Below are 115343 nucleotides of genomic sequence, written 5' to 3' on the forward strand. Positions count from 1 at the left end.
TTCGTCCATTTCTCTGATTTTGTCTGCAAGACCGAATGGAGATCTTTCTTTGATTCCGTATTCGTTAAAAATACCTTTTACAAATCTTTTTCTTTCGATTGCTTTTTTAGCGATTATTGCAATGCCAGCTACGGCTAATGCTCCCAGAGCACCTTTTAATACTAAATTTTTCATTTTTTCAAAATTTTAAATTTTACTACTTCTTGTTTTTTATATAGACGAATGAATTCTAATTTTACTTTACTACTTCTAAAATTTTTATTATTCGTTTGTTCTGTTATTTCGGTTAAAAAATCCTCCTGAACATCTGTCTTTCCAGACTTCTTTGAATTTTTCTCTTTCTTCAGGAGATAAGCTCATCATTCTTTCTCGCATCATTTTTTTCTCTTTAAAATCTCTCATTCCTTTTCCAAAATGGAAACCTCCGAAAAGAATTTTACTTAAGATCAAAATTCCCATTGCCTGCCAATAAGTAATCGATTTCACTCCTAAAATATCCGGAAGCAGACAATTCCAAAGGGACATGACGATCCATGTAACTCCCAGTAAGATTAATGGCGGACATAAGAATAAAAAAATCCAGCCTTTTTTGTGTTTATTATGATTCATAACTTTCTTTTTACTAACTATTTAAATCTTCGTATAATTTTCTCAGTCTGTTTCTTAAATGCTTCACAGCATAATTTTTTCGACTGATAATGGTCTTTATATTTTCGCCTTGTTCATCGGCTATTTCCTGGAGGGTTCTGTCGTTGAGTTCATTTTCTACATAAACCAATCTTTGTTTTTCGGGAAGCTCATCCAATGCTTCAAACAATTTTTTCCAAATCTCATCCTGAAACATTTTCACTTCCGGTCCGGCACTTTCATCCAGCAAAAGAATATCTTTTATTGAAAAGCTTCCATCCTCATCTTCGTAAACAAAATCTTCAAGATTTTCGGTTTTCTTTTTACGGTATTTGTCGGTTATTTTATTGGCCGTCACTCTGTATAGCCATCCACCAACATTTACAATTTCAGAAAGATTGGTAATGCTACTGAACTGATACCAAACCTCTTGCAAAATATCTTCCGCATCTTCCGTGTTTTTCACTTTAGGTCGAATATAAGACATCAGCTTTCCTCCGTACTTTGAAACGGTTTGTGAGATGATGCTTTCTTTCTCTTTTTGCGGCATTGTTATTTTTTCGACAACCTCCATATTGCTATGACGATTGATCTTTTTGTTTTACTTTAATAAATTTAAAATATTTTTCCGGAAATTCTGTTTTTCTTTTGTTGATCGAGGTTTTAATTATTTTTATTTTGTCACTTTTAAATTATAATCAACGCTCTGTTTGTCATCCTGAAAGGATCTATACAAAGTTTTATATTGCGTTTTTGAGATCCTTTCAGTATGACAAACTTTGTGGTAACTGTTAAAGGTTGAAATAAACGACAAACCCATAGCCCCGATTGCAGCGACATCCTTTTGTGTAGCGAAGCGGAACAAAAGATATAGCGGAAAGCGGGAAATAGCTTCTAAAAATATAGATAATTGATAGTGAGTAAATTATTTGAGATTGCTTCGTCACTCCGCTCCTCGCAATGACAAGACAAAACAAAAAAACGGAAAGCAAAAATACTTCCCGTTCAATTAATTATAAAATTTGAATATCTTATTTATTAAAATTTTCAGCAAAGAAGCCTAACATCGATTTATACAATTCAATCCTGTTTTTTTCTTTTCCGAATCCGTGACCTTCATCGTATTTTACCATGTAAGGAACTTCAAAGCCTTTGTTTCTTAATGCTTTTACAATCTGATCAGATTCATTGATATTTACTCTTGGGTCATTTGCTCCCTGAACCACAAATAATGGCTTTTTAATCTTATCAATCTGAAATACCGGCGAAACTTCTTTGGCAATTTTCGCTTCTTCAGGATTATCAAGATCATACCATATTTGCTTTACCATTTCTTTATATGGCTTCCAATATTCTGGGAAAGAGTCGAAGAATGTGAAAATGTTTGAAACACCGACATAATCAACTCCACAAGAATATAACTCCGGAGTTTTGATTAATCCCATTAAAGTAGCATAACCACCGTGACTTCCACCGTAAATCGCCACTTTATCTTTATCAACCCAACCTTGTTCGATGGCATATTTTACACCATCTTCCACATCATCCATTGCTTTTCTACCAATCTGCTTGTATCCGGAATTCTGAAATTCCTTACCATATCCTCCCGAAATTCTAAAATTAACCTGCAAAGTGGCATATCCTCGACTTGCAAACAATTGCGTCTCAGGATTGAAGCCCCAGTTATCTCTGATTCCTTGCGGGCCACCGTGAGGATTTACAATCAAGGGAACTTTTTTGCCATCCACAGCAGCTTTTGGTAATGTGATATAACCGTGAATTGTCAATCCGTCTCTGCTTTTGAATTCAATAGGTCTCATTTCTGCCATATCCTCTTCTTTTAACTGAGGCATAAGGTCTAGAAGAAGCTTTACATCCTTCGTTTTGGTATCGTATTCATAGTATTTTCCATATAATTTATCACTGTCAACCACCACTAAAAGTTTAGAATCATTATCATCAGAAGAAACTACGTAAAATTGTTTGTCTCCAAATTCTGATTTTAATTTAGCATTAACTTCTTTATAAAATTTGCTTACAGGAATGGTTTCATTTTTAATCCCATTGTAGCTGATATAATCAAGTTCGTAATTTCTATTTTTTCCAGCTACGCTTACTGAATTTACATCAAATGTAGGATTAGAATAAACTTCTTTAATAACAGCATTTTTCTTTAAATCATACAGAACAATTCTCGATTTATCACTATCCAGATTCGTTACAACATACGCCTCATCTTTGTTCTTCGAATTGTCATTAAATCTCATGATGCTGAATGTATCTTTCCAGTCTGTTGATTTAAGAAGATTAAATTTACCCGTTTGCAAATCTTTATAATAAGTTTTCGTCGTTAAACCGTTTTCTAGTACGGTATACCCTCTTAAATTTCCTTCTTTATCAAAAAGATAATCGTCAATAGGGTTTTTAGGATCTTTATTCTCAAATAATTGAGTCATTTCCCCGGTTACGAAATTGATTTTAAATGGTTCAAAGATCTGCTTGTTATTTTTGTTCATCGTAACGACAGCGAAATCCGTGTCTTTTATAATGGTTGCAGAACCAATTTTCACTCCTTCAAAAGGGGTAAGGTCTTTAAGATTTTTACCATCTGCGTCTGCAGCATACAAATGAAGGTTTTCATTTCCGCCCTTATCCTGAGTGTAAAACAGTCTTTTTTTATTTAACCAGCCATAACTTTTAATCAAGTCATCTTTTTCTTCAAGAGCTCTGGTAATTTTTCCTGTTTTTAAGTCTTTTACATAAACATGATTTTTCATGTCTTTATCTTTTTCCTTATAAGAAAGGTATTGTCCGTCCGGCGAAAGTTTAAATTGAGAAGCCTTTGGCCTTGCAAAATAATCTTCAACTTTATATTTAAAATTCCCTTTATCATAAGAGATAAGTTTGTCTAAAGTAGCCTTGGAAGAGACTAATGTAGGATCACCCGGCAGCTTTGCTGTGGTACTTTGTGCATTGATCATAATAGCTGATATTACAATGTGAGCAGTGGTTAAAATTTTAGAATTGAGATTCATATTATATTTGGTTTGGTTCGGAATTATTATTTTTCATTAAATAAATGTATATCTATTAGACACTTAAATAGTAGAAAATGTTACAAAATCCTGCTCATCTTTTGAAATTTAATAAAAAAAGCGGAAAGAAATACTCTCCGCTTCAATTTTATGATATTTTTTCAATTCAAATAAATTCCGAAATACCAAGTCCATGCGATCAAAATAATCTGCATTGGAATTCTTTCTTTATAAAGATAACTCATCCCGGGACCGCTGTAATCTCCTTTAAAAAGATTGACTTTTTTCTGTGATGAATTAATATTCGCCAGAAAAACCAAAACAAAGAAAACTATCAACAAAATAGCAGTAGTTTCACGAATTGACGGCATCATCAATCCAATTCCGGCAGCTATTTCAATAATTCCGGTAAAATATACCCAAAACCTTTTGGCAGGAATAAAATCCGGAATCATCAACGACATTCCTTTTTGGAATTTAAAATGGGCAAAACCCGTGAAAATAATGAAAACTGCCATTCCCAGATTTCCTGAAAATAAAAAGTTCCAATCGCCTTGATAGAGTTTTGTTCCTATTAAGGCTAAAATGAATGTTGCAAAGAGAATTGTTAATAATTTCATATTTTTTTATTTCTCGCAGATTAAGCAAATTTTGCAGATAATTGTGTTCAAATTTTAGAATCAGTTTTAAAATTACAATAAAAATCTGCGGGATCAGCCGGATCTACGAGAGAAAACTATTTAACTCATAACTAATTACCTTCAGCAAGATTTTTTACAATTTCCAGACCTTTTATAAAGCCTGTATTCATATGTTCTTCCCAGTTTTTCTCGACCTGAACTTCTGTATGAAGTTTTGTTTTGCCGTCAAAATCTATTAAAATATATTTTTCAAAACAACCGCTCCATTGCTTGACTTCCATGCTTTCGGTATCTTCTACTCCATCTTTGCCGACCATTCCTAAATGTTTAAAAATAATTTGATTAGGCTCATCTAAACTATCGATTGTAGAAACCATTCCTTCATTGTTCATGTCCAGGAAATAGGTTTTCCCGCCTACTTTCCAATCAGATTTCATTTGAGATTGAGAAGCAGGATTAAAAAATTGCGTCCATTGACCATAAGTTTCCGGACTCCAAAGAACGTCCCAAATCTTTTGTTTCGGGGCATTGATTACTGTTTCGTATGATAATGTTTCCATATTTTTATTTTTTGTGATTTGATTTTGACTAAACACTAATAACACAAATTTTTAAGCACGAATAACACAAATCAAAGCATTGAATTATTTGTGCTATTTGTGAAAATCATTAGTGTAGTTTGTGTTTAAACCTAAAGTTGGTTCTCTGAAAGATTTTTCACAATTCCCAATGCTTTTGGAAATTTTTCTTCAAAAAACTCTTTGAATTCGGCAGGAGTTTGAATTTCTCCTTTCAATTTTGTTCCGTCTTCGTTTTCTTCTAAAATGTAGGATTCTGTGGCTTCTCCCCAATCTTGTGGACTTTCTACACCATCGTAAATTTCGCCAAGATGTAAGAACTTCATTTCTTTATGAGGAATGTTTTTTTCAACCTGACTATACATTCCGTTGTTATTGGGATCAAAAAACTTCACGATACTTCCTTCTTCTAAAGTTCCCTGATAGAAAGAACCTTCGGTAAACGCCGTCGTCCATTGTCTATAAGTTATCTCACCCCAAAGTACGTCCCATACTTTCTCGGGTGATGCATTTATTTCAATTTCATATGATAAAGTTTCCATATTTTTAATTTAAGTGGTTTTAAATATTTTTTATCCTCCAACAAAATCTCCTCCATTAATATGAATGATCTCTCCAGTAATAAAACTCGAATCTTCCGAAGCAAGAAAAACATACGCCGGAGCTACTTCCGAAGGTTGCCCTGCTCTTTTTAACGGATTATCTTTACCAAAAGTTGATAAATTATCGAAAGTTTCTTTCACAAGAGGCGTCCAGATTGGTCCGGGAGCAACTCCGTTGACTAGGATTTTCTTATCTGCAAGATTCGTCGACAATGACCTGATAAAGGTAGCAATCGCTCCTTTTGTAGCCGAATAGTCGATCAAATGATCACTTCCCCGATATGCAGTGACAGATGTTGTACAGATAATTCTTCCGCCTTTTTTCATTAAGGGTAAATAATCTCTTGTCAGGGCGATCATCGAAATAATATTAACATTAAAAGTTTTCTGAATTTGTTGATCAGTAATATTTTCAATATTATTTTTCGGAAATTGAATTCCAGCGTTATTAACCAGAATATCAAGAGTTTTCCATTCTTTTTTTATTGTGTCTAAACATTTTGTTCTAAAGGCTTTTTTGGAAATATCACCTTTCAGCAAGATACATTTTTGACCTTCTTTTTCGACCAGTTTTTGAGTTTCTTTAGCGTCTTTGTCGCTTTCTTTATAAATAATCACAACGTCTGCACCTTCTCTTGCAAAATGTACGGCAACGGCTTGCCCGATTCCACTATCACCACCAGAGATTACGGCTTTTTTACCCAGCAACTTTTCACTTCCAAGGTAATTCTTACGGATAATTTCAGGGAATAGGCCTTCTTTAGGGACTTTTGACTTTGATTGTGACTTGTTCTGTGTCTTCATAAGCAAATCTTTCTCTAAATACCATCAAACAATAAGCCGAAATAGCTTTAAGAGTTATAAGCGTCTTCCAAATCTTTAATAATAATTTTCTGCATTCTCATCATAGCCTGAACTACTTTCTGAGCTTTTTCCTGATCAGGATCACTCATCAACTGAATCAATTTTTTCGGAACAATTTGCCAGCTAAAACCATATTTATCCTTCAACCAACCGCACATACTTTCTCGTCCTCCATCCGAAGTCAACGTATTCCAAAGATGGTCTGTCTGCTCCTGATCATCGGTCATGATAACCATTGAAATCCCTTCGTTGAAATCAAATTTATGGTCATAAGAATTATCCATGCAAAATAAATTGTACCCGTCAATCACAAAATGTGCGTGTTGTACGTTTTCAGGAACTTCATTTGCTTCACCTCCATCTTTATATTTTAATACATTTCCAAGGCTGGAATTCGGGAAAGTCTGCGTATAGAATTCCATTGCTTCCATCGCTTTTCCGTTATTTTCATGAATAAACATTAAAGTGGGAACAATTTTCTGTTCATTCTGTTTTTCACCTAAAAAGAGTTGCCAGGTAACCCCGAATTTATCGCGAACCCAACCATATTTTTTACTCCAGGGATAAGAATCCAAAGGCATTAAAGCCATTCCACCATCCATTAACTGATCCCAAGATTTTTTCACCTCATCTTCAGATTCACAAATGACCATGAAAGAAACTGATGCATTTTTTTCAAATTGAGGACCACCGTTCAACAGCATTATTTTTTGACCAAAAAGATCAATATTCATCACAACAGGCGTATCGGTGGTAATTTTTCCGTCAAATACTTTACAATAAAATTCTGCAGATTGTTTTGCATCTCCGTCATACCAGAGACACGGGAAAATATCATTGTTCATATAGTTTTAAATTTTAGGGTTAATTCTAAGAAATACGAATTACACAAATTTTTACTATTTTTTATTGTGTTACTTGTAAAAAAAGATTAGTGCAATTTGTACTTAAAATATTTAATTTTTAAAAGAAACATGATTTTCTTTCATGTAAATTTTTAGCTTTTCCATCGCATTTTTTCCGAAACCATGAAGTTGCATGATTTCTTTCTCGGAATAATCCGACAGTTTTTCTAAAGAATCTATTTTCTCTTTTTCTAAAGCTCTTCTTGCAGGCATCGAAATAATACCGCGTAAAAAATCTCCTTCCACAACATGATTAACAACACAAATAGAGCTCAAACATTTCGCCATTATTATTAAGTTTATCATGATTGCAAAAAAGGTTTTTAGTTATTCTCAACATATTTGTGAAAATTATTCAAAATAGCATACCAGCCATTTCGTTGCATTTCCACAGAGTTTTGTTTTTCAGGATCAAATATTTCGGTAATTTTTGTTGTATTTTCATCGATTTTTTCGAAAATAACCTCCACTTTTCTACCATCTTCCATATGATATTTTATTCTTTCATTCTGAATAACTTCATCATAAATTCCTTCAAAGTCAAATCCAAAACTTCCGTCTTTAGCTTCCATTCTTGTTTTAAATTTTCCGCCCACTCTAAGATCATTTTCAGAGCTCGGACACTGCCAGCTGTCATCAGCAAAGGTCCATTTTGTAATATGTTTTGGTTCGTTGAAATAGTTCCAGACCTTTTCAACAGGGGCTAAAATCGTAATATCAATCTTAATTGGTTCCATAAATTGTATTTTTTAATGATGTATTTAAAGGGCGACTATAATCTAGCAACCCTTTTGTAATTTAGTTTAAATATAAGATTATTTTGTGTATTCTTCATTATAGTTCACCATCCAATGAACACCATATTTGTCTTGGAAACTCCCGAAATAATCTCCCCAAAACTGATCTTCAATCGGCATTTCAACGTTTCCGCCGTCTGAAAGTCCTTTGAAAAGTCTGTCAGCTTCTTCTTTAGATTCAGGGAAAATTGATACGTAATTGTTGTTTCCAACCTTCAAATTTTGTCCGAAACTTGGAACAATATCTGAAGCCATCAGCAGGTCTCCACCAATCGGAAGCGCAATGTGCATCACTCTGTTTTTTTCTTCGTCTGACAAATTTTCAGTTCCGGGAGCATTTCCCATTTTATGAATTTCACCTAGAAATTCTCCTCCAAAAACAGATTTGTAAAAAGTGAAAGCTTCTTCTGCTTTTCCATCAAAATTTAGGTATGGATTTAATTTTGCCATGATATTTTATTTTTTAAAGTTTGTTTTGTTTTTAAACACAAATAGCTCTACTATTTTTCACTAATGACACTAATATTGTTTGTGAAAATTTGTGTAAAGAATTTGTGTTATTATTGTTTTATTTTACCACAAAGAGCACAAAGTTTTTTAAATTATTCTAACGTTTCTAAGTTCGCAAAGGCGTTTCACTCAGCAAAGATTGAATGCGTAATTCCCTATCCATTCAGTTTGTCATTCTGACGAAGGAAGAATCTCTTTTCTAATGATTAAACTTATTTTTTTTTAAATATAAAAAGCTTAATGGTTCAAAAATTCCTCAACCTCACTCACAGTCAAATCAATCAATTTCTCATCTACATTTCCTCCAAAATCAGCCATCATATAAGAACCGTGAGTTGCGGGAAGAATCATTAATTGAGAACCTTCCACCAAACGCCACATTTCAACGATGTGTTCGGGTTTCATTACATCTTTATCTCCTGAAATGAATAAAGTTGGAGATTTTATGCTTTTCAAAATGTCTTCACTCCAATCTTCAAAAGTCTGCATTCTTTTACTGTCTTTGTCGAACATATTTTCAAGCTTCGAAAAGTCTGGATTTAAATTTAAAAAATTGATTTTCAAAGGTTCCGGCATTGATTCTAAACTTGCTTCTGCCATACTTTCGAAAAAACCGTCCATCATTCCGTTTCTTTTATAAAAAGCGGAGGCAACAATTAGTTTTTCAACTATTTCCGGGTGACGATGGGCAATTTGCATCACGGTATTTCCACCATTGCTGAAACCCCAAAATGAAGCTTTTTCAATTTTTAATTCTTTCAAAAGTGTGACAACATCATCGGCATCCTGTTCAAAAGTTTCAGGAATATCGCGATGTTCGGTCATTCCGTGGTTTTGGTGATCGATTCCTATTAATTGAAATTTGTTTTCCAACCTTGAAACGACTTCTTTAAAATCAAACAAAATCGAAGAACCTCCGCCATGAATTAATACCAAAGGTTTTCCGGAACCGTAGATTTCATAGTACATTTGAATTCCGTTGACGTGCTTGTGACCTTTTTCAGCCGGATTCATATTAATATTTTAAATCTTTATCAAAATCGTATTTCATCCCCTCGTAGCCAAGAATCCTTCGCATTAATCCGATTTGCCCGCTCAGATAATCTTCACGACCGATGCACATTCCGACAAAATTCAGAACAGTTTCGGGGAAAAAATCGATGTTCATTCCCATCGGAAAAGCTTTGTCCAATTCTTCATCAGAAACTTCCAATAATTTATTATAAACAAGTGGTGAAATTTTATGGAAAGCGTCTTTCAATTGTTGTAAAGTCGGATAATTTAGACTTTCATCCAATGCTTTTCCCTGAAAGAAAAAATCTTTAAATTCAAATTCTTCCTGAAGTCCGAGAACAGCCCCCAGCGCATAACGCATATCGAGAAAATTCCCGACCATCCAAACGATGTGATTGGTTCTGCCTTCGATTCTTTTCAGGGCATCTTCCTCAGAAATTCCGTCGAGAACCATCAAAAAATTCTGACTGTGACCTCGAAAAGCCGGAATTATGATGTCTAATTTTTTTGACTTTGGTGTATCCATTTTGTTTATTTTTTTTAATTTTCCCACAGATTTCCACAGATGATTGTGTTTATTTGTGTCAATATTTGTGCGATTTATGTTTAATTTTCTCTAGCAGATTTTATTTTATAGCTCCAGGTTTTCCGAGAATTCTTCTTAGATAACCGAATTGACCGCTGTGATAAATTTCGTGAAGAGATAATCCTGAAACATCATTAATTATTGAAGAATCAATACTCTCAAGACTGTTCAGTTTTGTTTCAAACTTATTTTGAGATTCTTTTAAATAAGATTTTAACTCTTCAAAACTTACAAATTCATCTTTTCGATTCAAAGGTATCTCACCTCTGTTGTAACATGAAAATTTTTCGTTATCCCAAACCGATTCTTCGCCTAAAACATTCAGAAAAGCATTTCTTATATAAATTAAATGTCCTAAAACCCAATTCATACAATTGCCTTCACCATTAGGAAAAATCATTGCTTCATCGTTCGAAATATCATTAATATTCATCGAAATCACTTTGTAATTACTGAATACCAGATATTTCAGAATTTCAATATCGTTTGATTGTGTTACCATTTTATTATTCTTTCGGAAATTGAGACATATCTGCAAACGTTACATTCCAGCCATGTCCGTTGATATCCCAGAAAGAATTCTGATACATCCACCCATGATCCTGCGCTTCTTCATGCTGGTGAGCTCCGTTGGCCACAGCAGCATTCACGATTTGGTCAACCTCTTCGCGACTGTTTAATCCAATCGCTACCAACACCTGTGTTGTATCCCCTTTCGGAACAGGTCTTTCCGAAAAAGTCTGGAAAAATTCTTCCGTTAAAAACATCACGGAAATATTGTCGCTCATTATGACACAAACTGCTTTTTCATCTGTAATTTGTTCGTTGATAGAGAATCCAATTTTTGTCCAGAATTCTTTTGTTTTCTGAATATCTTTAACCGGAAGATTAACATAAATTTGATTGATTTTCATTTTGTAATTTTTTAAGTGTTAAACTTTTAACCAAAATTACCAACTCATCACGAAAATCAACTTGTCATAAGGCAAGATTTAAATTTTCTTTGGATGAGAAACTAATTCTTTACGAATTCTGCTTAAAGAAGTGTCTGTAACTCCCAAAAAAGAAGCGATTTGCTTCAATGGAGCAAATTGTATAACGTGAGGCTTTTGTTCTAAAAGATTAAGGTAACGTTTTGTTGCGGAAAGCGTAAACATCTCTACTGATCGTTGTTTGTAAACGAAAAGTTGTTGAGACATCCAAGCTCTTCCCCATTCTCTGAGGTTCGGGATTTTGTGAAATAATTCCTGAAAAGTTTCAAAACTGAATTTCCAGCATTCGCAATCTGTAATGCAAACGATATTTTCCTGCGTCGGAATTCTTTGAAATAGTGAGGAAACTTCGATAATGATTTCATTTTCTACAAAAAAGTGAGTTGTTACTTCGTTTCCGTTGAAGTCATTAACAAACGATCGAGCCAAACCCTTTTCTAAAATATAATATTCATTAGCAGTTTTTCCTTCTTCAAGAATGATATCTCCCTTCTGGAAAAATACTTTTTCATGAGCCTGAAATATTTCTTCAAGCTCTTCGGATAAGAAAAAGGGGAAATCGTAGCAAATTTCTAAGGCTTTATTTGTCATCAAATCAATGTTTTTAAGATTCTAAAATTAGAATTTTTATTGGAATTGATGAAAATTTATTCAATGTTCTTTTACCTTAAAGCAAAAGAACCAAAAGTTCAAGACTGGAAACTCCGACTAAAAATTACAATTTAAACTAAAATCCCCAAAACTCGTGCGAATTTATCGTTTGTTCTTCAAATCAAAATTTGTCTCGCACTCAATAGTGGGAATTTTTTAACGGTTTAAATTCTAATTTTCTTAACGTCTCCGCTTCCTAAGTCAGAAAAAAGTGTTTTAAAACAAAGAAAGCTGAATAGCTTTGGGTTTAGAAGGTTTCTGAGCATCCCCGAAAACAGTTTTCCCACCAAACCTCCAGGAATTTTGTCGTTCTTCTTCAATTACTTCCTGAATATCAAAATTGGGAGTGAAATCTTTTTCTGTTGCTTCTACAATTTGATGAAGTTTATTCAGTGTTTTTAATTTATCTGAATTTCCGAGCTTTGATTTTTCGATTCCTGATTTAAGGATTTGAATGCTTTCATCATAAACATTTGTTGGAACAGGAAATGGATGACCGTCTTTACCACCATGAGCAAAGGAAAATCTTGCAGGATCTTTGAATCTTGAAGGTGCGCCATGAATTACTTCGCTTACCAAAGCCAAAGACTGCATTGTTCTAGGACCAACTCCTTCCAACAATAAAAGATCCTCAAAATTCTGAGGCTGTTGTTCGCGCGTTACGTATAAAAGTGCTCCTAGACGCCTTAAATCTACATCAGAAGCCTGTACATCATGATGATTCGGAAGAATTAATCTTGAAAAATCACTCATAATTTCCGCGGAATCGGTATGAGAAATATCTAAAATTCCTTTTCTGTTTTCTGACGCTTCTGAATCTGTTAGGTTTAAAATTTCACCTCTTGAAATTCCATTTATTCCCGTGTGAGGCTCTTCAATAAAGGATTTTATGTTTTCTGAATGCCAATGATAACGCCTTGCAGTTCCATCAGACTCGTGCATTCCTTGTTGAACGACGCTCCAATTTCCGTTGTCTGACAATATAAAATTGTGCAGATACAATTGATAACCATCCTGAATTGCTGTATTATCGACTTTTGCGGATAATTTACTGGCTCTTACCAATTCGGTTCCGTTCAAACCTGTTTTATCTGCAATTTGAAGTAATTCTGATGGTGTATCTCTGGAAAATTTGCCTTTTCCGCCACAAATATAGAGTCCGAGCGATTGTGAATTTGGATTGATAGAACGTTTTAAAGCACCCATAACAGAAGTTGTGATTCCGGAAGAATGCCAATCCATGCCCATCACCGCGCCAAAACTCTGGAACCAAAACGGATCAGAGAGTCGACGAAGAACTTCATCTTTTCCGTAATCTGCTAGTATAACTTCAATAATTGAAAGTCCGAGAATTGACATACGCTCATACAGCCACGGTGGTACTTTCCCGTAGTGAAGGGGTAAATCTGCTGTTCCGGAACGTTTCATTATGCTGCAAAGTTAGTTTTAATATAATTGAATTTGGATGATTTGAATCAATATTTAAACACGAATGACACAAATGTTTTTCACGAATAAACACTAATTATTTGTGAAGATTAGTGTTTTAAAATAAATCTTTATGTTTCTCCTCATCAAATTTTTCATTAAAAATAATCTTATTACCGAAAGGATCATCGACGGTAAAAGCAACGTCATCGTAAAAGGTTTTTTCTAAACCAGGTCGGTTGTATTTGTACTTTTTATCGGTCAATTCTTTGTGATAATCCGGAATACCTTCACCCCAGATGAAAACTCGGCTTCCCGGAGTTCCGTCGCCGTGATGTTCACTTAAATGGAGCGTAATATTATCTTTCTTAACTTCCATGTAAATGGGAGTATTCTCTTCGAAATGATGTTCCCAAACGATTTCAAATCCAAGCCAATCGATGTAAAATTCAATTGTTTTTTGATAATCAAAAATTCTTAAAATTGGGATGACTTTTTCGGCTTTCATAACTGAAGTTTTATTTCCAATAATAAGAAAAAGCACCCTTTTCAGAATGCTTTTTTATGATTAATTTTTAATTATTTTCTTTGTTATGCTTTTATCTTTATTTTTGATTTTCAGCATATACACTCCTTTAGGAAGATCATGAACACTGATACTGTTTTCATTTTTTCCTCTTCTTATCAAACTTCCGCCTGCAGAGTACAGCTCAAAGTTTTCCAGTTTCTGATCAGAATATAAAATATCTTTTACAGGATTTGGATATACAGAAAGTTCTTTTCTGTCTGTTGCCAAATCATTTGTCCCTAAAAACGGTGGTGTTGATCCATTGAATCTTGCCAAGAAAATATTAGTTGTACCTGCAGATCCGCAAACCATTATTTTTCCATCATTCATAATATCCATATCCTGAATAACGGATAAATTACCGTATCCCTGTTGAGTTTTCCCGTTATTTCCGAAGGTTCCATCTAAATTGCCAGAGCTTGTAACTCTTATTAACCCTATATCAGTATAAGATCCTGAAGCAACAGTTCCTGCCAATAAAATTTTACCGTCTGAAAGTAATTTCATCGCGTAAGCTGTATCATCAGATGATCCTATTGTAGTTGTAAAAATACCATCTGTGCTAAAAGAGGTATCTAATGTTCCATTAGTATTTAATCTTACAATCGCAAAATCATCTCGAACACTTGTATTAAGAAATGCAGATCCACCCATTAAGATTTTTCCATTACTTTGAAATGTTATTGCAACAGGTTTGTCATTACCTGACGGAGAAATTACCACAACATGCTTCCCGTCTGAACTAAATGATGTATCTAAAGAACCATTTGTATTGTATTTCGCAATACCAAAATCAGCAAAAATACTTGATGATCCCGCTCCGTAAGTATAGCTGCCTACTGCAAATTTACCGTCGCCATTTATAGCAATACAAGTCGCCGCATCATTATTTCCTGCAATATCTGTAGTAACTTTACCGTTGGTACCAAATGTATTATCAAGCGTTCCGTCTACGTTTATTCTTGCAATGGCAACATCTCTGTAAGATCCTGTGAAAGAATGTCCAGCTACCAAAATTTTACCATCATTCTGTATTGCGACAGCATTTGCTATATCCTCATTTGCGCCAAACGCAATGGTAAGCTTTCCTGTTGCATTGAAAGTAGTATCCAATGTTCCGTCAGCATTTAATCTGATAACAATAAAATCTTTTCTGTTAGCGCTTCCTGCATCTTCCCAATATCCTACCGCTACGATCTTTCCATTAGGCTGTATTTTCATATCATTTAGTACAGCATTTTCTCCGCCTAAAGATATTGATGTTGCACCTCCTGTTCCAAAAGTAGTATCTAGCTGATTTGATGAACTGAATCTATAAAATTTAAAGGCGCTATTCGTACTATAAGTACCAATCACCATTTTTTGATTGGCATCAATCTCAATAGATTTTCCGTAAGCTCCGCTATTATGGACATAAAATCCCGAATTTCCATAAGTAGTATCCAAAAAGCCGTCTTGAGAGAACCCTAATGCAAAGATCAAGGTTAACATAAATGTTAAAATTTGTTTCATTGATTATTTAGTTTTTTGCAAAACTATCTTTTTTACAAACAAAATCCAACAATTATAACAAAACAATTTAAAATATTAATTAACAAATAATTAATATCGAATTATTTTCATAAAAAAGCCCTGCGAAATATTTCACAAGGCTCTTGATAGAAAAGATTTTTATTTCTAAACTATTTTAAAGCTGAAAGAGCTGCTTCATAATTTGGCTCATCAGCAATTTCTGAAACCTGTTCTGTATAAACTACTTTATTATCAGCATCAGTAACAATAACTGCACGACTTAAAAGTCCTTTCAATGGAGAATCTGCGATTGTAAGCTCATTGTCATCTCCAAAACTACTTCTGAAATCCGAAAGCGTTTCCACATTATTCAATCCTTCTGCAGCACAAAATCTTCCTAATGCGAAAGGTAAATCTTTAGAAACATTGATTACAACAGTGTTTTCAAGGTTTGAAGCCTCTTCATTAAATTTTCTTGCAGAAGATGCACAAGTTGGCGTATCAATGCTTGGGAAAATATTGAAAACTTTTTTCTTTCCTTCAAAGCTTTCCAACGTTTTTACATTTAAACCAGAATCTACCAAAGCAAAATCTCTGATGGTGGTTCCTACTGATGGTAAAGTTCCTATTGTGTTTACTGCGTTTCCTTTTAAGGTAATATTTGACATAATTAATTTTTTAAGGTTTTTCAAATTTAATGAAAATGAAAACTTTTTTCATCAAACAAAGGTTAAATTAATCTTAAAGTGAAAAATCTCATTTAGGATTAATCTAAAAATTTAATTTTTAACTAAATTTGTGGGACTTTAAAAATCAAATAATAAATAACAGTATAATGTCAGACAAATCAAAAATCTATTACACATTAACGGATGAGGCTCCAATGTTGGCGACACACTCGTTTTTACCGATTGTAAAAGCATTTACAAAATCAGCAAATATTGAGATCGCAGTTCCGGATATTTCTTTGGCAGGAAGAATCCTAGCAAACTTCCCTGAATTTTTGAAAGATGATCAGAAAATCGATGATGCGTTGGCTCAATTAGGTCAGTTGGCGACTCAACCGGATGCAAACATTATCAAATTACCCAATATTTCAGCTTCTGCCCCTCAATTAGATGCAGCTATCGCTGAATTACAGTCTAAAGGTTTCGCAGTTCCAAATTATCCTGCAGAGCCTAAAAATGACGAAGAAAAAGCAATTAAAGCTAAATATGCTAAAGTATTAGGAAGCGCTGTAAACCCTGTGTTAAGAGAAGGAAACTCTGACAGACGTGCTCCTAAAGCTGTTAAAAATTATGCAAAAGCAAATCCTCACAGAATGGGAGATTGGGCTTCTGACAGCAAAACTGACGTTGCTCACATGAACAATGGAGATTTCTACGGAACAGAAACTTCTACAACTCTTGAGAATGCAACACAATATAAAATTGTTTTCAAAGGAAATGACGGTGCTGAAACTTTATTAAAAGATTTCGCAGGTCTTCAGGCTGGAGAAATTATCGATTCTTCTGTAATGAATTTAAATGCTTTGAAAGCTTTTGTAAAAGAAGCTATCGAAGAAGCTAAAAACAAGAACGTACTTCTTTCTGCTCACTTAAAGGCTACGATGATGAAAATCTCCGACCCTATTATTTTCGGGGCAATCGTAGAAACTTTCTTTAAAGATGTTTTTGCTAAATATGCTGAAACGTTCAAATCTTTAGATGTTAATCCAAACAACGGTCTTGCTGATCTTTTCGACAAAATTAAAGGAAATGCTCAGGAAGCTGATATCAAAGCTGATATCGATGCTGCTTTGGCAAACGGACCAAGAGTGGCAATGGTAAATTCTGACAAAGGAATTACAAATTTCCACGTTCCTTCTGATATCATCGTTGATGCATCTATGGCTGCTTTGGTAAGAGGCGGAGGTAAAATGTGGAACAAAGAAGGTAAAGAAGAAGATACTGTTTGTATCATTCCGGATCGTTCTTACGCAGGTTTCTACCAAGCTGTAATAGACGATATGAGAGCTCACGGAAAATTAGATCCTACAACAATGGGTTCAGTTCCTAACGTTGGTTTAATGGCTCAAAAAGCTGAAGAATACGGTTCTCACGATAAAACTTTCCAGGCAAGTGCAGACGGAACAATTGAAGTTCAGGATGAAGCAGGAAATGTTCTTCTTTCTCAAAAAGTAGAAAAAAGCGATATCTTCAGAATGTGTCAGACTAAAGATGCTCCAATCCAAGACTGGGTAAAATTAGCGGTAAACAGATCAAGATTATCTGATACACCTGCTATTTTCTGGTTAGACAAAGGAAGAGCGCACGATAGAGAAATCATCAAAAAAGTAGAAAAATATCTTGCTGACCACGATACAAACGGACTTGACATTAAAATTCTTGATGTAAAAGACGCAATGACGGAAACGTTGAAAAGAGCAAGAGAAGGAAAAGATACAATTTCTGTTTCAGGAAACGTATTGAGAGATTATTTAACGGATCTTTTCCCAATTCTTGAACTGGGAACTTCTGCTAAAATGCTTTCTATCGTTCCATTGATGAATGGTGGAGGTTTGTTCGAAACGGGTGCTGGAGGTTCTGCTCCAAAACACGTTGAACAATTCTTGGAAGAAGGTTATTTAAGATGGGATTCTCTAGGTGAATTCTTGGCTTTACAGGCTTCTTTGGAGCATTTAGCGCAAACTCAAGGGAACACAAAATCTCAGGTTTTAGCTGATGCATTAGACGAAGCAAATGCTAAATTCTTAGCTACTGACAAATCTCCTGCAAGAAAGGTCGGACAAATCGATAACAGAGGTTCTCACTTCTATTTAGCGATGTATTGGGCTGAAGCGTTAGGAAATCAAACCGCTGACGCTGAATTGGCCGCACAATTCGCTCCTGTTGCAGAAGCAATGCAGGAAAACGAAGAAGTAATTAATGCTGAATTAATTGGTGCTCAAGGTAAACCTCAAAACATCGACGGTTACTTCAAAACTGATACATACAAAACGTATGAAGCAATGAGACCTAGCACAGTTTTAAATGAAATTATTGACGGAATTTAAGATGATGAAAAATTTTTGGTTTTTATTCTCTCTATTAATGTTTATAACTTCCTGTTCTAGTGATTCTGATGATGTTGTGACATCTTTACCTACAACCGTAGAGCAAGGAGAAAAAATTATTCTAAAGGATGTTATAGTTGTTGATGAAAATACAATAAAACTAGAATGGACTATATCGGGTAAAAATGCATATCAAAGTTTTCAGTTTTCGAGAAAGACTTCTGAAAATGGAACATCTGAATCTTTAAATCAAGAATCAGGAAATACATTTGTGAAAATTGATGCTAATGTACCTTTTACTCCTTATATAGACTATCAAGTAGTAGGATATTCAAACAATGGACAAACTATAAAAAGTAATATAGTTTCTTATAAAAGACCTAATATCAAACTCCTTAACATTAGACCCACAGATGCATTATTTGATTCTGATAATGGAAGTATGTTTGTATTTGGAAATGATGGCAATATATTAAGATATGACATTACATCCGGAACCGTAACAAAAGAGATTTCTACAGGAGCGACACTAGGATATTCATTCCTTGGTACTTTTGGTGGACAAAAAGAGTTATACGTTCCTAGAAATGATGGTTGGGTATATATTTATAACCCAAATGATTTAAGCTTAATAGATCAAATAAATTTTGGAAGTAATGTAACAAGTGTTGTATTAGCAGACAATAAACTATATGGAACAACTGGAGATATTTCAAATGTTTCGTTAAAATGTTTTGATAGAGCTTCTAAGCAATTAGTTTCAACCAATGGAAGCTATCAGTTTGGAAGAATAAAAAAAATTGCAAATACAAGTTCAAGTTTTTTCTTTATTACAACAAATGTTAGCCCAACAAACCTTATTCGCTTTAATTATAATACAAACGGAACATTTATAAATAAGTTTGAGGACAGTTATCACGGAAATCATCCACTAAATCATAGAATATTTGAAGCTCTTCCTAATGGAAACGGATTTTTAACAGCAATGGAAGGAGCTATATATAATAGTAATTTAGTATTTACTGGTCAGTTACCTAGTGGAAATTCAGGCTTATCAAGTTTTGATTTTGATTCCAATAATATAATTGCGGGAACTGATAAAAAAACTATTGAATTCTATAATTTAAGCAGCTATGCAAAAGTTAATTCAATAAATACTGAAAGGTATCCTTTTAAAGTATTTAATTATGGGAACAAAGTAGTTTCTTTAAGTTCAACAAATACTTTCAATATAAACTCAAGCTATGCAGAACCTCCTGCAAATGTAATTGTGGAAATATTCAACAAATAGTAAAAACCTCTCCTAGTGAGAGGTTTTTTTTAAAATCTATTCTATTACTTTTCTAGTTCTCTACCCCATAGCATTTATTTACATGATTGGAGTGTTTAGGTTAGTAGGGGGAATCTTTCATCCATCTGTCTTCATACACAATGATATGTAACAATATCAACTTTTCATATACTAAAATAAATCCTCCCAGAAATGAGAGGATTTATTGCTTAATTATGTCGTAGAAAATTTAAATTTTAAATGAAACTTAATTCATAAATGCCTCAGGAAACCATTCAAAAGCATTACCATTTTTCTTTGTAAAACCTAATCCCGGCCAAGGCAAATGATAGGCAAAAGCTCTCGTTTTGGATTCTGCCAATTGCTGAAGCAGTTTTTTACGTGATGCTATTGCGATATCAAGATCTGTATCTCCAAAATACCCCCAATCCGGATGCGGGAAAAGGACGATATCAGAGTGAATAAGATCCGCGATATAGATTAGTTTTTCATTACCCGAAAAAATCGTCATGACTATTAAACCTGGCGTATGTCCGGGAGCCAATTGAAAATTAAAATTATCATATAAAGAATTATTTAAGTCGTAAAATTTTAACTTTGGCTTAATGGCTTTCAATACATTCTGAATACCCGGAATAATTTGATTAAGAACTTCAGGTATCGTTTTTAATATACTGTTATTGAAATCTTTAATGGTAGCCTGCATCCAAAAATCATACTCCTCTTTTGAAATGAAAATATTGGCATTCGGAAAGACTAGTTTATTTTGTTTATCCACCACTCCACCGATATGGTCTGGATGAGCGTGAGAAAGGAAAACATCTGTAATATCTTTTGGCGAAAATCCTGCTTTTTGAAGACTTTTTAATAAAAATCCTGTTCTTTCATCGGCGAAAATTCCCATTCCTGCATCAAATAAAATCAATCTGTTTTTTGTTTTTACAAGCAAAACATTCATTGCCATATCTATATACTCTTCTGAACGGAAATTATCTTTAAGAATAGCTTTTAATTCAGAGATATTTCCTCTCGGAGAAAAAGATTCAAGGTTTTTCTCATGAATAAAACCGTCTGTCAGAATAAATAAATCTAACTCACCTAATTTTATTCTTTTAAACCCAGAAAGATCATCTTCCAGATGTAATGAAGCTTCTTTTGTAGCCGCAAAAGTATTGGAAAAAGGAATAACACTCAATGTTCCCGCCAACAATCCTGTTTTTAAAAGTTCTCTTCTGTTCATGGTTTAAATGGTTGCTTTTTTAGTTATTGAATTAAAATTTTCATAAAAATTCAGATTCCTGATTTTATTTTTTCAGAAATCCAAATTTCTGCTTGGCTTTTAGTTATTCACTAATTTCATAGAACCTTCGCTGTATCTTTCTCCAATATTAGGATATTTTTTCAAGATAGCATTAATCGTTTCAAGATCAGATTGAGAAAGCTCGATATTCGTAGCTGCAATATTTTCTTCTAAATATTTGATACGTTTTGTTCCTGGAATCGGAATAATGTCCTCGCCTTGATTAAGCACCCAAGCCAAAGCTAATTGAGTTCCTTTTATTCCTTTGGATTCAGCTAAATCATTGAATTCTTTGGCTAAATTTTTATTATTTTCCAAACTTTCATTTTGATAACGGGGAAGAGATTTTCTGAAATCATCATCGCCAAAATTCTGAGCTTCATTGATATTAGCAAAAAGACCTCTTGCCAAAGGCGAATAAGGTACCAGAGTAATTCCAAGCTCTCTGATAGTGGTTAAAATTTCTTTCTCCACATCTCTTGTAAGAATAGAATATTCCGACTGTAAAGCTGTAATCGGATGAATTTTATTCGCTTTTCTGATCGATTCAGGAGAAGCTTCAGATAGACCTAGATATTTTACTTTACCTGCTTTCACCAAATCAGCCATTGCTCCCACAGTTTCTTCAACTGGAATATTTGGGTCGACTCTGTGGGCATAATAAAGATCTATTTCATCAATTTTTAATCTCTGAAGACTTAAATCTACAGCCTTTTTGATCCATTCCGGGGAACCATCGAAATATGTTCCGGGAGCTCCACTGTGACTTGCTTTTCCGTCTTTAAACCTAAATCCGAATTTTGTAGCAATAAAAATTTTATCACGATTCGGAACCAATACTTTAGAGATCAGTTTTTCATTTTCTCCGTTCGCATACATGTCAGCAGTATCCCAAAAATTGACTCCAAGATCTAAAGCCTTATGTAAAGTGTTGATGCTTTCCTGCTCGTCTGCAGGACCATACGCAAAGCTCATTCCCATACATCCTAAACCAATGGCAGATAACTGCTCTCCTGTGTTTCCTAATTTTCTGAATTTCATAATTGATTGTGATTTTAAATTATAAGAACAAAATTAGAACAAGAACTTTTAATCTTTTATATAGAATTCAAACTAAGAATTATAAAATTCAAACAAGACTATTTCTCAGTGAATTTGGCGTGACTCCTGTTTGTTTTTTAAAATAGTTGGTGAAATAGGCAGGTTCTTCAAAACCCAGTCCATAGGCGATCTCAGAAATATTCCAATCTGTGTGCTGTAATAATGCATTGGCTTCCTGAATGATCCTGGAAGTGATCTGCTGGCTAGTCGTTTTACCTGTGATCTCCTTTACAGAACGATTTAAAGAATTAACATGAATGGAAAGATTTTCTGCATAATCCGTTGGCGTTTTCAGTTTAAGATAAGCCTCCGGACTGTCAATAGGAAACTGTCTTTCAAGCAATTCCATAAATAAAGAAGCTACTCTGTGTGAAGCGTTCTGGTAATGTTCAAAATTTTCGGCAGGATTTATTTTCATCGTTTCATGAATCAAAAGATGAAGATAAGTGCGAAGCATGTCATATTTATGAATGTAATCGGACTTTATTTCGACCATCATTTTTTGGAAAATATCAGAAACTGACTTCTGTTGTTCTGCATCAACAAAGAAAATCGGCGTCCCACCTATTTTGAAAAGCTGTGAATCCTGCAGGTTTCCCAAACGGTTTCCATTTTGTAAAAACTGGTCTGAAAAAAGGCAAAACCAACCTGTCTGATCGTCGTCATCAGCTTCCCAAGAGTATGGTACCATGGGATTTGAAAACAATAACGCAGGCCTGTCAACATGAATCCACTTATCCGCATAATGGAGTTTTCCTTTCCCGATGATCAGTGAAATTTTATAATAATCTCTCCTGCTGTAAGGGGTAATTAATGAACAATCATCGCGACTAAAGACATTAAAATGCCCAATTCCCGGCGCTGTAATACCTTTGAAAGTGATATTGTCTACATTACGCTCATAAAATTCACTTATTGTTTCACGTGTTTCCATGATTCAAAGTTATAAAATTCAAACAAAATATAATTACAATTAATATCAAAAAAAAATGACCGATCTTTCGACCAGCCAAGTTAAAAAATTGAATATATAGTTGATAATAGGTTAATGTTTATGACCTTTTCCGTTATCCTTTTTATGATTTTGGGATTTTTTGGTCATGTGCTTATATCTTTTGTCATTATTTTTATTTCTGTTATAGACCGCAACAGGGTTTTGACCTTTATAGTATTTATTTTTAAACTTTGCATATTTCTCTCTTCCTAAAATTCTTTCAATTTCAGAATATCGGTCCTCTCGCCATCTGTCGGGATTATTCACATAAACTCTGTTCCAGGAATTGTAATCGTGGTATCTGTCGTTAAGTGAATTAAGTTCATTGGTCTGTGTTTTTGACAATAAAAGATCTACAGCGACTGATTGCCAGTTGACCTCTGTAACACTTCTTCTGTAATCATTATAATAATCTGACTGAGCATAGCTTAGACTAAATGTCCCGATAAAGAATGCTGTTAATAATATCTTTTTCATTTTGTTTTAATTTTAATACAATAGTATTCTCAATTAAAATGCCAAATCAATACAACAGCATCACAATCTTTGTTAAACATTTATAAATAGCTGAATAGGTTTTTAGTATTTGGTGTTGGTGTTTGGTTTTTAGTGTTTGGAGAATTGCTTTTAAATTAAATACTAATCACTAATGAATATTAAGAAATTGCATTAATGTTTGTATCTTTTTTTATTTAAGTTTCATTTTAAATTTGTAATTTTAAACGAAAGAAGTTTGAAAATAATCTTCGAATTCACTATTTATTCAACCAAATCTTACTAATTATGGGAAATATAAAATTCGAAATATCTCCATATCAAGATGAATTGCAGATATTAATTGATGGAGAAAAGGCAGGCTACATGTCTATAAAGATCGACGGAAGGCTTCTAATTGTTTATTATACTAAACTTAATGAAGAGCATGAAGGTCACGGATTTGCCAAATTACTTTTGGATGAATTGGTACGTTATGCCGAAGAAAAGGATCTATTGGTAGATCCAGAATGCGATTTTGTGAGACAGCAGTTTGAAAATCATCCGGCCAGATATAAAGACATTTGGCATGCGTAAAATTAATCTTCCCACCATACTTTAAATTGATTGTCGGCTTTATTCAAGTCAACAGTTTCACCAATCATTGGTGTAAGAATATGTAAATTCTTGTCTTTTCCGAGACTTGTAATCTTTTGTAACGGTTCATTCCAAGCATGCAGAGCTAAGGCAAATTTTGAAGAGTGAACAGGAATAATATTTTTAGCTTTTAAGTCTAAACAAGCCTGTATCACGTCTTCCGGAAGTCCGTGAATGTATTTCCAAGCTTCGTTGTATTGTCCGTTTTCGATAATGATGTAATCAAATGGCCCGTATTTTTCTCCGATCATTTTAAAGTGCGTGTCGTAACCGCTGTCGCCGCCTAAAAAGATTTTCTTAGTTGGAGTTTCAAGAACATAGGAAGTCCAAAGCGTTACATTTCTTTTCACTTTTCGTCCTGAAAAATGTCTTGCAGGCGTAAAAGTTATCTCCAAATCATTCTTTAGATCGAAAGAAGCTCCCCATTCGTCTTCAATGATCTGGCTTTCTTTATATCCCCATCTTTCAAGGTGTGCGCCTACTCCTAATGGTACGATCACCTTTCCTACTCTATCTTTTATAGATTTTACCGTTGGATAATCCAGATGATCAAAATGGTCATGCGTAATCACCAGATAATCGATATTCGGAATATCTTCAGGTTTAAAAATATCTGATCCTTCAAAAGCTTTATTGAAGAATTTAAAAGGTGAACCATATAAACTCAAAACAGGATCAATCAAAAAAGAAACGCCATCTGTCTGAATATAATACGATGAATGCCCCAACCAAATGTAAACATCTTCATTTTTTGGAATACTTTTAAGATCTGTATGAACAGACGGAACAGGCTTTAACGGCTTTAATAAAGGATCTTTTTTAGCAAAAAAGAAATCATAAAGAACAGTTGTCATTCCGTAGCCTTCTGCAATAGATGGCGTGTAACTGATATTCTGAAACTGCTTATTTTTATAATATTGGGATTTTTGCATCCTTTCCAGCCTTTTTCCTTTAGCCTCTGCCCCGAAAACTTCCTGACCGGTAATAATGAAGTACAATAAAATTATTAAAACTGCTATGGCGATAATTATATAGATCATTTTCTTAAAAAAATAGGTTTCAAATGTATGACTTTAATATCACATGACGATTCTAAAGCAATAAACCTTTATTTTTAACTTAAATTATAATCTATTTTGAATAATTTATTACTCATTTATTGAAATGGTAATTATAAACCTTTTAATTTAGCCAACTGAAAAAACTCAAACACGTTGAAAAATTATTCGGTCATATTATGTATCATCGTTTTGGCTTCCTGTTCTTCTTTAAGAAAAAATCAGAAGCAAACGACTAATTATATTCCACCCGAAAAGCTTAAAGAAGATGTAGATTTTGCTTATTATAAACTCAAGCAGATGCATCCTCAGCTTTATCAGTATATTTCAAAAAAAGATCTGGATTTTAAAATCGACAGTTTAAAACAAACTCTTGATAAACCTCTTACGCCAACGCAATTTTATTTCAGGTTACAGCCTATTGTTACAAGTATCAGACAGGGACATCTTTCTCTCCAAGCTCCCAATGAGCTTTCTAAGGATGATTTTTTAAGGATAAAAAAACGTTTATTTACGCGTTTCAGATACCGTATTCAGGATAATAATTTATATATTGTAGAGAATCGGGATTCATTATATAACATTAAACCCGGAACAGAACTTATTAGCATTAATAATATTCCTGTCTCTCTTTATCTCGAAAAATATAAGAAATTAATAAGTAGTGATGGTTTCAACACTACGTTTCAGCCTTATTATCTTAAAGATATGTTCTTCCATTTTTATACTTTGGAAAATGGAATTCTGGACAGTGCAAAAATTGAAACTTCGTATAATGATCAAAAACAAACCTTTGTTCTCCATCGAGAAAAAGAGCCTGTTTTGTGTGATAAAAAGAAAGAAATTACCAATTCTACAAACAATAATTTTTACAATAGGAGCTTTAAATTTTTAGATGAAGATAATTCTGTTGCGTATTTAAAGATCAAAAAATTCTCACATTCAGCTTCTGATAAATTTTATAAAAGTACTTTCGCTGAAATAAAAGAGGCTAAAACCTCTTACCTCATCATCGATATCCGCGATAATTACGGAGGCTCCCTTGAAGAGATCAATGAGCTATATTCTTATCTTGCAACCAAGCCTTTCGTGTTGATAAAGCCTTCACAGCTTAATTCTAGCCTTACTCCGCTACAAACCAATTATTTCAAGAAAAGTACCGCTTTAGAATATGCTGTAAAAGGGGTAACGTATCCTACGTATGTTTTTCTTAAAGCTCTCAACACCTACAAAGGAAAAGACGGAAAATCTTACTATAAAATAAAAGCTGATCATGTAACACAGCCCGATAAAAATGCTTTTCAGGGAAAAATTTTTATTTTGGTGAATGGTGGAAGTTTTTCTTCATCATCCATTTTCAGTTCTAAATTAAAATATGACAGACGCGCCACTTTGGTAGGAGAAGAAACAGGCGGCGCCAATGACGGAAGCGTGGCCGGATTTTACTCTTATCAGGTCCTTCCCAATTCAAGGCTGACATTACCAATAGGCTTGCTTCTTGTGAATCCGAATATTATACTTTCAAATACCCAAAAAGGAGTTATTCCTAATGTTATCATTCCGCAGACTTTGCAGGATATTATTGAGAAAAAAGATCCACAACTGGATTGGATAAAGAATGAGATCGTAAAAGAAAAAGAGAGTGTAAAGTGATAATTTGAAATGTTTCGGCGGGCTTTCAGCCCGCCGAAACTATATTTACTGCTTCAATTCTTTCAAAAGGTTCTCAATTTTGCTGATATGCTTACCGTAAAAATATTTGAACCACCAATTTCCTACGAGGTATAACATAAATAATCCAATTGAAACAGAGCCGATAAGCGTTGTCGCAATCTGTAAATCCGATAAAGGCTTTCGATGAGGAAGACATTCTATCACGATAATCATCTCGCACACCAAAAATGGAACAAAACTCAGATAAAACGAAACATAATATTGTTTATTTAAATTTAACTGATGGAGAAGATCCTTCAAAGAATCATAGGTTTTCAGCATTGGACTTCCCATTTCTTTATATAATCTGAAAAATTTACTAAAGAAAAAAAATGTCACCAAAGCCATCGAAGCCAATAAAATAGTGATATAAAATTTAAACTTAAAAGGAGCTTCAGGAACAGGAACCCAGACAAGAATAAATCCGAAGATAAATATTCCGAGCGTAGACCAAAATTCCATCCTCATATTTTTGCGCATTTTTTCTAGCGGAAGGTTAATCTTACCTTTCTGCTCGGTAGCAATGTCGGGCGTTTCTTCAAAAGAATCATCTTCGTTCCATGTATTTTTCAGGTCATCTATATTCATGATAATTGATTTAAAATTTTGGTTAATTTGTTGCTAGATATGAGTTGTGAGATCTAAGCGCTATACTCATAACTCTACTATTTTGAGTTTAAGATATCTTTCAGTTTATTTTTGGCGCGATTCATTTTCACTCTTACATTTCCTTCAGAAATACCCATTTGTTCGGCAATTTCCTTACCTGAAAAATCTTCCAGATAATAGAAAATAAATGCTTTATCGATTGGATTTAATTGATTGATCGCTTTGTACATTTCAGACAGCTTTTCTTCCTTTTCACTATCATATTCATCCTGAATAATCTTGTAATTAGAAAAATCTTCATTAGCAATAAAACTTCTCTTTTTCTCTGATTTTAAGAAAACAATTGCGGTGTTAAGGGCAATTCTGTACAACCATGTTGAAAACTCACTCTCGCCTCTGAAGTTTGAATAAGCCTTCCAGACCTGATAGGTGATCTCCTGAAAAAGATCGTCACGGTCGTCTTTTTCATCCATATACATTTTAGAAATCTTAAAGATGATTCCCTTATGTTTTTCGATTCTATCTAAAAATTCCTGTTCTAATGAGGTCATGGTTTTTTACTCTATAGAGTTAGTTCAGTTTTGAAAATAATGTTACAGTTTTTTTGAAAATTAATAAAAAAAGCCCGACAGAAAGCATTCTATCGGACTTTTATTTATTATACAAAAGGATCATCTACCTAGTTTGTCATTCCGTAGGAATCTAAACTTAGCTTTTAAACATCATAATTGAGATTCCTCCGGAATGACAAAGACGATGTCGTATTCTTCAAAACATTGAACATATTAGACAACATTATTTTAAAAAATATAATCAGTACTTAAAAAATTAGAATCATGTTCTCTTACAATCGTATTCAGTAATTTTTTATTGGAATCCGTTATTTTTGCAGCTACCAAAGATCGGATCGAAAACGAACGAAGCGCGTCAAAAACCGAAAGCGTACCTTCTGCGCTGTCTTTTCTTCCTGTAAAAGGGAAAACATCAGGGCCACGCTGAGCCTGACAATTGATATTGACACGACTTACCAAATTCACAAAAGAATCAATTAATTTTGAAACTTCCAACGGATCTTCACTGAAAATACTCACCTGCATTCCATGATCGGCATTTACCTGATAGTCGATCGGCTCATCAATATCTTCAAAAGGAACGACAGGAATTACCGGACCAAATTGTTCTTCATGATACAGTTTCATATCACTGTTTACGGGATAAACAACCGCTGGAAATACAAATGAAGCTTCGTTATAACCTCCGTTATCATTTAAAACTTTTGCTCCTTTCGCCAAAGCATCATCAATACATTCTTTAAGATAAGGTGGTTTATTTACTTCCGGAAGTGGTGTAATTTTCACATCTTTTTCCCACGGAAGCCCTAGTTTTAAAGCCGAAACTGCGGCAGTTAATTTTTGAGTAAATTCTTCGGCAACATCTTTTTGTACGAATATCAATTTAAGCGCCGTACATCGTTGACCATTGAATGAAAGCGCTCCTAAAATACATTCGCTCACCGCAACATCAAGGTTGGCATTTTTAGTAACGATAGCAGCATTTTTTGCATCTAAACTTAAAATCGCCCTTAAACGATTCACCTTTGGATGCAGTTTTTTCAGTCCGTTGGCCACTTTACTTGAACCGATGAAAGCTAAAACATTAATTTTTCCGCTTTCCATAATTGGGGTGATGATTTCGGAACCTTTTCCGTATAAAGTATTCACCGTTCCTTTCGGGAAAGCTTCTTTGAAAGCATTTAATAATGGATAATGCGCCAACACACCATGTTTAGGAAGTTTAAACAAGATTGTATTTCCCATGATCAACGCAGGAATCAATGTTGTAAAAATTTCATTTAAAGGATAATTAAATGGCCCCATGCTCAACACAACTCCAAGTGGAGCACGACGAATTTGAGCAATTGTTCCTTCCGCCTGCTGAAAACGGGAAGATTCTCTGTCTAAATCTTTTAAAGCATCAATGGTTTGATTGATATAATCTACGGTTCTGTCGAATTCTTTGGTAGAATCCGGCAGCGTTTTTCCGATCTCCCACATTAATAATTTAATGATCAGATCTCGCTGTTCGATCATTAGGTATACAAACTTCTGCATACATTTGATACGACCTTCTACCGACATTGTCGGCCATTCGCCAAGGCCGTTATCATAGGCTTTTACAGAAGCTTCCAGAACTTCCATTGCTTCTTTCGGGCCGATATTCGGAATACTTCCTAAAAGCTTTCTTTCCAAGCCGTTTTCTGTGGGAATGCAGATGGGTGAATAAATATTGGTGACTTCTCCGCTCCATTCTACCAGTTCGCCATTGAGAAGATAAGTACGTTGATGAATTTCGGGAACTTTATATTCTTCGGGAATTTCATTTTCGTTTTTAAAAATTTCGTGAAATGATGCGTTATCTACTGAATCCATAAATCTTTTTATTTGTTTAATAATTTGAGTGTAAAAATTTGAATAGAATAAAGGTAGACGTAAAAATTGATTTTAAAAAGAGGAGATTAATAGATTTGCTCTATTTAATGGGTATTTGAATTAAAATTAACATCTGTTTTTGATAATTTTATTTTTAACGCAAAGAACACAAAGATTTTTTGACTACTAACTGCTTTTAAGGTTCGCAAATCAAAGATTCATCGATTCCTTTAAAATCAATCAATTAATTGAGATAAAGGCGTTCCACTCAGCAAAGTTCACTAAGATTTTTCAATTAAATTTAATTCATCAATCATCGTAAAAATTAATCTTAGATACTGGAAAAAAGAATAATTTTGCTAAAAATAAAATTATGTTTTCAAAATTAATTTTCAGCACCGTATTATTTTTCTCGGTGTTGAGTTTTGCTCAAAAAGCTAAAACAGCCAATACCGTTCTAATGGGAGGAAGACCTGTACACACGTATGCTAAATTACCGTCAGTAAATAAACCAGCTCCAAAGTTCACGCTTACCGATGTTACGATGAAAGACCAAACTCTTGATTCTTACAAAGGAAAATACCTGATCCTAAATATTTTCCCGAGTGTAGATACGGGAGTTTGTTCGGCTTCTGTGCGTCATTTTAATGAAGATGCAGCGAATATTCCGAATACGGTTGTTCTTTGTATTTCTAAAGATTTGCCATTCGCTCAAAAGAGATTTTGTGGTGCAGAAGGAATCAAAAATGTGGTGATGCTTTCTGATTTCCGTTCGGATTTCGGGAAAACGTACGGTGTTGAGCTTACGGATTCTGTGATGAAAGGTCTTTTAAGCAGAGCTGTTGTCGTGATCGATCCTTCAGGAAAGATCGTTTATGAAGAGCAGGTAGATGATATTTCGCATGAACCGAATTATGAAGCGGCGATTAAGGCGGTGAAAAATTAAAATTTTCTTAAAAAATTAAAATATAATTCTTCATTTAGGGAATATTGTTATATTTGGAATTCAAACAAATTAAATAATTACTATGAAAAATTTGAAAAAAATTTCAAGAGAGCAATTAAAAGAAGTACAAGGAGGAGTAACTCCATTTCCACAATGCCCATATGGTTACATATACAAATGCGAAGCAGTAGGTGTATGTGATGAAACAACCGGTCAAGATGACTGTCTATGTGGATGCGTGCCAAGAGTAAAATAAAACCTTACTATAATTTAAACCCTCTTTTTAGAGGGTTTTTTATTACAATCAAACTCAGCATTACGCTGAGCCTAATCATTTACATTTTTTTATCTGATGAATTTTCGTCTTTAGTTTTAGCTATAGAAGAATTTTTCGCTGCCTTCACAAGCTCGTTGGTATCGGCATAGAAAACCTCCCAACCCGGAACATCTTTCATCACGGTCACGAGATTGATATAAGATTTTAGTATTTTTTCGAGATCCTTGCGGACGGCTGAAGCACTTTTCATCTGGCGGAGTTCACCGTTGGCTTCTGCCTGTTCTGCAAAAAGAATTTCAAAAGCTTCATGCTTAGACTTCATGTCATCGTATGCGGTATTCAGGGAGAGATTGGCTATTTTCTCCATGTTTTCAGGGCGTTCTAAGGTTTCAATCAGCTTTTTCATCTGAGCAGTTTGGGAGGAATAACTTAAACGGTCAAGATCCAACCCGAAGGTTTTGAATACTCCATATAGATCTTCCGCCAACTGATAATTAGCCATTGAAGGAAGTTTTTGGTAACCGTTCAAGAATGCCTTCATATTGCTGTAAGCGACATCTCTTTCATGATCCAGTGTAGCGACATCTTTTCCTTTTCCGCTGTAGACTTGTTTGGTATAGACACTGTCATACTCCGTGTATGAAGTCTGTAAAACCGAAAGTAAAGGATGATTGGTGATCACAGGATATTTTCCTGATTGAGAATTTGAAATAATTCTTTGAGCTAAAGTCGCAAGATCTTTAGTACTTAGCTTTGCTAATGTAATTTTCATACGTAGATTGTGTTTTTATTATTAATTATGGAACAATTTTCACGATTCAAATATAAAAATTTAGTATTTAATCACAAACAATATTGTTGGAAACAAAAACAATTTGTATTTGGTCGCAAACACCATTGTTTTTCCTAAATGTAATTTGTATTTGATTACAAACACTATTGTTTGGCTCTAATGTAATTTGTGTTTGGTTACAAATAGGGTTGTTTTAAAGCTTTGTAAAAAGTATTTAGGTTGGAAATAGGATATGTAAATTTTAGGATTATGGTAACACGTATTTGTAAATAATTAACGTTACCTATATTTGAAATACTTAACTATTAAATTTAAAATCAAATATTTGTACATTTGATAATAAATACACAAAAACTAATCAACTAATGACTATCGATCAACAAAAAAGAACTTTAACTCAAATTGAAAACTTACTTAAATTAAATATTGAAAAAAAAATTACTGAAATTTATCCTGATCAATCTGATATCGGAAATATAACAATCAATCAAATGACTATTTTTGATTTTATATCATTATTAAAGAAGCTCCTAAATCAATTACTCAAAGAAATTTCTAGCGAGAATCGCATAATTTTGCCATTCGTATATCAAAGTGCTGAATACGGACAAAATAACTTAGAAGCCAATTTAATTAATTTACAATCTCAAATTTCAAATAATCAAATAACAAATGCTGAGAACTCATTGATTTGGTTAGCTCACTATTGTTTACAAAATGGATTTTACGATAGATCTAAATATAAAACCCATTCTATAGATATTTTAAAAATTGAAAAGCAAAAAAGCAATCTAAATGTCATTACGGAAAATTATATACAATTAGAAGATAAATACAAAACATTATTAAAAACTATCGAAGATTCAAAACAAGAATTAGATGATTTCTATAACACAAAGCAATCCGAATTACAACAAATTAGCAATAACCTTACTACAAGTAATAGTAATAATAATCAAATCCAAACTCTATTAAATACTTCTACAGAATCTAAAGCTATAATTAATTCTCTTGTTGAACAAATAGAAAAAGAAAAAGCAAACACAGAATCCTTAAATTCAGAAACTGCAAAAAAATTTAATGATTTAATTACTGGGTATACCATAAATTTTGACGAGTTAAAAAAAACAAAAGATAAGGCTAAAGCGTTAAATGAAACATTTGATACGAAGCTTAAATTTGTAGAAAATAAAACGGATTATTTTGAGGAAAGAAATAATTATTTAGATGAATTAATTGGAAGAGAAGTAGGAGCTTCACTCTTTGAAACTTTTAAACAACGTAAAATTGAGCTAAATCCATCACTTAATTTTTGGAGATGGGCAGTATTAATATTAGGAGGTTTAACATTTATGGTTGTGTTCGCAATTTTTACAAATTTTTTTGGTTGGTTCGGTGATATACCTACTAAATTTACTTGGGAAATCATTGCTGTAAACTCATTAAAATCTATCCCATTCTTTTTTCTACTTTATTATACAATATCTCAATATAATAAAGAACGAAACTTCCAAGAAGAATATGCTTTCAAATCTGCCTCTGCATTAACAATTAAAGCTTACTCTGATATTTTATTGAATGAGGAAAACAAAGACCAATTAATTCTAAAAGCTGTATATAATGTATACAAAAGTCCTGTACAACAATATATAAAAGGAGGCAAAAAAGATATAAGTAATATTACAGATTTACTAAACGAAGTCGTTGATAAGGCAACAGAAATTTTAAAAAAGAAAGATTAAAGTTTTAAAATTTCTAATTTTATAAATACCCAAATATAGATCTATATTAACAAAACCTGCCTCACAGCAGGTTTTATTATTTACAAATGAAAATACCTCGGATCTGGATATTCAAATTCAAAATCCAATTCTGCAATTAATTTTGAAGGTGATATCGTTCTGCCTTTTGTAGTTCGTTCCCCCGAATACGGCAGACCTTTCTGAGCATTGATAATCTCTTCTTTATTAGGATGAACAGGCGCCACCACATTATATACTTTGGATTGAGATTGTCTGTACAACATTTTTTCAACAACCGAACAAATATCAGCGTAATGAATATGGTTGACCAACAGATCCAAATTGGAAATATTATAATTCTTCAACAATCGCTGATCTCCCATTAATCCCGCCAATCTCAAAATATTGACCTGAGGAAATTTTTCTTTTAAAAAGCCTTCACTCGGAACCTCATCCGCAGATCGGTCGTCCTCTTTAAAATCTTTTTCGGTTTCAGGATAAACTCCGGTAGAACTCATCAAATAGAGCTGACCTTTGTAATCTCCAAGAAAGGTCAACAAATTATCCTGTCTCTCTTTCATTGAAATCTGCGCCCCTCTCACCCCTGAAAACGGAACCGTAATAATCACAGCATCCAACTGTGGTGCAACTTCCCATTCCGTCATGGTTTCCGATATATGATCGGGAAAGTCGACCAGTGTCGTGTGATATCCTTTGGAAGTAAAATCTTGTATTTTAGATTCGGATGTGGTGGTTGCGAAAATTTCGTACTGACCGGATAATCTCTCCGCAATATGACCGCCCAGCCAGCCACAACCTATAATTCCTATTTTTTTCATTGATTATTTTTTTTATTTAAATAGACTTTTATCCTATTTTTTTTTTCGCAAAGTTCGCAAAGTTTTTTTGACTACTAGCTGTTTTTAAGTTCGCAAGGGCGTTTCACTCAGCAAAGCTCACGAAGATTTTCAATTATAATCAGATTTCGGATAATTATTTTAATTTTTCATTTTCTGATATTCCTGATTTGAAACTATGACAGAATCGTTAAGTGTCATCAAAAAAGATAATAACTCTTCTTTCTCTTTTAGAGTAAAAACAATCGGTTTCTGAAGTTCTTTCGCCAATGTCGGACTTTTTTCTATGCCTTTTTCATAATGTTCCAACACTTCATTTAGCGTTTGAAATCTGCCATCATGCATATAAGGATAGGTGTAAGAAAGGTTTCTGAGACTTGGAATTTTAAACATGAGCTTATCTTCAGGCTCCATTGTTTTATTCCATTTTCCGTAATCTTTAAGATCTGGATTGATGGGCATTCCGTTATTTGCAAAACCATAAGTGGAAAACAAAGGTTCGGTATGACATGAAATACAATTATTTTTGAATAATTGATATCCGTTCGCCTCCGCTTCGGTGAATTTTGCTTTTCCCTGTTTTACTTCATCATATTTAGAATTAGCGGAAACAATCGTCAGTTGAAACTGCGAAAGTGATTTCATAATTCGTTCCGTAGTTGCTAAACTGTCACCAAAACTTCTGTAGAAAAGCGTTTTGTATTCTTTTGATTTATTGAGTTTTCGGACAACAGCATTAATGTCCTCCCCCATTTCTTTAGGATGATTGATTGGCGCCAAAGCCTGAACATCAATATTCACAACCGAACCATCCCACATAAATTTCTTCTGCCACGCCAGATTGAATATCGCGGGTGAATTTCGGTCTCCTATTCCATCCTCAATTCCTTTGCTTAAACCATTTCCTGCATGGGAAAACGCTTGATTTGAATTATGACAGGAAGAACATGAAACCATATTATTTCTCGATAAAATTGGGTCATAAAACAGTTTCCTGCCCAATTCTACTTTAGCCCGTTTCAACGGATTTGTCTTAAAATCATACACCGGCTTCGGAAAATAGGAAGGATACACCAACGGAATTTCCTGAAGGCTGTAAAATGCCATCAATACTAATAGTGAAAGGATTCCGAGAGGTTTGAGTTTTGAATACACGTTATCTTTAATTCCTATTTTGGAAATTTTGGCTTTTTAAATTATGCACTTGATAATTCACTTATATAGAAATTTAATAAACTTAAGATGACTATATAATTCGTAAAGCCTTTTTCAATTTCTATTGCATATTGATTCTTAAAAATCTTTTGTTTATAACCTATCATCAAAACTAATTGATCATCATTGTTATATAAACTCAACTTTTTATTAAACCAACCTTTGAATTTATATGTAAAAAATTTAGTGTCCTGATCGTAATAAAATATCCGGTTTTTTGTATAATCATTTTTTAAAACCAATCTTCCTTTTTTATCGAAAACATTAGTATCATACCACAAAAAACCGGTATTTTTTATTTTATAAATTTCATTATCTATTTTTATTCTTCGATTAATACCTGTAACAAATTCATACAAAATCCCCCCAACATGTTGATTCTCTTCATTAAACAACTTCAAAAAACCTCTACCTTCTTTTATTGTATAAATCCTCATACTTGATAAATGAAAAACTACAGTAAATTCTCATCCACAAAATTCGGCAACGTCACTTTCAAATTCGGTTCCATTTCCATCGCTCTTTTGATCGCGAAAACAGCACCTTCATTTCTAGCCCAACTTCTTCTTGAAATTCCGTTGTTAACGTCCCAGAAAAGCATTGATTTTAATCGTCTGTCGGCATCGTCACTTCCATCAAGCAACATTCCGAAACCGCCGTTGATTACTTCTCCCCAGCCAACTCCGCCTCCATTGTGAATAGAAACCCAAGTTGCCCCACGGAAACTGTCACCAATTACATTTTGAATCGCCATATCTGCCGTAAATCTTGAACCGTCATATATATTTGAAGTCTCTCTGTAAGGCGAATCTGTCCCCGAAACATCATGATGATCTCTTCCTAAAACGACCGCTCCAATTTCTCCATTTTTGATGGCTTTGTTGAAAGCTTCAGCGATTTTCATTCTTCCTTCTGCATCAGCGTATAAAATTCTTGCTTGTGAACCAACCACCAATTTATTTTCCTGCGCTCCTTTGATCCACTGAATATTATCCTTCATCTGCTGCTGAATTTCTTCAGGAGATGTTTTAATCATTTCCTCTAAAACCTGACAGGCAATTTCATCTGTTTTCTGTAAATCTTCCGGATTTCCGCTCGTACAAACCCAACGGAACGGCCCGAAACCATAATCGAAACACATCGGTCCCATAATATCCTGAACATAACTTGGATATTTAAACTCCTTACCAATCGTCGGATTGTCAGACATTACATCTGCTCCGGCTCTTGATGCTTCCAATAAAAAGGCATTTCCGTAATCGAAGAAATAGGTTCCTTTTTCTGTATGTTTATTGATTGCTGCAGCGTGTCTTCTTAAAGTTTCCTGAACTTTGTTTTTGAATAATTCAGGATCTTCCGCCATCATTTTGTTTGATTCTTCAAAGCTTTGTCCCGCAGGATAATACCCTCCAGCCCAAGGATTATGAAGTGAAGTCTGGTCTGAACCAATATCAATTCTTAAATTTTCCTGATCAAATTTTTCCCAAACCTCAACGATATTTCCAAGATAAGCCAGAGAAACAGTTTCTTTGTTTTCCTGAGCTTTTTTCACTCTTTCAACTAATTCATCCAGATTTTCGTGAATTTCATTCACCCATTTCTGTTCGTGACGGATTTTTGTGATCTTTGGATTTACTTCCGCACAAACGGTAACGCAGCCTGCAATATTTCCTGCTTTTGGCTGAGCTCCACTCATTCCGCCTAAACCAGAGGTAACGAAAAGTCCGCCTTTTGGTTCTTTATTGATTTTTCTGAAAGCGTTTAAAACCGTAATCGTCGTTCCGTGAACAATTCCCTGTGGACCAATGTACATATAACTTCCCGCAGTCATTTGTCCGTACTGAGAAACACCCAGCGCATTGAATTTTTCCCAATCATCTGGCTTAGAATAATTTGGAATCACCATTCCGTTTGTCACAACCACTCTCGGCGCATCTTTATGTGAAGGAAATAATCCCATCGGATGTCCTGAATACATGGTCAACGTTTGTTCGTCCGTCATTTCAGACAAGTATTTCATTGTCAACAGATATTGAGCCCAGTTTGAGAAGACAGCACCATTTCCACCGTATGTGATGAGTTCGTGAGGATGTTGAGCCACCGCGTAATCAAGATTATTCTGAATCATCAGCATGATCGATTTTGCCTGCTCGGATTTTCCGGGATATTCTGAAATTGGTCTTGCCTTCATTTCATAATCCGGACGGAAACGGTACATGTAAATTCTACCGTATTTTTCAAGTTCTTCTTTAAATTCAGGCAGTAATTCCGCATGAAACTGAGGTTCGAAATAACGCAAAGCATTTTTTAAGGCTAGCTTTTTCTCTTCTTCACCTAAAATTTCTTTACGTTTTGGTGCGTGGTTTATATTGGTTTCGTATGGTTTTGGTTGAGGTAATTGGTTTGGAATCCCCTGCTGTATTTGTTCTTGGAAAGTCATATTGTTATATAAAGTTCTGAGTTTAGTTTGAAAGTCTTAAAGATATTCAAATTAGAAAATACAATGCAACTAAACGGTAAAAATTCCGAATAGCAAAAATTCAAAGAAAAAAAGTTTTGAAAAATTAGCGGATAAGAGAATAGATTAAAACACCAATTCCTGCATAAGCAACAACAGTAATAATATCAGCTATGGGTTGTGAAAAGCGTTTTTCCTTGATTTTCTCGCCGTTGATCTGGTTCTTATGGAATTTCAGAATTTTTTTAGGATTATGAACCGGGTGTGCAACCAGACTATCGCTTTCCCACTTGTCAACTATTACTTTATAAGTCTTGCCATCAACGTCAATTTTAACATTTTTCTTAGGTGTAAGCTTCTCCTGAATATTGATCGGGATAGGCGTTTGTTGCGGGTTCGGGTTTTGAGATCCAGCTGCCGTACCTGTCATTTGCACAGAAGTATTATTAACAGAAGTTGCATTCTTTTTAGATTCCTGCTTATTGTCGGTCGCTGTATCCACTTGTTTTTTAGCCTGATAAGTATAGCAACTGACAAGAGCAAATGATATAATGATGAGATAAAGATTCTTTTGCATCAGCCAAATTTAAGAATTAAACGGAATATTTAGTATTTTCTTTTGAAAGATCCTGATTTTTTGTTGTTCTTTATCTTATTCTCCCCCATCATCTCTCTTTGATCAAATTCCAACCGTCCAGAGGAAGGGGAATTCTCCTTAAAATAAACTATATGTTTTTTACTTAAAAAAACAAAAAACCTTACTGAAATTAGTAAGGTCTATTGTTTTAGGTAAGCACATCATCGTTCGTTTCCTCGTGATCATCATCATTATCGCTGGTGCTCCAATAATTATTTTCTTCATCTTCGGAACCTATTTTCTCCATTTCATCGTCATCTTCAACTCCTGGAATATCCAATCCTTTATCGATTTTGTCATCGTCCAGATCTTCATTGAAAATAGGATTTCCATCTCCATCCAAAGGGATATGCTGTTCTCTGTTAAAAATATCTTCAATTGGACTATAATCCATTTGTTCGAGCTTTCTGTTTTGTTCGTTGGTATTATCTTCAGGTATCATAATGTTATATTTAGTGTTGATTTAATAAAAGACAAAAATGGTTCCAAGTTCTGTTTTGAAAAAAAATATTTTAAATCAAAATTTAATTTTTATTAAATTTTATAAACTTCAGGATTGGCACAGTTTGGCATTTTCTCACCTTTAGAAAAAGCAATGATATTTTCTGCGGCAACTTTTGCCATCCCGTTTCTCGCTTCAATCGTTGCTGAGCCAATATGCGGCAATACACAAACACTTGAAAGCTCTAAAATAGGATCATCCTTAAAAATAGGCTCAGGATTGGTGACATCTAAACCGGCTCCCCAAATATGTTTTGAAACCAATGCTTCATACAAGTCTTTTTGATTATGAAAACCACCTCTCGCTGTATTAATAAAAATAGAATCAGGCTTCATTTTTTCAAAAACCGAAGCATTAAAAAGGTCTTTCTGATCAGGAACAAAATTAGCATGGATACTCAATACATCAGCCTGAGCAATCAATTCATCAAAAGAAACATAGGTTGCATTTAGCTCTTTTTCTGCTTCATCATTATGATGGCGATTATGATAAATAATCTTCATATCAAAGGCTTTTTTACATTTTTCGGCCATCTCGAAACCTATTCTTCCCAATCCGAAAACGCCTAAAGTTTTTCCGTATAATTCCTGTCCTAAAGCATGCAAAGGATCAAAATCGCCCCAATTTCCCTCTTTAATTTTCTGAAAATTAAAACTTGCTCTTCTTGCAACCGATTGCATTAATAAAAATGCAACGTCAGAAGTCGCTCTGCTTAAAACATCAGGAGTATTTCCGATGGGGATGTTTTTTAAGTTGGCTTCTTTGATATCTACATGATCAAAACCAACGGAATATAAAGCGATTGCCTTTACATTTGGGCATTGTTCGAAAAAATCTCTGTCAAATTTATTGTGTCCAACATTTAAAATTGCATCGGCATCCTGGCAATATTTCAACCATTCTTCAGGAGATAAATTATTATGGGTTAGTAGTGTAACCTCCAATCCTGCGTCTTCCAGCATTTTAATGCCTATTTCCGGAATTCTTTTATTGATGAATACTTTCATTGTTTATTTTGTAATTTATGAGTTAAAACTTTTAAAATAAAAAACCTCACTACTACTAAAAATGAGGCTTTTAACTTTACTATTTAAAATTATTTTTTCATATATCGGTCTCGATTTGTTAAGAATAAATTTCCATCAGCAATCTGAATTATTTTGTATTCTTTTGAATAGTATTAAAATCGAGTGATTATTTAAATGATTTGGTAATAAAAATGATACAATTTTCATTCCGAAACCCCCTTCAATATTATAAATGTCATTAATAAAATTCACCATAAATTGTAAAAATTCACCCATAAAATAAATCAAAAAAATATAATGGCAAAACTTTAATTTAATATAATTATCACTAGATTTACTCTGCATTTGCAATAAAATCAAAAATTAACCAAAATTCATAAACATAACGCAAAATATGATGATTAAAAAAAATGCCTATATAAAAGGCACAGGTTCTTATGTACCTCCAAAAATATTAAAAAATGACTTTTTCGAAGCTATCGGTTCTTCTGATGAATGGATCTACAAAAATCTTGGAATCAAAGAACGTAGAATTGCAGAGGGTGAAGTAACGAGCGATTTGGCTTATAAAGCAGGTTTGGAAGCATTAAAGGAAGCTGATCTAACACCGGAAGATATCGATTTAATTATTGTAGCAACTTCAACTCCTGACAGACAGGCACCTTCTACAGCATGTTTTGTTCAGGAAAAAATGGGTGCTTATCAAGCGGTAGCATTTGATATTTCGGCAGTTTGTTCAGGAGGTTTATATGGTATTGCAATCGGTTGCCAGTTCATAGAAACAGGAATGTACCAAAATGTTTTAATTATTGGTGCGGATACTTTTTCTACCATTACCGATTGGGAGCGAAAAGATTCTGTCTTTTTCGGAGACGGTGCGGGAGCAATTTTACTTTCAGGAACGACCGAAGATAAAGGTTTCTTTGATTTTAAACTTCATGCAGACGGTCGCGGAAAATATCACTTCAACATTCCGGCCGGAGGTTCGGAAATGCCTGCATCAGAAGAAACTTTAAAGCAGAAACTTCATTATTTTCAAATGAATGGAAAGGAAGTTTTTAATACAGCAACCAAAGTTTTACCCGAAACCATTACTGAGATTCTTGAAGCTAATAAACTTTCTGCGGATGATGTAGATTGGGTAATTCCACACCAGCCGAGCATCAGAATTCTTCAGGAAACTGCCAGAAAAGTGAATATTCCTTTTGAAAAAGTAATGACCAATATGGATAAATACGCCAACACTTCCGGCGGAACAATTCCTATCGTCCTTGATGAAACCTATAAAAGCGGAAAAATACAACCCGGAAACATTCTTTTATTTGCTGCCGTAGGCTCTGGATGGACTTGGGGAACGGCTCTTTATAAAGCCTAAAATCAATATTTTATTTTAAAATAATACAGAAAAAAATTATGCTGAACGATCAGACCTTTCTTATAACAGGCATTGCGGATGAAAATTCCCTTGCCATGAAAACCGCCGAAAAAATCCTTGAAAATAACGGAAAAGTTGTTTGCGCCGGATTGGGCGTCACTCCTTTTCACAAAAACCTCTCTGAAAAAGCTCAGGAATTTCTTAACAAAAACTATAATGATTTTCAAACAGCATGTCATAAAGTTCTAGGAGATCAGGTTTACACCGCTCCTTTAGATGTTACATTACCGGAAAGTCTGGATTTTCTTGCAAAAGATCTTTATCAAAAAGATATTAAACTTAACGGTTTTCTTCACGCCATTGCAATGGATAAAACGATTAGACAAAAATCTGTAAAGCCAATGCTGGAGGTTACTGTAGAAGAATTTAATGAAACGATGAATGTTTCAGCGTTTTCTTTAATCTCCTTATCTCAGGCTTTACTTTCGAACAATGTCCTTCAAAATGGGGCTTCTATTGTTTCACTTAGCTATATTGCAGCAGAAAAAGTTTCATCTTTTCCGTACATTAATATCAGTATTGCTAAAGCTGCGCTTGAACGATTAACCATGGAAATCGCCCATGAATTAGGCAGAAAATACGGTATCCGTGCCAATGCAATCCGTTTTTCACCCTACATGGGAAGCAAGGCAGGAAATGCAACTTTAAATCCTGAGGATGTTGAAAAAGCAAATCAAAAAAGTCCGTTAGGAAATGCTTTACCTGAAGATCTGGCGCACGAAATTGTGCATCTTTTCAGAAAAGAAACAAGAATTACAGGAGAAATCCGCCATGTTGATGGAGGTTTCCATATTATGGGATAATTTTTTAGGTTATTAATGTTGGTTATCGCAAAGACGCTATTTTTCAATTTAATTACATATAATAAGGCGCAAGGATTTTATCTTCGATAAAATTGAAGACTTTAATATTATTGAAAATCTTTGATTTTCTAGCGCCTTAAAAAAGTATTTTTTATTAATCTTTGCGTCTTAGCGTTTTCCCAACAATTTACAGTTATTATTGATTGGTTTTGCCTAACATCGGAACAAATTTGTAAGCTCCAAATTCTTCTTTTTCAATCTCAGTAGGAGAAATTTTTGTAAATCTATATAAAACCTGCTCATCAGTAGGACCTAATGGAATAACCATTTTTCCGCCAACTTTTAACTGTTTTAAAAGTTCCGTTGGTAAAACTGAGGCTCCACAAGTCACGATAATTTTATCGAAAGGCGCAAAAGTCGGAAGTCCGGCAAAACCATCACCAAAACTTTGAAACTTGGGATATAAATGCATTTCTCGCAACTTTTTCTTAGAAAAATCAAACAGATCTTTTTGTCTTTCAACAGTATATACCAAACCTTTCATGGCTATAAGTACAGCGGTCTGATAACCACATCCTGTCCCGATCTCCAAAACTTTTTCACCCGCTTTTAATTGTAATAATTCAGACTGTTCTGCAACGGTTGACGGATGAGAAATCGTTTGATGCGCCAAAATAGGAAAAGCACGATCTTCATAAGCGAAATCTTCAAAAATACTTTCAATAAAAAGGTGTCTCGGAACATCATTCATGGCCGAAAGTACATTTTCATCCGAAATTCCGATCTTATGTCGAAGATATTCAACCAAAATCTTTCTTTTTCCTTTATGTACAAACGAATCTTGCGTCATTAGATGGTAGTTATTGGGGTTCTGGTGGTAGTTTGCACAAAAATAATAAAACAAATACTATTTATCAACCTAAAACCTATCATCTATTTCCGAATACCTAAAATCATTATATTTACAGAAATTTAATACAACTATGTTAAAAGCAGGTTTGGTAGGTGCCGGACATTTAGGAAAGATACATTTAAGACTTCTTAATCAATCAGATAAGTATGAATTTGTAGGTTTCCATGATAAAGATGTAGAAAACGGAAAAAAATTAGAAGCCGAATTAGGTTATAAATATTTTGAAAATTTTGATGATCTTTTGGATCAGATCGAAATGCTGGATATTGTAACACCAACAATTTATCATTACGACTATGCTTTAAAAGCAATTGATAAAGGACTTCATTTTTTCATCGAAAAACCTGTCACTCACACGCTTGAACAGGCAGAAGAAATCCTTCAAAAGTGTCGTGAAAATGGCATAAAAGCTCAGGTTGGTCATGTTGAAAGATACAATCCTGCTTTTATCGGAGCAAAAGATTACATCCAAAATCCAATGTTCATCGAGATTCATAGATTAGCGGAATTCAATCCTCGTGGAACGGATGTTTCTGTGGTCTTAGACTTAATGATTCATGATCTTGATATTTTATTAAGTGTTGTAAAATCTAAAGTTAAAAATATTCACGCAAGCGGTGTTTGTGTAGTAAGCAAAACTCCAGATATTTCTAACGCAAGAATTGAGTTTGAAAACGGATGCGTTGCCAACCTTACGACTTCAAGAATTTCTATGAAAGCGATGAGAAAAAGCCGTTTCTTCCAGAAAGACGCTTATATTTCCGTTGATTTCTTAGAAAAAAAGGCAGAAGTTATCCGTATGAAAGATGCTCCTGAAAACCCTACTCCATTTGATATGATTATTGAAAATGCTGATGGGGAAAAGAATCAGATCTTATTTGAATATCCAAATATCCAGCCTAATAATGCGATTTTGGATGAATTGAATTCTTTCGCAGATGCAATTATTGAAGATAAAAATGTAGAAGTTTCTTTGGAAGACGGAACCGAAGCTTTAAAAGTGGCTTTGGAGATTATGAAATTGATTTCTTAATTTTTAAATTTAAACACAAAGCACACAAATAATTTTCACAAATTACACAACTTTAAACATCAATAGAAACGGGCTTTAGCCCGTTTTTTCTTATTAATAAAAACAATTGGCTTTAGCCAAAACTTAATATTAATTCAAAGCTATATAAGAGGTTCATTTTTTTATACTCTTTTTTATTTCTTTTGTGGTTTAATTTAAATCAAATGTGATTTTTATTCAACAAATTTTAAATATATTTGTGATTACTTAAAAGTAATTAATTTCTAAAAACAACCCCTAATATTTTAAAAATCAAAACTATGAAAAGAGCATTCCTATTATCCGCTTTTTTATTGTCTCAATTTGGGACATCACAGCTTTTAAAAACAGATGGTCAGAAAATCGTTAATGATAAAGGAGAAAATATTCAATTAAGAGGTCTCGGTTTAGGAGGATGGATGTTGCAGGAAGGTTATATGCTGAAAACTGCTGATTTTGCAGGTCCGCAATACAAGATCAAAGAGAAAATTGCAGAATTGATCGGCGAAAAAGGAATGAATGATTTCTATAAAGCCTATTTAAAAAACGGAATCACAAAACAAGATATTGATTTTCTGAAAAAAGCAGGATTCAATTCAATAAGACTTCCGATGCATTATAATTTGTACACCTTACCGATTGAAAAAGAATCTGTAAAAGGTGAGAATACCTGGCTGGAAGAAGGTTTTAAAATGACGGATGATCTTTTGAAATGGTGCGCAGATAATAAAATGTATTTAATTTTAGATCTTCACGCTGCGCCTGGCGGACAAGGAAATGATGTGAATATTTCTGACAATGATAAATCAAAACCGTCACTTTGGGAAAGCGAAGAAAATCAGAAAAAAACAATCGCTCTTTGGAAGAAATTAGCAGAAAGATATAAAGATGAGCCTTGGATTGGTGGTTACGATTTAATCAACGAGCCTAACATTAATTTCACAGGGAAAAACCCGAACGGAACAGATGAAATGTCAAACGCTCCCCTCTGGAAATTACAGAAAGATATTACAGAAGCTATTCGTCAGGTTGATAAAAAACACATTATCATTCTTGAAGGAAACGGTTGGGGAAACAATTACAATGGATTGATACCAATTTGGGACGACAATATGGCTTTCAGCTTCCATAAATACTGGAATTATAATGATGATGCAACAATAAAAAATGCATTAGATCTTAGAGAAAAACATAATATGCCTATTTGGCTTGGTGAAACAGGAGAAAACTCTAATGTTTGGTTTACAGAATTGATCCAGCTTTTAGACAAACACAACATCGGATACGCGTTTTGGCCAATGAAAAAAATCGACAATATTGCTGGAATTACCAACGTAAAAATCACTCCAGAATATCAAAAAATATTGGATTATTGGAAAAGCGGAGCTGAAAAACCAACGAAAGAATTTGCAACAAAAGCTTTAATGAAAATTGCTGATAATTATAAATTCAGTAATACTGAAATTAAAAATGATGTGATCGATGCGATGTTCAGACAGACAACAGACGGATCTACAAAACCGTTTAAAAACAATCAGGTTCCGGGAAGAATTTTTGCTTCAGACTATGATTTGGGAAGAATTGGCTCGTCCTATTTAGATAAAGACTTTGTTAATCTTTGGGTAAGCGATCCTGCCAAAAGATCAGAATGGAATTCCGGAAATCAAATGAGAAACGACGGTGTTGATATCTATCAATGTAATGACAAGATCACCAATCAATATTATGTCGGAAAAACAGAATCCGGAGAATGGCTACAATACACGATCAAAGTAAAAGCCGATAAAAGCTATGGTTTTGACATCAGATATTCAAGTGCTAACAATGGCAAAATCAGAGTTGAGGACGCTTCCGGAAAGCAACTGGCCACCTTCTCGCTCAATTCTACAGGAGGAAACGAAGTATGGAAAACGGTTTCTGCTAAAGGAATTAATCTTAAAAAAGGAGAAAATAAAATTAGAATATTTTTCGAAAATGACGGAGTTAATCTTAATTATTTTGAAGTAAAATAATAATTGTCTTAAATTGCAAATCCCTTTTAGTTTTTAAGAGGGATTTTTTAATACAAAATATTATGAAAAAATTAGGACTATTATTTCTTTTGATTTCGGCGTTTATGTTCGCTCAGCAATCAGTTTTAGATCAAAAAATCAATTCCATTATTAAAGATAAAAAAGCGACTGTCGGAGTTTCTGTTTTAGGATTTGAAAATGGTTTTAAATACAATAAAAACGGTGAAAAAAAACTTCCGATGCAAAGTGTTTTTAAATTTCATATTGCAGCTGCAGTTTTAGATTTTGTAGACAAAGGAAAGCTTTCTTTGGATCAGAAAATTTTACTTAATAAATCAAATTTATTAGAAAATACATGGTCGCCACTTCGCGATAAATATAAAGATACAAACGCAGAAGTTCCATTAAGTGAAATCATCGATCAAACCGTTGCAATGAGTGATAATAATGGTTGCGACATCCTTTTAAAATTAATTGGAGGTACACAAACCGTTCAAAAATTCATGGATTCTAAAGGAGTGACAGGTTTTCAGATAAAATATAATGAAGAAGAAATGCACAGTGACTGGAGCTTTCAATACAAAAACTACAGTATGACCAATTCGGCTGTTCAGGTGTTAAAAAAATTCTATGACGGAAAATTACTTTCTAAAAAATCTACAGATTATCTGATGAAAGTAATGTTGGGAACAAAAACAGGTTTGAATAAAATGGTAGAACAATTGCCAAAAGATACTCCTGTAGCCCGCAAAACGGGATCGTCAGGGAAGAATAAAGACGGACTTACCGGTGCAGAAAATGAAATAGGAATTGTAACTCTACCTAACGGAAAACATTACGCAATCGCCTTATTTGTAAGCAATTCTACAGAAACAGATGCCGTAAACTGCAAGATTATTTCTGACATTTCTAAAGCTTTTTGGGATCATTTTAATAAGTAAATTTTAAAGCTTATTTTTAAAGCGTTTTTAAAGTAAGTTTAAACATTAATTTGTCATTGGAAACTCCAGCAAAATAAGAAAGGCACGCTAATTGAGATTTACTTATCAAATAAAATTAATATGAAAAAGATATTATTAATCGCAGGTATATTCAGTTTTTCATTCTTTTGGGCTCAGAAGAATCAAAACTATCTGCAGATAGGATATTCAAGTATGTGTTGCGGAACTCCTTCGCCAGATCCTGTGATGACTTATTTAAGTCAGTTTCAGAAAAAAAATAAAACAAAAGCTTTCGAAGTTTACAGACAAAGCGGTCTGGGACGAGAAGGAGAATTTAATTTATATATCGGGATTGATAAACTTTCTAAAACTCAAAAAACAAACTTTATAAAAGGCTTGCACTCTGCCATATCTTCACAAAACAGCAAGAGAAATCAGAGCAGCGACGGTACTGTAAACTTTGAGAAAACAACCGTTATCACTAAAGCTGATCTAGGCAACGCAAGAAATTTAACTATCTATAAAAAATAATTTAATTTAAGGAAAATGATCAAAAACATCGTAGTTATCGGAGCCGGAACCATGGGGAATGGTATTGCGCATACTTTCGCTCAAAGCGGATTTAATGTAAGTTTAGTAGATGTATCTCAGGATGCTTTGGACAGAGGTTTAAAAACGATTACAACCAATCTTGACAGAATCATCGCTAAAGGAAATCTTACTGAAGAGCAAAAAGCGGAAACGTTAGGTAACATAACTACTTTCACGGAACTTAAAAATGCTGCAACAGAGGCAGATTTAATCGTAGAAGCTGCAACAGAAAACCAAGAGCTGAAGCTAAAGATCTTCGGTCAGATGGATGAATTTGCTCCTGCAAACTGTATTTTGGCAACCAATACTTCTTCAATTTCTATCACTAAAATCGCTGCAGCTACCAAAAGAGCCGATAAAGTAATAGGAATGCACTTTATGAATCCCGTTCCAATCATGAAATTGGTTGAAATTATTAAAGGATATTCTACTTCTAAAGAAACTTTTGATATCATTTATGAAATGAGCAAAACGTTAGGAAAAGTTCCTGTAGAAGTGAATGACTATCCAGGTTTTGTGGCTAACAGAATTTTAATGCCGATGATCAACGAATCTATCGAAACACTTTACAACGGTGTTGCCGGTGTTGAGGAGATTGATACGGTAATGAAATTAGGTATGGCTCACCCGATGGGACCACTTCAATTGGCAGATTTTATAGGTCTTGACGTTTGTTTAGCTATTTTAAATGTAATGTACGATGGCTTTAAAAACCCTAAATATGCTCCAAATCCATTGTTGGTAAACATGGTAATGGCAGGGAAATTAGGCGTAAAATCAGGAGAAGGTTTCTACGACTATTCTGAAAGCAAAAAGGCTGAAAAAGTGGCAAAAATGTTTGCAAAATAAAAAAGCTGAATGAGTAAATTGTCAATTTTGAATTTTTAAAATTGACATGAAATAATTCACTTAGAAGAAAAATTGACTTGCATTGCAAAATTCACTACTTTTCTTCGATGAAATTTAAAGAAAAACATATTCAGATATCAATGGTCATCATTACTTTAGTGATGACCATTTTGCGTTTTTTACTCAATGAAAAAGGGCGTGTAAACCCTGATTCTATCAGATATATGAGAGCGGCTCATGTTTTTCCAACTATTGATAATACAACAACACCGTTAGGATATCCTTTAAGCATTAAATTTTTCACCTTTTTCGGGTTTGATGAATTCTGGAGTAGTAAAGTTGTAGGGATTGCAGCGTTTCTTTTTATCATTATCTTTGCATGGATAAAGAAATTTTATTTTAGAGAAACGATCATTTTAAGTGCTTTGTTCAGCTTTCTTTCGATCTATTCGTACACCATGAGTGAAGCCCTGATTCTCCCCTTTGTATTTCTTTTTTTATACACAGCAACGCTGATCATTACAGGAAAATTAGAAAAGTGGAAAGCCGTTTTTTATCTTTCATTAGCTTTAATTGCCCTTTATAACGTAAGGTACAGTGCCTTGTTCATCATCGCAGGAACCGGACTTTATGGACTTATTTTCTGGAAAAGAAAATACTCTTTATCGTTTATAATTTCAGCAGGAATAAGCTGTATTTTCATCGTTTTATATAAATTTCTATTCATTGATTATTTTAATGCAGACTATGTAAAAACATTTCTGGAAATAGGGCTCCACCCTACTTCTAAATTATTGATTGAGTTATTTCAAGGATTATGTACAACCTTTAATCCTTTCGTTCATATTGCAAATCCCGGAGGAGGAAAAATCAATTATATTATTTATGGAATTGGGTTTGTAAATATTTTTTTGATTATTTATTTATTCATAAAAAAGAAGCTTTCAGATCCGGAATTTTTCTATGTTTTCGTGAGCGTTATTGGAATTATATGTTCTTATTTTATCCAGTATTTTTATTCTGTGAATCCGATAGATTATAGATTAATGGCGCCTTTCAGCTTACCGATCTGGATCGTTTATTTCAGGAAATTATTCAAGATATTTGATGTTAAAGTTTATGTTATTGGTGCTTTAAGTTTACTATCAGGATTAGCATTTACATGGCTTTCAAAAGGAAATTATCTTGAAAACAGAAAAGAGATCACCCAGTTTCTACAATCTGAAAAATTAGACAAAGTACCTTTACAGTTTTTTATCATTGAAGAAAAAGATTTAGAAAAAATACAGGTTGCAGAATTAATAAGCACTGTAAATCCACAGGTAAGCCTTACTTTTAAGCCTGAAGATACTTTAAAAAGAACAACCCTTACACGCTATAAAGTTTTACAAAAAATTAGGATCGACAAGAACAAATATCAATAATTTTATTATCTTTGGTTAAAGTTAAAACATTAAAAAAATGAAGTTACCAAAGTTTTTATTAGCAGATAATTCGGAATTTCCTGAAGATTTATTCGTAGTTCATACAGAATATCCAAGATTTATCTTAAACGTTGAGGAAGAAGAAGTTGAGTGGTTAGATGATTTGGAAGGTGATGATGAAGAAACTATGGCAGATGAGGCTACTAAAGTGGTAGAAGCAGCATTCAAATGGTGTGATGAAGAGTTGGCTAAGTACGACGAAGAAGAGGAAGAATAAGAAACCCTTTAAACATAAAAAAAGGAACTCAAATTGAGTTCCTTTTTTATTTATTCAGCTTTATTGAATTTCAATAATAAAAGATTGTCTTTGTACAACTCAAGAGTATTTCCGGAAACTACATATTTGTTAGCCTTTCCTACCATATCCATAAAGTTCTGCTCTACGCTCATATTGTCGCAAGCCATTCTGGTAGAACCCATTTGCCCTGCAGAGAAACTACCTGTAGCGATGTCTACTTTTGCAGTTCCGAAGTAATTATTACATCCTGCATTTCCATTGATCTTTTCACCTTCGATGTTCAAAGTCGGAACTTTTCCTTTTACATTATCTGCCAACGTCCATTTTGTATTTGCCAATGAAGGTTGAGATTTTCCTACTTTAGAAGCAGATGGACTAGACATTGTTCCACACGATGCCAAAACCGCTGCTGCACATATACTTAAAAAAAGATTTTTCATTTTTTTCTTTTTTGATTTAACCAAATTTACGGAAATTATATTATTTAAACGGGTTTCGGAGGTTTTTATTATTTTGTTAAACACAAATTTCACCAAATTGTTTTCACAAATACTAAAAAATAAATGGCTCCAATTATGTACATCTTAGCATTTTGTAGGAATCTAAACTGTTGAATTATTATTAAAAAATGCATCGACTCCGCTCAGCATGACATCGCTACAAATTAGTCGCTAATAAAAACAATTAATATTAGATATGTCATGCTGAGCGGAGTCGAAGCATTCTTAATTCAATTAAAAAAAACGGACTTAAAAAAGTCCGTTTTAATATTATATCGTTAATGTTGTAATCAATATTAAGATCTCAATTCTGCATTGAATTCTTTTTGGAAAGATTTGATAAGAGAATCCATTACGTGAGAAATTTCCTTTTCTTCCAATGTCTTTTCTTCATTTAATAATTCAAAGCTCATTGCATAAGATTTCTTGCCTTCCGGAAGATTCTTCCCTTCATATACATCGAATAAATTGATGTTTTTGATGAATGGAGATTTGTTCTTCTTAGCAGTCTGATAAAGCTCCTGATACGTAATATTTTTATCAATCAATAAAGCTAAATCTCTTCTGATCTTGTTGAATTTTGGAATATCTTTAAATTTCAATTCGTTGGTTGAACGTAATTCCTGAGCCAATTCCAGTTCAATTTCAGCATAGAAACATTCCTGATCGATATCGAAATCTTTCAACATCTGAGGAGCTACTTTTCCGATTCTTACTAAAACTTTTCCGTCAGCTTCATATGCTAAAGCATCAGAAAATCTATCATCAGATAAAGCAACTTCTTTATAATCAATCGCCAGTCTTTGTAATAAAACTTTTACATAAGCTTTTAAGTTATAGAAATCTGTCGCAGATTTCGGCTGTAACCAGTTTTCAGCAACATTTCTTCCGGAAATTAAGATAGCCATTTGCTTTCTTTCTTCATATTTATCTCTTTTGTGATAAATTTTTCCAAATTCAAAGAACTTGATATCCTGATTTTTTCTGTTGATATTGTAAATAGCATTTTCAAGAAGTCCTTCCAATAAAGACTTTCTCATGAATGCCAAATCATTACTTAACGGATTCAACAATCTTACCGCATCAGTTTCATCTTTTACAGAAGTTAATGAATTGTTCATCACTTCATTGAACCCAAGGCCTTGTAAAGTTCTTGCCCAGTTATTTTCTAATTCATCCTGATCTTTTGCACTTAGCTTCACAGGCGTGAAAGAGATCTTTTGTGGAGCATCGATTTTGTTATATCCGTAAATTCTTAAAATCTCTTCAATAACGTCAATTTCTCTTGTAACATCCGCTCTATAAGCAGGAACTGAAATCTCAAAACCATTCTGAATTTCATTTAAAACCTGAATTTCAAGGGCTTTTAAAATTTCTTTTACTTTTTCTCTGTGAATTTTTGTTCCTAAGATCTGTTCAATTTTAGAAAATCTGATGATCACATAATTGTCTTCGATTTTCTTTGGATATTCTTCCAACAAATCTCCAGTCAATTTCCCGCCAGCTAACTCCTGAATCATTTTAATGGCATGAGTAATAGCAGTCCTTGTGATATTAGGATCTACACCTCTTTCAAATCTGAAAGATGCATCTGTATTCAAACCGTGGAATTTTGCTCCTTTTCTCACCGCTACCGGATTGAAATAAGCACTTTCCAGGAAAATAGTCGTTGTTTCATTAGAAACTCCGGAATTAGCACCACCGAAAACTCCAGCAATACACATCGGATTATCATTTCCGTCTTTGATGATGATCTCAGAACCGTTTAAAGTTCTTTCAACACCATCTAACGTGGTAAATTTTGTTCCTTCTTTTACCGTTCCAACTTTTACTTTTTTGTCTGCAATTTTATCTGCATCAAAAGCGTGAAGCGGCTGTCCTAAACCGTGAAGAACATAGTTTGTAATATCTACAATATTGTTGATCGGACTTAATCCGATTGCTTTTAATCTGTTTTTCAACCAAGCCGGAGATTCTGCAACTTTTACATCTTCGATCACCGCACCGATATATCTTGGACATAATTCTGCGTCCTCAACTTCCAATGTAAAGCTGTGAGAACCTTCATTATTTAAAGCTTCTGAAGCTACTTTTTCAAACTCTGACTTCTGCTTATTCGTTGAAAGGAAAGCAAATAGATCTCTTGCAACCCCGTAATGAGACATTGCATCGGTTCTGTTTGGCGTTAATCCGATCTCGAAAACTTCGTCATTTGTCAATTCAAAATAATCAGCAAAGTTCTTTCCTACTTCATATTTTTCTTCATCCAACACCATGATTCCTCCGTGATCATTGCTAAGACCTAATTCGTCCTCAGCACAAATCATTCCCTGAGAAACTTCTCCTCTGATTTTCGCTTCTTTGATCTCAAAAAATCCGCCTTCTTTATCATAAATCTTGGTTCCGACAACCGCAACAGGTACAGTTTGTCCAGCTGCAACATTCGGAGCTCCGCAAACGATGTTCAGCACCTTTCCGTTTCCTACGTCTACCGTTGTTTTATTCAATTTATCTGCATTAGGATGTTTCTCGCAAGTTAAAACTTTACCCACGATGATCCCTTCCAAGCTTCCTTTGATACTTTCAAATTTATCTATCCCTTCAACCTCAAGACCGATATCAGTAAGGAATTCACCAATTCTTTCAGGTTTTAATTCCGTTTTTATATAATCTTTCAGCCAATTGTTTGATATCTTCATTGCTATATTTTGAAAATTTTATTTGAATTTTTCGAGTTACAAATGTCGTGTTTTTTTAAGAAATACCGAAATTTCGCAGGAACTTTAAGAGAATACTTTTAGTTAAATTTATTATAGTTATTTCTCGCAGATTTTGCAGATAACGCCTTTTTTATTTTTAATTTTGATTACTATTTGTTGACCACAGATCTTCACAAATTTACACAGATTAACTTCAAGAAACATCTGCAGAATTGTTCCGTTAAGTTTGTCATGCTGAAAGCATCTATACGAAAATCTTTCCAGAATCTTTTCTAATAATACATTTAGATGCTTCCAGCATGACAAAAATCGTGGATATTTTCAAATATTGATATTGCTGACCACTACCCTAGCCCCGATTGAAACGACATCCTTTTTGGTTGCGGGCGGAGCGAAGCGGAGCCCGTAACCAAAAAGATATAGTGAAAAGCGGGATAAAGCTCCCAAAAAAGAAAAGAGGTTCTGAAAAATCAAAACCTCTTTACATATTTTATCTAAATTATATTACAATCCGATTACAGGCATTGATAACATTAAGATATTTTCGTTTTCTTCAAGACCATCCAGAGGTTCAATAATTCCCGGTCTGTTTGGCTGAGACATTTTCATTGTGATATCGTCTGAACCAAGAATTGTCAACATTTCAGTTAAAAACTTAGAGCTAAACCCGATGTTGATATCTTCTCCGTTATAGTCGCAAGGAATCTGCATATCTGCCTTGTTTGCATATTCTGTATCTTCTGCATGAAGGTGAAGAATGTTGGCCGACAATTTAAATCTAACCTGATTGGTTGATTTATTAGACATGATAGATGCTCTTTTGATCGCTCCTAATAAAAGGTTTCTATTGATCGTTAATACATTAGGGTTCTCTTTAGGGATTACCGCTGTGTAATTAGGATACTTTCCGTCAATCAGTCTACAGATCCAGATATGTTTACCAAAAGTAAACTTAGCCATGTTCTCGTTGAAGTCGATCGTTACATCTTCATTAGAACTTGCAAGAATATTTTTGAAAATGTTCAAAGGTTTTTTAGGCATAATGAATTCCATTGGCTCGACGTTCATTAAGTCCATTCTTTTGTACACCACCAATCTGTGAGAATCTGTAGAAACAAAGTTTGTTTCATTTTCTCCAAACTGGAAAAGAACTCCCGTCATTACAGGACGAAGAGAATCATTACTTGTAGCAAAAAGCGTGTTTGTAAGAGCTTCAGATAAAACTCCCGCAGACATTGTTACACTCTGAGCCGCATCAAATTCCGGTAATTCCGGGTAATCATCTGCATTGTCTAAAGCTACCGCGAAATTATCTTTTTCATCTAAAATCTCAAGCTGACTTCCCGTTCCCTCATCATTATCTTTTACAGAAAATGTTAAAGGCTGTTCGCCATAAGTCTTGATAAAATCCTGAAAAATTTTAGCAGGAACAGCAAACTTCCCCGAATCATCAGACTTCACTTCCAAAGAAGTTACAAGAGTTGTTTCGCCATCAGATGCTGTAATGGTAACATTATTTTCGTTTAACTCAAAAAGATAGTTTTCTAAAATAGGTCTAGATTGAGAGCTTGATATTACGCCACTTACAGTTTGCAAAGCTTTCTGCAGTTCTCCACTTGAAATAATAAATTTCATAGATTTAAAAATAAATTTTTACAAATATAATAAATAGAAAATAGATTGAAAAATATAATCCTGAGAGTTATTAACAACCATCAAAAGATTATTGAGTCTCTACTATTTTAATTTTTTGTGATAAAATATCATAAAGGACTAAAGATAAGCATTTTCTTGAAGCAATTAATTATATTTGTGAATAATATTTTCATTATGCGAAAACCACCCGTCCATAAGAGTTTTTTGAATGCTTTTCGAGGTGTTTTTTTAATGCTGAAATCGGAAAGAAATTTCCAATTGGAAGTTTTGGCTTTCTTTATTAACCTTTTTCTGATCTTTTATTTACATCTTTCCTGCTTTGATGCTATTTTAATTCTAATTGTTTCTTTGGGAGTTTTAAGTGCTGAAATTTTTAATACAGCGATTGAGAAAATCTGCGATTTTATTCAACCCGAATACGATAAAAGAATCGGTTTTATTAAGGACGTTTCTGCTGGAGCGGTTATCTTGATGGCAATTCTATCGGTTGTTGTTGGAGTTTTGGTATATTGGAAGTATATCTTTTAAATGATTTTGTCATTGCGAGGAACGAATCAATCTCAACAAATAATTTCCCACAGATTCCACTGATTTACATTATTCAAAAATTCATCAATAATTATGTTATTAGTTTGAAATTATTTTCACTAAATATTATTTATCACCAAATGATGATATAAATTTAATATATTTGCTCAAAGCTAATTACAATATATTACTATGAAAAACAAACTTATCTATGCTGTCATCATAGCAGCATTTGTTTCTTGTACTACAGAAACTTCCATAGCAAATCCGATAGAGATTACGAAAAATGAAGAAGTTTTAAACTTTGAAAAATCCATTAAAAGCCTTTCAAAACCTGAAAACCGAGCAACTCCTGAAGAGATCAGAAATCAAAAAAGCCTTGAACTTAGCGACAGACGTAAGGATATTCTGATTCCGTCAGCTATAGAATTAATAAAATCTACAGGTGTGAGCGAAAAAGAACTTACTGAAAATACGCAACATGACAGGGACAAGATTTTAAATTGGGCCGTAAAAATTTACAATGAAAAACTAAAAAAAATTAACCAAAAAACTCTAAACGATTAATTATGAAAAAAATACTCACTCTTATTCTCGGTTTAAGTATCGGATCATCTTTTTTTGCTCAAAATGGCGATGGTAACTTACATGTATTTAATGATAATACCTATCACCAAATGGATTTATATTATACCGTTTTTACCATTATTCCTACTACATGCAGTGGCGGATTGCAGAGTGTAGGCCCCAGTGTTCTTCTGCCTACAGGAACACTTGCAAGTTATGCAACATTTAAGGAATCGACTTCCAATCCTCCGGCTCCCTACACACCGCATCCCTATCCTCTTGACAACTGGTCTGGTGCAGGAGCTCTTCTTAATGGTAACACAATTTCCACAATAATGGCCACCGCGCAAAAATGGTCATACATCAAATTTCAACTGAGAGATCCTAACAATCCGGGCAATATTCCTCTTATGAGCGGATCTGTCGGCTTTTATCAAAATTGTACGGGAACACCTTCCAACATGAGTGATTCTGGTACATTAAATGGAATTAATTATTCATTTACTGCTGAAGCTTTTATGTTGGCAGGAGATAAATGGATCAATATTTACTAGTCATTAAAGCTTAATTTTAAATTGAGATTGCATATTAATAAAGAAAACGGGTAAAAGCCCGTTTTTCTTTTTCGTAAAACCATTTAAAAGAGGTTTTAACTTACTCATTTCTAAAATGTTTCGTAGAAAGTAAATTTTGAATTATAAATATTTTTCAATAACCGGAATAGCAATTTCAGCCATCATTCCATACCCTTTTTCATTAGGATGAACGCCGTCTGCAGAAAGTAAAAATTCTTTATCTTCTAAAAAAGCAGAGTAAAAATCAATATAAATTAATGAATTTTCAGTTGCAATATCTTTAAGAATCTGATTGTAAATAATAACTTCCTCATTCGTTCTCAACTTTCCGGAAGCAACCACTACTCCATCCACTTTTTTAGAAAACGGAAGAATACTTACCAAATAAATATCTTCCGAATACTGCTTGGCGTGTTGAATTGCTGTTAAAATATTCCTTTTGAAGTCTTCAGGATCTACCATCTGAATTCCATTTTTTATAGCTAAATCATTTGCTCCATAACCTATGAAAATAATATTTCCTTCGGCAGAATTTCTCGCTGCCATTTCGTATGGAATTCTTTTGATAAGACCTTCTGTGGTTTCGCCACCAATTCCGAGATTGAAAAGAATCAGTTCGTTGGTTTCTCCTTCATTGTACTTTTGTAAAGCATATCTTTTCAGAATATCAACCCAGCCTCCAAAAACACCGTCATATTCTCCGTAAGTAATGCTGTCACCAAAGAACAATCCATATATCATTTTCTTCATCTTACTTTTAGTATCATTTATAATTTATCGCTGATCATTTATAACTAATCATCAATTCAAAATTAACGTAATATTTTTATGCTCTTCTATAATTTCAATTAAAATATCGAATAAAGTTTGGCCTTTTCCATCAATTAATTCATTTAATTTATCTTGGATTAATCCTACATTAAAAGGTTTTCCCTGCTTGATTTTATTCTCGTAAAATTCTTTGGTTGTTTTAAATCCTAAATCTTCTTTAGATTTCTGAGAGTCTTTCCAAATGATTTCAACTTCATCATAATTTTCAAAAATTCCAAATCCACCGTACAAAATATCATTGAAACCATCCAATGTTCCTACTTTCCAATTGGTATCTTTCGTCAAAACCTTAGAAACCTCTTCGTAGAAACCTTCCAGATTCGAAAAATGACTGCCATTAATGACAGTCATTTTCTTTTTATTTTTATTTGAAGTATTCAACTCCATTTTTGAATATGTTATGATAATTTGCGGTTGGAATGTTTTTCATCAACCCTTCTGCAAAACGTTCCGGGTGTCCCATTCTACCATAAATCTTACCGCATGGACTAGTAATTCCTTCAATTCCGAACAATGAATTATTTGGATTGAATGGCATTCCATGAGCGATGTTTCCATCTAAATCTAAGTATTGCGTTGCGATTTGTCCATTTTCGTATAGCTTCTGAATTTCCTCTTCCGAAGCCATGAAACGACCTTCACCATGAGAAATTGGAATCGTGAACACTTGTCCTTTCATCCCTTTTAACCAAGGCGATTCGTCATTCAATACTTTCACATTGACCATCTGAGAAATATGTCTTCTGATTGCATTGTGAGCCAACGTTGGAGAATTTTCATCCAAATCTTTGATTCTTCCGTAAGGCAACAATCCAGATTTAACTAATGCTTGGAAACCGTTACAAATACCGATGATCATTCCGTCTCTGTCTAACAACTCGTGAACTGCATTTTTCATCTTCTCGTTTTTCAACACATTAACGATGAATTTTGCAGAACCATCCGGCTCGTCACCCGCAGAAAAACCTCCTGAGAACGCTAGAATCTGAGAAGTTTTGATTTCTTCTACCCATGCATCAATACTTTCATCCAATAATTGGTGATTGATATTGATTAAAGGTAAACTTTTGACAACCGCACCTTCTTTTGCAAAAGCGTTCAACGTATCATACTCACAATTGGTTCCCGGGAAAACCGGTGCGAATACTTTTGGCTGAGCGATTCCGTGTTTTTTAATGATAATATTTCTTGGGTTGATTGAGTTTAATTTCTCATCAATTTCAACCGTTATTTTTTCTTTTTCAACTGTCGGGAAAAGATTTTCAAATGTGTTTGTATTTGCAGCTAAAAGTTTGTTGATCGCGATCGGTTGATTGTTGATTGTTAAAACTTCATCCGCAACAACTTGACCAATCAATTGAAGATTTGTAGCACTTAATTCTTCTTTAGATTCGATAATTAAGCTACCGATATTTTTAGTCAATAAGATATCTTCATCAACTGTAATTTCAGCACCTAATCTGTTTCCAAAGCTCATTTTCGCTAAAGCCACTGCAACTCCCCCTTCTTTCACTGTTTTCACAGAAACGATTTTTCCAGCTTTGATGTTTTCGAAAATAAATTCAAAAACAGCTTTTAAAGCATCATAATTTGGGAGTCCGTTTTCCTGAGCGATGTGATTGAAGAAATATACTTTATTTCCTTCACCTTTAAATTCAGGAGAGATAATATTTTTCTTTTCTCCGTTCGCACAAGCGAAAGAAATCAACGTTGGCGGAACATTCAGATCCTGATACGTTCCACTCATTGAATCTTTACCTCCGATTGCAGCCAAACCAAAATTAATTTGTGCATCATAAGCTCCCAACAAAGAAGCTAAAGGTTTGCCCCATTTTTCAGGATTCTGACCTAATTTCTCGAAATATTCTTGGAAACTAAATCTGATATTTTTATAATCGCCACCCATCGCGACGATTTTTGCAACACTTTCTACAACAGCGTAAGAAGCTCCCAACAAAGAATTCTGTTTAGAAATCTCCGCATCAAATCCCCAACTTGCCAAAGAAACAGTTTCAATATTTTTTGCTCCGATAATCGGCAATGTCTGAACGCTTCCTTCCATCAACGTCTGCTGATATTTACCACCTAAAGGCATCGCAACCGTAGTCGCACCAATAGAAGAATCGAACATCTCTAACAAACCTTTTTGAGAAGCTACATTTTTATCACCTAAAATTTTCAAGAAATTCTCTTCATTAAATGATTGAGCTTCTTCTTTTACTTCATTAAGGTGAGTAATTTTAACTTCCTGACTTTTAGAACAACCGTTCGTATCTAAAAATTCTCTTGAAAGGTCAACAATTTTATCACCTTTCCAGAACATCTGCATTCTTCCTGAATCTGTCACTTTTGCAACCTCAACGGCAACAATATTTTCAGCTTCACAGAATTTGATGAACTGTTCTTTATCTTTTGGTTCAACCACAACCGCCATTCTTTCCTGAGATTCAGAAATAGCAAGCTCGGTTCCATTCAAACCTTCATATTTTAAAGGTAAAACATCCAAATTAACCTCCAAAGAATCAGCAATTTCACCGATTGCTACAGAAACACCTCCAGCTCCGAAATCATTAGATTTTTTAATTAATCTCGTTACTTCAGGATTTCTGAATAATCTCTGGATTTTACGCTCTTCAACCGCATTTCCTTTCTGAACTTCTGAACTCATTGTGTGGATCGAAGTTTCGTCCTGTTCTTTTGAACTTCCGCTTGCTCCACCAACACCGTCACGACCAGTTGCGCCCCCTAAAATGATGATAGAATCACCAGCTTCAGGCTTTTCACGTCTTACCCAATCCACAGGAACTGCGCCGGTTACGAAACCAACTTCCATTCTTTTTGCTTTGTAGCCTTCATCGTAGATTTCGGAAACCATTGTAGTCGCCAAACCGATTTGGTTACCGTAAGAAGAATATCCGTTTGCCGCCTGTTTTGTGATTGTTTTTTGAGGTAATTTACCCGGTAAAGTTTTATCAACCGATTCCAAAACATCAGCAGCACCCGTCAATCTCATCGCCTGGAAAACGTAAGAACGTCCGGACAAAGGATCTCTGATCGCACCACCTAAACACGTTGAAGCACCACCAAAAGGTTCAATTTCCGTCGGGTGATTGTGTGTTTCGTTTTTGAATAATAAATACCAAGGTTCTTTCTTACCATCGTATTCAGCTTCGATTTGGATGGTACAAGCATTGATTTCGTCAGAAACCACCAAGTTCTCCAAATCACCTGTTTTATGGAAATATCTTCCGCAAACGGTCGCCAGATCCATTAAGGAAATTGGTTTTAATTCGCGTCCTAAGAATTTTCTTTTCTCGATATAATCATTGAAAATTGTTTCCAATGTGTGTTTAAATTGTCCGTCAAATTCAATATTTGACAATTCTGTTTCAAATGTTGTGTGACGACAGTGGTCACTCCAATACGTGTCTAAAACTTTTAATTCTGTTTCCGTAGGATTTCTTTCTTCAGTTTTAAAATAATCCTGAATGAATTTTAAATCATCTAATCCTAACGCAAAACCATGATTATTATAAAAATTATCAAGTTCAGCAGCATCAAAATTGATGAAATTTTCGTGAATTAAAACCTTTGACGGAATTTCATCCGCAGGAAAATCAAAAACTGATAAATCTTTTTGCTGAGATTCTACTTTATTGATCAAAAGATCTTTGATTTTGGTTAAATCAGCTTCAGAAGCACCTTCAAATTCGATCAATTTTCCGCTTCTCACTTTAGACTTCTCATTTTCAGTCAATAAAGCGATACACTGTTGAGCAGAATCCGCACGCTGATCGTACTGTCCCGGCAAAAATTCCATCGCAAAATGGATTCCTTCTGCAGGATTTTCTTCATGCAAAATATCAGTAACAGGGTCTACGAAAGTGCTGTTGACAACCTTTTCGAATTCACCATCGTTTAAATTGAAAATATCGTACACATTGTACACTTTCACATTTTTGATCGACGGAACAACCGCTTTTACTTCATCAAAAATTTTTGGACTTTCTACATCGAAAATTCCTCTTTTTTCTACGAAAATTCTTTTGTTATTAGACATTAGATGTCAGATATTTAAATATTATTAGACTTATTTTTATTTTCAAATTTATTCCTTGCAATTTCTATCGAACGGTGGAATTTTTCAAGTAAAACTTTTTTTGAAGGTAATACAAGAAAATATTCTGCAACTTTTATGTTATCTGCTTCCAGATTCATTAGTTCGATATGTTCGGAATTTTTTCCAGAACAAAGAATTAAACCAATCGGCGGGTTTTCGCCTTCTACTTTTTCATATGTATTAAGATATGAAAGATAAAGCTCCATTTGACCTTTGTGTGCAGCTTCAAATTCTCCCAATTTCAACTCGATAACTACTAAAGATTTTAATTTTCTATGATAGAAAAGTAAATCTAAATAGTAATCTCTATTATCGATTGTAATCCTTTTTTGTCTCGAGAGAAATGCAAAATCACTTCCTAATTCCGAAATAAATTTTTGAAGCTCAACAATTATTGCTTCTTCCAAATCCTTTTCAGAAAACGTATCTTTCAATTCCAAAAAATCTAGAAAATAAGGATCTTTAAAAATCAGATCCGGATTCAAAATATTATTCTCAGACCAATTTTTTAGTTCCTTATTAATTACTTCTTGTGGTTTTTTGCTTATTACAGTTCGCTCAAAAAGTAAAGAGTTAATCTTTTCTCTCAAAGTTCTTACACTCCAATTTTCAATTTTACAAACTTCAATATAAAAATCTCTTTTAGTATCTTCAGAAATAGGAATGAGTAACAGAAAATGGGTCCATGATAATTGTCGCATCGCTGATGCGACAATTTCAAAATTTCCAAAAACAGAAGCAAACTGCATCATTTTCCGAATATTTTTTTCTGAAAAAGAACTTCCAAATTCAAAAGTAAGCTGCTGAGAAATTTGTGAAATTATCTCTTTTCCATACTCTGCTCTTTTATTTCCTAAGATATCCTCATTTATTCTTTGTCCAACTTTCCAATATAAAACCACCATTGCCGAATTTACCTGAACAGCTACCTGACTTCTCGTCTTGGTAACCAGTTCTTTTAAATCGGTCATTAATTGTTGATGATTTTGATTTTGTAACATTCTCTTTAAATAATCAATTTTAAAAATTAATAATTCTGAAATTTTCTTGTTATTGGACTTATTTACTTAATTTGTTCGGATTATCGGGATGTTCTTTTTGAAATTTTTCGGCTTCTTTCATTTCTTTTTTCAGCCATTTTTCAAAAGGACGTTTTTCAACATCATAATCCGAAGCGTAAAAATTTTTACCATCTTCTGAAACTATGAAATTAAAACGTGACGATCCTGAATTCATCTTTCCGTTATCATATGTATCAATCTGAAAATATGGAAAATTTTCTTTTGGTCTTTCAATAATCTCAAAAAATAATTTCTTCTCATTTTCGGATAACTTATTATAGTGGTTTACATAATAAATATCGGAAAGCTTTTTACTATATTTTTCGAAAAATTGAAGAATGTTCTTCTCTTTTTCATTGTATTTGAATGGATTCGGATAGTATTTTCCGTCAATTTCTACAGCATTTTCAGATTTTGAAATGGGTTGAATGATTTCACCTTTAAAATTCATCATTCCCCAATCTCCACCAACGATTGCTTTGTGCTCGTCTTCGGTTTTCTCCCAATCGCAGCCATCGCAAAAGGCGGCATATCCATAATTGAAAGGCGATACAAAATCATGTTTAGCTTCAATGACTGTGTTACCGTTTCTGTCTGCAAAACCTACTTTCCCATTTTTGACAAATCTTCTTATGCCTTCGGAGAAATAATCTGCTCCGTTGTCGTACAAGAAAGGTCTATACAGGAAATTTCCTTTTTTATCATAAACATATCCCCAAGCATTTTTCTCTTTTTGTTCATCTTTTTTAAAACCATCAAAATAGATCGTTTCTCCTTCAACCAATTCACCATTTTCAATGTTTGAGAAAATTTTGAACTGAGCAGGAACGATAATTTTACCATCTTGATTTTTTACTCCAACCAAAGAATCTTTCGATATAAAATACTTTAAAACATCCTTCTTCTGAGAAAAAGAAATCATTGGTATCAATGAAATGAATAAAAGTGCTTTTTTCATGCTCCGGTTAATATCAGCTTTTTAATTTACTTCTCTTTACTTAGATCTGCTTTTTTACGCGAATTTACAATAATATAATATTTTTTATTAACATTGTAATCTATCGAATTGTCCAGTTTCCACTTTTGATAACCTTTGTAATCAAACTGATGATCTTCAGGTGGAGTTAATAAATAGTAATACTGCTCCATTAAATATTCATCTGTGAAACCATCATTTCGAAGTTTCGTAAAGAAAGAAATCAATTTATCTACTGCAGGATTACCTTCTTTAATAGATCTGGGATTTTTTTCTGTTTTATAATCTATAAAACCATTAATCCCTGCAATCTGGAAATCCAGAAGAGTTCCGGGAATTCCCGACGCTCTTTCGTAGTTATTAATATTCTCATATATCCATTTCATTTTATTCGTAGCACTGCTCATTGTAATTCTCAATAGTACTGTATCACGAGCTGCAATGGGTGCATAGAGAATATTCGAATATCTTGTTAATGGATTTCTTTCTACAATCTTTGAGGGCATTAGTTTCTTCAAAAACTCATCTTGCTTTGCATCTAAAGCTAAAGTATCATTACCTTTTTGACTTATTTCCGAGATAAACATCCAAAACCCGGCATCATAAACTCTTACGTTAATCAGCCTATTAAGATGGCTAAAATAGGTACTGATGCCATGAAGTTTAAATTTTCCTTCTTGAAAAGCGACTGTCTTATTTACTTTTTCTCTTTCTTGAGGTGTATACTTTCTTTCGTTAAGCTCCTTATAATAATGACTCAAAAGTCTCTCTTCATCAAGAAAGGCAGGAATAATTTTAAATTTAAACAATGCATCATTGTCTTTATTTTCATATTCAGCAGCAAAAACACTGTCATTTTTGGAATTGGTAAACAAAGCTGTTCTTGAAAATTCGCCCGACTTCATTGGAGCTGTAATTCCTGAAACTATATGATTGAAATCTGTATCAGATTTGATTTTCTTATTCGGCTTTAAATCCTGAGAAAATACAATCACAGGAAATAGTATCAGAATAAAAAATGTACAAAACTTCATATCAATTCAAAAAAATATGCAGCCAAAAAGACTGCATATTGATTTATACTTTAAGGTCAGCCTCCAAACCTATCAGATCTTTGTTTGCATCTAGAATTGGTTGAACTTCATTGCTGATAAATTCTTCCGTCTGAATTGGAGCAAAACCGATAAAGTTTTTAGGATCTAAAACTTCTTTTAATTTTGATTTATCTAATTTTAAAGAATCGTCGTTTAAGATTCTTTCAATCAGATCATTTTCTTTACCTTCTTCTTTAACTTTTTTAGAAGCTTCCATTGAGTGAACTCTGATCACTTCGTGGATTTCCTGACGGTCACCACCAGCTTTTACTTCTTCCATGATGATGTATTCTGTCGCCATGAAAGGAAGTTCTTCTTCAATATGTTTGTTGATTCTGTTTGGATAAACAACGATTCCATTCATGATGTTGTTCCAGATTAATAGAATTGCATCAACAGCTAAAAATGCTTGTGGAATAGTTAATCTCTTGTTTGCAGAATCGTCCAAAGTTCTTTCAAACCATTGAGTTGAAGCTACCATTGCAGAACTTGTAGTCAAAGACATTACGTATTTTGCCAACGCTCCGATTCTTTCACTTCTCATTGGATTACGTTTGTAAGCCATTGCAGATGAACCGATTTGGTTTTTTTCGAATGGTTCTTCAACTTCTTTAAGATTTTGAAGAAGACGCAAATCGTTTGAGAATTTGTGCGCTGATTGAGCAATGTTTGACAATAAAGCCACCACTTTCGCATCAATTTTTCTGTCGTAAGTCTGTCCGGAAACTCCAAAAACTTTATCGAACCCGAATCTTTTTGAAAGTTCTTTATCTAAATGTTTAACCTTAGAATAATCACCGTTGAAAAGCTCTAGGAAACTTGCAGCGGTTCCTGTTGTTCCCTTTACTCCTCTGAAACGTAGCGTTTCTAGGAAGAAATCAAGTTCTTCGATGTCAAGAACCAAACTTTGTAACCAAAGTGTCGCTCTTTTTCCAACAGTCGTTAACTGAGCTGGCTGGAAGTGAGTGAATCCTAATGTTGGAAGGTCTTTATATTGAATAGAAAAATCCGCAAGATTTTTCATTACGTTTACTAATTTTTTCTTTAAAATTAATAGTCCGTCACGGATTTGAATTAAGTCTGTATTGTCTCCTACAAAAGCCGAAGTAGCTCCCAAATGTATAATTCCTTTTGCTGAAGGCGCCACATCACCATATGCGTGAACGTGAGCCATAACATCATGACGGAATTTTTTCTCATACTCTGCTGCTTTATCGTAATCGATGTTTTCAGCATTGGCTTTCAACTCAGCGATCTGCTCATCAGAAATTTCAAGACCCAGGTCTTTTTCGATCTCTGCAAGAGCGATCCAAAGCTGTCTCCAAGTACGGAATTTGTTGTTATGTGAGAAATTAAATAACATTTCTTCACTGGAGTAGCGCTCTTCCAATGGATTTTTGTAGGAATTCATTCTTTCTTTTACTTTTAGATGCACAAAAATACGGATTTTGGTTGAGAGAGAAAAATTGTAGAGGTGGTTTTAGGTTTTGATTAAAATTAATTGATTGTTTACTTTTATTTAAATGGGGTTAGGTTAGGTTTTATTAGTTTTTAACCACAGATTTTCACGGATTTGCACAGATCTCTTAATACAATTTCAAAGTTTTAATACTTACAAAATCTTGTAAATAAATACTGTTTACTCTACATTTGCTTTTTCGTTTTAAAATAACAATAGTATGGGAGGCTTGATGAAACTGGAGATCAAAAAAAATATTCAAAAAGAAGAAGATAGAAATCTGTCTTTTCGGGCTTTTGATTTGACTGCAGAAAATCTGAAAAGCTATTTAAAACCTCATAAAAAAGATCATTTTTTCATTATTGTTATTGAGAATGGTAATCTGCAGATTCAAATTGAGGATAAAGTGCATTCTCTGAAATCCGGGAAAATTTCCGTGGTTTTTCCGGAGCAGGTTCATTTTGTTTCTAAACCGAGTGATGATCTGAAAGGGAAAATTATTCAGTTTGAAGAGATATTGTTTTGTTCAGATATTTTGAAGAACGAATTGAGCACTTATAACGTCAATCTTTCAACCCAACTGAACTGCACCATTCTTTCCCCAGAAGATTTTGAACAAAGTTTACATGAGATTGAAATTATCAAAGGAATTTATCAAAAACCAAGTCTTATAAAAAAGGAACAGGCACGTTTTCATATTAAGATTTTCCTGTTAGGATTGATAGAATCTGTTCACGGACTTCATCCTATTTTGCATAAAGAAACTGTTGATAAACCAATTTATGTTCGGTTCAAAAAATTATTGAATCAGCATTATAAAGAGCAACGTACCGTTCAATATTACGCAGAAGAATTAGCCATTACAACGAAAAAATTAAACTCGATTACTAAAAAACATTGTGGAGAAACAGCGATTCAGGCCATTCACAATAGGATTCTTATAGAAATTAAGCGTCAGTTGATATTTTCAGACCTCAGCCATAAAGAAATTGCTTTTGATCTTGGTTTTAATTCACCATCGGCACTCAATAAGTTTGTCAAAGCCAAATTAAAGGAAACTCCAACAGAACTTCAACAAGAGTTGGCGCAAATGTATAACGGATAGTCTTATTTGTATAACATCATTGCTTCTGCCCTTTTTAATTTTGCATCATTAATTAAAGAAGAAAAAATGAGTAAATTATTTATTGCAGGAGAAGTTTTCCATGGCGCGGGAAGTCTTGACGAATTAAAAAATATCAAAGGTAAAAAAGCAGTAATTGTAACAGGCGGAAGCTCGATGAGAAAAAGCGGAACGTTGGATAAAGCGATAGCTTATCTTACGGAAGCAGGAATTGAAACCCAAGTTTTCGAAGGTGTAGAAGAAGATCCATCATCTGCAACTTGTATGAAAGGTGCTGAAGTGATTCAAAATTTTCAACCAGACTGGATCATTGGCTTAGGAGGTTGCTCTGCCATCGATGCTGCAAAAATCATGTGGGTATTTTATGAATATCCTGATGCTGATTTTGAGGCAATGATCAAACCTTTCACCGTGCCTGTTTTAAGAAATAAAGCTAAATTTATTGCAATTCCTTCTACAAGCGGAACGGGAACTGAAACTACAGGTTTAGCGGTAATTACAGATCGTGAAAAAGGCGTAAAATACCCAATTGTTTCTTACGAATTAACTCCGGATATTGCTATTATTGACGGTGAAATCTGTGCTTCAATGCCGGCTCACGTTACGGCTAATACAGGTCTTGATGTTTTAACACACTGTGTAGAAGCATATGTTTCAAATATCGATAACAATATCGCTGATGCTCTTTCTAAAGGAGGATTGGAATTGGTTTTTGATAATTTGAAAGAGGTTGTAGAAAATCCAAACAACATCAAAGCTCGTCAGAATATGCACGATGCTTCTTTTATGGGAGGATTGGCGTTTAATAACGCATGGCTAGGAATTGTTCACTCTTTGTCTCACCAGGTTGGTGCTTTGTACGGAATTCCTCACGGAGCTTCGAACGCGATTTTCTTACCGAATGTTATCCGTTTTAATGCTCAGGCGACTGAACGTTATCCGGAACTAGCAAAAGTAATCGGTAAAGAAACGACTGAAGAGTTGGCGCAGGCTATCGAAACACTTCGTTCTGAGATCAACAATCAATCAGCGATTAAAGAATTTGGAATTTCAAGAGAAGATTGGGATAAAAATCTAGATTACATCGCCAACAATGCTTTGGTTGATCCTTGTACAGGATTTAATCCAAGAGTTCCTTCATTAGATGAATTGAAAGCGATTTACAATGCTTGTTATGAAGGTGTTGTTTATGCTGAGAAAGTTGCTGTGGCAGGATAAATTTTATATTTAAATTTTAGGATAATAAAACTAACAGGTTTTCAAAGCTTGTTAGTTTTTTTTTCGGAATATTATCACTAGCCCCGATAGGAACGGCATCCTTTTTTGTTGCGGCCGGAGCGAAGAGGAGGCCGTAATAAAAAAGATACAGTGGATAGCGGGAAATTGCTCCTTAAAAAACAATAAAAGTACAATTCGACGTAGTAAAAAAACTACAAAATTAAATTTCAACATAAAAAAACAGGAAGTCAAATTGATTTCCTGTTTTTGTTTTTTATTGATAAATTACTACATCATCTTTTTTAATCTGATAACCGGTCTTTTTGTAAGGAACCAGAACATAGCTTTCTTTAATATGTTTTCCGCTTTTCCAAAGTTTGCCTTTGCCTTGTCTGTCAAGAATGATACTTTTTGCGTTTCCGTCCGGAATAAAAATTTCAGCTTTTTTCATGTTTTTACTGAAAATTACGGCAGTCATTGTAGAATAACTTTTATCTGTGCTTACTTCATTCAGTTTAATTTTCTGTTCGAAAACTCTTACACAATCATTTTTGATTTGAGAATACGTATATCCCGCTGAACCAATGCATCCGTGAGCATCTCTGTCTCCGCCAACCTTTTGTGCGAAAACTAATGAACCTAGGAACATTGCACCTAATAAAACTGTTTTTTTCATAATTTAATTTTTAATGTTTTCAATTTGGTAAAAAGTATGCCAAAATATGGTATTAGTAAATTTAAATTCTAAGATACAAAAAAACCACTCATTTTGAGTGGCTTAGAAATATTATTTTGTCCAATTAATTTTTGAATGTTTTACATCCTCAGAATTGGTTCCGATCATGATGTCGAATTCTCCGGATTCCCAATCGAATTTTAAATCTCCGTTGTAGAATTTCAAGCTTTCAGGAGTGATATCGAAAGTAATTTTCTTAGATTCTCCTTTTTTCAGCATTACTTTTTGGAAACCTTTCAATTCTTTTACAGGTCTTGTAATGCTTCCAACCATATCTCTGATGTATAACTGAACAACTTCTGCCCCGTCATAATTCCCTGAATTCGTAACCGTTACAGAAGCCTGAACTGTCTGATTTCCTTTTGGATTAGCATTAGAAACCGTTACATCAGAATAATTGAATTTTGTATAACTCAACCCGTAACCAAACGGATATAATGGTGTATTACACTCATCCATATAGTTTGAACGGAATCTTTGGTATTCACATTTATCAACTAATTTTTGATCTAATGGGCGACCCGTATTTTTAGCATTATAGTAAATTGGAACCTGTCCTAAACTTCTCGGGAAAGTCATCGGCAATTTTCCTGAAGGATTTACTTTTCCGAAAAGAACGTCAGAAATTGCATTTCCAGCTTCTGAACCTGCAAACCAAACATTAAGAATCGCATCAGGCGTATCTTTTACATTCGTCAAAGCTAACGGACGACCTGTGAAAAGTACCATTGCGATTGGTTTTCCAGTCTTTTTTAATTCATTCAATAAATCAACTTGAGACTGAGGAATCGTAATTTCAGTTCTTGAAGAAGATTCTCCACTCATTTCTGCAGATTCTCCGATTGCTAAAACGATAACGTCTGCTTTGCTCGCAACGTCAACAGCTTCTTTTAATAAAGCTTCTTTTGAACGGCTGTCTCTGTCGGTTTTTTTACCGTGAGCAGCGTAAATATCTTCTAATTTTGCATCATAATCGATATTAGCACCTTTCGCAGAAACGAATTTCACTTCTTTTCCAAAATTAGCCTGAAGACCCTGCATTAAATTAACCGCTTTGTCATGTTGAGCAGCAACACTCCAAGTTCCGGCCATGTTTAAAGAATTGTTCACCAATGGACCGATCACCGCTACCGTTCCTGATTTTTTCAAAGGAAGAACTTGATTGTCGTTTTTCATTAAAACCATTGACTGAGTTGCAGCGTTTCTTGCAATGTTACGGTTTTCCATGCTGTAAACCTCTTTTGCTGCTAATTTTGCATCTCCGTGTTTGTAAGGATTATCAAACAAACCTAGATCGTATTTTGATTCAAGAACTCTTTTTGCTGCCAAGTCGATTTCAGCCTGAGTTACTTTTCCTTCTGCTAAAGATTTTTTAAGCGTTGTTAAAAATCCTTCACCAACCATATCCATGTCGACTCCGGCTTTTAAAGCTAAAGCAGAAACCTTCTGAAGATCTCCCATTCCGTGGTCAACCATTTCGTTGATTCCGGTGTAATCTGTTACTACGAAACCTTTGAAGTTCCATTTGTTTCTTAAAACCTCAGTTTGAAGCCATCTGTTTCCTGTGGCAGGAACTCCGTCAACTTCATTGAAAGAAGCCATCACAGAAGCTACCCCAGCATCAACAGCTGCTTTGTAAGGTGGAAAATATTCGTTGAACATTCTCACGTGGCTCATATCAACCGTGTTGTAATCTCTACCCGCTTCACCAGCTCCGTAAAGCGCAAAATGTTTAACACAAGCTAAAATATTCGTTCCGTTGGCCAAGTCTTTTCCTTGGTAACCGTACACCATATTTTTAGCGATTTCACTTCCTAAATACGGATCTTCACCAGAACCTTCGGAAACTCTACCCCATCTTGGTTCACGGGAAATGTCAACCATTGGAGAGAACGTCCAGTTGATTCCGTCAGAAGCAGCTTCTTTTGCAGCAACTCTAGCTGACTGCTGAACCAAATTCATATCCCAAGAAGCCGCTAGACCTAATGGAATCGGGAAAGTAGTTTCGTAGCCGTGGATAACGTCCATTCCGAAAATCAAAGGAATTTTCAGACGGCTTTTTTCCACTGCTACTTTTTGAACTGCTTTGATTTTATCTGCTCCCTTTATGTTGAATAGTCCACCAACTAAACCTTGCTCCACTTTTTTTCCGATATCGGAACTTTGAGCCAGACCTGTAGTAAAGTCGCCTGAACTTGGTAAATTCAGCTGTCCGATTTTCTCGTCTAATGTCATTTTCGACAAAAGATTATCTATAAAAGCTTTCTTTTTAGCCTGATATTGCGCCGTCTGATAAGACTGAACGGGCTTATTTACCATTTCCTGCGCCGAAAACACAGGTGCCAGTGCTAGGGTGGCGATTACAATTAACTTTTTCATAAATCTATCTTCGTTATAAATTATAGTTCTATTTTTTTTATTTTTTGGTTGGTTAAACGCAAAGGCGCAAAGTTTTTTGATAAACTTTATGTTTTTAAGGCGCAAGGGCGTTTCACTACCTCTAATTTTCAATTTCACTAAGTAAAAATTTTAAACTTTACTTTCTAAATAATAATTATTTTTCTTTCTTTTTTGACAACATCCATTCGTACAATGCGGGATTTGAATAGGTCGAATCCCAAGAATTATGGTTGTCATTCGGGAAAATTGTTAATTCTGCGGTTGGATTTACAGGATGAAGTTTTTGGTAGAAATTTAATGCATTTTCGGGTAAAACTACGTCGTCCATTCCGCCATGAAAAATTTTCATGTTTAAATCTTTGTACTGATCGATATTGGCTTCCATTATTCTATCTGTTGGAGCGCAAACTGAAACTACGGCAGCAAACATTTCAGGATGCTCCATTGCCAGTTTCAACGTTCCCCAACCTCCCATTGAAAGTCCCGTCAAATAAATTCTGGAAGCATCAATCTTATATTTTTTCTGAATTTCTTTAATTAAATTATAAACCGTTTCGGTATCCCACCACATATTTTCAGGACATTGAGGCGCCAAAATTGCAACAGGTTCCTTGATCAGGTTTTTATACGTGAACGGACTGTGCGCTTTTACGATCTCCAGATTTGTTCCTCTTTCTCCCGAACCGTGAAGAAACACGATCAAAGGGACATTTCCTTTTACCTTTTGTGGATAGTCAAGAATGTAGGATATTTTTTCCTTTCTCTTGATTTCTTTGTTTAGTTCTCCTTTAATTTCCTGAGCGTTTAAACTTAGAGAAAATGGAAGAAGTAAAATTGGGAGGTGTTTTAGTTTTAATTTCATTTTAATATTAGGTTTTGGCTAAAGCCGTTTGATTTTATTTTTGTCAAACGGGTTAAAACCCGTTCCTATTGATGTAAAATGCTATTTTAAAAATTCAATTATTATATTCACTAGCCCCGATTGAAACGGCATCCTTTTTTGTTGCGGCCGGAGCGAAGCGGAGGCCGTAATAAAAAAGATATAGTGGAAAGCGGGATTAAGCTCCTAAAAAATACTATTTAATATTATATTTTTCAGATTTGAAACTTAATTTCTTTAATCCTTGTTGGATTTCAGGAGCGTTCATGAATAATTTCCATAAAAATCCTGTTCTGTAGTTTTCAATCATCGGAGCAATTGTTCCCTGATCGATCGCTAAATATCTTGGTGTCGTCCAATTATCATAGTTGATCGAAGTTGCATCGTAAGGCCCTGCAGAACCGATAAACTCGGGTTTTTGAGTGTATATAAACCTTAAGAAATCCATTGATTCTTTTGGTGAATACGGAAAACTGCTCAAGGCCGCGGTCGGAGTAATTACGCCTTGATCATTTTGTGGAAAATGAGCATCGTAGCCAACACTTCCGTCTTTATTTCTTGAGTAACCAGCAGTTAATCCCCAATAATTTGGTCCGTAACCTTTCCATTGTTTTGGGTTTTCAACACAGTATTTGTAGTCGATAAGTACCTGATTTTTATTTAAATCAAAATAATTTTTAATTAATTTATCTGATAAATTGGTTGGATCTAAGCCGATATAAGAATATTGCGTCCAGAATAAAGGACCGCCGTATTCTTCAGCTCCATTGTGCTTTACGTACATTGGAAGCCCGTATTTTTCTTTGTCTGAAAGGTAGGTTCCGTTTCTTGTCCAGCCTTTGTAATACGTTTCGGCATCTATTGAATAAGTTGGCGATGATGCTGCTAAAATATAAGTAATTAAGCATTCGTTATAGCCTTCTAGCGGAAAGTTCATTTCCCATTGATATTCCGGTGACCAGTGCCAATAAAGGACTTTTTCGCCTCCTTTGGTGTACCAGTTCCATTGAATACCTTTCCAAAGTTCGTCACATTTTTGGGCTAGTGCTTTTTCTTCGGCATTTCCTTTTTTGAAATATTCACGAACCATTAGAATTCCTGAAGTAAGGAATGCTGTTTCTACCAGATCTCCACCATTATCTTTCTTCCCGAAAGGTACAGTTTTTCCTGTTTCACCATTGATCCAGTGCGACCAAGCGCCTTTATGACGGTCTGCTTTTGCTAAGAAATCCATCATCGTTGTCAGTCTTTTTACCGCTTCTTTTCTTGGAACAAAGCCTCTTTCAACTCCGACCAAAATAGTTGCTAATCCAAATCCTGATCCACCTGTAGTAACTACATGTTTATCATTATCCGGATAGATATTGTCTTCGTGATAGCGCTCTCTTCCCAACATAGAATTCGGCTCTGCATAATCCCAGAAATATTTTAAAGCATCCGACTGAACTTTGTCCATGAGCTGCTCATCTGTGATATTGCTTTTTACGACCGATTTTTGAGTAGATTCTTGTTTTAAATTTTGGGAGTTTTTGCATGAAACTGCAAATAATGATACTACAGCAATTGATAGTGTTATCCCTTTCATAATTCATTTATTTTTAAAATCATCCCTAAAAGAAGAGGAGAACTTTCATTCTCCTCTAAAGTTTATTATTGTTTTTTAGTAGCCGGGGTTTTGCGTTAAAATACCTTTACTATCTGTAATTGCTCTTAAAGGTATTGGAAATAACTCATTTTTACCGGTCTGAAATCCTAATGGACCAAGGAAAGTAGCAGCTTGACCTGTTCTTACTAAATCTGGAAATCTATCATTTTCCATTGCCAATTCAACCCTTCTCTCTTGCCAAATTGCAGTTCTAAGAGTGGACTGACTAGTTGCAGTTGTATTCGCAAGCTGAGCTCTGTTTCTTACTAAGTTGATATCTGTAATCGCAACCGCAGTATTTCCTAACTCGTTTGCTGCCTCGGCATTGATTAAAAGAATGTCTGCAAATCTCAAGATTCTTATGTTTTGGATTGATCCATATCCGCACGCATTATTGTTAAGTGATGAAGGAACGTAAGTTTTATAATTCCAAGTATTGCCTGCTTGCGGGTCTCCTTTTTTGATAAGATCACCTTCAGGTGTAGTTTGACCTTCTCTAAGAATGGTAAATTGTTTTCTGATATCACCAGGTTCAAATGCGTTCTCTAATGCTTGAGTTGGCGTAAAGAAACCCCATCCGTACTGATTTCTCACCCCCTGAACTTCTGCATACTGACTCCCACCAAATTCTGGAGAACAACCACAATTAACTTCGAAAACTGACTCAGTTCCAAATTCACCTGCCGGTCTAAATAAGTGATTAAAACTAGGATCTAAAGAATATCCCATTCCTTTTACTTGAGTTGAAACGTCATAGGCTTTTTGGTAGTCTTTCATATAAAGATAAACTTTTGAGAGTAATCCCAGAGCAGCACCTTTTGTAACTCTTCCTTCCTGACCTGCAGGATATGTTTGCGGTAAAATTGCAGATGCTTCAGTTAAATCCTTTACAATAAATGCATATACCTCTGCAGCAGTATTTCTTGGTTTATTAATATAATCAGCTTGTATTCCATCAAAAATAGGAACGCCACCATATATTCTTACCAAATTAAAATAGAAATAAGCTCTCAACATTTTAGCTTCTGCAACCAATCTGGTTTTAAGAGCTGTATCCATATCAATGTTCGGAACATTGGTAATAACCTGGTTTGTTCTTTGAACGGCTTGCCATTGACCAGTCCAGTATCCATTAACTCCGTCATCACTCGTTGTAAAAGAAAAATTATCATACGCATTGATAAAAGATGCATCACCAGGATTTGATCCTTTTTCAACATCATCACCCGTTACTCCATAAACAAATTGTGCAGGAAAACCAGAGTTTTCCCAACTTCTTAGGAAGCTGTATATAGCATTCGTTGCTTTCATAGCATCAGCTTCTGTTTTAAAGAAGTCCTCTGCTACTACTACTCCTTCCGGCTTGATATCAACAAAATCATCATTACAGCTAACAAATAATGAAAGTATTGAGATTGTTAAAAATATTTTTTTCATGACTTTTTAATTAAAATGTTAAATTCATACCCATTGTATAAATAGCAGAAATTGGATAAATATTATTATCAATACCCATTTGTACTCTATCAGAATTCATAATTTCAGGAGAGAATCCGTTATACTTGAAAATTGTTAATGGGTTTTGTGCACTTAGATATATTCTCAGTTTTTTAACTGATAAAGATTGAGCTAATGATGAAGGCAAATTATATCCTACCTGAATATTTCTGATTCTAAAATAGCTACCATCTTCTACATAAAAGCTACTTGGTAAAATAACAGATTGGTTGGAGGTAATCATAGAATTGGTATTGGAAGTACCCGCACCCGTCCATCTGTTATTATACATATCAAGATCCCAACTTTCATTACCATAACGTTGCTCACGGTTATAATTATAAATTTTATTACCAAAAACCCCTTGGAAATCAATTCCAAAATCAACTGAATGAACCGTCAAGTTTATTCCAAATCCATAAGTTCCTTTAGGAATGGGGCTACCTAAGAAAGTTTTATCTCTGGTATCAATTACTCCATTTCCATCAAGATCCGAAAACTTGAACCATCCTGCCTTTGCTCCGTTCTGCCCGGAAGCAGCTGCTTCAGCATCAGTTTGGAACACGCCTGCAACTTCGTATCCATAGTAAGAACCAACAGCTTGACCGGCTTGTAATCTTACAATTGAATTACCAAATAAACTAGCTCCCGTTTCTAAGAATGAATCTTGATAAACGTTTGTGATCTCATTTTTAAGAGTTGTGAAGTTACCATAAACTCCAAGTTTAATACCTTCACTAAGATTGGCATTATAATTTACAGATACCTCAAAACCTTTATTTCTAAAAGAGTAAGCATTAGTGGTAAAATCATATGGATTACTAGCTCCGGAAATCGTGGCTTGATTAATTGCATAAACTATATCTTTTGATTCTTTGTTATAATAAGTTCCCTCAACTTTTAATTTATTATTTAAAAATGCCATCTCAACACCAAAATCTGAACCCGTTGTTGTTTCCCAACCAATTGACGGATCAATCACTCTGTCAACCGTTCCTGCTGGATATCCAGTGTTACCATAATATACACCTCCACCAATATTAGTTACAATCGGAGAAAAATCTCTTTTAACTCTCGGGTTACCTAATTTACCCCAGCTTGCTCTCAATTTCAACAAATCAAAAACATTCTGTTCACTCATAAAACCTTCTTTTGAAACTACCCAACCAACACTTACAGCAGGAAAAGTTTTATATCTGTCTGTTGATATTTGCGAACTTGCATCTCTACGTACAGAGGCATTTAAAAGATACTTACCGGCATAGTCATAATTGATTCTTCCAAAGAAAGATTCAATTCTTTGTTGATCTTGTGTAGCTGCTGGTCTACCATCAGTAACTGCAGCAGCGGTATCATGATAATTAAAAATATCAGTACCATTACCAATATTTAGAGAACCATTGGTGCCGTCATAATTTACATTTTTAGCAGTCCATACATCTTCTGATCTGGAATCTCTAATTCTGGAAAAACCAGCTAGCAATTCCAAATTATGATTCCCAAAATCTTTTTTCCAATTAATAGTGTTATCCCAAACATAATTTCTATATCTGTTATCTCTAGTTATTAGTGTTGATTGTTTTTGGCTACTAACAGGAACATAAAGTAATGTTGGTGTATATTCATACTGGCTCGGGCTATAATTATCGGTGGTATAACTACTTCTAAAAGTAAAGTCTTTCAAAAATTTAATTTCTGCCCAAACATTATTAAGCAATCTTTCCTGTCTTACTTGAGAACGATAAAGATCAAGCTTTGCCCTTGGATTAGGAACATTTATTAATGTAATATACTGATAATTTCCAGTAGCAGGATTCATTACGTCATAAACAGGTGGTGCATTACGCGCATCCAATAAAGGATTTTGTGCTACATCAGTACGGGTTTTGGAGAATGAAAAATTATTTCCAATTGTGATATTATCTGTAATCTTATAACTAAGATTTAACTTAGTATTAAACCTATTAAAACCACTTCCAGAGTTAATTCCTTGACCGGCTGCTAAATTCCCTTCATCCTGAAGATACCCAACGCTACCATAATAATTAAGTTTACCTAGACTTCCTGAAGCAGAAAAATCATTAGAATTGATAATGCTTGTACGCAAAATCTCTTTGAACCAATCTGCATTACCAGGATATTGTGCTTTCGTTATAAAATCAGAAGGTTGAGGATTCAGCACATCATTACGCACTTTTTCATTGTATAGCTCTATATACTGATCTCCACTTACCATTTTAGGAACATTCGTAACCGTTTTAATTCCCAAATAAGAATTAACATTGAAAACCGGCTTCCCTTTCCCTGTTTTAGTTTTAATAATTACAGCACCATTTGCAGCTTTAGCACCAAAAATTGCCAAACTTGAAGGATCTTTCAAAACACTCATCGATTCGATATCCTGAGGATTAAGGAAAGAAATATCTTCCGTTAACATTCCATCAACAATAAAAACTGTGTTACCAGACAAAGATCCAACCCCTCTAATATCTACCCGAGGAGATCCACCTGGTGTACCAGATGTCACAATATTTACCCCAGCCAATTTTCCTTGTACTGAGTTTAGTGGATTTGCATTCGGTTTATCTGCTAAATCTTTAGCGGTAACTAAACCAATACTTCCTGTAATGTTTTCTTTTTTCTGAGAACCATACCCAATCATCACTACCTCCTCGATCTTCTGTTCTTTCAGAGTATCTTTAGGCGTAGTCTGCGCATTGACATTCATACCAAAGTATAGAACAGCAATGAGACATGAATACTTTAAATCACTTTGTTTCATATAGTTTCAATTTATTTGTACAATCAAAATTTTATAAAAAGATTTGTTGTCTTTTTATCATCTTTATTTAAGTCGTTTCGTATTTCTCAAAAAAAGACATTAGCCAAAATTATAAAAATATATGTTACATAGTTAATATTTCTTAAAAATTCTGAAAATTAACAACAAATCAATATTAAAAATAAGTAATATTAGATTTCAATAAAATTTCATTAAATATATATTGATATTAAGAAAAAAAATGCAATCGATTTACCAATAGCTTATCATAAAAAACGCCCCAATTTATGCTGTAGAATTTAAAATTTTGTTAAACAAAGAATACTAGCTAAATTTGGCTCAGAATTTGAGAATATTAGAGATTAATAAAAAATAAATGAAAAAATATATCATCGCAGCTGCTTTAATCATTGGTACAGGTGCAGTTATCAATACTACCATGCAGTCTTGCACTACTTTAGCGACTACAGACTTGGGACTATCAATCATTAAAAAATTTCTTTTAAACGGAATTGATAAAGGCGTAAATGTTTACAGCAACAAACAGGCATTCCTTCAAAATAATATGGTGGATAAAGCCTTGCCAAAACAATTGAGAGAGATCAATTCTATGCTGGAAAAAATTTCACCTTCTTTAGTTCAAAAAGAGAGAGAATATATTGCTGATGCTGCTGTTTATACAGTGAATATCTCAAAACCGATTTTGGTAAATGCCGTAAATACCTTAAATGCACAGGATGTAACGAGAATTATTCAGGGTGAAAAAGGTACAGCTACTCTGATTTTGAAAGAGAAAACCTCTCAACAACTGGTTGCGGCAATCACTCCGAAAGTTGAGGAACAATTGAATCAGTATGGCATTGTGAAGAGCATCAACACCGCCTTATCGGGAAGCCATTTGTTGGGAAGTCTTCTTGGAGGAAGCAAAACTACCGTAAATTCAGGAGGTTTAAGCCAACTGGCATCCGAACAGCTTGTAGACGGAATATTCAATATCATTGAAGATTATGAGATTCAAAACTCTAAGTCACTTCTTGGACCTCTTGGAAAATAGAAAAAATTTCGCTATATTTATATATAAAATTAAAATTTGCAGATGGATATATTACAAGGAAATCAACACGCAAACCCTGAGGAGTTTTACAACTCTCTAAAGGAAAAACTGGAAGATCATCATGATTTTCCGGAAGATTATTTATTTAAATTCATAATTCCAACTGATCAGTCAAAACTTACTGAAATTTACAGAGTTTTTGATGGTATTAAATTTACACTAGGAAACCGCGAAAGTAAAAATGGAAAATATACAGCCTGCAATATCAACGCATTTGTTTTAGATGCTAATCAGGTTGTTAAAATTTATAAAGAAGTCGCAAAAATAGAAGGAGTTATTCTTCTGTAAAAGTAAAAAAGTCAGCGTAATGCTGACTTTTTGTTTATATTTTTAATGCTGATTTTAAAATTACTTTTCAATAAAAAACTTTACGTTGTCAATCGGTCTTCCCAACATCGCAACAGAGCCTTTTATTAAAATTGGTCTTTGTATCAAAGAAGGATTTTCAGATAAAATTTTCACCCACTCTTCTTCAGAATAATTCTTATTCGCAAAATTATCCATATACAACTTTTCAGTCTTGCGGATAATATGAAAAACGCTTTGGTTAAGCTTTTTCAAGACTGTTTTAATTTCCAAAATGCTTAGTGGATCTTCTGTCATATTGATGATCTCAAAAGGCACTCCATTCTCATCTAAATACTCTAAAACAGCATTTGATTTTGAACAGTTTCCATTATGTAAAACCTTAACTAACATTTTAATTATATTTAAAAATTAAACTTGATCTTATCAAATATAGTAAGAAATCAAGTTACACGAGTCTTAATTAATGGTAAATTATTGTTAAAACAATCCGTTCAGTTCTGCTTCGATCTTTTCCAAGATAAATCCGAAATCTTCCGGTTTTTCCACAAAATCCAAATCATCAACTTCAATGATCAAAAGCTTTCCTTCTGTATAATTGGAGATCCATTTCTCATATTTTTGATTCAGCTTTGAAAGATATTCAATGCTGATTGACGCTTCATATTCCCGTCCTCTTTTGTAGATCTTTTTCACCAGATTCGGAACATCAGATTTTAAATAGATCAACAGATCCGGCGCAGAAACAAAGGCTTTCATCAAATTAAAAACAGAAATATAATTATTGAAATCTCTGTCTGAAAGAAGCTTCATATCATTTAAGTTTTCTGCGAAAATATGAGCATCTTCATAAATCGTACGATCCTGAATAATGTTTTTCCCACTTTCCCTGATCTCCTTTACCTGACGGAATCTGCTTCCCAAAAAATAAATCTGCAGCGCAAAACTCCACTTGCTCATATCTGCGTAAAAATCCTCCAGATAAGGATTATGATCTACATCCTCAAATTGCGCATCCCATCCGTAATGCTTTGAAAGCAAGGTCGTTAATGTAGTTTTTCCTGCTCCAATATTCCCTGTAACTGCAATATGCATATTTTCCCTTAATGTTTTACTGTTTAATTGCTTTTATAACTAAATACCAAACTTCTGAATTTCGGAAATCTCATCGATCAGTTTTTCTAAATTATTTCCTGCAGGCTGTTCTGAAGACTTTTCTTCACTTTTTTCCACAGGCTGTTCCGTTGATTTTTTCTCAGGTTCAGGTTCTGTCTGTAACTTAGTTTCTTTACTTTTTTCGAGGTTGTAAAGATAAAGGTTGTTGGCTTTGATTTCAAAAAAAGAAAGGGTATTTTTATCCACAATTTGTGCATCGGGATCTTCAAAAATTTTCACCATTTCTTTTTCAGGAATGTATTTTAAAATCGAATTATTGGTTATTACTAAAATAAATTCGTTTTCTCTTCTGAAACGCTTTCCGTTTTCAATGGGTGCTTCAAAGAGCTTTTCAAATTTAAAAGTGTAGATCCTAATTTGCTTTTTAGTTAAAATGTAAATCTTATTTTCAAACACCATTAAGTCCATCAAGTCATCAAAACTTGCATCAAAAGGATAAGAATTAATCGTTGTTTCATTTCTGAAATTATATTGAATTAATCGCTTCATGCTGTCATCCAACAACCACAACTGCTGCAGATCTTCTGCGTAAGCCATTCTTATAAATCCGAATTTCTGTTTAAAATCTACTTTCTGAATTTCATTAAGATTTTGATCTACAAATTTCATTTCCTGAGCGTTTTCAGAAAAGAAAGCAATACTCAACGGATTCTGAACATTCTGAACTTTAAACGGAACCGTAAACATCAGTTTTCCAAGCTGTTTCCCCAAAGAATCGTACTTTGTAAAACTGAAATCTTTGTTTTTGTAGATGTATAAATTTCCATAATCATCGGCCAGCATATCTTTCGCCTCCTTCAACATTAGTGTATCAAAAGGGATAGATTTCTGTGCAGATAAGGAACAGAAAAGAAAGATAAATAGTAATTTTAATAATTTCAAAAGTTATTTTTTCTAATATAAGATTTTGTGAACATCAGCAATTTACATACTTTATTGTATTCAAATTGAAAATTGTTGTTTATTTAATCGCAACTTCATAAATTTTAGACCATTTTTTACCTGTTATCAGCATATTATCACCTTTAAAAGCGATACCGTTTAAAACATTCTCACTGTCATTTTTTGTATTTTCTTCAGTGATTTTTGTAAAGTCAAATTTCCCGACCGTTTCTCCGGTTACAGGATTTATTTTTAAAATAATCGGTTTATGCCAAACATTAGCGTAAATAAATCCATTGTGATATTCCAGTTCATTGATCTGATTATAAATATCCTTATGTCCACCCACCGCAACGGTTTTCACCACTTTTGAAGGATTATTGACATCTAAAAAATAAAGATTGTTTGATCCATCATCTGCGATAAGATTTTTTCCGTCATACGTCAGTCCCCAACCTTCCCCAAACTCATTAGGCAAAGGAAATTCTGAGATTTTCTTTAATGTATTTTTGTCGTAAATAAACCCTATTTTATTCTGATATGTCAACTGATAAATTTTATCACCAACGATTGCACAACCTTCTGAAAAGATATCGGCAGGCTGTTTTTCTGTTATGATCGGAGTTGTAGTTCCCAACGTATATTTTATCAATTGAGAAGCCTTTGAAAGCCCATCACTTTCGTAAACAGTATTGCCTTCGATAAGAAATCCTTCAACAAAATTATTGGGATCGTGAGGATATTCTTTTACAATTTCATAGGAAATATTTTGCTCTGGAGTTTTTGTAAATACATTAATTGTAGCATCCTGATTCAATGTTTCACCACCTTTTGTTTTGATATTAAAAGTGACTTCATTATCTCCAAATGTAAAAAATTTGGGATCGATTGTTAAATCAGATGTTTCTTTGTCTCCAAAGCTGATGCTAATACTTTCAGCATTATCCGTAATATCTTTTGGAAGTTGTAGTTTATCACCAAAATGATATCCTTTAGTTTCCATTGAGTTGTTATAATCACTCAAACTTCCCAATATTTCCTTGTCTTTACTACAAGAAATTAATGACAAAACCGCGGCAAAACCTATTATTATATTTTTTTTCACTGATGCTTTAAATATATTCCAAAAATAGCAAATTTATTCCTTTAATCTGTGCTTTGACTAAAGTCATTCAACTAATACCAAATAAAAAAACGGGCTTTAGCCCGTTTCTTCTGATCTGTTTTGATCAAATTTTATTTTTTTAAATTACTTTACAGCAACTTCATAAATTTTTGGCCAGTTTTTACCTGTTACCAGCATATTTTCACCTTTGAAAGCAATTCCGTTCAATACATCGTCGCTTCCTTTGGTATTTTGTTTTGCAATATCTGTGAAATCAAATGTTCCGACAACTTCTCCGTTTGCAGGATTAATTTTTAGAATAATTGGTTTCTGCCAAACGTTTGCATAAATAAATCCGTTGTGAAATTCTAGTTCATTCAACTGATCATAAGCCTGAGAACTTCCTGCAACAGCAATATATTTAACCAATTTTGAAGGATCTTTCGGATCTAAGAAATACAATAATTTACTTCCGTCTGATGCGATAAGATTTGTCCCGTCATACGTCAATCCCCAGCCTTCTCCCAATACGTTCGGGTACGCAAAACTTGATAATAATTTTAATGAATTTTTATCATACACATAACCTTTTTTGCTCTGCCAAGTTAATTGATAAACTTTATCACCTACAATGGTACTTCCTTCAGAAAAATCTTCCGGAGCCTGTTTTGTCGAAGCAAGAGGAGTTGTTGTTCCCAACGTATATTTCAGGATCTGTGAAGAACCGTTTTGTCCGTCACTTTCATAGATTGTATTTCCTTCAACCTGAAAACCCTGTACAAAGTTTTTAGGATCATGAGGATATTCTGCTATGATTTGATAGGCTATTTTTTTCTCAGGGCTTTTTGCAAAAACGTTGATCGTTGCATCCTGATTCAGCGTTTCACCGCCTTTTGTTTTGATATTAAAAGTTACTGCATTATCTCCTAAAGTAAAGAATTTAGGGTCGATTGTCAGGTTAGAAGTTTCTTTATCTCCAAAGCTGATCGTAACGCTTTCCGCATTTTCTGCAACATCTTTCGGAAGCTCAAGTTTATCACCAAAATGATAGCCCTTGCTTTCCATAGAATTGTTATAATCATTTAAAGAGTCAAGAATTTTTTTGTCATTATTACCACAAGACGCTAATAACAAAATGGCTGCAAAACCTGCAATTATATTTTTTTTCATTGAATTTCTAAATATTTCCCCAAAAATAGCAAATTTTATTCCGCTTTACTAATAATTGTGACATTCCTAAAAAGGATTTTGCCATTCTGAAAAACCTTTACAGCTTAATTTTAAGATTAACCTAGATTCTTCCAAAATGGCAAAAAAATATATTTAATTAAGTTTTAAAGCTTTTATTTCTCCAAATATTGTCTTAAACTCTGTCCTATGATTCCTTTCCAGCCTTCTGTGAAACTTTCTCTTGAAAAATTTTCGCCTAAATCACTAAAAGCATCAATATTTTCATGAATTAATGTAATGATCGTTTCTTTATCATCAGGCTGAATTTCCCAAGTCACAACACTTATTCCATTCGAAAATTCAGGATAAGACCAGGAATGTTTTATCTTCTGATGAGGAATAATTTCTACAATTTCGCATTGATGATGATATCTTTTCTCATCACCGGGTTCGTAAAAATTAAACTGTTTTCCTACTTCTAATTCAAAATCCGGAATATCGAAATACCAGCTTTTCATTTCATTTTTATCGGTCAACGCTTTCCAGGCTTTTTCAAGCGGGGCATTTATTTTAAACTGAACGGTGATTGGTGTATTCATATTATTTTAAATTTTCGTTAATGGGCAAATCCTGTGATTTTGGCTTCATCAAAATCAAGCTGCATCTCGATAGTTCTCATCACATGATCGTCAAATATTTTCTCACGTTTCATACGGTGAAGCTCGTTTCTCTGCGCCTGAATTACCTGTCGGAGAACGTCTTTATTTTCATTCATCGCTGTGACATAATCTCCTGTGCTAGCCATGCACTGTGCTTTGTCTGCCATCATCATCATTTCATTTTCGAGTTTATGTTTTTGGTGGCGTACCATACTGTTTTTTTCTGCCAATTCTGAAAAATCATCCAATTTCTGTAAAGCCGTTTCCTTTAATTTTCTCATTAAAATAACTTCCTGTTTTTCTTCAGGTAGCTCGCTTCCGGCATCACTTACTTTTAATAATTTTAAAATCGGCGACAACAATAACCCTTGTCCGACCAACGTAATTAATATAATAACGAAAGTTACGAACAAAATGATATTCCGATGCGGAAAAGCTTCTCCATTTGGTAAAAATGCCGGGATAGAAAGTGCTGCCGCTAATGAAACGACACCTCTCATTGCCGCAAAACTTATGATGAAAGGCTCCTTCCAATCAGGTTTAGGAACTTTTAACCTTAATTCTTTCGAACAAAGCCTTGGAAAATACATTAAGGTATAACTGTAAATAACTCTTGTTAAAACGATCGCTCCGCCAATCACTACACTGTAAAAAATACCTTCTGAAATGGTATAATCTTTCATTGCGGCTACAACAATTGGTAATTCAAGCCCGATAAGAATGAAAATGATCGTATTCATTAAGAAAATAAGGACACTCCAAACATTTCCGGATTGAATTCTTGAAGTATGACTTAAATAACAATGCGAATTATAAGACATCAACAAACCACCTGCAACCACCGCCAATACTCCTGAAAAATGGAAATGTTCCGCTCCGACATACATGATGTAAGGGACAATAAGCGTAATCACCGTATCAATATTAGAATTTGACGGAATAAGTCTTAAAAATGCTCCAAATAAAAATCCCACAGCCACACCGATAGCAATACCGCCGACCGCCATTGTGAAGAAATCCTGTACAGCCTCTCTGAAAACAAACTGCCCTGAAATCACGGCAGCTAATGCAAATTTAAATACAATTAAACTTGATGCATCGTTGATTAGACTTTCTCCTTCCAAAATACTTGTGATCTTTTTAGGAATTTTCACATGCTTTAAAACAGAAGTTGCAGCCACAGCATCAGGCGGTGAATTTACTCCTCCCAACAAGAATCCCATCGCAACCGTAAGCCCCGGAATTATCGATGAAGAAAGGTAAGCAACCACGATCGAGGTAAGAAAAACCAGCCCGAACGCCATAGAAAATATTTGTTTTCTCCATTTATGAAAATCCTGCCATGACGTAAACCACGCAGCCTCAAATAAAATCGGAGGCAGGAAAATCAAGAAAACCAAATCGGGCTCTATTTCAATATGTGGCATTCCCGGAATCAGGCTTATCAACAAACCAGCAATCACCAAAAAAATAGGATAAGCAACCTTTAGTTTTTGCCCGATCATTACCAATATCATCACAGATAGTAGGACTGCGATGGATATGATGACGTAAGTGTGAATCATTTACTTTTGTTTTTTAGTGTTATGTTTTTTGGTTAATCGCAATAAAATATTTTAAACTTATCCAATATTTTTGTCATTCCGGAGGAATCTAGACATTGATTAATTTAAAAAAAGAAGTTGAGATTCCTACGGAATGACAAAGATTGTGTTAATTTACTTTACGATTAACCTTTTAATATTTTAAAGTACAATATTATTCTTCGGAACAATTGCTGCCGGAAGATCTGCTTCATCCAGCATATCTCTCATATCGATCTCGATCGTACGGCTAATTTGTGTGATCGGAACATCATTTGGACTTCCTTCAAAAGGATTGACAGAAGCCTCTCCTACGCTATCCAAGGTATGAAAACACCAAGTTACCAATAGCGAAAACGGAATATTGAACCATACCGTAAAGCCTTCCACAACAGTTCCATCGCCCAGTTTATCAAACTCTTTTAATAATCCAAAAGGTACAAAAACAATGAATAATAGTAACAAATAAGTCGTAATTGAAGAAAAATTTCTTGGATATGGAAAGTTTTTAATTCTTTCCGCTTTTCCCTGATTATCTGTAAATTTTACTAATTGCTGATTGATCTGCGTCCATTGAAAATCATTTATTTCTCCTTTTGAATATACTTCAGATAATTCCTTACTCTGACTTGCCATCAATTGAGTTGCTCTGTTTTTTTTGCTTAAAATATATTGAAGTTCAGTTTCCGAAAGATAGTTTTTCAACTCATCGTCCAATTTAGAAAGTCTTTCCGGAATGTCATATTTTTTTGAATATTCATCATACTGTGCCGTATTCATATTTTCCCAAGCTCTTGATTCACGAAGCTGAAAACGAAGCGCAGTAAGCCATGCATAATGACGGAGAAACATTTCTTTTACCTTCTTCGGATCCTTTCCCGAAAGAGCATCTCTCAGAATATATCCAAAACTTCGGCTGTCATTAATGATCGCTCCATAAATCTGTCTTGCTTCCCAAAGTCGGCTGTAACTCGCATTATTTTTAAAACCTACAATGAAAGCAACGGCCGTTCCCATGATCGCGATCGGCTGCCACGGAACATACAGAAATTTCCATCCGAAGAAATATAATACGGTCGGAATTGCAGCTAAAATAGCTAAACCATAAATACTTCTTCTTGTCCAGATTATAAATTCAATCGCTCCAAATTTTTTCCCTGAATGCATATGTGTTTGTGTTTTGGTTATTAATTTTTATTAAATGGAATGTTATTGTAAAAACCAATTTGAATCTGTCCGCGGTTTTTATTTTCCTGAATCTGATTCATATATCCCGCTTCAATTCTCAGGTTTTTATTGATCACATATCCCAATGCTCCGTACACTCTGTTTCTGTCGAAAGTCGGACTGTTTAAATGTAAGAAAATCTCGTTATATACAGATCCGTAAAAAGTTTTTGGAAGCATTTCTTTGTTATTGATCGGAATATTTAACCCTAACATATATCGGAATCTCATTTTAAAATCGTCCTGCACAAAGCGTTCTTCCAAACGGTACCGGTGCTGAAGATAGAATCTCCCGAATTTTTGTTTTGTGATATATTGTTGAAAAATTCGATGTTCAATATTTTCCTTTTTTTCACCGTTTACATAAGGTTGACTTAAAATAAAACCATAACCCAGCAAAACATTGTTGTTATTTTCCGTTAAATCATAGCCAATTCCAGTACGAATTAAAAGTTGCTCCAAATCTCCAATACCATCAAAATTACGATACTGGATTTCGTTATGAAAGTTTAATTTTTTACTAATTTTATTGTTTCCAAAATACATATACCAAGCTCCAAGATCACTTTTCTGAGCAAAGGATTTTACTGCTCCCAAAGTGAAAATAATCAAAGCCATTGACTTTAAAATCTTCATAAATTTATCTTTTACATTTTATTTTAAGAAAATAGTTTATTACTAAAATCTATCACAATTTAAATAGTGATTTCGATTATCAATAATAAGCAAAAAAAATATTTTATGAAAATTTATATTTTTAGTTTAAAAATTAAACGGATGGAATGTTCTCGACCAGTAAATTATGCCCTTCTGTATCGAAATAGGTACAAGTCATGTCGTTAAGATCCATCTTCCAGCCATCAACTCCATTGTCTGCGCAGTCTTTACAGAAAGTTAAATAATCTGTTCCACCCTGCTGGTGAAGTTTTAGTCTTGATTTAAAATTTTCAAGGTTTACATTTTCAGAAACTATCAAAACATCATATTTACTTCCGCTAGATTCTGATTGATTTTCCTGATCAAAATATTCTGTATTTCCATCCGAAACGTAAACAGTGTAATGAGAAACTCCTCTATTTTTAATAGCCTGAATGTATTTTGGAAAATCTGCTCCGCTTTTTACTTTTTGGTGTTCAGCTTTGATTTCTTCGATTGTGAATTTCATTTTTTTTGTTTTTTTATTTTTGTTTTTTTTATTAGTATTGATAATATTTTAAGTTCGCAAAGGCGTTTCACTTAGCAAAGATTTGAAGCATTAAACAACTTTAATACTAAAAACCTAAACCCTAATTCCTGCAACCTAATCCAAATTTATAATTTTTTGGAATGCAAATGTATCATAAAATAAAAACCGGCAGAACGATCTGCCGGTTAGTTTTAACTCTATTTTGTATATAAAATTGAATATTATGGGTGTTGCTGCATTTTAGCAGGATCGTCATAATTTACCATCCAGTTGATGCCGAATTTATCGGTAAACATTCCGAAATAAGCGCCCCAGAAAGTATCCGCCATTGGCATTGTTACCTGTCCACCTGCAGAAAGTCCACCGAATAATTTATCTGCTTCTTCTTTTGAATCTGCGTTGATAGAAATTGAAAAGTTGTTTCCCGCTTTAAATTGAGAAACCCATTCGCAACCTGCATCGCTTCCCATTAAAGTTGTTTCCTTAGAAATAGGAAGAGAAACATGCATAATTTTGTCTTTATCTTCTTCTTTGGCTTCCTGCCCTTCTGCTGGAGGCATTTCTCCGAAAGTTCCTATGTAAGGATATTCTCCTCCGAAAACAGATTTATAGAAATCAAATGCTTCTCTGCAATTTCCGTTGAATGTTAAATAAACGTTTACTGACGCCATAATGTGTTCTTTTTTTTAAATTATAGTTTAGTTTTATTTTTTAAACACGAATAGCACTAATACTTTTCACAAATGACACTAATTTTATTTGTGAATATTCGTGTTTAAATATTTTATTTTGATTTAATTTTTAGCTCAAGATTCGTTTGCTTACTGCTTATTTTCTTGTGGTTTCAGCTAAAACCTAAGGTTTCTCAGACATTTCTTTTAATCTCGAAAGTCCTTTCTGGTAATCTTTTCCAATTGCATCTTCCATATTCATGAACATCTTCATTACTGTAAAAGGATACGGAATTTTTGAAGTAAATCCCCAAGTTGCTTTGCCGCCATTTCCCTCAGAAACTACGGTTACATAAGCATTGGCTTCACTTTCGTAAGGTGTTAAAAATTTGATTTTGGTATCAATTCTTTTTTTCGAGGCATCTACTTTTTTCACTTCCTGACAGCCATTTCCGGCTTCTTTACTTTCCCAACATACTTTTTCGCCCGGTTGTCCGGTTGTTCCTGTCCAGTCTTTTTTCATATTCGGGTCAAGATCATTCCAAGGACTCCATTGATCCATTGCTTTTAAAGTATTGGTATTCTGCCATACTTTTTCAATGGGAGCATTAATGGAAATTGATTTTTCGTAATTACAATCACCCGAAATAAAAGCCGCGAGAACAAGCCAAAAAATCAAGATAGAAGCTAAAACTATTGCAATTCCTTTTAAAATTTTCATATCATTTGTTTTTTAAATTTATCTGTGTTGATCAATTAAAATCATATTTCCATCCGGATCTTTCAGGAAAATATGTTCAGGACCGGAAGTCGTTTCTTCTGCCTCTTTTTCAAGCTGAACTCCATTTTCTTTTAAATGTATCTGAATTTCACGAACATCATCAAAATTTTCCAAATTCTGTGCATTTTGGTCCCAACCCGGATTGAAAGTAAGCATATTTCCATCAAACATCGCCTGAAATAAACCAATTAAATGCCCATCATTTTTCATGATAAGGTAATTTTGCTCTAAACTTCCCGCCATAATATTGAAGCCTAATTTTTCGTAAAAATCTTTAGATTTCTGAAGATCTTTTACACTTAAGCTTATTGAAAATGCGCCTAATTTCATATATAGATTTTTATTATTTTTTATTTAAAGCTAATTTATATCCAACCAAAACAAATCCCCAAACTGCGATTCCGAGAACCCAAAACCAGATCGGAGTCGGTAAAATATACATCATGTAAATACCTTGCAGTAAGAAGATAACTCCACAAATTACAGCGTAAGTTTTCTTATTATCACCAGCAATTTTTGTGGCGACAAATCCTGCAATCAGAGCTCCCAAAGCGTATCCAAGAATAACAAAAAGCAACGCCATCAACGGTGCAGTTTCTACATATTGCTTCAAGGCTTCCATGTCGTTGTCGTTGATTCCGGCAGGTCGTGGAAATAAATAATGACCTAGTTTTTCAACGATTGTGATCGTTATAACGCCAGAGAAAAGTCCGCCAAGAACGGCTAAAATTTTTCTAAACATCGTTATTGATTTTTTAAACGTGTTTTAAAATCTAATGTTTCGTCATAGCTCTTCCAGTTACCGATGAATTCAATGTATTGAGCTTCGATCTTTTCGGTGGTTTTATTCCAATTGAAAGTATAAATGAACTTCCCTTTGAAAATCCCGGAATGTTTTCCTTTATTTTCTTCAGCAAACTCATACTCACCATAAACAGTACTTTTTTTCTTACCGTCTTTGTATTTGGTGATCGTTAAATTACCTTCAAGTTTTGAATAGGTTTTATCAACAAGAGAATATCCTGAAACAAAATATTCCTGGTCATTTTTCTTGTTTTGCTCTGAAGTATTGATCTTCAGCTTAATTCCTTCCTTACTGTTTCCGATTGTTCCTGTGTAAGGTTTGCTGTTGTTTAACCAAACATTGGATATATTTGGCATTTGGGCTAAAGCAAAGTTGGAAATAAGAATGAGGAGTAATAAAAGTTTTTTCATGTGGTGTATATTTGTAATGTGTGTTAAACTCCGAATTGCGACAAATGGTGATTTAAATGCTTTGCAAACATATTATTCCATTCCTCAGAATTTAGTTTTCCGAAAGAGAAAGACTCTTTACCATCAAAAGCTGAAGCTCCCAATTGTTGCGTTTTTTGGATATAGCCAATCAATCTTTTCTTTTCCTCATCAAAGTTTTTTCTTCCTGTTACCAAAAATTGTGGTGATGTAGGAGAATCTCTCGGATAAGCTTTTTCGCCTACCACTTTAGGCTTTACAAATCTTTTTAAAATAAATTTTGCAATTGCTCCCGGTTTCTTGTGTTTTTCGGGTTCATAAACCATTTCATATGTTATGCAACAGTGAGCCAACATCTGGTCTACCGTCATTTTCCCCCACAAACCGTGAGTATCTTCGATCAATTTATTTATTCTATCAATGTAATTCTGAGCGTCTTTTGCGTCAAATACGTTTTCCATCTTTTTCTAATTGTTAAAAAACAAATATATCAGTTTTTTTTCATCAATTTATGACTAATAAAAAAAAGGATGTAAACAACTATGAAATAAGAAGTTATAAGTTTAGAATTATCAGTTATAAATTACTGATTATGAATGGGAAAATAAGTAAATTATTCATCAATATTTTCAAAAGAATCCTCCTTATTTTCTGTTTCCGGTTTTACATATCTGAACGTTAGCCAAAGCTTAATTTTAAGAGCGATCCAGCCTAAAATTGCATAAATAATTAAAAGAATCACCAAATGTTTTAAATAAGGGAAAGTAAGTTCTACAGAACCTTTTTGAATCAACAAAATTTTGAAAGCCTGCAAAAACGGAGTCAGCGGAATAATATTTGCGATAAACTGAACAAACGCCGGCATCGCGCTCAACGGCCATGTAAATCCACTGATGATAAACGCCGGAGATGCAATCACCATAAGGATTTGAGTCGCTTTCAACGCATCAGGAATCAGAATACTGATCAACACACCCAAAAACGAAGCTGAACCTACAAAAACAGCAGTCAAAATGATAAAATTAAATATTCCTTCAGGCATCGGGACTTTGAAGATCATGTGCATGAAATAGTAAATTCCGACAATCAGAATTGAAAATACCCAGATCGGAATCACCTTAATCAACATCGTCGGAAATGCCCATTTTCTCATTCGGTAATATTCTTTTACAAAAGATCCACCCTGAAATTCTGCTGCAAAACTCACCGCCATCGCCAATAAAATAACCTGCTGCAAAACCACCGCCAACATTGCCGGCCACATAAAAATTAAATAATTACTGGTCGTATTGAAAAGTGTGATATAATTGGTTTTAAAAGGCTCGTACTGAGTTGCTGCTTTTGAAGCGGGCATCCCTGCTTTTTGAAGCGCTTTCATTGAAGCTCCGGCAGAGAATGTTCCAATAGTAAGCTGAAGTCCTTTGGTGGCGAAATTGGCCGTTAAAACGTTTCCTGTATTGATATAAACATTAACCTCAGGATATTTCTTCTGCAACATATCTCCTTCAAATTTTGATGGTATTATGACAACTGCTGCCGCTTCATATTTGATCACCTCATCTTTAATACTAACAGGTTCCTGCAAATAACGGATAACTTTAATGCTTTTATTGTCTTCCAGCATTTCTGTTAATTGATTTGATAATGGTGTATTATCTCTATCAATTACTAAAACAGGTGTATTTTCAACTTTTCCGCTCTTGTAGACGAATCCCAATAATGTTGCATAAAAAACCGGCGCCAGAAAGAAAACGGTTCTTAATGTCGAATTACCGATAAACAGCTTGAATTCTCGTTTTAAAAGTCGGAAAAACTCTTTCATATTATTTCAGGATAACATTAGCATTTACCAGAATATTTTTTGCTTTATTCATATCCTTTGGCTTGACTTTTATTTCATAAATCGCGTCCTGTAGCTGATAATCGGGGTAAGCTGTGGTAATATCAGCGTATCTCGTCAATTGCTTGATATATAAAATGGTTCCTTCTAAATTTTCTTTATTGTAAACCACCTGCAAATTGACAACCTGTCCTTTTTTGTATTTTGAAATTTCACTTTCAGGAACGGTAAATCTGAAATAAGTACTTTCCGGAATATAACCGTTAAATAACGCAAAACCAGCGGTCGCCAATTCGCCTGCATTCAAACTGATCGTTTCAATTTCCATGTCATTGGTGGCGATAATGTATCTTTCTGAGTAGGCCACATTTGCTTCCTGCAAAGCACCTTTCGCCTGTGAAGCCTGTCCGGCTGCCATTTCGACTTTTTCGAAGCGGGTTCCTCTTTTTACGTCATCCAATTCTGCAACTACCGCATCGTATTGGGCTTTTGCGCCCTGCATTTTAGCATAAACCTCATCATAAGCCTGTGGAGACATTAAACTGTCACGATACATATTGGAAGCTCTTCTAAATGATTTTTGAGCAAAATCATATTGTTCTTTCAACCCTTTATATTTCGCCTGCAATTGTTTCATCTGATCGGCAGTGGCTCCGTTTTTTGCCATTTGTTCCTGAGCCGTGGCAGCACTTACAGCGCCTTGAGCCTGAGCAATTTTAGCAGAAACTTCGGGAATATCCAATAAAGCCAGTGTATCGCCTTTTTTGACCGTTTGTCCTTCTGTAACGAATATTTTTACAATTCTTCCGGTCACTTTCGGGACGAAAGAGATGACATCTTTTTTTGTTTTGCCTTCTGAATCATTGAGGTTTTCTTTCTTTTTATCACAGCTTCCCAATAAAAACAGAATTACAAATAAGAGAGATATATTTTTTTGCATCATTTTTAATTTTAAGGTTGATAAAGTTTAGCAATATCCAATTCCTGAGTAGATCGCATCAATTCTATTCCGGCTCTTCGTTGGTTGAAGATGGTGTTTTGATATTCAAGTTCGGCAACTTCTAGATCACTTTCAGCTTCTATCAGTTGAGATGATTTGCTTATTCCGTATCTGAATTCTTTCTCAGCTTGGATCAATGCATTTTTTGCCAATTCTTTTTCTTTACTTTTTAAAGCAATCTGTGCGGTTGCGATATCGTAATTGGTTTGATTGTTGGCTAAGTTTAAAGTCAGCTTTTTAATAGCATCTTCTTTTTTATTCAAGAGAACTTCTTTTCCGATTCGGGCAGTTTCTTCGGCGTGCTTTCCTTCTCTTCCATCGAAAATCTCCCACTTAAATCCAACACCGGCTGTAAATAAAGGAAGAATATTGATGTTGGTCGGTCGCCAATCTAATTTTGCCCCTTCATAGCCGATCGCGGGAACGGCAGGAATTACATTTTCGGAAGTTTTAATCCGGCTTCCATACAATCCTATATAATACGCCGATGCCATCAACTGAACCTTTGGAATCATCCAGGTTCTTTCGGCTTTTATTTTATAGTCTGCGGCAACAATTCCGTGTTCTAAGGCACGAATTTCTGCTCTTTTTTCAATTCCGTTTTCGGGAGTTAATAGTTCGACAGGAGACAGAACAGGTTCTATCATTCTGAGACGTTCTTTCTGGATTCCTGTTAAGATGTAAAGTTGGGTAAGAAGCAGTTCTTTTTTGCCTTCATATTCTACCACTTTTGCGTTTAATGTGGCTTGAGCCAATTCGATTTTTTTATGATCGTAAGGTGTGATCAAACCGTAGCCTAACGCTTTATCTGCTGTTTTGCGATTGATATCTAGCCTTTTTTTGCTTTCATCCAATACTATTTTTGACTGATGGATTAACGCTAACTGATCATAAGCTTTAGAAATAGTCGCCACCACCTCATCTTTCGTTTTCTCCAGCAAAATATCTTCAGATATTTTCTTTTCTTCGATGGCTTTCTTTAAATATTTCACTTTTCCGCCGGAATACAGAAGCATTTTAGCATCTGTTTTTGCAATTCCTGAGAAACCCGAAACATTTAAATTATTATTAAAACTTCCTTCCGGAATACGGATAAAAGGAGCTAAATTAATCTCAGGAGAGGTTAATCTAGCCGTTGCATTGATATAGCCCACCTGTCCGCTGACTTCTAGTGTCGGAAGAAAAATGTCTTTTAATTTATGTTCGTCAAGATCGGTCAGTTTATTTTGGGTGATCTGCATTTTAAGATCCGAATCCCGAACCATCGCACTGTCGAGAAGTTCTTTAAAATCCGGGGCAGACTGAGCCCAACCGAAAGTTGGAAGTATAAAAAAACCAAGCGTAAAAATCAGTAGATTGCTTTTCATGGTTCATGTTTACAACAAATATAATGCAAAAAATGATGAAAAGCTATAGAGAATATCCACTAAGTGGTGAATTTAATAACGGTTTAAACTTAGTTTAGCTCAAAGCCTTTATTGATGGGAATTTTGAGAGAATCGTTTAGCTTATATTTAAGTTTTGTTTTAATTGAAAAAATTCTTTTTTTTTATCTATTGATGGATTTTTTGTCATTGCGAGGAGCGAAATTGGTAATTGAGGCAAATACCCTAGCCCTGATTGGAACGACATCCTTTTGGGTTGCGGCTGAAGCGAAGCGAAAGCCGTAACTCAAAAGATATAGTGGAAAGCAGGAAATAGCTTCTAAAAGAGAAAGGAAGTTCGAAGATGGGAGTTAGAAGTTTATTACGGAATAAATTCTTCCTTCGTCGGAATGAATATAAACCTAATTGAAAGTACGATCAATAAAAGAAAAACTCCCCACAAAATGTGAGGAGTTGATATGTAAATTGTTTAAAGTTATTTCTGAATGGCTTTCTTCATTGCCGCATCCGGGCGCAAGATTCTGTAACGAACTTCCAAGTCTTTTGGTACGTAAAATACCAATGGTAGTTTGCTGTTGTATCTTACGATCTCGGGCTGGATGTAGACAAATTTTTTGGTCATTTTTTTGTCCGGGCACGCCATTAATGTGCTTCCGACTTCGCCGTTGGATTCTACATCATAATAGTTGTAGCCCCACCCTTGAAGGTCCTGAGATTTTACATTTCCCATCAAAAATTGCTTGTTACAGTCCAACATTTTTTCTGCGCCTACAAAAAACTCTACTTTTAAATCGTTTTCGTTTTTAGCGATCGGAAGTTGGATGTATACTTGTTTATAACCGACTTTTGCTTTCGGGAACATTTCAATCTGTAATTTTTCAAATTTATCTGCTTTCTTTTGTGCGAAAGCATTTACACCGATCAACATTACCAATCCCGTCATTACTGTTTTTGAAAATTTCATTTTGTTTATTTTTAATATTTTACTAGTTCCCAATAGCCAAAAATCATTCCAAAATCTGAACATTTGTTCCTTTTGTATGGGCATTCATCTGCGGTGCATAATAGTTTTGCATCGTTGTGATTCCGTTCGAAAATTTTCCTGATGCATTGGCTACGTAATCGTACTCGAATACGAATTTACCTTTCGGCATGTACTCGATATAGAAATTGGTGGAAGCATCTTTTGTAGACTGATAATAGCCTAAATTATTCTTCCATTGGTAGCCTGACAATACATTTACCGGTTCAAATCCCGCTGCACGCATGTCTTTGATGTGGATGAATTCCATTGCGCGATCGGTGTTCAGGATCATTCTTACCGTTACTTTATCTCCTACTTTTAATGGAGTTTCCGGTGAGATTTTCTGTAATTCTTCTCCGTTTACCGTTTTCACTTTTTTGTACAGTTCTTTTGTGATCGAGATGTAATTTTCTGATGATTTTATTTTATCTAAATCTTCATAATACTGCCAGAATAATCCACCCTGAACAATTCCTGGACCTGGTTTTGTTACGGTAACCGTTGCTAAGTTTTTATCAACAACATCAGTTTTTACGGTTGATTTTACATAACCTGTTGCCTGAGTTTGCGGTTGTAATTCTTTTCCGCCCCAAACGATTGTGGCTTTGTCGCTTTCCGCGCTAGTCCATGATTTTCCTGAATTTAATATCGTAAAAATAACTTCCGAAGTTCCTCTTGAAGTTCCCCAAGAATTGACTTCTTTTTGAGTAATCAGCCAGATCTTCATGTCTTCAATGAATTTCTGATCGTTTGGTTTTAAGGTATTGAAAGCTTCCAACGCTCCTGCTTGATTCACTATTTTTGAACTGAACCAACCCCAATCGTTAAGATTTTGTTTCCAATAAACACCTTGTGTTTTTGTATCAACAGAGGTTTCTTTTAGGTAATTCATTAATTTATCTGAAGTATCTTTTAATCCATAATTGCTCATCAATAAAGCAGCACGGTGCAATCCGAAAAACGTAAAATCCGCAAGCTTAGCCTGTTTTGATTTTTTAATAACAGCATCTTTTAGAATCTTACCTTTTCCTTTTAACGGATATTGTTTTTCCCAATAGTTTCTGGTATCAAGGTAATCCAGTGTCCAGTTGTTCCAAACATTTTCTTTTTTAACATCCCAATATTTTGCAATCTCGTTGTCCACATACTCAACCAATTTTGCAACCAATTCTTTCTGTTCTGAACTTTGATAATCTTTCACATTATCTTTTAACCAAGAATTGATCTTTCCTAAGTTTTTAAGAATGTATAAAGAAGTTCCATACGAGCTCGGATATCCTGAATACCAAGAGAAACCTCCGTCCGGATTTTGCAGTTTTTTGAAATCATCCCAATCATTTTGTATGGAATTACGCATTGTATTTGTATCAAATAAAAGCGAAAGTTTCGCCATTTGCTCTTCTTCATTTTTACTTTCCAATACCCACGGAGTCTCTTCTAATAACAATTGTTTCAATTCCTGATTTTTTTCAAGATTTGATTTTAATAATCCTTTGCTTTGATATTCTTCGAAAACCGTTTTCATTTTTGGATTAGCCTTGAAAATTTCTGAAGCCAACACATCTGCAAACCATTTATTGAAGATCACATCTGCAGAATTATTCTGGTCATTTTTCAGGCTTGGAAGCGCAAACATGATTTCCCAGATCGGATTTGTCGTCAGTTCCAGTGTATTCGAAACATTTGAAATCGTTGTAGAGTTTGCATCTTTAAGATTTTCCAAAACAAACGTTTTCGTTTCGCCTTCTTTTACAAAAACAGGAACCGCATCGGTCACCAACATTCTGTTTGGAAGAATTGCAACCGCTTTTTGTTCACCGTCAGAATATTGTCCGGCTTTTGCAACCACCTTCAAAATGATTGAAGAAACATTGTTCGGAACTTTTACTTTCCAGGTTAACGCTGAATTTCCGTTTTCGTTTAAATCAAAATTCTGAGTGCTTGCGTTTAATCCAAATTTAGATGAAATATCTTCGTTCGTGAATGCATCCAATATTTGAAGATTCGCTGAACCGCTTAATTTTTTGCTTGTTAAGTTTGATAGTTTTGATTGAAGATTCAATTCATCCCCTTCTCTTAAGAATCTCGGATAGTTTGGTGTCACAGAAAATTCTTTCTGCGTAACGACTTCCTTATTTAAAGTTGCTGCTCTTGCATCTTTTGTATGAGCCAAGAACATCAGTTTCCATTTTGTTAATGCTTCCGGAGAAGTAAATTCAAAGCTTACATTTCCTTCTGCATCGGTTTTTAGATCGGGATAGAAGAAAGCTGTTTCGTTTAGATTTTGACGGACTGGGACTTTGTCTAGAGATTCTTTTGATTCAGCCCCACCCTTATCTTGGTTACTCATTCCCACATCATCCATAGCTACTTCTTTTGCAATTGGTGGTGCAGGAGCTGCTACCATTGCAGCGCTTTTATTATATCTTACGCTTGATTCAACTTCCATTGCCGCCATCATTTTTGGTTTCGGACAACCTTCGTACTCAGGCATTCCTGGCACTGTTGGACAAGAATCCTCAGTATCAGAAACCCCATCTCCATCTGAATCCATTCCACCTAATCCTAATCTTCCATCAAACCAGTTGAACTGCGGCACTTCTACATAATTACCATTGAAATATTGCAATCTTTTCTGATAATATTTTTGCGCCAGATATTGTCTGATATCATAAGAAGTTACACTTGAAAAAGTACTATATAATTTCTCCCAATTGAAACTATTTGCAGCAAACTGATCAAGGGACATGTCGTACATATTTGCCAACACTTCAGCATTGATCTTTTCTTTGTCACTTCCTAAAACTTTAACAGACCATTTTTCTTTAGAATTTGGTTCCAATTTATCTCTGAAAGTCACCGTTTCAATTCTTAATGGCTGTTCTGTATCTTTTATTTTTAAATTAACAGATTGCGTCTGAACATCATTAAATGCCACAACCTGAAACTGAATATTCAAAGTTGATACATTTTTATCTTTCGGAATATCTACCATATATTCAAGAATTCCGTTTTTGAATTTCTGAGTTTCCGAAAATGTTTTTCCTGAACCGTCCTGTACAAAAATATTCACTAAAGCATCAGGAACCGCAGAATACAAATAGATTTTAGCCTTCTCCCCTCTTGAAAATTGATTTTTAGGTTCTAAAACGGTTAAAAATGTTTTCTGAGTTGATTTTAAAGAATTTTTATCCCAAACACTGAAATTCTGAGAAGATTTTATCGTGTCTTTTCCTTCAATATTGTATAATTCTAACTGATAATCTCCGGCTTCAAGTTTTCCAAGATCTAGACTCGTTGCAAGTTGAGAGTTGTCAGTTGATGGTTGTTGTGTTTTATTGAAAAGTAATTTTTCAACTTTCCAGTTTTTCAATTCATCATTTTTATCAAATAAATCATGTGGAAATTTGTTGATAAATTCTTCTTTTGAAAATTTCGGTAGATCCTGAATTTCTGATTTAAAATTATCTCTGAAAATCCTGTTCGGAGCTTCCAGTTTTGATAATTTAACCTGATATGATTTTTTAAGATCCTGCTCATTATAATTCTTCGTTTCAACTTTTATTTTTACATTTTCATCTGCAAAAGTATTTTTGATGTCTTCTGCCTTAATGTAGTGAGAAACCGATGCTACTTTCAACTGCGTGTCCGCAGACTGCGTTTCGCCGTTAATATCTGTAACCGAAGCATTAATTTCATAATTATCAATCTGAATACCTTCTAATTTTTCATCTTTTTTAAGATCTAAACGGATAACAAATTCTCCTTTTTCATTCGTTTTAGCCTCTCCAAGAATTGAATTTTCATTGTCATCACCTTGTGGATACCATCCAAAATATCTCCATCTGATATTATGTTTTTTTATCTCATAATTTACTGTTGTATTGCTCAACGCAACACCAGAAAACATCATGGCTTTTCCTTTTAATTCTATGGTTTGTCCATATTTATATTCTTCTTTTACGGGATCAAAAGTCACCTCAAATTTTGGTCTCTTGTATTCTTCAACACGAATATCTTTATACCCCTGCGTTTCGTTGTCGGTTCTTAAATAAAATACACCATTCAGTTTTCCTTTTGGAAGAATGAAACTTCCATGATATGAACCGAATTCATTGGTTGTAAAATTTTGAGAAGAAACCTCTTCACCATTGGTATCCTGTAAAGTTATTTTCTGTTTTAAACCTGAAGCAACAGATTCAATTTCTTTATCAATTCTAGAATTAATTACTTTGAAATAAACGGTTTGTCCGGGTCTGTAAATCGCTCTATCGGTAAAGATCTGAGCTTTTGTACGTGTTTCTTTGTTCGGATTATATTCTGCTGCACTTCCATCATTTCCATACACCTGCATGATCTGGAAACTGTTGGATTTTGGCTGCTGGATCAGAAAAGTTCTGTAATAATCTTTGCTTGCCGTTGAAGGAAATTTGAAAACACCTTTATCATTTGTTTTTCCTTCAATTTTAGTTAATGTTTTATTAGAAACAAATTCATAAAACGTAAGATTTTCATTAGTAATAGGTTTTCCGTTTTCGCTGTTGACTAATTTTAATTCGTTTGAAAGTTGATTTCTATCGGTTTTAGATTGATAAATAATTCTATTATCCGAAACTAGAAAGTAAAAATTCTGTCGGGAATCAACATCTTTTGTATCAGAACCTGCAACAGAATATTCTGCTACATAAACTCCGGACGGAAGAGGTTTAATCTCCAACGATGTTTTATGTGTTTGAAAATCCTTAGTATCTGATAACTGGAAGATCTCTTTTCTTACCAAACTTTTTTTAACCTTACCATACATGTCTCCGTAAGAATTTCGCACATATTGCATCAATGCTGTATAATCTTCTTTTACTTCATAGATATTGATGGAAAATTCTGAAACATTTTTATACTCTGCAACAATATGAATAGGCAGATTTCCTTGCGTCTGCTGTTCGTATTTAATATTTAATGAAGGATTAATGATCTGATTTTCCTTGTTTTTAATATTTTCAATGAAAGGAGATTTCGGATATTGACTTTTTGCCTGAGCCGCAACTTCCAAAGCTTCTTTGGATTTATTTTTACCATTAAGTTCAGTCATGATCTCTTCCATGATCAAAACTTTGTAGTCTCCCTCTACATTAGATCTAACAAGGTTTTGAAGCTGTTCTAATTTATCTTTGCATTGATTGAAATTGCAATTCTCCGATAATTTTTGATGCATGAAATAAAGCTTAGAATTCCCCGTATTCTGAGCAATTAATTCATCAAAAATAGTATTGATCTGCGTTCTGTTTTCTGTAAGTTCATTTTTAGTAAAAATTCCGTTATCAGATAAAAAATTAACCTTTCTCAACGAATACCAATCCAACAACGTTGGGAAATAAGAAATATCTTTTGTATTTGAAAAAGCGTCTTTATATACTGTTAAAGAAACTTTTTTCATTTCCGATTTCTGCTGATCTAATTCCTGAAAGTTTTTAGTTAAATAATTTTTAAAATCAAGCTTACTCCAAGTTTCGATCTGTGAAACATCCTGCGAGTTGATATTGGTTCTTCCATCAATTTCCCAAGAATGCTGATTATAATAATCCATGAAAAAACCATTCAGCAACACATTATACACCAATTTCCCTTCACCTTTCAAATTTTTATTAGAATTTTGAAGTTTAACGAAAAACTTAGAGGCAGCATCATTTTTATCATCGTCACTCGTCTGATTGACAATCGTAAATTCTGCCTTTAAGGATCGAATAAGCTGAAGTGTATTATTTTCTTTCATAGCATGGTTTTGTATGTCTAAAATAACGGGAAGATTAGATTTGTACGCTCCTTTTTTACTATTTTCTTCTATTTTTTTCCATTGGTCATCATAATACTTCTGACCGAAAACTCCTGAAGAACTCAATAGTATAAGTAAAAGCACAAAAATCTTGGAGAACTTTTTCATATATGTTATTTTTGTATAAATGAATTTCTTAAAAATACTCAAAAAAACTGTTATAGACAGTCAACTTTATGTCTCATTAATGGGAACACTTTTTGCAGTATTTTTCATGCTAGAGCAAAACACGTTCCGTTTGCCTACAGTTATCCTGATATTCATCACGTATTTCAGCGGATATCTTTACACAAAATATCAATATACCAAGCATTTCTTTAAAATATTGGTTTTAAATGCTTTTGCAGGGGTAATTTGTGCTTTTCTTATCATCCATAATCATAATGAGATCCGATTGATAAAATGGTTTATTATTGTGATTTTAGGGCTTCTGTATAATAGTTTTTTCCTTGATGTTTATATTAGAAAAATACCTTTACTGAAGGTTTTTTACGTTGGGCTCGTTTGGGCTCTTGTAAATTGTTGGCTGACTTTACATGAATTTAGTCTTCCTATTTTTCTGATCAGTTTTTTCTTTATCACTGCTTTGGTTTTGCCTTTCGATATTCGGGATATGAAAAGTGATACAGTGAAAACTTTTCCTCTTTTAATTGGAGTTCAAAACACAAAATACATTGCTTATTTACTTGTTTTTGTGAGTAATATTTTGGCAATTTATTATTTAGATTACAAATATTCACTTTCATTTTTTCTTACAAGTATTGTTACCTATATTCTTATTTATTTCGCTGAAAATAAGAGAAGTGATACCTATTTTTCTTTCGGTGTTGAAACTTGTTCGGTACTTCCCTTTTTATTTCTAGTAATATTGGAGTATTTTTGACGAATGATTATTAATAAGCTTTCCCTTTATAACTTCAAGAACCATTCTGAGAAAAAATTTGAATTTTCTCCGCAGATCAATTGTTTTGTAGGCAATAACGGTGCGGGAAAAACTAATATTCTGGATGCCTTGCATTATCTTTCGGTAGGAAAAAGTTTTCTGGGAAATACTGATATTAATAATATTAAAAGAGAAGAAGATTTCTTCACCATAGACGCTGAAATTCAGAATGATGACAGTGAAGACATTATTAAAATCTCCCAGCCTAAAGAATCAAAAAAGATCATTAAAAAGAACGATAAAAGCTATGACCGAATGGCTGATCACATTGGATATTTACCAAGTGTGATGATCTCTCCATATGATTCTAATCTGATCTCAGATTCCGGGGAAAGCAGAAGGAAATTTCTGGATTCGATGATCTCGCAAACCAATTCTGAATATCTTTTTGAGTTGATTCAATATCAAAAAACGATTCAGCAAAGAAATGCTTTGTTAAAATATTTCGCTAAAAACAGAGTTTTTGATAAAGATTCTTTAGAAATTTATGATGATCCAATTTCCAGATCCGGAACTAAAATTTTTGAAAAAAGAAAAGAATTTGTTTCACAGCTTAATCCGATCGTTCAGAATTTTTATAACATCATTTCCGGCGGAAAAGAAACCGTTTCTGTGATCTACGAATCTCATTTATTTGATGGCTTCGACTCCGCTCAGCCTGATAAGGTTTTCAGAGATTTATTAAAAGATAATATTGAAAGAGACCGAATGTTAACCTACACTTCAAAAGGAATTCATAAAGATGATCTGCTTTTTGATATGGATTCTGTTTTAATTAAAAAAATAGGTTCACAGGGACAGCAAAAATCCTTTCTTATTGCTTTAAAATTAGCTCAAATGAGTCTTGTCAAGGAACTGACAGGAAAAACCCCAATCCTTTTATTAGATGACATTTTTGACAAGCTTGATGACAACAGAGTTTCTCAGCTTATTGAACTTGTAAATCAGGAAAATTTCGGTCAGATTTTTATTACAGATACACATAGAGAACGCACAGAAAGTGTGGTGAAAAAAATTAATGAGGAAAGCATAATTTTTGAAATTTAATTATGAAGAAGAAAAAACGCGAATTTCAATCCTCAGAACTTGTAAAATCTTTTGCAAGAATTCATGGTTTTGAACACAAACTTATTGCCTTTGAAATTAAAGATTTCCTTGAAGAATATCTTGATGAAAGCCTTTTTCAGGAAATTAAAAGTGTAAATATTGAGGACAAATGTGTTATTATAAAAATAAATTCACCTCTTTTGAAACATGATTTCCAGATGCGTAAAAGTTTTTATCTTAAAAAATTTCAGACTCAATTTGGTGAGGAAAATTTTAATGATCTTCAGATTTTGTAGACATTGTATTGCTCATCATATCATCAGCTCTTTTATCCAGCCCAGAGCTTATCGGAAGGAAAAACTTCAATGGATTTTTGAAAAAATACCTAAATATTTCTTTATAGATTTCACTTACCTGTCCAAAATTCAGTTTTCTTGATCTGAATGCCAAGAACATTGATAAACTGAAGCTTACTAGGAAATTAAAGAATCCTATCAGGAAAACGGTTACAAACGAGATCCAAAAAGTATAAGAATCAACAGAAAAATCTTTTCCGTAAAGCCCGATCGCAAAGTTTCCTGCGGCGAAAGTAATGTGACGAATATCCAAGTCTAAACCGAAGAATAATCCAACAGGTGCTGTTGCTCCAAGGAAAACTCCAAACCAGAAATTAGAAACGATTCCCGGCCAGTTTTTAGCGTAATATTTAGATAATCCTTTTGCAAATTTAGCTCCAAAAAGCCTTCTGATAGAAAGGTTTTTAGCAATTCTTTCCGGTATTTGAAAAAAGACTGAATTGTTCCCAATATTTCCCGAAATTATACCAGAAATAAAAAGGTAAAATCCAGCAATACTTGCATGCAAAATAGCTTTAGAGTGAAACGGATCTAAGTCTTTCAACAATTTATCAGATCGGTCAACCGCAAGATTTTGAGAGAAAAATACATCTAACCCATAAATAATCGCCAACGCAATCGGGAAAGATAATAACACATTCCCAACAAACGCAATAAACTGACTTCTAAATAGTTTTGAAACCAAATGGGCAAATTCTGTTCTGTCATTTTTAGTATTTCCTTCCTCGGAAAGAACTTTGGTCATTGTTGCCGCTGTCATGGCCGGCTGTTTTGTAGCCAACGTAAAGCCCATCAGATAAATCATGACAAACCCCATCGCATAGTTCATCGAATATAAAAATGCATGGGAGAAATCACTTCCGGGAATATATCCGTAAAGCATTTTCAAAACACATAATGCGCCAACAATAATCCCACCACCACTGGCTTTATAAAACATTTTCATATACTCTTTTCGGGTAGATGTAATGTAATGTGCGCCTGTTTCTGCGGTGTGATTTGTAATAAGGTGGGAAATCAATCTTGTACTGTCGTTGATGAGTTCCGAAATATTATTCTTGTGAGATTTATAACTTAGTATGTTAAAAATTAACTGTTTAGATTTAATTAAAATATCCTCTTCAGTATCAATTACCAACAGATTTATAATATCATAAACCCTTTGCATCTGCTGACGGATTTTAAGAAGGGACTGATTGATCTTTCCTGAAATACCATATTTAGAAGAGTTTTTGAAGGCAATATTTACAAATTCCAAACATTGTTCGGTATAAATTTTAATCTGCTTATATCTGCTGTCTTTTGAGTGTAACTGAAGATCCGGATTTTTCTCCAAATCTTCGGCAAGGCCTTCCAATTCATTCTGTAAAGCCAAAAACGGATTGTCGAAATTTCGGTATTGCGGGGCCATTCTTACCACTTCCACTTCCATCGCCATTCCTGTAGCACGCCACGAAAGGATACTCATTGCGAAGATCATTTCTTTCTTCACTTTAGCCTTTGTAATAAAATCTGCAGCGCCAAAAATTTTCAGTAATTCGTTGATCTCGTTTTCGGGAAGATTGTGGAGGTATTTTAAGTCAGCTTTAGGTCTCAAACTTATATTATCCACCATAAACCAAACAGTTTTTTCGTTTTCTACAGGCGGTAATATCTTATTAAGAATTCTTTTTTTCAGTTCAGGAAAGAAAGCATTTTCAGACAAAATATTAGCCTCCGTTAAAGACAGATTAAATGGTCTTCCGGCAAAAATATTGTGAATGTAATGTTTAAAATTTTCAGCAAAATTCGGATTGTTTCTAAAAAAATTAAGAACATCCGTAAAATCTGTTTTTTTTATACTCTCTAAAAACTCTGCAAAAGGCTCTAAAGAGAGGGTTTCATTCTTAAAAGAAAAATATTTTTTAAGAACAGATTCAAAATTTGTACTGGAATTGAAGAACTTCATTAGGACAAAGATACTATTTCAAACTCACATTCCTCATTTGTCTCATGATCCAATTGTGTTTCTTTCTCAAATACGGTGACGGATTTTTAGGATCATATTTTTTAGGGTTCGGTAAAACAGCTGCAATCCAAGCCGCATCTGAAGCTGAAAGATCTTTGGATGATTTCCCAAAATAATACTGTGCAGCAGCTTCTACGCCAAAAACCCCCTGCCCCATTTCAATTGAATTAAGGTATCTTTCAAGAATAATATCTTTACTCCATACTTTCTCAATAATGAAAGTGTAAACAGCTTCCAAACCTTTTCTCAGCCAGCTTCTACCCTGCCAAAGAAAGACATTTTTTGCGGTTTGCTGAGAAATCGTACTTCCACCTCTTATTTTTTTCCCTTTTTCATTATTTTTCATCGCTTTTTCGATAGCAGTGTAATCAAAACCGTCATGTACAAAGAATTTTTGATCCTCGGAAGCAATGACTGCTTTTTTCACATTATTCCCCATTTCATCATAGGAAATATAGTCTCTGTGCAACTTTCCAAACTCGAAAAGACCTCCGATCTGCGTGATCGTAATCGGCGGATTGAAAAATCTCCCCCAAATGATGAATACTACATTGAGGATGAGAACAATAAAAATAAACTGTTTAATTTTTTTCCACATATCTATTAAAAAAGGAACTGCAAAAATAAACAATTAGTCTGAGTTATTGCAATTCTTTCAGATAAGTAAGCTGATAATCCGGAAGAAGCTCCGGATGAAAAATTTTAATATAATCTTTAAGAATGAGATCAGCTCTTACAATTCCACTTTCAAAGAAATCATTGGCTTTCTCCCTTTGTTTTCCCATAACTCCGTAGATTTTTCCTTTATTGAAAACATTTAATTTTCCATAAAAAGGATTCAGGCTAAGCATTTCTTTTTTTGAAGTATGATTTCCGGCATTTACCCAATATTGTACACCGTTAGATTTTGCAAAAACCTCTTCAAAGCTCATTGTTAGAGCTTTTTCGTCCGGATTATTTTTTAAAATATATTCTGCATTGGCATCTGATATAAAGTTGGCTACCGAAGTTTTTCCTCCAGGAAGATACCAAACATCTCCATATATTTCATTCGCTAAAACAACAGGTTTTGATTGAGCTTTTAAAGCCAGTTGTTTTAATTCATTATAATTTTTCTCAATTTCAATATACTTTGTTTCTGCTTCTTTATCTTTCGCAAAAAGTTTTCCGAAAAGTTTTAGATAAGCTGTTTTCTCCAATGGCTTCTGTTCCATGTATTCATCAAGAAAAATCACCTGAATTCCGTTGTTTTTTAATAATTGATAAGCATTGTCAAAACTTGCAATATAGTTGGTGAAAATCGCATCCGGTTTTAATGAAATGATTTTTTCAACATCATATTTCTGATCACTTCCTACATTCTGAATTTTTCCTTCTTTAATTAAATTTTGAATTTTATCCGAATAAATATATTCCGGACTTGAAACTCCGATAATCAAATTTTCCGCTCCTAATTCAGAAATATATCCTGCCATACTTGCATTCAGTAAGATGATTTTCTTAAATGGAACCTGATTTTTCTTAAAATTATAAATGAAATTTCCTGATTTCAACTGTAAATCATCGTTCTGATCTTTGTATTGAAGATGATTTGAGATGGAAGTCCACTCATTAGAAGAAATTTTTTGTTCTCTTTTACAGCAAATTAGAGTCAAAAACGCGATTAATAGTAAAAATTTCAGTTTCATATTTCAAAGAAAAGAAAAAAGTGCTATATTTGCAAACCTTTAAACAACAAAGGAAGTAACGGCCTCGTGGCGCAACTGAATAGCGCATCTGATTACGGCTCAGAAGGTTACAGGTTTGAATCCTGTCGAGGTCACTAAATTTTAAAAGAGAATTTTGTAAATTGTTAAAAATCAATTAATTACAAATTCTCTTTTTTCTTTTTGTACCTTTTTTGTATCCGAATTTTCAAAATACACTTTTTTAAAGCTATTTAAACTTAATTAAATCTATCTGAATTGTAATCCGTGTACTGTTACACAAATATACTACGAATTAAAGTAATGTCCGTTCGATTCAAAATAATCATACATAATGTTTCTTGCCGTAGCTTCCCAATCAATCACAACAAAGCTAGGTAAATTGAACGGTATATCATTTTCGTATAAATATTCTACAAACTCAATATCGTTTGCAAATTCGCCACAATAAAAATTATTTACATACTCATAAATGCTCTGAAAATCCATTTTTCCTAAACAATCCACGCAGGCTTCAAAAACTTCTGTATTATGTCCTGAATCATCTATTTGTTCCGCAATATCATAAATGTCGGGAGATAAAAAACTCTCGCTAATCAATCCTAGCCTTTCAAACAGTTCGCAGTGTTCATAATCGGAAAACATAAATTCAGGGTCATGTTCGTCTTTGTGTAGCTCTCGCATTGCTTCTAGTAGTTCGTCATAATCAGAATAGTCCGAAAGATTTAACCATTTACCGTACAGGCTTGAATTGTTGTACTTGTGAAAAGTCCCACAATAAACGGAACAATTGTCGAGACAATTTTGTAAATTTGTCATGTTGATAATTTTAGTAAGATTAAAATTTATTGACTTGCCTAGTTGTGTTCGAGACATCTAGGCATTTATTTTATATACTGAACCTTGTACACATAGAAATAAGGCTATGTTTTAGTAGTAAAGCACAGTATAAATATACGATAAAAAGCCGATAACCACCAGCTTTATAGACACTTTTAACCAAAATATCAACACTTTACAAGACCTGTTAAAAACTTTTTAACAACTCGGAGCGCAGGAAGATAAAAACAGTCTGAGAAAAACAAAATCCGAGCATAGGGGACGTATCGAAAAAAGTCCGACAACCCACACCCAAACCGTTATAGTAGGTACAGACCCGATACCTATATGAAAATTTTGAGATTTGGCATAGGGGGACGTTTTACAGTGAAAATTTGATACGGTGGGGTAATTAGGTCGGTATATATAATATTGCCTGACAGTAGCCCCACAGCCAATAAAAATAAAAGCATTCATAATACTCATTCAGTGTACCATTGTTTGAGGGAGCAATTAAACATTTTGGGGTAAATAGTCATATAATATATTGACAAAATCACACCTTTTCAAATCAATGATTTTTTAACTTCCGACAAAACCATAGTGATTGCTTACCATACCTAAAACCTAGATAAAATCTTTAAAGTTGAAAAAAATTTCGCAGGTTTTTGAAGCAAAGCCAAAAGATTAGTAAAATTTCATATTTTTGTAGCTAGAATTTTAACGAAAAATATAAAGCGTTAGCTTTTATTCTGTTATAGGAAATCTGACAATTTCAAAAATGTAACATAGAATAAACAGTTGATGCCCGTGCTATGGCGTGCGGGCTATTACTTGTTTGTGTTACATGGTTTTGTCAGAACCTCCTATAGCAAATTAAGTTTAGTCCCACGCTTTTTGCATTTATTAACCTTCACTTTAGGGACTGAGTGAGCTGACAAATCACTATGAAAAAGATCTTTATTTCCGTATTTATGCTAATCGGAATTTATTGTTTTTCCCAAACAGCAACTAAAAAGTATAATTCTTTCTATAACCGATATGAATATTTTGATTCTAGCGGAAATATGATTGGATATGAAAAGTACAATAACCTTTCAAAACAATGGGAATATTATACTACAGGTACTACTGCACAATCTCAACAACCGACACAATACCGTGATCCGCAACAACTAAGTATTTCAGGTTTAGGAAATGCAATGACAGCAAAGCAAAACAGATACGACAATAATGTTCAGCAAGTTCAAAGAACAGTAAATTTAATATCTAACCAAATCAATAATTTAGATGTTACAGACAAACAAAGACAACTCATACATGACACTTTCCAAAAAAGCTGTATTAATGAAGTAAATCGAACTAAAATTAATTACTCATCAGCCAATGAAACCAACCGTATTATACAATGGTTGTACGATTCTATTAACACTATAATTAAAAACGTTACAGCGCCTAGTTTTAATTCCATGCCAGATAGCAACAGTCAGTCTAGCAATTATAGTAGTAATAGTCTAGTAATTGCGAACTATGGTAAAAAGCTACCCGTATACAATATAGCCGTTTTTAGCCAAAGTAGTAACAGATTAAGGGACGAAACGATAATGAGCGACTCTTATGTTATTATAAATGAAAATCGAATTGAATTCAAAAGAGCTGATGGATTTGTCACTTATAGAAATTTTTATGATAAGGTTTATAATGAGCAAAAAAAAGGTTATACATATTCGTCAACTACAGGTGCAGTATTCATACATGACGATTTAAAATATGTTGAATTTTTCGAAACTAATTTAGCAGAAGGCGAAAACTATACATACTTTATTACACCATTTGGAAATAGGTAATTCTATATTATACAGGTTATTTTAAAGATATAGTTATGACAGAAAAGAAAGAAATCCAAATAGATAAAAAAAATTCTAAGTCAATAGTAGTTGCTTTTATTTTAGCATTTTTAACTGTTTTTGCAATAGAGAATTTTAGTACATTTTCTTACATTCCAAATCTCGGTAAATCCTCAATAGATTACGGACATAAGATTGTGATAAGTGGCGAGTATGATACACGAACAACTCCCGTAGGTGCATTATACCAAACAACACCTTTTGGAACAAAGATAGATTTACCTACAAATGGCATGATGTGCAGTGAGCTACTGTTTGATTCAGATTTCAGAAAATACTCTAATAAAGTTGTGTTGTATGCAAAAGCCGTATTCAACGATTACAAATATCTCCTGCTGTTTTGGTTAGCATATACGCTTATCGTACTATTTTTCAAGAGATACTGTCTAAAGGTTTTGATTCTGATACTCCCAACCTTAGGGATCAGTTGTGACAAAACCAAACAAGAACCAATAACAACCTCTGTAACACATGAAGATACAGCAAAAACCACCTCAGAGTTGATACAACATCCATAAAACACTCATTTGTAGTCTTTAAAGTAAAAGATAAATACTTCGGAAAAGAATTAACAATAGTGACAGGAATCTTTAACACACCATACACCATTAGTATCGATGAGGAATACATGATTTTAGACGATACACAGGCAAAGTGCAATGCCTATCTGTTTGACAAAAACATTCTTGAAAGGTACATGATGAGATTTGACAGTTATGCAGAAGCAAGTCAGGAAAAGGAACGAATCTCTAAAATCCGTAACACAACTGCATCAAGTCAGAAACCTACTCCAAAAACTTTGACCAAAGAAGAACAGGAGCAGATTATCCGAGAATGGAAAAGCATTACCCCCGAGCAACACGAAGAAGCCCGACAGTTACAAATGGAGCATGAAATGTGGGTTGAGGAACAAAGAAGAAACGGAAACTATAACAACAACTATAATTAATATCAACTATGAAAAAATTACTTTTCACGCTATTATTAGTGTCTACACCAACATTATTTTTTGCTCAACAGGAAGAGAAACCACAAACCGCCAAAGAATGTGATTTACCGAAAGATTTCAAAGAACCAATCAAAAACAACCGCCTGAAAAAGTTCGTAGCGATTGACAACGGAGTTGAGGAAAAAGAGGTAATTATTATCCGAGCGCAAAACGGATTCGGGAGCGGAATTTATACCGCCTGTGTAAAAGGTCAGCCAATCAAATACCAAAAGATGGGTACGGTATTTATGAGAGATGGCAACAACCCATTCAAAAGCAATTAATCTTGAGCCTTGACCGTGTGAGTCAGGGCTTGTTTTTTATCTGTAATTACACCCAAGTTTATACAATCATTCCAAATGGGGAAATTTAAAGAATACGCAACAATTATTATTAGTTAGCAAAACACTTCTCAAGTTGTCAATCACCTCTAAAAAGTATAAAAGAGATTTTAACACGTCAAGTTTTGTCGCTACTGCCATCTATATTTGCTTTTAGAAACATTTCAAAAAGGTAAATAATTAAAACATGATTTTATGGAAAATATTTTAGACGACATTAGCGATTTTGACGAAGAAAGCAAACGAATACTTCGAGGAAACAGTTTCATACAATTTGCAGAACTAGAAAAAGGAATTTACGGAAGTGGTAAAGACCCTTTTGAAGGGATAAGAACCAATAAAACATTTGATGAAATCTCCAATGAGTACGCATTAAGTACACCTTTTAGAAAAAATAGTGCTTTTTACAAACCTACAGTTGAAGATTATGATGCCTTATCTCAAGATTTTTACACGGGAGGAATTAACTATGAACTTCTTGCAAAAGATTTAAAAGAAAAGTTAGGACTGATAAATAGCTTCTTGTTTGAGCCAGAAAAATATTTATTGGAAGATAAAACTATTTATTCAGGTTCTTCCTCATTTAGCACTCCTGTATTCAGCAGTGTTAAAAATAACAAACCCTTTTTGTATAAAAAGAACGACACAGAAGTTCAAGCTATTTTTGATTTAGCCAAATTAAATACTAGAAAAAATTTATTGAGTAACTCCTATAATTTTGGAATTTATTTTGATAATTATAAAGTAACCTATAATCTGAATTTTATCTATAAGGATGGTGAAGATAAAAAATTCTCAGATACACAAACAAATGCAACTGAAAACCCCTATGATTTCAAATTGAATGACGAATATATTGCAATAAAGTTATATACAGGGAATGCAGAGACCTTTCTTGAGTTTTTACGAATTATAAAAGGTGATTCACAAGCTGAACAAATTAAAAAAGATATTATCCGATATTATAAAAATTTCTTTGTAACAGCTGAAAATAACCCTGATATTATTGATGCTTTATATGAAAATATCCCTGATTTTGTTTTAGAAGTTCTTACGGATGAGATGCTTTGGAAAAATTTCATTTCGCTTTCTGAAAAAGCTATTAATACGTCTGGTACTAATGAAAACATGTCAGTTATTAACTTGTTGAAAGGAGTCAAAAATGGAGTTTGGTGGGGTAATCAAATTAATAATAATCCTGATGTGGTAAGAAAAGTTTTGAATAAAATCCAGGCTAAATATCTTGAGGATTTTATTATTGAATTATCTAAAGTTGGGCGCAAAGCTTGGAAAGATTCTGATTACCAAAATGCAATTAGCTATTCTCTTGAAATGAAAGATATCTTGAAAAATGGTATTGTTGAAAACAGATTTGTTTATTGGAGTGGCTTTTTGGAAAAAGAAAAGAAATTTGAAGTTGGCTTTACCATTCACTCTTATATTGACGGAAATTTGGCAGAAAGCGGATCTGAAACATTAGGTATCAATTATGCCTTTACTCCATTAAAAATACCAGATGATAAAGGAGATTACTTTATACCTACAATTGTTGCTAATTATTTTACTGAAAAACAAATAGATGAAGACCGATGGACAATTTTGGAAAATATTACAGCAGGGTTATTGCCTGAATTTGAATTGGTTGCTTTTAAAAGCTTTTCTTCTTTAGCGGCAAAATTGAGATATTCCAAATATTTAAAGATCTTAGGAGAAAATCCTGCTTTTCAGAAAATATTAGTTGAACTTTCTAGTACAAGGTATATGACAAAATATTTATCTTTGGAAGAGGAAGCTGCAGTAAGACTTTATACAACAGGATATTATTCTGGTTTAAACAGAGCTTTAAGAGGGGGAATACCAATGACGGAAGAATACAAAGCATATAAGGAACTACTCAATAATGCTTTGAATAAACTGCCAAAAACC

General features: G+C 33.9%; 110 protein-coding genes and 1 tRNA gene (2 of these 111 running past the window's edge). 32 read left to right on the plus strand and 79 right to left on the minus strand.

Features of this window, described 5'->3' with window-relative positions; genetic code table 11:
* The 21 genes from EG348_RS20690 to tpx (EG348_RS20790) form a co-directional block, all read right to left on the minus strand.
* Window positions 1-174, minus strand: partial view of a hypothetical protein gene (locus tag EG348_RS20690; protein WP_123984820.1) — the 5' portion only. The gene continues 99 nt to the left of window position 1, outside the view; 174 of the gene's 273 nt are visible here — the first part of the coding sequence; its start codon is at window positions 172-174; its stop codon lies beyond the left edge, outside the window.
* An 87-nt stretch (window positions 175-261) separates the two neighbouring features.
* On the minus strand, window positions 262-609 hold the full coding sequence (locus EG348_RS20695; RefSeq protein ID WP_066757441.1) for a hypothetical protein: 348 nt from the start codon (window positions 607-609) through the stop codon (window positions 262-264).
* 13 nt (window positions 610-622) lie between these two features.
* Window positions 623-1177: an RNA polymerase sigma factor gene (locus tag EG348_RS20700; RefSeq protein ID WP_228414806.1), complete on the minus strand. Its 555-nt coding sequence runs from the start codon at window positions 1175-1177 to the stop codon at window positions 623-625.
* Between the two features lie 481 nt (window positions 1178-1658).
* Complete coding sequence (locus EG348_RS20705; protein ID WP_123984822.1) at window positions 1659-3662, minus strand: alpha/beta hydrolase family protein; 2004 nt, start codon at window positions 3660-3662, stop codon at window positions 1659-1661.
* Window positions 3663-3823: 161 nt separating this feature from the next.
* A complete protein-coding gene (locus EG348_RS20710) occupies window positions 3824-4282 on the minus strand; it encodes a hypothetical protein (RefSeq protein WP_123984823.1) in 459 nt (152 codons plus the stop codon).
* Between the two features lie 131 nt (window positions 4283-4413).
* A complete protein-coding gene (locus EG348_RS20715; protein ID WP_123984824.1) occupies window positions 4414-4863 on the minus strand; it encodes an SRPBCC family protein in 450 nt (149 codons plus the stop codon).
* A gap of 131 nt (window positions 4864-4994) precedes the next feature.
* Window positions 4995-5423, minus strand: a complete 429-nt coding sequence (locus tag EG348_RS20720; RefSeq protein WP_123984825.1) for an SRPBCC domain-containing protein — start codon at window positions 5421-5423, stop codon at window positions 4995-4997.
* 30 nt (window positions 5424-5453) lie between these two features.
* Window positions 5454-6287 carry an SDR family oxidoreductase gene (locus EG348_RS20725; RefSeq protein ID WP_123984826.1) on the minus strand — a complete coding sequence of 278 codons (834 nt, stop codon included), beginning with the start codon at window positions 6285-6287 and terminating at the stop codon, window positions 5454-5456.
* Between the two features lie 47 nt (window positions 6288-6334).
* A complete protein-coding gene (locus EG348_RS20730) occupies window positions 6335-7192 on the minus strand; it encodes a VOC family protein (RefSeq protein ID WP_123984827.1) in 858 nt (285 codons plus the stop codon).
* A gap of 111 nt (window positions 7193-7303) precedes the next feature.
* Window positions 7304-7558 (minus strand): hypothetical protein, encoded by a 255-nt coding sequence (locus EG348_RS20735; protein ID WP_123984828.1) that lies wholly within the window; start codon window positions 7556-7558, stop codon window positions 7304-7306.
* A gap of 17 nt (window positions 7559-7575) precedes the next feature.
* Window positions 7576-7989, minus strand: a complete 414-nt coding sequence (locus EG348_RS20740) for an SRPBCC family protein (RefSeq protein WP_123984829.1) — start codon at window positions 7987-7989, stop codon at window positions 7576-7578.
* Window positions 7990-8067: 78 nt separating this feature from the next.
* Complete coding sequence (locus EG348_RS20745; RefSeq protein WP_123984830.1) at window positions 8068-8499, minus strand: VOC family protein; 432 nt, start codon at window positions 8497-8499, stop codon at window positions 8068-8070.
* 297 nt (window positions 8500-8796) lie between these two features.
* Window positions 8797-9573, minus strand: a complete 777-nt coding sequence (locus EG348_RS20750; RefSeq protein ID WP_123984831.1) for an alpha/beta fold hydrolase — start codon at window positions 9571-9573, stop codon at window positions 8797-8799.
* 1 nt (window position 9574) lies between these two features.
* Window positions 9575-10099: a DinB family protein gene (locus tag EG348_RS20755; protein ID WP_123984832.1), complete on the minus strand. Its 525-nt coding sequence runs from the start codon at window positions 10097-10099 to the stop codon at window positions 9575-9577.
* 100 nt (window positions 10100-10199) lie between these two features.
* A complete protein-coding gene (locus tag EG348_RS20760; protein ID WP_123984833.1) occupies window positions 10200-10661 on the minus strand; it encodes a hypothetical protein in 462 nt (153 codons plus the stop codon).
* A 4-nt stretch (window positions 10662-10665) separates the two neighbouring features.
* A complete protein-coding gene (locus tag EG348_RS20765; protein WP_123984834.1) occupies window positions 10666-11073 on the minus strand; it encodes a VOC family protein in 408 nt (135 codons plus the stop codon).
* A gap of 78 nt (window positions 11074-11151) precedes the next feature.
* Complete coding sequence (locus EG348_RS20770) at window positions 11152-11742, minus strand: Crp/Fnr family transcriptional regulator (protein WP_123984835.1); 591 nt, start codon at window positions 11740-11742, stop codon at window positions 11152-11154.
* A 276-nt stretch (window positions 11743-12018) separates the two neighbouring features.
* Window positions 12019-13230, minus strand: a complete 1212-nt coding sequence (locus EG348_RS20775) for a DUF763 domain-containing protein (protein ID WP_123984836.1) — start codon at window positions 13228-13230, stop codon at window positions 12019-12021.
* 118 nt (window positions 13231-13348) lie between these two features.
* Window positions 13349-13738 (minus strand): glyoxalase superfamily protein, encoded by a 390-nt coding sequence (locus tag EG348_RS20780; RefSeq protein WP_123984837.1) that lies wholly within the window; start codon window positions 13736-13738, stop codon window positions 13349-13351.
* Between the two features lie 60 nt (window positions 13739-13798).
* Window positions 13799-15310, minus strand: coding sequence for a T9SS type A sorting domain-containing protein (locus tag EG348_RS20785; RefSeq protein ID WP_123984838.1), 1512 nt, complete (start codon window positions 15308-15310; stop codon window positions 13799-13801).
* 170 nt (window positions 15311-15480) lie between these two features.
* Window positions 15481-15978, minus strand: coding sequence for a thiol peroxidase (gene tpx / locus EG348_RS20790; protein WP_123984839.1), 498 nt, complete (start codon window positions 15976-15978; stop codon window positions 15481-15483).
* A gap of 167 nt (window positions 15979-16145) precedes the next feature.
* On the opposite strand from tpx (EG348_RS20790), the gene EG348_RS20795 reads away from it, so the two are divergent.
* Entirely contained in the window at window positions 16146-18365 is a 2220-nt protein-coding gene (locus tag EG348_RS20795) for an NADP-dependent isocitrate dehydrogenase (RefSeq protein ID WP_123984840.1), read from the plus strand.
* Complete coding sequence (locus EG348_RS20800; protein ID WP_123984841.1) at window positions 18343-19656, plus strand: hypothetical protein; 1314 nt, start codon at window positions 18343-18345, stop codon at window positions 19654-19656. The genes EG348_RS20795 and EG348_RS20800 overlap by 23 nt, the downstream gene beginning before the upstream one ends.
* A gap of 247 nt (window positions 19657-19903) precedes the next feature.
* Here the strand turns inward: EG348_RS20800 and EG348_RS20805 are convergent, their stop codons facing one another.
* The 4 genes from EG348_RS20805 to EG348_RS20820 all read right to left on the minus strand — a co-directional run bounded on the left by EG348_RS20805 (window position 19904) and on the right by EG348_RS20820 (window position 23528).
* Window positions 19904-20896 carry an MBL fold metallo-hydrolase gene (locus tag EG348_RS20805; RefSeq protein ID WP_123984842.1) on the minus strand — a complete coding sequence of 331 codons (993 nt, stop codon included), beginning with the start codon at window positions 20894-20896 and terminating at the stop codon, window positions 19904-19906.
* A gap of 99 nt (window positions 20897-20995) precedes the next feature.
* Window positions 20996-21997, minus strand: a complete 1002-nt coding sequence (locus EG348_RS20810) for an aldo/keto reductase (protein WP_123984843.1) — start codon at window positions 21995-21997, stop codon at window positions 20996-20998.
* A gap of 88 nt (window positions 21998-22085) precedes the next feature.
* Entirely contained in the window at window positions 22086-22991 is a 906-nt protein-coding gene (locus EG348_RS20815) for a helix-turn-helix domain-containing protein (RefSeq protein ID WP_123984844.1), read from the minus strand.
* Between the two features lie 111 nt (window positions 22992-23102).
* Complete coding sequence (locus EG348_RS20820; RefSeq protein ID WP_123984845.1) at window positions 23103-23528, minus strand: hypothetical protein; 426 nt, start codon at window positions 23526-23528, stop codon at window positions 23103-23105.
* A 306-nt stretch (window positions 23529-23834) separates the two neighbouring features.
* On the opposite strand from EG348_RS20820, the gene EG348_RS20825 reads away from it, so the two are divergent.
* Window positions 23835-24122, plus strand: coding sequence for a GNAT family N-acetyltransferase (locus tag EG348_RS20825; RefSeq protein ID WP_123984846.1), 288 nt, complete (start codon window positions 23835-23837; stop codon window positions 24120-24122).
* Between the two features lie 2 nt (window positions 24123-24124).
* Here EG348_RS20825 and EG348_RS20830 read toward each other — a convergent pair whose 3' ends face one another.
* Window positions 24125-25222 (minus strand): MBL fold metallo-hydrolase, encoded by a 1098-nt coding sequence (locus EG348_RS20830; protein ID WP_123984847.1) that lies wholly within the window; start codon window positions 25220-25222, stop codon window positions 24125-24127.
* Window positions 25223-25396: 174 nt separating this feature from the next.
* On the opposite strand from EG348_RS20830, the gene EG348_RS20835 reads away from it, so the two are divergent.
* On the plus strand, window positions 25397-26893 hold the full coding sequence (locus EG348_RS20835; protein ID WP_123984848.1) for a S41 family peptidase: 1497 nt from the start codon (window positions 25397-25399) through the stop codon (window positions 26891-26893).
* 45 nt (window positions 26894-26938) lie between these two features.
* Here EG348_RS20835 and EG348_RS20840 read toward each other — a convergent pair whose 3' ends face one another.
* The 3 genes from EG348_RS20840 to EG348_RS20850 all read right to left on the minus strand — a co-directional run bounded on the left by EG348_RS20840 (window position 26939) and on the right by EG348_RS20850 (window position 29991).
* Window positions 26939-27541, minus strand: coding sequence for a hypothetical protein (locus EG348_RS20840; protein ID WP_123984849.1), 603 nt, complete (start codon window positions 27539-27541; stop codon window positions 26939-26941).
* Window positions 27542-27618: 77 nt separating this feature from the next.
* A complete protein-coding gene (locus tag EG348_RS20845) occupies window positions 27619-28113 on the minus strand; it encodes an RNA polymerase sigma factor (protein WP_123984850.1) in 495 nt (164 codons plus the stop codon).
* A 249-nt stretch (window positions 28114-28362) separates the two neighbouring features.
* The gene (locus EG348_RS20850) at window positions 28363-29991 is read right to left on the minus strand and encodes an NADP-dependent glyceraldehyde-3-phosphate dehydrogenase (RefSeq protein ID WP_123984851.1); all 1629 of its coding nucleotides are present in this window, start codon (window positions 29989-29991) and stop codon (window positions 28363-28365) included.
* A gap of 373 nt (window positions 29992-30364) precedes the next feature.
* Here EG348_RS20850 and tpx (EG348_RS20855) point away from each other — a divergent pair, with 373 nt between their 5' ends.
* Window positions 30365-30937, plus strand: coding sequence for a thiol peroxidase (gene tpx, locus EG348_RS20855; protein ID WP_185145489.1), 573 nt, complete (start codon window positions 30365-30367; stop codon window positions 30935-30937).
* Between the two features lie 82 nt (window positions 30938-31019).
* Window positions 31020-31193 carry a bacteriocin-like protein gene (locus EG348_RS21785; protein WP_164463330.1) on the plus strand — a complete coding sequence of 58 codons (174 nt, stop codon included), beginning with the start codon at window positions 31020-31022 and terminating at the stop codon, window positions 31191-31193.
* 79 nt (window positions 31194-31272) lie between these two features.
* Here the strand turns inward: EG348_RS21785 and EG348_RS20860 are convergent, their stop codons facing one another.
* Window positions 31273-31986: a DUF6261 family protein gene (locus tag EG348_RS20860; RefSeq protein ID WP_123984852.1), complete on the minus strand. Its 714-nt coding sequence runs from the start codon at window positions 31984-31986 to the stop codon at window positions 31273-31275.
* Window positions 31987-32372: 386 nt separating this feature from the next.
* On the opposite strand from EG348_RS20860, the gene EG348_RS20865 reads away from it, so the two are divergent.
* Complete coding sequence (locus EG348_RS20865; protein WP_123984853.1) at window positions 32373-33749, plus strand: hypothetical protein; 1377 nt, start codon at window positions 32373-32375, stop codon at window positions 33747-33749.
* 80 nt (window positions 33750-33829) lie between these two features.
* Here EG348_RS20865 and EG348_RS20870 read toward each other — a convergent pair whose 3' ends face one another.
* From EG348_RS20870 to EG348_RS20900, 7 genes are all read right to left on the minus strand, one after another.
* Window positions 33830-34588 (minus strand): NAD(P)-binding domain-containing protein, encoded by a 759-nt coding sequence (locus EG348_RS20870; RefSeq protein ID WP_123984854.1) that lies wholly within the window; start codon window positions 34586-34588, stop codon window positions 33830-33832.
* Between the two features lie 159 nt (window positions 34589-34747).
* Window positions 34748-35761 carry a cytochrome-c peroxidase gene (locus EG348_RS20875; RefSeq protein WP_228414807.1) on the minus strand — a complete coding sequence of 338 codons (1014 nt, stop codon included), beginning with the start codon at window positions 35759-35761 and terminating at the stop codon, window positions 34748-34750.
* Window positions 35762-35802: 41 nt separating this feature from the next.
* Complete coding sequence (locus EG348_RS20880; protein WP_123984855.1) at window positions 35803-36258, minus strand: hypothetical protein; 456 nt, start codon at window positions 36256-36258, stop codon at window positions 35803-35805.
* A gap of 17 nt (window positions 36259-36275) precedes the next feature.
* Window positions 36276-38261: a urocanate hydratase gene (locus EG348_RS20885; RefSeq protein ID WP_123984856.1), complete on the minus strand. Its 1986-nt coding sequence runs from the start codon at window positions 38259-38261 to the stop codon at window positions 36276-36278.
* Between the two features lie 124 nt (window positions 38262-38385).
* The gene (locus EG348_RS20890; RefSeq protein WP_123984857.1) at window positions 38386-38856 is read right to left on the minus strand and encodes a hypothetical protein; all 471 of its coding nucleotides are present in this window, start codon (window positions 38854-38856) and stop codon (window positions 38386-38388) included.
* A 208-nt stretch (window positions 38857-39064) separates the two neighbouring features.
* Window positions 39065-39358 carry a hypothetical protein gene (locus tag EG348_RS20895; RefSeq protein ID WP_123984858.1) on the minus strand — a complete coding sequence of 98 codons (294 nt, stop codon included), beginning with the start codon at window positions 39356-39358 and terminating at the stop codon, window positions 39065-39067.
* Between the two features lie 92 nt (window positions 39359-39450).
* Window positions 39451-40425 carry a 2-hydroxyacid dehydrogenase gene (locus EG348_RS20900; protein WP_123984859.1) on the minus strand — a complete coding sequence of 325 codons (975 nt, stop codon included), beginning with the start codon at window positions 40423-40425 and terminating at the stop codon, window positions 39451-39453.
* Between the two features lie 415 nt (window positions 40426-40840).
* Between EG348_RS20900 and EG348_RS20905 the strand changes: the two genes are divergently transcribed.
* Together EG348_RS20905 and EG348_RS20910 are read left to right on the plus strand one after the other, a co-directional pair.
* Window positions 40841-41821, plus strand: a complete 981-nt coding sequence (locus EG348_RS20905; RefSeq protein ID WP_228414808.1) for a 3-oxoacyl-ACP synthase III family protein — start codon at window positions 40841-40843, stop codon at window positions 41819-41821.
* A gap of 38 nt (window positions 41822-41859) precedes the next feature.
* Entirely contained in the window at window positions 41860-42684 is an 825-nt protein-coding gene (locus EG348_RS20910; protein WP_123984860.1) for an SDR family oxidoreductase, read from the plus strand.
* A 196-nt stretch (window positions 42685-42880) separates the two neighbouring features.
* Here EG348_RS20910 and EG348_RS20915 read toward each other — a convergent pair whose 3' ends face one another.
* The gene (locus EG348_RS20915; RefSeq protein WP_123984861.1) at window positions 42881-43534 is read right to left on the minus strand and encodes a protein-L-isoaspartate(D-aspartate) O-methyltransferase; all 654 of its coding nucleotides are present in this window, start codon (window positions 43532-43534) and stop codon (window positions 42881-42883) included.
* A 133-nt stretch (window positions 43535-43667) separates the two neighbouring features.
* Here EG348_RS20915 and EG348_RS20920 point away from each other — a divergent pair, with 133 nt between their 5' ends.
* The 7 genes from EG348_RS20920 to EG348_RS20950 all read left to right on the plus strand — a co-directional run bounded on the left by EG348_RS20920 (window position 43668) and on the right by EG348_RS20950 (window position 50742).
* Complete coding sequence (locus tag EG348_RS20920) at window positions 43668-44630, plus strand: Gfo/Idh/MocA family protein (protein WP_072410904.1); 963 nt, start codon at window positions 43668-43670, stop codon at window positions 44628-44630.
* Between the two features lie 299 nt (window positions 44631-44929).
* The gene (locus tag EG348_RS20925) at window positions 44930-46660 is read left to right on the plus strand and encodes a cellulase family glycosylhydrolase (protein WP_123984862.1); all 1731 of its coding nucleotides are present in this window, start codon (window positions 44930-44932) and stop codon (window positions 46658-46660) included.
* Between the two features lie 62 nt (window positions 46661-46722).
* Window positions 46723-47601 carry a CGA/CIA family class A beta-lactamase gene (bla-A, locus tag EG348_RS20930; RefSeq protein ID WP_123984863.1) on the plus strand — a complete coding sequence of 293 codons (879 nt, stop codon included), beginning with the start codon at window positions 46723-46725 and terminating at the stop codon, window positions 47599-47601.
* Window positions 47602-47721: 120 nt separating this feature from the next.
* Complete coding sequence (locus tag EG348_RS20935) at window positions 47722-48132, plus strand: hypothetical protein (protein WP_123984864.1); 411 nt, start codon at window positions 47722-47724, stop codon at window positions 48130-48132.
* Between the two features lie 18 nt (window positions 48133-48150).
* Entirely contained in the window at window positions 48151-49041 is an 891-nt protein-coding gene (locus EG348_RS20940; protein WP_185145517.1) for a 3-hydroxybutyryl-CoA dehydrogenase, read from the plus strand.
* Window positions 49042-49148: 107 nt separating this feature from the next.
* Window positions 49149-50465, plus strand: a complete 1317-nt coding sequence (locus tag EG348_RS20945; protein ID WP_123984866.1) for a hypothetical protein — start codon at window positions 49149-49151, stop codon at window positions 50463-50465.
* Window positions 50466-50502: 37 nt separating this feature from the next.
* Entirely contained in the window at window positions 50503-50742 is a 240-nt protein-coding gene (locus EG348_RS20950; RefSeq protein ID WP_007845674.1) for a hypothetical protein, read from the plus strand.
* A gap of 50 nt (window positions 50743-50792) precedes the next feature.
* On the opposite strand, the gene EG348_RS20955 is transcribed toward EG348_RS20950, so the two are convergent.
* The 3 genes from EG348_RS20955 to dnaN all read right to left on the minus strand — a co-directional run bounded on the left by EG348_RS20955 (window position 50793) and on the right by dnaN (window position 55618).
* Window positions 50793-51203 (minus strand): META domain-containing protein, encoded by a 411-nt coding sequence (locus EG348_RS20955; RefSeq protein WP_123984867.1) that lies wholly within the window; start codon window positions 51201-51203, stop codon window positions 50793-50795.
* Between the two features lie 356 nt (window positions 51204-51559).
* The gene (gene pheT, locus EG348_RS20960; RefSeq protein WP_123984868.1) at window positions 51560-53962 is read right to left on the minus strand and encodes a phenylalanine--tRNA ligase subunit beta; all 2403 of its coding nucleotides are present in this window, start codon (window positions 53960-53962) and stop codon (window positions 51560-51562) included.
* A gap of 525 nt (window positions 53963-54487) precedes the next feature.
* Entirely contained in the window at window positions 54488-55618 is a 1131-nt protein-coding gene (dnaN, locus tag EG348_RS20965) for a DNA polymerase III subunit beta (protein ID WP_123984869.1), read from the minus strand.
* A gap of 252 nt (window positions 55619-55870) precedes the next feature.
* Here dnaN and EG348_RS20970 point away from each other — a divergent pair, with 252 nt between their 5' ends.
* From EG348_RS20970 to EG348_RS20980, 3 genes are all read left to right on the plus strand, one after another.
* Complete coding sequence (locus tag EG348_RS20970) at window positions 55871-56167, plus strand: diacylglycerol kinase family protein (RefSeq protein WP_262696693.1); 297 nt, start codon at window positions 55871-55873, stop codon at window positions 56165-56167.
* Window positions 56168-56359: 192 nt separating this feature from the next.
* Entirely contained in the window at window positions 56360-56734 is a 375-nt protein-coding gene (locus EG348_RS20975; RefSeq protein WP_123984871.1) for a hypothetical protein, read from the plus strand.
* A 2-nt stretch (window positions 56735-56736) separates the two neighbouring features.
* Entirely contained in the window at window positions 56737-57288 is a 552-nt protein-coding gene (locus EG348_RS20980; protein ID WP_123984872.1) for a hypothetical protein, read from the plus strand.
* Window positions 57289-57429: 141 nt separating this feature from the next.
* On the opposite strand, the gene EG348_RS20985 is transcribed toward EG348_RS20980, so the two are convergent.
* Genes EG348_RS20985 through purB form a run of 7 tightly spaced genes read right to left on the minus strand, consistent with a single transcriptional unit; the run spans window position 57430 to window position 66802 of the window.
* On the minus strand, window positions 57430-58059 hold the full coding sequence (locus EG348_RS20985) for an SGNH/GDSL hydrolase family protein (protein WP_123984873.1): 630 nt from the start codon (window positions 58057-58059) through the stop codon (window positions 57430-57432).
* Between the two features lie 51 nt (window positions 58060-58110).
* Complete coding sequence (locus EG348_RS20990) at window positions 58111-58491, minus strand: ribonuclease inhibitor (RefSeq protein WP_228414809.1); 381 nt, start codon at window positions 58489-58491, stop codon at window positions 58111-58113.
* Between the two features lie 13 nt (window positions 58492-58504).
* Window positions 58505-62200 (minus strand): phosphoribosylformylglycinamidine synthase, encoded by a 3696-nt coding sequence (locus EG348_RS20995; RefSeq protein WP_123984875.1) that lies wholly within the window; start codon window positions 62198-62200, stop codon window positions 58505-58507.
* Between the two features lie 14 nt (window positions 62201-62214).
* Window positions 62215-63261 carry a YhcG family protein gene (locus tag EG348_RS21000; RefSeq protein ID WP_123984876.1) on the minus strand — a complete coding sequence of 349 codons (1047 nt, stop codon included), beginning with the start codon at window positions 63259-63261 and terminating at the stop codon, window positions 62215-62217.
* 58 nt (window positions 63262-63319) lie between these two features.
* Window positions 63320-64279 (minus strand): WG repeat-containing protein, encoded by a 960-nt coding sequence (locus EG348_RS21005; RefSeq protein WP_123984877.1) that lies wholly within the window; start codon window positions 64277-64279, stop codon window positions 63320-63322.
* A 26-nt stretch (window positions 64280-64305) separates the two neighbouring features.
* Window positions 64306-65331: a hypothetical protein gene (locus EG348_RS21010; RefSeq protein ID WP_123984878.1), complete on the minus strand. Its 1026-nt coding sequence runs from the start codon at window positions 65329-65331 to the stop codon at window positions 64306-64308.
* A gap of 43 nt (window positions 65332-65374) precedes the next feature.
* A complete protein-coding gene (gene purB / locus EG348_RS21015; protein WP_123984879.1) occupies window positions 65375-66802 on the minus strand; it encodes an adenylosuccinate lyase in 1428 nt (475 codons plus the stop codon).
* Between the two features lie 268 nt (window positions 66803-67070).
* On the opposite strand from purB, the gene EG348_RS21020 reads away from it, so the two are divergent.
* Both EG348_RS21020 and EG348_RS21025 read left to right on the plus strand, forming a co-directional pair.
* Window positions 67071-67955: an AraC family transcriptional regulator gene (locus EG348_RS21020; protein ID WP_123984880.1), complete on the plus strand. Its 885-nt coding sequence runs from the start codon at window positions 67071-67073 to the stop codon at window positions 67953-67955.
* A gap of 66 nt (window positions 67956-68021) precedes the next feature.
* Window positions 68022-69191, plus strand: a complete 1170-nt coding sequence (locus tag EG348_RS21025; protein ID WP_123984881.1) for an iron-containing alcohol dehydrogenase — start codon at window positions 68022-68024, stop codon at window positions 69189-69191.
* Window positions 69192-69465: 274 nt separating this feature from the next.
* Here EG348_RS21025 and EG348_RS21030 read toward each other — a convergent pair whose 3' ends face one another.
* The 6 genes from EG348_RS21030 to EG348_RS21055 all read right to left on the minus strand — a co-directional run bounded on the left by EG348_RS21030 (window position 69466) and on the right by EG348_RS21055 (window position 79131).
* Window positions 69466-69867, minus strand: coding sequence for a hypothetical protein (locus tag EG348_RS21030; protein ID WP_123984882.1), 402 nt, complete (start codon window positions 69865-69867; stop codon window positions 69466-69468).
* A 111-nt stretch (window positions 69868-69978) separates the two neighbouring features.
* Window positions 69979-72306, minus strand: coding sequence for a beta-glucosidase BglX (gene bglX / locus EG348_RS21035; RefSeq protein WP_123984883.1), 2328 nt, complete (start codon window positions 72304-72306; stop codon window positions 69979-69981).
* A 175-nt stretch (window positions 72307-72481) separates the two neighbouring features.
* Window positions 72482-73189: a prolyl oligopeptidase family serine peptidase gene (locus tag EG348_RS21040; protein WP_123984884.1), complete on the minus strand. Its 708-nt coding sequence runs from the start codon at window positions 73187-73189 to the stop codon at window positions 72482-72484.
* 214 nt (window positions 73190-73403) lie between these two features.
* Complete coding sequence (locus tag EG348_RS21045; protein ID WP_123984885.1) at window positions 73404-74792, minus strand: glucoamylase family protein; 1389 nt, start codon at window positions 74790-74792, stop codon at window positions 73404-73406.
* Between the two features lie 75 nt (window positions 74793-74867).
* Entirely contained in the window at window positions 74868-76289 is a 1422-nt protein-coding gene (locus EG348_RS21050; protein ID WP_123984886.1) for a RagB/SusD family nutrient uptake outer membrane protein, read from the minus strand.
* Between the two features lie 10 nt (window positions 76290-76299).
* Window positions 76300-79131, minus strand: coding sequence for a SusC/RagA family TonB-linked outer membrane protein (locus EG348_RS21055; protein WP_123984887.1), 2832 nt, complete (start codon window positions 79129-79131; stop codon window positions 76300-76302).
* A 376-nt stretch (window positions 79132-79507) separates the two neighbouring features.
* Here EG348_RS21055 and EG348_RS21060 point away from each other — a divergent pair, with 376 nt between their 5' ends.
* Complete coding sequence (locus EG348_RS21060) at window positions 79508-80185, plus strand: DUF4197 family protein (RefSeq protein WP_123984888.1); 678 nt, start codon at window positions 79508-79510, stop codon at window positions 80183-80185.
* A 42-nt stretch (window positions 80186-80227) separates the two neighbouring features.
* Entirely contained in the window at window positions 80228-80533 is a 306-nt protein-coding gene (locus EG348_RS21065) for a DUF493 family protein (RefSeq protein WP_123984889.1), read from the plus strand.
* Between the two features lie 60 nt (window positions 80534-80593).
* Here EG348_RS21065 and EG348_RS21070 read toward each other — a convergent pair whose 3' ends face one another.
* The 21 genes from EG348_RS21070 to EG348_RS21170 form a co-directional block, all read right to left on the minus strand.
* On the minus strand, window positions 80594-80944 hold the full coding sequence (locus EG348_RS21070; RefSeq protein ID WP_123984890.1) for an ArsC/Spx/MgsR family protein: 351 nt from the start codon (window positions 80942-80944) through the stop codon (window positions 80594-80596).
* An 87-nt stretch (window positions 80945-81031) separates the two neighbouring features.
* Entirely contained in the window at window positions 81032-81646 is a 615-nt protein-coding gene (locus tag EG348_RS21075; RefSeq protein ID WP_066757234.1) for a deoxynucleoside kinase, read from the minus strand.
* A gap of 39 nt (window positions 81647-81685) precedes the next feature.
* The gene (locus tag EG348_RS21080) at window positions 81686-82609 is read right to left on the minus strand and encodes a hypothetical protein (protein WP_123984891.1); all 924 of its coding nucleotides are present in this window, start codon (window positions 82607-82609) and stop codon (window positions 81686-81688) included.
* Window positions 82610-82688: 79 nt separating this feature from the next.
* A complete protein-coding gene (locus EG348_RS21085; protein WP_123984892.1) occupies window positions 82689-83714 on the minus strand; it encodes a glutaminyl-peptide cyclotransferase in 1026 nt (341 codons plus the stop codon).
* Window positions 83715-83858: 144 nt separating this feature from the next.
* Window positions 83859-84884 (minus strand): glutaminyl-peptide cyclotransferase, encoded by a 1026-nt coding sequence (locus EG348_RS21090; protein ID WP_123984893.1) that lies wholly within the window; start codon window positions 84882-84884, stop codon window positions 83859-83861.
* A 173-nt stretch (window positions 84885-85057) separates the two neighbouring features.
* A complete protein-coding gene (locus EG348_RS21095; RefSeq protein WP_123984894.1) occupies window positions 85058-85483 on the minus strand; it encodes an SRPBCC family protein in 426 nt (141 codons plus the stop codon).
* 17 nt (window positions 85484-85500) lie between these two features.
* Entirely contained in the window at window positions 85501-87108 is a 1608-nt protein-coding gene (locus EG348_RS21100; RefSeq protein WP_123984895.1) for a Na+/H+ antiporter, read from the minus strand.
* A gap of 180 nt (window positions 87109-87288) precedes the next feature.
* Window positions 87289-88293: a bestrophin family protein gene (locus tag EG348_RS21105; RefSeq protein WP_123984896.1), complete on the minus strand. Its 1005-nt coding sequence runs from the start codon at window positions 88291-88293 to the stop codon at window positions 87289-87291.
* A gap of 20 nt (window positions 88294-88313) precedes the next feature.
* Window positions 88314-88988 (minus strand): DUF2490 domain-containing protein, encoded by a 675-nt coding sequence (locus EG348_RS21110; protein ID WP_123984897.1) that lies wholly within the window; start codon window positions 88986-88988, stop codon window positions 88314-88316.
* Between the two features lie 133 nt (window positions 88989-89121).
* Window positions 89122-89517, minus strand: coding sequence for a DUF1398 domain-containing protein (locus EG348_RS21115; protein ID WP_123984898.1), 396 nt, complete (start codon window positions 89515-89517; stop codon window positions 89122-89124).
* Window positions 89518-89759: 242 nt separating this feature from the next.
* On the minus strand, window positions 89760-90209 hold the full coding sequence (locus EG348_RS21120; protein ID WP_123984899.1) for a VOC family protein: 450 nt from the start codon (window positions 90207-90209) through the stop codon (window positions 89760-89762).
* 184 nt (window positions 90210-90393) lie between these two features.
* A complete protein-coding gene (locus EG348_RS21125; RefSeq protein WP_123984900.1) occupies window positions 90394-90930 on the minus strand; it encodes an SRPBCC family protein in 537 nt (178 codons plus the stop codon).
* Window positions 90931-90948: 18 nt separating this feature from the next.
* Window positions 90949-91320 (minus strand): VOC family protein, encoded by a 372-nt coding sequence (locus tag EG348_RS21130; protein WP_123984901.1) that lies wholly within the window; start codon window positions 91318-91320, stop codon window positions 90949-90951.
* A gap of 13 nt (window positions 91321-91333) precedes the next feature.
* The gene (locus tag EG348_RS21135; RefSeq protein WP_123984902.1) at window positions 91334-91732 is read right to left on the minus strand and encodes a hypothetical protein; all 399 of its coding nucleotides are present in this window, start codon (window positions 91730-91732) and stop codon (window positions 91334-91336) included.
* A 2-nt stretch (window positions 91733-91734) separates the two neighbouring features.
* Complete coding sequence (locus EG348_RS21140) at window positions 91735-92205, minus strand: hypothetical protein (RefSeq protein ID WP_123984903.1); 471 nt, start codon at window positions 92203-92205, stop codon at window positions 91735-91737.
* A 23-nt stretch (window positions 92206-92228) separates the two neighbouring features.
* Window positions 92229-92684 carry a DUF1569 domain-containing protein gene (locus EG348_RS21145; RefSeq protein ID WP_123984904.1) on the minus strand — a complete coding sequence of 152 codons (456 nt, stop codon included), beginning with the start codon at window positions 92682-92684 and terminating at the stop codon, window positions 92229-92231.
* Between the two features lie 152 nt (window positions 92685-92836).
* A complete protein-coding gene (locus EG348_RS21150; RefSeq protein WP_123984905.1) occupies window positions 92837-94045 on the minus strand; it encodes an ABC transporter permease in 1209 nt (402 codons plus the stop codon).
* 1 nt (window position 94046) lies between these two features.
* Complete coding sequence (locus EG348_RS21155) at window positions 94047-95003, minus strand: HlyD family secretion protein (protein WP_123984906.1); 957 nt, start codon at window positions 95001-95003, stop codon at window positions 94047-94049.
* Between the two features lie 11 nt (window positions 95004-95014).
* Window positions 95015-96430, minus strand: coding sequence for a TolC family protein (locus EG348_RS21160; RefSeq protein WP_123984907.1), 1416 nt, complete (start codon window positions 96428-96430; stop codon window positions 95015-95017).
* A 493-nt stretch (window positions 96431-96923) separates the two neighbouring features.
* Window positions 96924-97412, minus strand: coding sequence for a serine protease inhibitor ecotin (gene eco / locus EG348_RS21165; protein ID WP_123984908.1), 489 nt, complete (start codon window positions 97410-97412; stop codon window positions 96924-96926).
* Between the two features lie 43 nt (window positions 97413-97455).
* Window positions 97456-103410: an alpha-2-macroglobulin family protein gene (locus tag EG348_RS21170; protein WP_123984909.1), complete on the minus strand. Its 5955-nt coding sequence runs from the start codon at window positions 103408-103410 to the stop codon at window positions 97456-97458.
* A gap of 19 nt (window positions 103411-103429) precedes the next feature.
* Between EG348_RS21170 and EG348_RS21175 the strand changes: the two genes are divergently transcribed.
* From EG348_RS21175 to EG348_RS21185, 3 genes are read left to right on the plus strand one after another with little or no spacing between them, the layout of a single operon-like run.
* Window positions 103430-104185: a hypothetical protein gene (locus EG348_RS21175; RefSeq protein WP_123984910.1), complete on the plus strand. Its 756-nt coding sequence runs from the start codon at window positions 103430-103432 to the stop codon at window positions 104183-104185.
* Window positions 104186-104188: 3 nt separating this feature from the next.
* Entirely contained in the window at window positions 104189-105292 is a 1104-nt protein-coding gene (recF, locus tag EG348_RS21180) for a DNA replication/repair protein RecF (RefSeq protein WP_123984911.1), read from the plus strand.
* Between the two features lie 2 nt (window positions 105293-105294).
* Window positions 105295-105588 carry a DciA family protein gene (locus EG348_RS21185; protein ID WP_123984912.1) on the plus strand — a complete coding sequence of 98 codons (294 nt, stop codon included), beginning with the start codon at window positions 105295-105297 and terminating at the stop codon, window positions 105586-105588.
* Here the strand turns inward: EG348_RS21185 and EG348_RS21190 are convergent.
* From EG348_RS21190 to EG348_RS21200, 3 genes are read right to left on the minus strand one after another with little or no spacing between them, the layout of a single operon-like run.
* The gene (locus EG348_RS21190) at window positions 105566-107596 is read right to left on the minus strand and encodes a recombinase (protein ID WP_123984913.1); all 2031 of its coding nucleotides are present in this window, start codon (window positions 107594-107596) and stop codon (window positions 105566-105568) included. The genes EG348_RS21185 and EG348_RS21190 overlap by 23 nt on opposite strands.
* 13 nt (window positions 107597-107609) lie before the next feature.
* Window positions 107610-108254, minus strand: coding sequence for a monofunctional biosynthetic peptidoglycan transglycosylase (gene mtgA / locus EG348_RS21195; RefSeq protein ID WP_123984914.1), 645 nt, complete (start codon window positions 108252-108254; stop codon window positions 107610-107612).
* A gap of 43 nt (window positions 108255-108297) precedes the next feature.
* Window positions 108298-109344 carry an ABC transporter substrate-binding protein gene (locus EG348_RS21200; RefSeq protein WP_123984915.1) on the minus strand — a complete coding sequence of 349 codons (1047 nt, stop codon included), beginning with the start codon at window positions 109342-109344 and terminating at the stop codon, window positions 108298-108300.
* Window positions 109345-109404: 60 nt separating this feature from the next.
* Between EG348_RS21200 and EG348_RS21205 the strand changes: the two genes are divergently transcribed.
* A tRNA-Arg gene (locus EG348_RS21205) sits at window positions 109405-109478 on the plus strand.
* A 172-nt stretch (window positions 109479-109650) separates the two neighbouring features.
* Here EG348_RS21205 and EG348_RS21210 read toward each other — a convergent pair.
* Complete coding sequence (locus EG348_RS21210; protein WP_123984916.1) at window positions 109651-110181, minus strand: antirestriction protein ArdA; 531 nt, start codon at window positions 110179-110181, stop codon at window positions 109651-109653.
* Window positions 110182-111128: 947 nt separating this feature from the next.
* Between EG348_RS21210 and EG348_RS21215 the strand changes: the two genes are divergently transcribed.
* The 5 genes from EG348_RS21215 to EG348_RS21235 form a co-directional block, all read left to right on the plus strand.
* Entirely contained in the window at window positions 111129-112028 is a 900-nt protein-coding gene (locus EG348_RS21215) for a hypothetical protein (protein WP_123984917.1), read from the plus strand.
* 35 nt (window positions 112029-112063) lie between these two features.
* On the plus strand, window positions 112064-112606 hold the full coding sequence (locus tag EG348_RS21220; protein ID WP_185145490.1) for a hypothetical protein: 543 nt from the start codon (window positions 112064-112066) through the stop codon (window positions 112604-112606).
* 59 nt (window positions 112607-112665) lie between these two features.
* Window positions 112666-113037 carry a hypothetical protein gene (locus EG348_RS21225; RefSeq protein ID WP_123984918.1) on the plus strand — a complete coding sequence of 124 codons (372 nt, stop codon included), beginning with the start codon at window positions 112666-112668 and terminating at the stop codon, window positions 113035-113037.
* Window positions 113038-113045: 8 nt separating this feature from the next.
* Window positions 113046-113360: a hypothetical protein gene (locus EG348_RS21230; protein ID WP_123984919.1), complete on the plus strand. Its 315-nt coding sequence runs from the start codon at window positions 113046-113048 to the stop codon at window positions 113358-113360.
* 252 nt (window positions 113361-113612) lie between these two features.
* Window positions 113613-115343, plus strand: the 5' portion of a protein-coding gene (locus tag EG348_RS21235) for an ADP-ribosyltransferase domain-containing protein (RefSeq protein WP_123984920.1). The gene runs 336 nt beyond the window's last position; 1731 of the gene's 2067 nt are visible here — the first part of the coding sequence; its start codon is at window positions 113613-113615; its stop codon lies beyond the right edge, outside the window.

Origin of the sequence: Chryseobacterium sp. G0201 (assembly GCF_003815655.1) — a bacterium.
Classification (GTDB): Bacteria; Bacteroidota; Bacteroidia; order Flavobacteriales; family Weeksellaceae; genus Chryseobacterium.

What these genes read in the sequence shown, in the direction of transcription:
- EG348_RS20695 (WP_066757441.1), bottom strand. Translation starts at nt 609, where the DNA reads ATGAATCATAATAAACACAAAAAAGGCTGGATTTTTTTATTCTTATGT.
- EG348_RS20700 (WP_228414806.1), bottom strand. Translation starts at nt 1,177, where the DNA reads ATGCCGCAAAAAGAGAAAGAAAGCATCATCTCACAAACCGTTTCAAAG.
- EG348_RS20705 (WP_123984822.1), bottom strand. Translation starts at nt 3,662, where the DNA reads ATGAATCTCAATTCTAAAATTTTAACCACTGCTCACATTGTAATATCA.
- EG348_RS20710 (WP_123984823.1), bottom strand. Translation starts at nt 4,282, where the DNA reads ATGAAATTATTAACAATTCTCTTTGCAACATTCATTTTAGCCTTAATA.
- EG348_RS20715 (WP_123984824.1), bottom strand. Translation starts at nt 4,863, where the DNA reads ATGGAAACATTATCATACGAAACAGTAATCAATGCCCCGAAACAAAAG.
- EG348_RS20720 (WP_123984825.1), bottom strand. Translation starts at nt 5,423, where the DNA reads ATGGAAACTTTATCATATGAAATTGAAATAAATGCATCACCCGAGAAA.
- EG348_RS20725 (WP_123984826.1), bottom strand. Translation starts at nt 6,287, where the DNA reads ATGAAGACACAGAACAAGTCACAATCAAAGTCAAAAGTCCCTAAAGAA.
- EG348_RS20730 (WP_123984827.1), bottom strand. Translation starts at nt 7,192, where the DNA reads ATGAACAATGATATTTTCCCGTGTCTCTGGTATGACGGAGATGCAAAA.
- EG348_RS20735 (WP_123984828.1), bottom strand. Translation starts at nt 7,558, where the DNA reads ATGATAAACTTAATAATAATGGCGAAATGTTTGAGCTCTATTTGTGTT.
- EG348_RS20740 (WP_123984829.1), bottom strand. Translation starts at nt 7,989, where the DNA reads ATGGAACCAATTAAGATTGATATTACGATTTTAGCCCCTGTTGAAAAG.
- EG348_RS20745 (WP_123984830.1), bottom strand. Translation starts at nt 8,499, where the DNA reads ATGGCAAAATTAAATCCATACCTAAATTTTGATGGAAAAGCAGAAGAA.
- EG348_RS20750 (WP_123984831.1), bottom strand. Translation starts at nt 9,573, where the DNA reads ATGAATCCGGCTGAAAAAGGTCACAAGCACGTCAACGGAATTCAAATG.
- EG348_RS20755 (WP_123984832.1), bottom strand. Translation starts at nt 10,099, where the DNA reads ATGGATACACCAAAGTCAAAAAAATTAGACATCATAATTCCGGCTTTT.
- EG348_RS20760 (WP_123984833.1), bottom strand. Translation starts at nt 10,661, where the DNA reads ATGGTAACACAATCAAACGATATTGAAATTCTGAAATATCTGGTATTC.
- EG348_RS20765 (WP_123984834.1), bottom strand. Translation starts at nt 11,073, where the DNA reads ATGAAAATCAATCAAATTTATGTTAATCTTCCGGTTAAAGATATTCAG.
- EG348_RS20770 (WP_123984835.1), bottom strand. Translation starts at nt 11,742, where the DNA reads ATGACAAATAAAGCCTTAGAAATTTGCTACGATTTCCCCTTTTTCTTA.
- EG348_RS20775 (WP_123984836.1), bottom strand. Translation starts at nt 13,230, where the DNA reads ATGAAACGTTCCGGAACAGCAGATTTACCCCTTCACTACGGGAAAGTA.
- EG348_RS20780 (WP_123984837.1), bottom strand. Translation starts at nt 13,738, where the DNA reads ATGAAAGCCGAAAAAGTCATCCCAATTTTAAGAATTTTTGATTATCAA.
- EG348_RS20785 (WP_123984838.1), bottom strand. Translation starts at nt 15,310, where the DNA reads ATGAAACAAATTTTAACATTTATGTTAACCTTGATCTTTGCATTAGGG.
- tpx (WP_123984839.1), bottom strand. Translation starts at nt 15,978, where the DNA reads ATGTCAAATATTACCTTAAAAGGAAACGCAGTAAACACAATAGGAACT.
- EG348_RS20795 (WP_123984840.1), top strand. Translation starts at nt 16,146, where the DNA reads ATGTCAGACAAATCAAAAATCTATTACACATTAACGGATGAGGCTCCA.
- EG348_RS20800 (WP_123984841.1), top strand. Translation starts at nt 18,343, where the DNA reads ATGAAATTATTGACGGAATTTAAGATGATGAAAAATTTTTGGTTTTTA.
- EG348_RS20805 (WP_123984842.1), bottom strand. Translation starts at nt 20,896, where the DNA reads ATGAACAGAAGAGAACTTTTAAAAACAGGATTGTTGGCGGGAACATTG.
- EG348_RS20810 (WP_123984843.1), bottom strand. Translation starts at nt 21,997, where the DNA reads ATGAAATTCAGAAAATTAGGAAACACAGGAGAGCAGTTATCTGCCATT.
- EG348_RS20815 (WP_123984844.1), bottom strand. Translation starts at nt 22,991, where the DNA reads ATGGAAACACGTGAAACAATAAGTGAATTTTATGAGCGTAATGTAGAC.
- EG348_RS20820 (WP_123984845.1), bottom strand. Translation starts at nt 23,528, where the DNA reads ATGAAAAAGATATTATTAACAGCATTCTTTATCGGGACATTTAGTCTA.
- EG348_RS20825 (WP_123984846.1), top strand. Translation starts at nt 23,835, where the DNA reads ATGGGAAATATAAAATTCGAAATATCTCCATATCAAGATGAATTGCAG.
- EG348_RS20830 (WP_123984847.1), bottom strand. Translation starts at nt 25,222, where the DNA reads ATGATCTATATAATTATCGCCATAGCAGTTTTAATAATTTTATTGTAC.
- EG348_RS20840 (WP_123984849.1), bottom strand. Translation starts at nt 27,541, where the DNA reads ATGAATATAGATGACCTGAAAAATACATGGAACGAAGATGATTCTTTT.
- EG348_RS20845 (WP_123984850.1), bottom strand. Translation starts at nt 28,113, where the DNA reads ATGACCTCATTAGAACAGGAATTTTTAGATAGAATCGAAAAACATAAG.
- EG348_RS20850 (WP_123984851.1), bottom strand. Translation starts at nt 29,991, where the DNA reads ATGGATTCAGTAGATAACGCATCATTTCACGAAATTTTTAAAAACGAA.
- tpx (WP_185145489.1), top strand. Translation starts at nt 30,365, where the DNA reads ATGTTTTCAAAATTAATTTTCAGCACCGTATTATTTTTCTCGGTGTTG.
- EG348_RS21785 (WP_164463330.1), top strand. Translation starts at nt 31,020, where the DNA reads ATGAAAAATTTGAAAAAAATTTCAAGAGAGCAATTAAAAGAAGTACAA.
- EG348_RS20860 (WP_123984852.1), bottom strand. Translation starts at nt 31,986, where the DNA reads ATGAAAATTACATTAGCAAAGCTAAGTACTAAAGATCTTGCGACTTTA.
- EG348_RS20865 (WP_123984853.1), top strand. Translation starts at nt 32,373, where the DNA reads ATGACTATCGATCAACAAAAAAGAACTTTAACTCAAATTGAAAACTTA.
- EG348_RS20870 (WP_123984854.1), bottom strand. Translation starts at nt 34,588, where the DNA reads ATGAAAAAAATAGGAATTATAGGTTGTGGCTGGCTGGGCGGTCATATT.
- EG348_RS20880 (WP_123984855.1), bottom strand. Translation starts at nt 36,258, where the DNA reads ATGAGGATTTATACAATAAAAGAAGGTAGAGGTTTTTTGAAGTTGTTT.
- EG348_RS20885 (WP_123984856.1), bottom strand. Translation starts at nt 38,261, where the DNA reads ATGACTTTCCAAGAACAAATACAGCAGGGGATTCCAAACCAATTACCT.
- EG348_RS20890 (WP_123984857.1), bottom strand. Translation starts at nt 38,856, where the DNA reads ATGCAAAAGAATCTTTATCTCATCATTATATCATTTGCTCTTGTCAGT.
- EG348_RS20895 (WP_123984858.1), bottom strand. Translation starts at nt 39,358, where the DNA reads ATGATACCTGAAGATAATACCAACGAACAAAACAGAAAGCTCGAACAA.
- EG348_RS20900 (WP_123984859.1), bottom strand. Translation starts at nt 40,425, where the DNA reads ATGAAAGTATTCATCAATAAAAGAATTCCGGAAATAGGCATTAAAATG.
- EG348_RS20905 (WP_228414808.1), top strand. Translation starts at nt 40,841, where the DNA reads ATGATGATTAAAAAAAATGCCTATATAAAAGGCACAGGTTCTTATGTA.
- EG348_RS20910 (WP_123984860.1), top strand. Translation starts at nt 41,860, where the DNA reads ATGCTGAACGATCAGACCTTTCTTATAACAGGCATTGCGGATGAAAAT.
- EG348_RS20915 (WP_123984861.1), bottom strand. Translation starts at nt 43,534, where the DNA reads ATGACGCAAGATTCGTTTGTACATAAAGGAAAAAGAAAGATTTTGGTT.
- EG348_RS20920 (WP_072410904.1), top strand. Translation starts at nt 43,668, where the DNA reads ATGTTAAAAGCAGGTTTGGTAGGTGCCGGACATTTAGGAAAGATACAT.
- EG348_RS20925 (WP_123984862.1), top strand. Translation starts at nt 44,930, where the DNA reads ATGAAAAGAGCATTCCTATTATCCGCTTTTTTATTGTCTCAATTTGGG.
- bla-A (WP_123984863.1), top strand. Translation starts at nt 46,723, where the DNA reads ATGAAAAAATTAGGACTATTATTTCTTTTGATTTCGGCGTTTATGTTC.
- EG348_RS20935 (WP_123984864.1), top strand. Translation starts at nt 47,722, where the DNA reads ATGAAAAAGATATTATTAATCGCAGGTATATTCAGTTTTTCATTCTTT.
- EG348_RS20945 (WP_123984866.1), top strand. Translation starts at nt 49,149, where the DNA reads ATGAAATTTAAAGAAAAACATATTCAGATATCAATGGTCATCATTACT.
- EG348_RS20950 (WP_007845674.1), top strand. Translation starts at nt 50,503, where the DNA reads ATGAAGTTACCAAAGTTTTTATTAGCAGATAATTCGGAATTTCCTGAA.
- EG348_RS20955 (WP_123984867.1), bottom strand. Translation starts at nt 51,203, where the DNA reads ATGAAAAATCTTTTTTTAAGTATATGTGCAGCAGCGGTTTTGGCATCG.
- pheT (WP_123984868.1), bottom strand. Translation starts at nt 53,962, where the DNA reads ATGAAGATATCAAACAATTGGCTGAAAGATTATATAAAAACGGAATTA.
- dnaN (WP_123984869.1), bottom strand. Translation starts at nt 55,618, where the DNA reads ATGAAATTTATTATTTCAAGTGGAGAACTGCAGAAAGCTTTGCAAACT.
- EG348_RS20970 (WP_262696693.1), top strand. Translation starts at nt 55,871, where the DNA reads ATGCTGAAATCGGAAAGAAATTTCCAATTGGAAGTTTTGGCTTTCTTT.
- EG348_RS20975 (WP_123984871.1), top strand. Translation starts at nt 56,360, where the DNA reads ATGAAAAACAAACTTATCTATGCTGTCATCATAGCAGCATTTGTTTCT.
- EG348_RS20980 (WP_123984872.1), top strand. Translation starts at nt 56,737, where the DNA reads ATGAAAAAAATACTCACTCTTATTCTCGGTTTAAGTATCGGATCATCT.
- EG348_RS20985 (WP_123984873.1), bottom strand. Translation starts at nt 58,059, where the DNA reads ATGAAGAAAATGATATATGGATTGTTCTTTGGTGACAGCATTACTTAC.
- EG348_RS20990 (WP_228414809.1), bottom strand. Translation starts at nt 58,491, where the DNA reads ATGACTGTCATTAATGGCAGTCATTTTTCGAATCTGGAAGGTTTCTAC.
- EG348_RS20995 (WP_123984875.1), bottom strand. Translation starts at nt 62,200, where the DNA reads ATGTCTAATAACAAAAGAATTTTCGTAGAAAAAAGAGGAATTTTCGAT.
- EG348_RS21000 (WP_123984876.1), bottom strand. Translation starts at nt 63,261, where the DNA reads ATGTTACAAAATCAAAATCATCAACAATTAATGACCGATTTAAAAGAA.
- EG348_RS21005 (WP_123984877.1), bottom strand. Translation starts at nt 64,279, where the DNA reads ATGAAAAAAGCACTTTTATTCATTTCATTGATACCAATGATTTCTTTT.
- EG348_RS21010 (WP_123984878.1), bottom strand. Translation starts at nt 65,331, where the DNA reads ATGAAGTTTTGTACATTTTTTATTCTGATACTATTTCCTGTGATTGTA.
- purB (WP_123984879.1), bottom strand. Translation starts at nt 66,802, where the DNA reads ATGAATTCCTACAAAAATCCATTGGAAGAGCGCTACTCCAGTGAAGAA.
- EG348_RS21020 (WP_123984880.1), top strand. Translation starts at nt 67,071, where the DNA reads ATGGGAGGCTTGATGAAACTGGAGATCAAAAAAAATATTCAAAAAGAA.
- EG348_RS21025 (WP_123984881.1), top strand. Translation starts at nt 68,022, where the DNA reads ATGAGTAAATTATTTATTGCAGGAGAAGTTTTCCATGGCGCGGGAAGT.
- EG348_RS21030 (WP_123984882.1), bottom strand. Translation starts at nt 69,867, where the DNA reads ATGAAAAAAACAGTTTTATTAGGTGCAATGTTCCTAGGTTCATTAGTT.
- bglX (WP_123984883.1), bottom strand. Translation starts at nt 72,306, where the DNA reads ATGAAAAAGTTAATTGTAATCGCCACCCTAGCACTGGCACCTGTGTTT.
- EG348_RS21040 (WP_123984884.1), bottom strand. Translation starts at nt 73,189, where the DNA reads ATGAAATTAAAACTAAAACACCTCCCAATTTTACTTCTTCCATTTTCT.
- EG348_RS21045 (WP_123984885.1), bottom strand. Translation starts at nt 74,792, where the DNA reads ATGAAAGGGATAACACTATCAATTGCTGTAGTATCATTATTTGCAGTT.
- EG348_RS21050 (WP_123984886.1), bottom strand. Translation starts at nt 76,289, where the DNA reads ATGAAAAAAATATTTTTAACAATCTCAATACTTTCATTATTTGTTAGC.
- EG348_RS21055 (WP_123984887.1), bottom strand. Translation starts at nt 79,131, where the DNA reads ATGAAACAAAGTGATTTAAAGTATTCATGTCTCATTGCTGTTCTATAC.
- EG348_RS21060 (WP_123984888.1), top strand. Translation starts at nt 79,508, where the DNA reads ATGAAAAAATATATCATCGCAGCTGCTTTAATCATTGGTACAGGTGCA.
- EG348_RS21065 (WP_123984889.1), top strand. Translation starts at nt 80,228, where the DNA reads ATGGATATATTACAAGGAAATCAACACGCAAACCCTGAGGAGTTTTAC.
- EG348_RS21070 (WP_123984890.1), bottom strand. Translation starts at nt 80,944, where the DNA reads ATGTTAGTTAAGGTTTTACATAATGGAAACTGTTCAAAATCAAATGCT.
- EG348_RS21075 (WP_066757234.1), bottom strand. Translation starts at nt 81,646, where the DNA reads ATGCATATTGCAGTTACAGGGAATATTGGAGCAGGAAAAACTACATTA.
- EG348_RS21090 (WP_123984893.1), bottom strand. Translation starts at nt 84,884, where the DNA reads ATGAAAAAAAATATAATTGCAGGTTTTGCAGCCATTTTGTTATTAGCG.
- EG348_RS21095 (WP_123984894.1), bottom strand. Translation starts at nt 85,483, where the DNA reads ATGAATACACCAATCACCGTTCAGTTTAAAATAAATGCCCCGCTTGAA.
- EG348_RS21100 (WP_123984895.1), bottom strand. Translation starts at nt 87,108, where the DNA reads ATGATTCACACTTACGTCATCATATCCATCGCAGTCCTACTATCTGTG.
- EG348_RS21105 (WP_123984896.1), bottom strand. Translation starts at nt 88,293, where the DNA reads ATGCATTCAGGGAAAAAATTTGGAGCGATTGAATTTATAATCTGGACA.
- EG348_RS21110 (WP_123984897.1), bottom strand. Translation starts at nt 88,988, where the DNA reads ATGAAGATTTTAAAGTCAATGGCTTTGATTATTTTCACTTTGGGAGCA.
- EG348_RS21115 (WP_123984898.1), bottom strand. Translation starts at nt 89,517, where the DNA reads ATGAAATTCACAATCGAAGAAATCAAAGCTGAACACCAAAAAGTAAAA.
- EG348_RS21120 (WP_123984899.1), bottom strand. Translation starts at nt 90,209, where the DNA reads ATGGCGTCAGTAAACGTTTATTTAACATTCAACGGAAATTGCAGAGAA.
- EG348_RS21125 (WP_123984900.1), bottom strand. Translation starts at nt 90,930, where the DNA reads ATGAAAATTTTAAAAGGAATTGCAATAGTTTTAGCTTCTATCTTGATT.
- EG348_RS21130 (WP_123984901.1), bottom strand. Translation starts at nt 91,320, where the DNA reads ATGAAATTAGGCGCATTTTCAATAAGCTTAAGTGTAAAAGATCTTCAG.
- EG348_RS21135 (WP_123984902.1), bottom strand. Translation starts at nt 91,732, where the DNA reads ATGTTTAGAAAAATTTTAGCCGTTCTTGGCGGACTTTTCTCTGGCGTT.
- EG348_RS21140 (WP_123984903.1), bottom strand. Translation starts at nt 92,205, where the DNA reads ATGAAAAAACTTTTATTACTCCTCATTCTTATTTCCAACTTTGCTTTA.
- EG348_RS21145 (WP_123984904.1), bottom strand. Translation starts at nt 92,684, where the DNA reads ATGGAAAACGTATTTGACGCAAAAGACGCTCAGAATTACATTGATAGA.
- EG348_RS21150 (WP_123984905.1), bottom strand. Translation starts at nt 94,045, where the DNA reads ATGAAAGAGTTTTTCCGACTTTTAAAACGAGAATTCAAGCTGTTTATC.
- EG348_RS21155 (WP_123984906.1), bottom strand. Translation starts at nt 95,003, where the DNA reads ATGCAAAAAAATATATCTCTCTTATTTGTAATTCTGTTTTTATTGGGA.
- EG348_RS21160 (WP_123984907.1), bottom strand. Translation starts at nt 96,430, where the DNA reads ATGAAAAGCAATCTACTGATTTTTACGCTTGGTTTTTTTATACTTCCA.
- eco (WP_123984908.1), bottom strand. Translation starts at nt 97,412, where the DNA reads ATGAAATTTTCAAAAACAGTAATGACGGGATTGGTAATGTTGATCGGT.
- EG348_RS21170 (WP_123984909.1), bottom strand. Translation starts at nt 103,410, where the DNA reads ATGAAAAAGTTCTCCAAGATTTTTGTGCTTTTACTTATACTATTGAGT.
- EG348_RS21175 (WP_123984910.1), top strand. Translation starts at nt 103,430, where the DNA reads ATGAATTTCTTAAAAATACTCAAAAAAACTGTTATAGACAGTCAACTT.
- recF (WP_123984911.1), top strand. Translation starts at nt 104,189, where the DNA reads ATGATTATTAATAAGCTTTCCCTTTATAACTTCAAGAACCATTCTGAG.
- EG348_RS21185 (WP_123984912.1), top strand. Translation starts at nt 105,295, where the DNA reads ATGAAGAAGAAAAAACGCGAATTTCAATCCTCAGAACTTGTAAAATCT.
- EG348_RS21190 (WP_123984913.1), bottom strand. Translation starts at nt 107,596, where the DNA reads ATGAAGTTCTTCAATTCCAGTACAAATTTTGAATCTGTTCTTAAAAAA.
- mtgA (WP_123984914.1), bottom strand. Translation starts at nt 108,254, where the DNA reads ATGTGGAAAAAAATTAAACAGTTTATTTTTATTGTTCTCATCCTCAAT.
- EG348_RS21200 (WP_123984915.1), bottom strand. Translation starts at nt 109,344, where the DNA reads ATGAAACTGAAATTTTTACTATTAATCGCGTTTTTGACTCTAATTTGC.
- EG348_RS21210 (WP_123984916.1), bottom strand. Translation starts at nt 110,181, where the DNA reads ATGACAAATTTACAAAATTGTCTCGACAATTGTTCCGTTTATTGTGGG.
- EG348_RS21215 (WP_123984917.1), top strand. Translation starts at nt 111,129, where the DNA reads ATGAAAAAGATCTTTATTTCCGTATTTATGCTAATCGGAATTTATTGT.
- EG348_RS21220 (WP_185145490.1), top strand. Translation starts at nt 112,064, where the DNA reads ATGACAGAAAAGAAAGAAATCCAAATAGATAAAAAAAATTCTAAGTCA.
- EG348_RS21230 (WP_123984919.1), top strand. Translation starts at nt 113,046, where the DNA reads ATGAAAAAATTACTTTTCACGCTATTATTAGTGTCTACACCAACATTA.